Source organism: Ruegeria sp. YTSA108 (assembly GCF_059610185.1).
Map to the genome: position 1 here is coordinate 54,067 of NZ_JBXWND010000012.1, position 84,783 is coordinate 138,849.

An 84,783-nucleotide genomic window follows, 5' to 3' on the forward strand; every position below is an offset into this window, starting at 1 on the left:
ACCTGCGATCACCGCTGGGTCGCCCCGCCCGAGATGTCGGTGGGTGAACCCTGCCCCGCCTGCGGTGGCCCAACCGCCCGACCCGATGTTGTATGGTTCGGTGAGATGCCCTATTTTATGGACCTGATCTACGATCACCTGGCCAATGCTGCAATCTTCGCTTCAATCGGCACCTCGGGTCAGGTCTACCCCGCCGCAGCATTTGTGCACGAGGCGACAATGTCAGGCGCACGAACCGTCGAGTTGAACCTGGATCCGTCATCCGGCGCCTCGAGTTTCGATCAGGTGATACTTGGCCCTGCATCCGAAACCGTGCCACGCTGGGTTCAAAAGCTGCTGCGCGAATCTTAGCCCGCCAGACCGGCACCAAAATTATTGATACGACAATCGAAATAAGAGGCTCCCATGACCGACCCCCACCACACGCGCGAAGAAATCCTGGACGATTCCAGTATGGAGGGCCGCGATACATTTGGCGACCAACTGGCAAATCTGTGGTGGACCTTCCTGTTGCGCGGATGTCTGGCCGGAGCATTGGGGATCGCCGCGCTGTTTTGGCCAACGGGCAGTATCTCTTTGCTGTTGCGACTGGTCGGCCTGCTTTTGGTTCTAGATGGCGGCCTGACCCTACTGGGCTTTGGACGGCGCGGATTGATCGGCGGCGTCGGCATCGGGGCACTGTTGATCGGACTTGTCCTGTTGATCTGGCCCGAGGGTGTTGCGCGGCTGACGTTTTTCCTGCTGGGTGCTTGGGCGCTGATCGTCGGCATCGGTTCGTTGCTGGCATGGCGGCAGATACCCAGCAACAACCCGGATGCCGTGACGGTGCGAAACTCGGGGATCATTGCGCTGATCATTGGGTTGGTGCTGTTGTTCTGGCCCGGCAGTGGCATGGTCGCACTGGGGTGGGCCATTGCCTTTTCCGCTCTGGCTTTCGCCGCCGTGATGTTCTTTCTGGCAGTGCGCTTCAAACGGGCGCATGACCGCGTTTCGATGCGGGTTGTTAACCGTTGAAGCGATAGGCAAACAGGCCGGGCAAAGCCCGGCCTGACGCGTGGATGACGGCCGCATAGCGGCTTGAAGGTTGACGTGACCTTAGTTCGAGTGGGCGCCCATGTCTTTTCGTTCCAGATCAACCGGCACGTCGATCTCAACCTCACCGGCTTTTTCAAAAACCAGCGTCACAGGCACAGTTGCACCATGTTCAAACGGAGCAACCAATCCCATGAACATCACGTGATCGCCCCCACGCTTGAGCGCATGCGCACCACCGGCAGGGATGACGAACCCCTCTTCGACATGGGTCATCTGCGCCACGCCGTTGGCATCGATCAGATGCGTGTGCAGCTCAACCCGTGCAGCCGCCTCCGATTCCGCACGAACAAGACGGTCATCCGCCTCGCCCGTGTTCTGAATCACCATAAAGGCCGCGCCCGCTTTCGCCGTTTTGCCGGCGGAGCGCGCATAGGCATCTTCTAGTGTGATGGTTTCCTGCGCCATTGCAGTGGTGGCAAATGCGGCCGCAGCCAGGGTTGCCAAAAGTTTGGAAGTGAGGGACATTGCGCCTCTCCTATGTCAAGTGTCTGAAAAAGTTAAATTTAATCAGGCTCTTGCAGGTGGCGCGCGGGCGGGCTGAAACGGAACGGGCGCTGCTATTAGGCTCCTGTCGCCGCGCTCTAAAGATGGCCCGGCATAACATGGTGCATCGGGCAGCACATGTGAAACGACAGCGATAGCACCCAGCAACGTCAGCGCATAGTCGGGGCAGAAATGCGGGGGCTTCGCCGGTTGCCCCTCGGCATCCATATAGATCACAACAGGACCAACACCAGTACACAGCACCATCTGCCCGACTGCGGTATCAACGCCACGCGAAGCAGCCACCCCCTGACCAGTCAGAATGACCAGCAGCGACAGGGCAAATGATAGAAATCTGTTCCGAAAGTGTTTCATCCTGCCTTCGGTATATGCCCGAGACAAAAAGGGCTTCAAGCACAATCGAATGCGCAAGAAGCCCTCGGGTCATTTTTGGTCAGTACGAGCTCAGTTGTCCATTCCGGGACGTTTGACAGACCCTTTTGTCAGGCTGGTATGCAACCTGTTCACCTGACGCTGCATCCGCACACATGTCCCAAATGTCTTGCCAAAAAAGGCCGCCAACAGGGAGAGGGAATCAAAGGATTTGAAAGACATGAGATCGAACTCCGCCAATAGAATATGAACAAACATATTCAAACATCAGAACACTGTATGTGAACAAGATCACGCTCTGACGGCGAAATCGTCTAAACTCAATCAGGCAAAAGAAAAGACCCTGCACCGTTCGGGTACAGGGTCGAAATCTTTGATGAAAAAGAACGTTTAGACCGCAGCTTGAGCCTTGGCGATTTCTTTTTTCACTTTCAGTGCGTTGGTGGACAGCTCGTCATCCTTGGCTTTGGCCAGGAACGCATCCAGACCACCACGGTGGTCAACTGAACGCAGGGCAGCGGCCGAGATACGCAGCTTGACGCCACGACCCAGGGTTTCCGACTGCAGGGTTACGTCGTTCAGGTTGGGCAGAAAACGACGACGAGTTCTGTTTTTGGCGTGGCTGACATTGTTGCCAGTCATCGGGCCTTTTCCGGTCAGTTCGCAACGGCGCGACATGGTTTCTTCCTTTGTATCTGCGGGCTGGGTACAGGACCCGTGGCCAAATCACAAGGGGCGCAACCCGAAGTCGCGCCCGAAAACTGGTTGGATGCGTTTAGTGGGAATCACAGGAAGGGTCAAGACGGGCCGTGCGAAATCTTTGCACCCATCTTAAACTCTATAAGACCTAGGCGCCATTGCGTTGAAGCAAGGGTTTGTTGTTCTTCAAATGCCGCTGGATCAGGTGGGACTGTTGGCGTCCACATGGTATGAACCGGGCCGGGTTTTCACCATGATTTTCGATCAGTTCCGGAAAGATTTCGAAAATTTCTTGCCGCGCCTCCGATCCGAGGGATTTCAGGGCCTCGACTCCGGTGAACAGGCTTTCGGTTGGGGCATCTTCGGCAAAGATGACATGATGGCGATCAAATAGCAGGTGAAAATACTCAACCGATTGCACGGCCTCATCGATATAGATTCCCGGCAGTGCGGTCAGTTTGATCGCCGGAATCAGAACTTCGGTGGTGCCGAACATGCGTTCCGCGATTCTGGACTGCACCAGCATCCTGTGCTGGCGTGAGACCAGAAGATTGCGATGCGGCAAACCCTCGCCCAGCGCACCTGCAAGGATTCGTACCGGCAAGAGCCTGGGATTTACCAGCAAGGCGGCGCGGTCAAACTGTCGACGACCGATCCAGCGTATAGGCTGAGGGTCGCACCCCATGGTCGGGACCATGTCCCCGATCCGCAGCGCTTGGATTGCTTTCATGCCGTCCTGCGTCAGGATGTGCGTGTCACGGGTAAAACAAGGAACGCCACTTCCGTTCTCAAAGGCAGAATATGTGACCGTGATACCGGATGGTAGGGTGAATGTCCCGCTGGACAGGGTATAGCCTACGCCATCTACGACGTTAATGACGCCAAAATTGGTATCGGTGATGACGGTACCCACAGGCAAGTTCAACGTGTCGGTCCCGCCACCACCCCGCAAATCGCCACTAACGCTGGTGCTGGTGAAATTCAGGGTATCGTTGCCGCTCCCCAGCCGGATGTTTCCAACACTCGAGCCACTGATATCGACAGTGTCGTCATCCGACCCGCTGGCAATCCTGCCACCAATGGTGCTGCTGGTGACGGTGATCGTGTCGGAGCCGGCATTGCCGATGACATTCCCGGTAATCGTGCTGTTATTGATGTCGACGTCGTCGTCGCCACCCAGGCCGCGGATATTATCAATCGGAGTTCCAGCCGGTGAACCGTTCAGGGTCCCCGTGTCATTGTTAACGTCGATATCGTCGTTGCCGTTGGTCCCAGTAATATCGGGCATAGCTGACGGTTCCCGCATATCCGGCCTGGCGACAGATGCGCGGCCTTAACCTGAGTTTGCATCAAGTTTGGGTCAACTTGCAACCTATGGGCGATAACCCACCGATCCGAAATCAGAAAGAGAATGAGATCAAAGGCTTGAATAAGGACTTAGCCAGCGACTAAAGCAGACAACATATGTTCCGCCGCAACCGACGGACTGAGCTGACCAGTGCTGACCTGCGAGCCCAGACGCTCCATTTCCGAGCGCGCTTGTGGAGTCGCCAGACGCGCCAGAAGGGCAGACCGAACCTCTTGTTCGAACCAATATTGTGCTTGCGTGGCGCGGTTGACCTCCCAGTGGCCATTTTCACGGCGCCATTTGCTGAGGGACTGCATCTCCTCCCAGGCTTGAGCCAGCCCATGTTCCTCGACCGCTGAGACAGTCATCGCCTTGGGAAACCCTTCCGGGTCCTGGGGTCGTTTACGCAACAGACGCAGCGCCCCGGAATAGTCGGCGCAGGTGCGAGTGGCGGCAGATTTCAGGTCACCATCCGCCTTGTTGACCAAGATCATGTCGGCCATTTCCATGATACCGCGCTTGACGCCTTGCAGTTCGTCACCGCCCGCCGGGGCAAGCAACAGCATAAACAGATCCGACAACTCGGAGACAACCGTCTCGGATTGCCCGACACCAACCGTTTCGATCAAAACAACATCGAACCCTGCGGCCTCACATAAAGCGATGGCCTCACGTGTGCGGCGGGCAACACCGCCCAGGTGCGACTGGCTGGGTGATGGACGGATAAAGGCGTTTTTCTCGCGGCTCAGGCGTTCCATCCGGGTCTTGTCCCCCAGAATGGACCCGCCCGACCGAGTCGAGCTGGGATCAACCGCAAGAACCGCAACGCGCAGCCCCTGCCCTGTCAGCATCATACCAAAGCTTTCGATGAACGTGGACTTGCCGACGCCGGGCGTTCCTGACAATCCGATCCGCAGGGCCTGGCGGCCTTCTTTGGTCAATCTGGTCAGCAGTTCCGTCGCCTGCGCACGATGATCGGCGCGACCGCTTTCCACCAGCGTGATGCCACGGGCCAGCGCGCGCCGGTCTCCGTTCAAAATCCTGTCACTCAGGCTGTCCAGTTCCATTTCGCCCCCAATCAGTTGCGGCAGTTCTAGTTGCCGTCCCAATGAGGGGTTTGTCCAGACCAGAGCGCACAAGAATTTACCTCTGGGATATACGCTTTCCGGGCATAAGAGACGGAACTGGACCTTGTCGTACCGTTGGCGGATAAAGCCCGCATGATACGCCTGCCCATCGACGACGCCATTCCTGACCTTCTTGCCGCCCTAAAGGCTTCGGGCCGCGCAGTGCTGCAGGCACCTCCGGGCGCGGGGAAAACAACACGAGTGCCGCTGGCGATACTCGAGGCGGGGCTATGCGATGGCAAGATCGTGATGCTGGAACCACGCCGCCTGGCGGCCCGGGCTGCTGCTGAGCGCATGGCCGATACGCTGGGACAGCGCGTGGGCGACACAGTTGGTTATCGCGTGCGAGGCGAGGCGAAGGTATCGAAATCGACCCGGATCGAGGTCGTCACCGAAGGTATCCTGACCCGGATGCTGCAAGTCAAACCCGATCTGCCCGGCATTGGTGCGGTGATTTTCGATGAATTCCATGAACGTTCCCTGAACGCGGATCTCGGCCTGGCTTTGTGCCTTGAGGTCGCCGGGGCATTGCGGGACGATCTGATCCTGCTGGCAATGTCGGCAACGCTAGACGCTGAGCCTGTGGGACGGTTGATGGAGGCCCCCGTTGTGACGTCCCAAGGGCGCAGCTACCCGGTCGAAACACGTTGGCTGGACCGACCGCTAGGACAACAGGCGCGAAAGCTGGACGCATTGGTCGATCTTGTGGTTCAGGCCGAGCGCGAAACAGAAGGTGGGATGTTGGTGTTCCTGCCCGGAGAAGGCGAAATCCGCCGGGCAGAGGCCGCCTTGGCTGGCCGGTTATCCAGCAAAGCTACGGTGCGACCACTATTCGGCGCGATGCCTTTTGCTGCCCAGCGCCAAGCGATTGCACCGGTCGAAACCGGTCGCAAAGTGGTTTTGGCTACGTCCATTGCCGAAACCTCGTTGACCATTCCAGACATTCGCGTGGTCTTGGACATGGGACAGGCTCGGCGGGCGCGTTTCGATCCGGGTTCGGGTATGTCCAGACTAGTGACCGAGCGGGTGACGCGCGCCGAGGCAACGCAGCGCGCTGGCCGCGCTGGTCGTGTCGCCGAAGGCAAGTGCTATCGCTTATGGTCGAAGGGCGAAGAAGGCGCGCTGGCCGCCTATCCCCCGGCCGAGATCGAGGCAACCGACCTGACCGGGCTGGCGCTGGAACTGGCACTTTGGGGGGCGGACCCCGAAGAACTGTCTTTCCTGACCCCTCCACCAGAGGGCACGATGGCAGAGGCCCGCACGTTGCTGACAATGCTGGGCGCGCTGGATGGAAAGGGGCGGATCACCGACCACGGGCGGTCACTGGCTGCGTTACCTCTGCACCCGCGACTGGGGCATATGCTGGAACAGGCAGGCCCCGGCGCTGCGCCCTTGGCCGCCCTGATGGCCGAACGCGACCCTCTGCGCGGTGCGCCGGTGGATATGCTGCTCCGGCTCGAAGCCATACGGGATGTGCGCGCCTTTCAGTGTAACCGTGTCTGGCAGGTCAACATTGGTGCGTTGGAACGGATAACGACCGAGGCCAAGCGACTGCGATCCAAAGGCACCCCATCCGACTTCAGCCCAGCGGCAACAGCCGCACTCGCCTATCCCGATCGCATTGGACAACGGCGCAAAGGGGATGAGCCGCGTTATGTGTTGTCAGGAGGGAAGGGTGTTGTGCTGGATGGCAGCGATACGCTGGCCACCGCGCCTTATCTGGTTGTGACCGATACCGATGGCAACCCCCGCGAAGCAAAGGTGCGCATGGCCGCACAGATCTCGGAAAAGGAAATTCGTGACCTGTTCGAGGATCAGATCACCTGGATCGAGGTCTGCGACTGGTCAAAACGTGACCGCCGTGTCGTTGCGCGCAAACAAGAACGGCTCGGCGCAATCACGTTGAGTGATCGTGTTTGGAAAGAGGTTCCGGACGAAGCAGTTGCATTGGCGATGCTGGATGGCGTCCGTGATCTTGGCCTGCGACTGAACGGGGCCGCTGCGCGATTGGCGGCACGGGTGGAACTGGTCCGGACCGAAGGCGCAGAGCTGCCTGATTTCTCGATCGAGGGGTTGACCGACACGCTGCAAGACTGGCTGTTGCCGATGCTTTCCGGCGTCCGCAATGCTGAAGACTGGAAACGTTTCGACCTTTTGCCAGCGTTGCGCGCCCGACTGGACTGGGCCCAGACGCAGGAACTGGACCGGCGCGCTCCAGGGTCGTTTGAAACTCCTCTCGGGCGAAAGGTGCCGATAGATTATGGCGGTGCAGTACCGGAAATCTCGGTGCGGCTGCAGGAACTGTTTGGCGTCACGCGCCATCCGGTCATTGGCGGTGAGGCCCTCAAGATCACGCTTCTTTCACCGGCCCAACGACCCATCCAGATCACGCGCGACTTGCCCGGTTTCTGGGCTGGGTCATACGCGGATGTGCGCAAAGATATGCGCGCGCAATATCCCAGACACCCTTGGCCCGAAGATCCGACCAAGGCCGACCCCACCTTGCGCGCAAAACGTCGTAATTAGGCGGCCGTCGGGAATTTTCGTCGAGAATTCTTGGCATGAAGATGCGGAAAGCATGGTGATTCCGGGCGTTCATTGAAGATTATCTGTTTCATTGCTATGTGGGCTGCTCAGGTAAAACCCGGGTTCGAGAACGACAAACATGACAAAATGGCTGCGAAATATTTGGGAAGAGGTCGCCCGGCCTCTGTTCCTGCGCCCCCATCGGGTGCAGTTTGGCGCCTTGTGCACCCGCGAAACACAGGACGGGCTGCAGGTTCTTTTGATCACCAGCCGGGACACCGGACGCTGGATCATCCCCAAAGGTTGGCCGATTGATGGCCTGGATGGCGCCGAGGCTGCCCGGCAAGAGGCCTGGGAAGAAGCCGGCGTGCGCGCCCAATCCCTATCCAATGACCCTGTTGGGCAATATACTTATGACAAGATCCTGAAAGACGGGGCCAGCCAGACTGTGGTGACCAATGTCTATCGGATCGAAGTGCAGGAACTGGCCAATATCTACCCCGAGGCCGAGGAAAGGACCCGCGAGTGGGTTTCGCCCGTGATAGCGGCCGAACGTGTTCAGGAACCCGAACTGCGCGCTTTGCTGCTGCAGCTGTGACTCCTCCACAAAAAGTGATGACGCCACGGTTGCTCGTCTGAGCGAAACCGTATAGCCGCGGGTGTTCTTTTGGAAACCGCCCGCAATAGCCTGATGTCGAACCCAAGCTCCAAACTCCGTTGGCAATCGCTGGACAGCGATCTGGCGCGCATCTCGCGCGTTGAGTATGCCAATGCCCATGTGGCACGCTCCATGCTGGCGCCGGGTATCGCCTTCGCCTTTATTGCGCTGGCCGGGCTGACGGCCGCAGTGGTTTTTGGGCGGGCTGATGGCGGGTTGATCGTTGTCGCGGCAGCGGGTTTTGGGGCCTATATGGCCATCAATATCGGCGCAAATGACGTTGCCAATAACATGGGCCCCGCTGTCGGGGCCAACGCGCTGACCATGACCGGCGCAATCGTCATCGCCGCCATCGCAGAAAGCGCGGGGGCCTTGCTGGCAGGTGGGGATGTCGTGTCGACGATTTCGAAAGGGATTATAGACCCGGCATCGGTTCACGATAGCACCGTCTTTATCTGGGCGATGATGGCGGCCCTGATTTCTTCGGCCATGTGGGTCAACTTGGCCACCTGGGTCGGCGCGCCGGTGTCGACCACACACTCTGTCGTGGGGGGCGTCATGGGTGCGGGCGTCGCAGCAGCTGGCCTAAGCGCGGTCAGTTGGACAACGATGAGCGCCATTGCCGCCAGTTGGATCATCTCTCCTGTGTTAGGTGGAACTATTGCCGCTGGCTTTCTGGCTTTGATCAATGCCAAAATTCAGTATCAGGACGACAAGATCGCCGCTGCCCGCCGTTGGGTGCCGATACTCGTTGCTGTCATGGCTGGTGCCTTTACCACCTATTTGGCCGTCAAAGGCCTGAACAAGCTGGTCAAAGTTGAGCTTGAAGTCGCTTTGCTGTTCGGTCTGGCCACCGGATTTCTGACATGGCTGGTGACAGTCCCTTGGGTGCATCGCAGATCAGAAGGACTAGAAAACAGAACGAAGTCTCTGAAAACGCTGTTTGGGCTACCACTTATTATTTCAGCAACATTTCTTAGCTTTGCCCACGGCGCCAATGACGTGGCAAATGCGGTTGGTCCGTTGGCGGCAATCGTGCATACGGCGCAGTTCGGGGATTTCGCTGCACAAGTCGCAATTCCAACCTGGGTGATGGTGATCGGAGCGCTGGGAATTTCCTTTGGGCTGTTCCTGTTTGGCCCAAAATTGATCAGGATGGTCGGCAGTCAGATCACCAAGCTCAACCCAATGCGCGCATTCTGTGTCGCCCTTTCTGCGGCGATCACTGTGATCCTGGCCAGCTGGCTGGGCCTGCCCGTCAGTTCCACCCATATCGCAGTGGGAGCGGTCTTCGGAGTGGGCTTCTATCGCGAATGGCATGCCGAGCGGCGCAGAAAGAACGCGAACCACCAACGCCTGCCCGAACGGCGCCAGGCACAGGAAGAGAAAAAACGCCGGAAACTCGTCCGTCGCTCGCATTTCATGACGATCGTGGCTGCCTGGATCATAACGGTCCCCGCTACCGCAGTGTTATCAGCCGCTATCTTCTGGACACTGACGGCTTTTCTCTAGCCCATCAGATTCGGATTTGCTCGGGAGTAAGCGGGGATTTTGGGTTCTGTGCAATCTTTTCGCGAACCTGCGCGCAGATTGGGGTCGCAATGCCGTGCCGCTCGCCCAAACGGATGATCTCGCCTTGCAGACTGTCGATTTCCGTTGGGCGCCCTGCCATCAAGTCATAGGCCATAGAGGTGCGCGCCGAGGAGTCAATGGTCAGCATCCGGGAGGCAACCCGCGAAAACAAGGGCGTCGGCAGGCGCAGGATATACGGTGTCATCCATGCGGGCAGCGGCGTCATTGACACAATCGGTTGGCCGGCGGAGTGCAGCACGGTCAGAGCCTCGGACACCTGATCTGCCATCAGTTGGCGCCAGTTGCGGTCCAGCAACTGCTGTTTCAACGTCAACCCGGACAGCGCATTCAGCGCGTTATTGAGATTGATCACCAGCTTGCCCCATTGGACGGCTTCGATCTGGTCACTCTCTGACACCGGTAGGTCGGGACCAGTCAGCTTTGCGCCCAAATCGCCGAGGCCGGATTGGATAACGATTTCACCAGAAGTCGCGCGATGAAATCCGCCAGTATCTGTCGGGACGACGTTGAAGGGCACCATACCGGCGCGGACATCGTGGTGCGGAAGCATCGTACGTAAGGTGCCTGCGTTTTCCAGTCCATTTTGCCAGGAGAGGATCACAGCGTCTGGAGCGTGTTTCCCGATATCCTTCGCCATCTCTTCCGTCGCGCCGGTCTTTACCGTGACAATGACTATTTCAGCATCACTCAGTTCCGCCGGATCTTCGGTCAGGGACAGGTTGGTCACATGACACCGCAGGCCTGAAAAATCTGTGACCATCAGCCCCTTATCCCGGATCGGGTCGAGGATTCGTGCCCGCCCCAACAGGGTGACATCGTGACCGGATCGGGCCAGCAAAGCCCCGCAGTAACATCCAATGCTGCCCGCCCCCGCGATTGCGATCCTCATGACGCCCCTCCCCTTCGGTCAAAGATTGCCGCGATCCGCCTGTCAGACAAGGCCAACTGACGCGAGGTCAGCGCGCGCGCCTCGGACGGGTGCGTTCAAGGTCTTCTGAAATCGGGATGAAGTCTTGATCGTCCCCCGGAGGCAGTTGAAAAGCCCCTTTGGCCCAGTCCGCCGTTTTCCATTCGCGGGTGGCTGCTTCTATCTTTTCCTTTGAGGACGACACGAAGTTCCACCAGATATAACGATCCTCGTTCAACGTCGCACCTCCAAGCAACATTAGCCGCGCACCCTGCGGCCCTGCCTGAACGGAAAGGCGATCCCTTGGCCGAAACACCATCATACGACCTTGGGTGAACTGATCGCCGGCGATCTCAACCGTTCCTTCCGTCACATAAACACCGCGGTCTTCTTGATCATCAGGCAAAGGAAAAGAGGCCCCGGGGGCAAGCTGCACGTCCAGATAGAAGGTTTCAGACAGTGTCGTGACCGGGCTGCTTTCACCATAAGCCGAGCCAAGGATGAGACGAGCGCTGATCCCAGCATCCTGAATATGGGGCAGCGCAGATTGTTTATGATGTTCGAAGTCCGGTGCAATATCTTCCTGTTCCTCTGGCAGCGCGATCCAGGTCTGAATGCCAAAAAGACTGTGTCTTTTGCTGCGCGTTTCCTTGCTGGTGCGTTCAGAATGGGTCACGCCACGTCCTGCAATCATCCAGTTGACCTCACCGGGATAGATCATCTGATGGGTGCCCAAGCTATCACGATGCTCAAATTCCCCTTTATACAGGTAGGTGACCGTGCCCAACCCGATATGAGGGTGTGGCCGAACGTCTATACCGCCTTCTGTGATGAATTCTGCAGGACCGACCTGGTCAAAGAAAATGAACGGGCCAACAAGCTGTCGTTTGACCGAGGGTAGCGCGCGGCGCACCTCGAACCCACCCAGATCACGTGCGCGAGGAATGATCAGTGCCTCTAAAGACGGGTTCTCAGTCAAACGATCGGGGTTGTGAGACGGGTTCCAGCTCATTCCAGTTTCTCCCTTTTTCGGCAGGCAACGGTTCGCCCCTGCAAGATGCAGGCCGCTGCACCTGAAAGAAACCTCAATAATTGCACAACTCCGGTGGAATTTTGTCCGTTATGACATATCATTAATGTTATTACATAACAATTCTAACAGAAATTCCACCTGAGAAAAGAACCATCCAAACAGCTCGCTACCCGATCACCTGTTTGACAGGGAATGCAGGGCATTTTTGCTGCCCTGCAAAGGAATGTTGCTTACGACTAAAGAAGGTGTCAGTCGCCGTGCTTCAGATAAACAAATTGCCAAACACAATCACGCCAGGCGTTTGGCATAAGACGCACGGTTCAGTTCGACCTCTTGCACCGTGATGCTGCCAACCTCGGGCATGGCAACAGTCAGAACATCCAAAACGGTAGCGTTCAATTCAGCTCGCGTGGCCTCATCCCGGCCCTGCATCAATAAAAGCGTCGCATGGACAAAGGTCTGCGGTTCGGTCCCGATCCGAAAATAGGTGACCGGGTTGGCCCGGATCTTAAGGGCCGATGCATCAAACTCAGCATGTTCAGAAAGCACCGCAAACAACTTCTCGCAGACCGCATGGAAATCATGTTTCTCTTCAAGGCCCTGAGAGAATTCGAGGACTATATGGGGCATTGTGCACTCCGGAAATCATGAGAGAGCACGCGGCTCTCTCTTGCCATTTTCATGTGTTCAGACGCCCAGACACCAACGCATAACGGCCTTCTGGGCGTGCAGTCGGTTTTCGGCCTCGTCAAAAATGACCGAGTTCGGCCCATCCATGACATCGGATGTCGCTTCTTCTTCGCGGTGCGCAGGAAGGCAATGCATGAACAGCGCATCGGGTTTGGCATGGGCCATCAATTCGGCGTTTACCTGATAAGGACGCAGCAGGTTGTGGCGCCGTTCCTTCGCGGATTGAGAGTCGTGCATCGAAACCCAGGTATCGGCGACAACCAGATCGGCCCCATCTACAGCCTTGTAGGGGTCCCGTTCCACAACAATCTTGGACCCTTTTTGACGGGCAAAACCCATGAAATCCTCTTCGGGGTCGAATTGCGCCGGGCCCGTAAAAGTCAGATCAAACCCGAACTGGCCCGCCGCGTGAAGGAACGAGGCACACACATTGTTACCATCGCCAGTCCAAACGACTTTCTTCCCAGCGATCGGGCCACGGTGCTCTTCGAACGTCAGAACATCGGCCATGATTTGGCAAGGATGGGTGCGATCGGTCAGGCCGTTGATCACCGGCACGTCCGAGTATTCCGCCATCTCGGTCAGGATGGTTTCGTCAAAGGTCCGGATCATGATCATATCGACATAGCGCGACAGCACGCGGGCAGTGTCAGCGATGGTTTCGCCGTGGCCCAACTGCATGTCCTTGCCCGAAAGGACCATCGTCTGACCACCCATCTGGCGCACGCCCACATCAAAGGACACGCGCGTCCGGGTTGACGGTTTTTCAAAGATCAGGGCGACCATGCGGTCTTTGAGTGCCAATTCGTCATCCGGTGCCGCCTTTGGCTGCCCCAGACGCGCCTGCTTCATGGCAGCAGCCTGGTCGATCATGCCCCGCAAAGCGGCGGCATTGGTTTTGTGAATGTCGAGGAAGTGCTTCATGTCGTTTCGCTTTTCTAATCGGGTGGGCTCAGGCAGACGCCAGATTGCTTTCGACCTGCGCGGCCGTTTTCTCCAGACGAATAACCGCCTGTGCAATGTCGTCCTCTGTGAGGGTCAAAGGCGGCAATAGGCGGATCACATTGTCAGCGGCGGGAACGGTGATGAGGCCGTTATCATATCCCGCATTCACCACGTCCAAGTTGGTCGCCTTGCATTTCAGACCCAGCATGAGCCCTGCGCCGCGCACCTCTTCGAACACGTCCGGATGATTTGCAATCAATCCTTCGAGCTTCTGGCGCAACATGCCCGCCTTGCGATTGACCCCGTCCAGAAAGGCGGGGGTTGCAACCTGGTCGATCACCGCGCAGCCCACCGCGCAACCGAGAGGGTTGCCGCCATAGGTCGACCCGTGCGTACCTGCCGTCATGCCGCTGGCCGCGTCTTCGGTGGCCAGCACCGCACCCAGAGGGAACCCTCCACCGATGCCCTTGGCGACCATCATGATGTCAGGCGTGATGCCTGCCCATTCATGGGCAAAAAGTTTACCGGTACGCCCAACGCCGCATTGGACCTCGTCGAGGATCAGCAACAGGCCATTGTCGTTGCAGATCTGACGCAGCGCTTTGAGCTCGGCATCAGGGACGGGGCGAATACCGCCCTCGCCCTGAATGGGTTCGATCAAGATCGCCGCGGTCTTGTCCGAGATCGCATTGGTGACGCCGTCAAGATCACCAAATGTCAGGTGTACAAAGCCGGGCAGCAGCGGGCCAAAGCCTTTGGTCATTTTCTCGGACCCCGCAGCGGCGATACCTGCCGAAGACCGACCGTGAAACGAACCGTCAAAGGTGATGATGTCGACCCGTTCGGGCTGATCTTTATCGTAGAAATATTTGCGTGCCATTTTCACAGCCAGCTCGCAGGCTTCCGTGCCTGAATTGGTAAAGAACACCGTGTCGGCAAAGGTATGTTCAACCAGCTTATCAGCCAGCGCCTGCTGCTGAGGGATGTTATAAAGGTTCGACACATGCCACAGCGCGTGGGCCTGTTCCGTCAGCGCGTTCACCAGCGCCGGATGCGCATGGCCCAGTGCATTCACAGCAATCCCCGCGCCCATATCCAGAAAACGTCGGCCATCCGCCTCGGTCAGCCAAGCGCCTTCGCCCTTCACAAAGGTCAGGGGCGCACGATTATAGGTCGGCAGAACGGACGGGATCATCGGATCATCCTTTTCGATATGTTGAGCCCCGTGAGTGATACACGAGGGCCATGTTCGTCAACTGATTTGGTGGGAGATGCGCCGATTTGGGCAGCGCAAAAGGATCAAACGGGCCGGTTACGCGGCAAAGCGTCGGCGTCGAAATCGCAGGATATCAGCGTGTTTGATCATCGATGCCGTATAGCGCCGAAGATTTGCGATGAAAAGGGCTTTGTTGCTGCAACGCTGCAACCCCCGTATCAGCCTTCGCTCCAGCGGTCTAATCGACCCATACCGCGCGTAAAAGCCCAGGCCAGAATGCGGGGCATGCCCTTGTTCACCAGCGCATCCAGACAATGGGACTGAAATTCCTCGAACGAGGCATCGGGATGTCGAAACGCACCGTCAGCGTAACAGAGTGAACAATACCGTGTGCTGCGGGTTCCGTCCGCTTCGCTGCCTCCCTCTTCGGTATCCTTGCTAAGAGGCATGCCGCAGCTTTGACATTTGGATCCCATCATCTTTCCCCTTGCAGGCTTTGACCACGGGCCATAAGATCAAAACCATAGAGTATAGTCAATGGTTTTACAGATGCGTATCGGAGAACTGTCCCGCCGAAGCGGGCTGCCCCGCGACACATTGCGGTTTTACGAACGGCACGGATTGATTGCCTCGCGCCCCGGGCCAGAAGCGACAAACAGCTATCGCGACTACCCGGATGACACGCTGATCACGCTGGAACAGATCGGCGATGCTCAGGCGGCGGGGATCAGTATCGCCCAACTTGCAACTCTGCTGGGGCAACTTGGTGCGGCTGATCCCGAAACCTTTGACGGCGTAGCATTTCTTCAGGAACGGATCGAAGAGGTTGAGGCGCGGATCGGGCGCGCAAATCGTTTTCTGGACAGCTTGCGACAGGCCAAACAGGCTCTTGCAACACCGTCGGGACAACCCTGACCGTTTTACCCCTTGCCTTTCGTCCACCCGTACATCACCGCTTACGCATGTTCGTTCCCAAAGCGCATAACCCGCTCCTTGCGGCACTGTTGATTTTTGTCGCCAGTGCATTCCTTGCGGCAACCACCCTGCTGGCCAAAGCTTTGGGGACAGATACGCTAGGTGCTCCTTTGCACCCAATGCAGATCAGCCACGGGCGGTTTCTATTCGCCTTCCTGGTCATCGTTTCGGCAGTGGGCATCATGCGCCCTACCCTGCGGCGGCCCAATTGGGGGCTGCATATCGGTAGGACAAGCTTTGGCTGGCTGGGAATCACGCTGATGTTTGCATCGGTCGCGTTCATACCGATGGCGGATGCGACGGCGATTTCGTTCTTGAACCCGGTCTTTGCGATGGTTCTGGCCATTCCCTTGCTGAAAGAAGGCGTCGGCCCCTGGCGCTGGCTGGCGGCGGCGGTGGCCCTGATCGGGGCTATGGTTCTGCTGCGCCCGACACCTGCGAGCTTCCAACCTGCGGCGTTACTGGCGCTGGCGGCGGCGGTCGTCATCGGGATGGAGCTGATCTTTATCAAAAAGCTGTCAGGGCGAGAGAGCCCGATCCAAATTCTATTGGTGAACAACGCTATGGGCCTGACTATCGCGTCGGTCGCGGTGAGTTTCGTGTTTCAGACGCCCAGCCCGGCGCAATGGGCGGCCCTTGCGGGGATCGGCGCATTGATGGCTTGCGCACAGGCCTGTTTCGTTAACGGCATGGCGCGGGCAGATGCGTCTTTCGTAGCGCCGATAAGCTATGCGACACTGCTGTTCGCTGCGCTATATGATTTTGCGATATTCGATGTGGTCCCCGACGCGGTCAGCCTGATTGGATCTGCCATCATCTTGGCCGGAGGGCTGATTCTTGTGTGGCGCGAGGCGCGGCACCGTCAGGCCTTGAGCCGATAGCCCGTTCGCAGCATCTGCCAGGTCAGTGCACCGACCACCAGTGTTGCAGCCGTGCAGATCAACATCCCAAGGTAGGGCGAGCTGTCCGAAACCCCAATCATACCATAGCGCAGCCCGTCGATCAGATAGAAAACCGGGTTGGCGTGGCTTAGCCGGTACAAAACCGGCGGCAATGCCTCGACCGAGTAAAAGGTTCCAGAAAGAAACGCCAAAGGCGTGACGATGAAGTTGGTAATCGCAGCCATCTGGTCGAACTTATTGGCGAATATCCCGGCAAAAAGGCCCAGCGCGCCCATAAAGGCCCCTCCCAGCACTACAAAGATCATGGCGATCAGTGGGTTCTGCGGGACAATACCCAGCACCAGCGCCAGCGCGGTTGCAACGACAACAGCGATCAGAAAGCCACGGGCAATGCCGCCCGCAAGGTATCCCAGCAGAATCTCTAACGGCGAAAGCGGCGGCATAAGGGTATCGACGATGTTGCCCTGTACTTTCGAGATCACCATCGAGGACGAAGTATTGGCAAACGCATTCTGGATCACCGTCATCATCATGATGCCCGGCGCCAGGAAGGTCAAAAATGGCACGCCCATCACATCAGACCGGCTGGGCCCGATAGCGATGTTGAAGATCAGCAGAAACAGCCCCGCAGTCACCAGCGGTGCCAAAAGTGTCTGCGTCCACACCGCCATAAACCGCAAAGTTTCCCGCCGGGCCAGCGTATAGAGACCCATCCAGTTCACCGCACCAAAGCGGCGTGCCTCCTGATCCATGAGATTCTGCATGATCTGCCCTCTACCTGATTCGAAGACCGCTTGTAACTCGGACCGCAGTGTTTAAAATAGGGGGCTGAGACGAATTCCCAAGGCGGCCCGAATCCGGGGCCGCTTTCCGCTTTTGAAAGGCAAATGATGTCCTGGACTGACGAGCGTGTAGAGCTGCTTAAAAAGATGTGGGGCGAGGGCCAGTCGGCCAGCCAGATCGCCAAGGAACTGGGCGGTGTGACCCGCAATGCGGTTATCGGCAAAGTCCACCGGCTGGGCCTGTCGAATCGCGCAACCGGCGCGACCCCCGCCAAGGCTGAGCCAAAGGAAAAACCAGCGCCCGCGCCCAAGGCCGAGGCCAAGCCCAAACCCACGCCCAAGACGGAACCGGCACGTCCAGCCGCAGCGCCGGCAGCCGAGGCCAAGCCCGCTGTTCCGGCCCGCCGTCAGATCATCCCGGCCGGTCAACCGCTGCCGCCGCAACCTTCAGCGAACGAGATCAGCCCCGAGGCGCTGGCCAAGGTCAACGAGGTTGAGAAGAAAGCCAAAAAGCTGACGCTGATGGAACTGACCGAGAAGACCTGCAAATGGCCCGTCGGCGACCCCGCGACCGAGGATTTCTGGTTTTGCGGTCTGCCCGTTGAGGCAGGCAAACCTTATTGCGAAGCGCATGTGGGTGTGGCGTTCCAGCCTATGAGCTCACGTCGCGACCGGCGGCGGTAAGGCTTTGACGACGGCAGGCACCTAGCAACAGAACGCGGTGCCCGCAGCAGGCCGGAATGTAGGCAATACACCTGTTTTGGCTCTGCGTCATCTAAGAGCGATCACACTGGAATCGAAGAAGAGTCGTAATCTGCCAAAAGCGGCCGCCGGTTCCGTGCATGCCGAGCGATCAATCGCTTTTGCCGCCCCCCCTCTGGGATTTTGTAGTTGGTCTTTTGCATCGGGGTTTCGACAAGATCGGGGAACAGCGTAAAAAGCTCTTCCATGGCTGCTGCCGGTAGAGATTTCAGTGCTTCATCGCCAAGCAAAAGGCTCTCGGTCGGGGCGCCATCTGCAAAAATTACCTCATGTTCAGAAAACACCAGGTGGAAATAAGTAACTTCTGTAATTCTGTCGTCGACGTATATCCCCGGAAGCTCGACCAACTTTATAGCTGAGACCAGAACCTCGGGGCACTCAAACATGCGCTTAACGATCGCCGAGGATATCAGCATCCGGTGCTGACGGGACACGAGCAGGTTGCGTCTGGGCAGGCCCTGCCCTAGCGCGCCAGTGCAAATGCGTACTGGGTAAAGCTTGGGATTGCGGCGCAAATCCCGCGCGCTGACATGTCGCCGAATGAGTTGTGACAAAGGCTGTGTGCAACCATGATCCGTCAAGACACGATCACCTTGCTTCAAACTCTCGATCAGGACAGGGCCCTGATCGGTCGCAATCAACGTTCCTGCCGTCAGGCACGGTATGGTGCCCGGTGTCGGAGTGGTGTTCAGAGTATAGGCTCCACCATTGTCGGTGGAAATAAGTGAATCTCCCGCCCCGGCCTCGCCGATAACCGTCGAGCTCATCCCATTGGCGGGGCCAGCTGTCGCCGTTATCGGGCCGGGGCTGGGGGGATCGCTGAAAGAGCTGAACTGATAAACCGTTGACACGTCGGATAAAGAGATACCATTGGTTTTACCGAGCCCGGTAAAGATGGCGGAACTGGCTGAGTCAATTACATAGACGTCCCGGCCTGCGACTGTCGTCGGGGTTATCCCATCAAGCGTGTTAGTGCTGCGGATAGATCCGTCAGAGTTGTAGATCGTAACAACAAGCCCAGAAACATCCGCACCCGCGTCAACAGCGACCTCGATAAAGTCCTGTGGTGGACCTCCTAGGTACTTGAGTTCGGAAAAATATGGGTCTGCCATATGTCAATTCGCCTTTGTGTTCGGCGTGAGTATGATGATCCGATACTTGTTTCAATATATGAGTATTAGGGTCTCACTAACCAGTAAATGTTCCCAGTGATTTTTGTTCGCAGCTGGAACCGAATTACTGCGCTGGATGCGATGGCAAATCCAGCATTGGCACCCAACCGGGCAGTTCGTTTGGCGAAACCGAGACATGCAACCGCTCGGATCGGTCGCGGCCTACTTTGCGGTGCTTGCGCAGTAGGAAAATCTTACCCCAACCGCGCCATGTGCCGACCGAACGCGCATGAGGGTCGATCACAAAGCGGTCTCTCCATCCCTCCGGCAATGGCAGGCCGTGCAGCTCTGCCTTATCCAGCATCCAAACCAGCGAGATGTTGCTAAGAGGGCGGGCTTCTTCAAACCCGTTCAACTGGCCACCCACATCGCCATGGGTGCCTCGGAACCAGACTTGCTCGATATGGCCTTTAAAATCGGGAGTACATTTCCACAGGACCGGCTCGAATACCTCGCGCGTTTCATCCAGCGCCATCGCGTGGTAGCCGTGGCGCGTAGCGGGACCAAGCTGATGGTTGTGGAAGGCGTGGCGATCCTCGGCCCAACGCCAAAGCAGCGGTAGACGCAAGCCCAGCGCTTTTACTGTATCCCACACGCCGATCATTTCGATTGCAACATCTTCATGGCAGAACTGCCGGCGAAACGCAGCAGCAGCGCTACCATTGGCATTGCATTCATAGTGGCGGTAGGCCTGTTTGATATTCCTTACGGTCGCATGCTCGGCCTTGAGCAGGCCAATCATATCGATCACACCCGCAAGGCTGCGCACACCGTAGGCCCCACGTGAATAGCCGATGAAATAGATACGGTCGCCGGGCTTATACCGCGAGGCCAGATAGCCATAGGCCCGGCGTATCTGGCGATTGATCCCCCGCCCCATCATCACATCCAACGAGGACTTCCAGCTTTCCCATTGCACGCCGGCCTCATAGAAGACGGATACCTTGCTTCCCATCTCGCAGCACAGCCGCAGCGCCTGCCCCGCATGAGTTTCATATCCGGGCTCAAGCGTCGACATGGTGCCGTCTAGAATGATGACATGGCTGACAGGTTCACGATGGCGCGTTTCGGCCGAATGCTCGGATCGCAGCGGCCGTCCAAGCCACCCCAGTACCTTTCTACTCAGCCGCGACAGTTGCATCGTTCAGCAGTTCCCATACTTTGTGCGGCGTAAAAGGCATATCGGCCTGCCGCACCCCGTGATCCCAGAGCGCATCTTGAACCGCATTTGCCACTGCAGCCAGCGCGCCCACGGTGCCGGCCTCTCCGCATCCTTTCATTCCCAACGGGTTAGAGGTTGACGGTACCGGCGCCGAGGTAAACTTAATCATGGGTATCTCGGCTGCGCGGGGCAAGGCGTAATCCATCAACGATGCCGTGAGCAGTTGCCCCTGCGCATCATGGACAACATGTTCGGACAGCGCCTGACCGATGCCTTGTGCGACACCACCATGAACTTGCCCCTCGGCCAGCATCGGATTGATAAGATTACCGAAATCATCGACCACAGTATAGCGGTCTACCCATGTTTCGCCGGTACAAGGGTCAATCACGATTTCGACAACATGTGCCCCGTTGGGATAGCTACGGTCGTCCAGCGTGATGCTTGCCTGATGCTGCAACAAATCAACGCGCCCGTCGGCACGGGCCATATCCGCGGCCTCGGTCAAAGTGGGCGTCAGGTTTGATCCCGGCGCGCGGAAGGTTTCAAAATCAAAGCGCACGTCGCTTTCCTCCACCCCCATCTTATCTGCGAGATAGGGCGTGAATGCGGCAACCATGACGTCGATCGTGGCAAGCGTCGCTGTACTTTGCACCGTAACTGATCGCGATCCCCCGGTTCCCCCACCATTCGGAAGCTGGTCGCTGTCACCTTGAACTACGGTGATGCAATCCAGGGGAACCCCGGTTTGGTCAGACAGGAACTGAGCATAGACCGTTTCGTGCCCCTGCCCGTTGGATTGGGTTCCGACAAAAAGTTTCAAGGTGCCATCCTCAACGAACTCGATCTTTGCGTTCTCGGAAGGGTCGCCCAAAATACTTTCGATATAGTAACAAATCCCCTGCCCCCGGAACAAACCGCGTTCAGCATCGGCGATCTTGCGGGCGGCAAATCCGCTGGACTGTATTTGGCTTTGGGACAGAACCATGTCGAAATCGCCGACATCATACGTTTCGCCGGTCGCGGTCTTGTAAGGAAAGGCCTCGGGCCGGATGAAGTTCTTGCGCCTCAGATCCCAGGGATCGACGCCCAGCTCTCGGGCCGCGCGGTCGATGGCGCGTTCAAGGACATATATCGCCTCGGGTCGCCCTGCGCCGCGATAGGCGTCAACCTGCGTTGTATTGGTAAAGAACCCCTCGACCCGCAGATAGGTGGTTTGTACATCATAGGCACCCATCAACACTTTGCTGAAAAGATTGGTTTGTATCGCCTGGCCGAAATGGCTGTTATAGGCCCCAAGATTTACCTTGCTGTGCACCCGATAGGCGGTGATCCGGTGATCGTTGTCAAATGCCAGCTCGGCCAGCGACGACAGATCGCGGCCATGGTGATCGGACAACATCGCCTCGGACCGGTCAGACATCCAGTGAACAGGCTGGCCCAACTTCATCGCAGCAACGGCCACGCAGAAATATTCGGGATAGGGCATGACCTTCATGCCGAACCCGCCACCGACATCCGGGGTCGTGACGCGGATATCTTCGGGGTTGAGTCGCAACTTTTGCGCCAGCTGACCACGCATGGCCCAAACCCCCTGCCCGCCATAGGAAAAGTGCAACCGCCCATCAACCCAATGCGCCTGACAGCCCCGCGGTTCAATCGACGTGTTGATCACTCGATTGTCTTCCACATTCAGTGCAACGGTATGAGCCGCCTGCTGAAACGCAGCAATAGTTGCCGCCTCATCGCCCAGCGCCCAGTCAAATGCCCGATTATCCGGAGTTTCCGCGTGCAGCGTTTCTCCGCCCGCACACACGTCCAGTTTTACGGGCAAGTCTGAGGTTTCGACCCAGATCAGCTCGGCCGCATCGCGGGCCTGTAAGGCGGTGTCGGCAATGACTACAGCGACGGGTTCTCCGACAAACCGTATGCGATCCGCGGCCAGCATATGCCGGTCCGGCGCAGCGGCTTTCGAACCGTCTCGGTTATTCAGGATGGCCGCATTCATACACGTGTCGATCCCGGCGGCCTTCAGGTCGTCCAGCGTCATGATGAGCCGCACCCCTTCGGCCGCGCGCGCGTCATCCAGATCCAGCGCCCCAATCACCCCATGCGCCACCTGGGATCGCACGAATACCGCATGCAAAGCCCCGTGCGGCAGGACATCGTCCATATATTGCCCCTGCCCGGTCAGAAACCGCTGGTCCTCGGTCCGTTTGACGGGCTGGCTTTTGCCAAACTTTTCCACCGCGCGCTCCTGTCTCTGCCTCTAGGCGACATTAGGCTGCGATGCATCATTGTCCATAGCCCCGGCGCTTGGCCCTTTCCCTTTTGCTATCCTTTCGATATTGCAAGCGCTAACCCGAATTTGTTGACGCAGGACGCATCCAATGGCGATGGAAAAGACATTCAACGCGGCCGAGGCCGAGGCCCGCATTTACGAGGCCTGGGAACAGGCCGGAGCCTTCAAGGCGGGCGCGAACAGATCGCGCGATGAAAGCTTTACCATCATGATCCCGCCACCCAACGTGACGGGGGCGCTGCATGTGGGACACGCGTTCAATAACACGCTGCAGGATATCCTGACCCGCTGGCACCGCATGCGCGGGTTCGACACGCTGTGGCAACCCGGTCAGGACCACGCGGGCATCGCCACGCAGATGCAGGTTGAAAAGATGCTGGCGGCGCAGGGCAACGAAGGGCGGCGTGAACTCGGGCGCGAGAAGTTCCTTGAGAAAGTCTGGGAATGGAAGGGTGAATACGGCGGCACGATCATTGAACAGCTCAAGCGTCTTGGCGCCAGCTGCGATTGGTCGCGCAACGCGTTTACCATGGCAGGTGCACCGGGTGACCCGCGCACAGGGCATGAGAATTCTGCAAATTTCCACGATGCCGTCATCAAGGTCTTCGTAGAAATGTACGAAAAGGGCCTGATCTATCGCGGCAAGCGTCTGGTCAACTGGGACCCGCATTTTGAGACCGCAATCTCGGATCTTGAGGTCGAGAATATCGAAGTCGCGGGCCATATGTGGCACTTCAAGTACCCATTGGCGGGCGGTGAGACCTATACGTATGTCGAAAAGGATGAGGACGGGAATATCGTGCTTGAGGAACAGCGCGACTATATCTCAATCGCCACGACACGGCCCGAAACAATGCTGGGCGACGGCGCGGTTGCGGTTCATCCGTCAGATGAGCGGTATGCGCCAATCATCGGCAAACTCTGTGAAATTCCCGTTGGACCGAAAGAGCATCGTCGCCAGATTCCGATCATTACTGATGACTATCCCGATCCCGATTTCGGCTCGGGCGCGGTGAAGATCACCGGCGCGCATGATTTCAACGACAACATGGTCGCCAAGCGTGGCGGTATTCCGATGTACCGTCTGATGGATACGCGTGGCGCAATGCGGGCCGATGGCGCGCCCTATGCCGAAGAGGCCGGCAAGGCGCAGGAATACGCGCGCGGCAAGGAGTTCACCGAGAATGAGATCGACGCAATCAACCTGATCCCCGATCACCTGCGCGGGCTTGACCGGTTCGAGGCGCGCGCCAAGGTGGTCGAAGAGATCACCAACGACGGTCTGGCCGTCATGACCCGTGCCGACAACCCGGTTCTGGGCACAAAGCTGGGTGAGGACGACGACCCGGCTGCACTCGTCCCGCTGGTCGAGAGCAAACCGATCATGCAGCCCTTTGGCGACCGCTCGAAGGTCGTGATCGAACCGATGTTCACCGACCAGTGGTTCGTGGATGCCGAAAAAGTCGTCGGCCCCGCGCTGGACGCGGTCAAGGACGGCACGGTCAAGATCATCCCCGAATCGGGCGAGAAGACCTATTACCACTGGCTGGAAAACATCGAGCCCTGGTGTATCTCGCGCCAGTTGTGGTGGGGGCATCAGATTCCGGTTTGGTATGGCCTCGACCTGTCGGCCGAAAACTTCAAAGATGACGAGAACGACGGCAACCTTGATCTGGTCGAATTGGGTCGTTTGCTGAACGAAGGTGGTATGTTGCACCGTGGCAATGTCATGGAATGCGCGTCGAGTCTGGAGGCAGTGACTGAAAAATTCCTGGACGATAATGCAAACATTCCCAGCCCGCTAAGCCACGCAACTGTAATCGAAGTTGCCGATAAGCAAGAAGCGATCCATCAATTCGCCGAAAGCCTTGCTCAGTATGCAGTTGAACAAGACCCGACGAAGCTCGTTTATCCGGTTTGGCGTGACCCCGACGTTCTCGACACCTGGTTCTCCTCCGGCCTCTGGCCCATCGGCACGCTGGGCTGGCCCGAGCAGACCGAGGAGCTGGAACGCTACTTCCCCACGGACGTTCTGATCACCGGCTTTGACATCCTGTTCTTCTGGGTCGCCCGGATGATGATGATGCAACTGGCGGTGGTCGATCAGATCCCGTTCCACACCGTCTACCTGCACCAGCTCGTCCGCGACGAGAAGGGCAAGAAGATGTCCAAGACCACCGGCAATGTCATCGACCCGCTGGAGATCGTGGACGAATTCGGCGCCGACGCGCTGCGCTTTACCAATGCCTCGATGGCGGCGATTGGCGGCGTGTTGAAACTGTCTCGCGAACGCATCACCGGCTATCGCAACTTTGGTACAAAACTTTGGAACGCTGTTCGCTTTGCCGAGATGAACGAGGTCTTCACCGACGCCGTACCGCAACTAGACGTCGCCGATCTGAAACCCAAGGCCGCCGTAAACCGTTGGATCATAGGCGAAACTGCCCGCGTACGGGCCGAGGTCGACGCCGCACTGGAAAGCTATCGTTTCAACGATGCGGCCAACGGGCTTTACGCCTTTGTCTGGGGTAAGGTCTGCGACTGGTACGTTGAACTCTCCAAACCGCTGCTGCAGGGTGACGATGCCGAAGCACAGGCCGAGACCCGCGCTACCATGCGCTGGGTTCTGGACCAGTGCATGGTCTTGCTGCACCCAATCATGCCCTTCGTTACCGAGGAACTGTGGGGCCTGACAGGCACGCGCGCCAAGATGGTCGTGCACGCCGACTGGCCGACTTACGGCACCGAACTGGTCGACCCAGAGGTGGACCGCGAAATGAACTGGGTGATCTCGGTGATCGAGAACACGCGCTCAGCTCGTGCGCAGATGCGGGTTCCGGCGGGCCTTTATGTACCGATGCTGGTGACAGAGATTGACGCGCATGGCCAAGCTGCATGGGACCGTAACGAGGCGCTGATCAAGCGGCTGGCGCGGATCGACAGCCTGACCAAAGTGGATGCATTTCCCAAGGGAACGATCTCGATTGCCGCGCCGGGTGCGACGTTCGGCATGCCGCTGGCAGATATCATCGATATCGGCGCCGAAAAGGAACGACTGGAAAAGGCCAAGGGCAAACTTGCCAAGGAATTGGGTGGTTTGCGCGGTCGTCTGAACAATCCGAAATTTGTGGCCTCGGCCCCGGAAGAGGTTGTCGCCGAAGCCAAAGCCAACCTCGCCGCCCGTGAAGAGGAAGAGGTGAAACTGAACGAGGCGCTGGCACGTCTGGCCGAAATCGCCTGATCTTCGTCTGCTCCAAGCCGTTCAAGATACCAGACCCCGCCACGCCCGCGCTGGCGGGGTTTTCGTTCCCCGGCCCGGATTTCGCCCTGTTCACCTCCGCTTACGATTGCTAGCAAGTGCGGGTTGATAACGCTGAGGGCAGGATGACACGCGCATTTCCACCAATGCAGACCATCTCAACCGGATTGGTTGTGGCCATCGTCGGCTTTTTCAGCTCATTCCCCATTGTACTGCAGGGGCTGGATACGATGGGTGCGTCACCGGAGGAGGCCGCATCGGGCCTGATGACCGCCGCCATCGCCATGGGGCTGGCCGCCATCGTGCTGAGCTTGCGCTACAAGTTGCCGATCAGTGTCGCCTGGTCCACGCCGGGTGTCGCGCTGTTGGCTGTATCCGCCACACCTGTCGAGGGATTCTCAGGAGCTATCGGTGCGTTCCTGTGCGCTGGCGCTTTGACGGTTGTGGCTGGGTTGTGGAAACCGCTGGGAAGGTTGGCAGCTGCAATCCCGACCACGTTAGCGCAGGCAATGCTTGCCGGGGTTCTGATGCCGCTATGTATCCTCCCGTTCAAAGCGGCCGTCGAGATTCCGTGGCAGGCGCTACCCGTAATCCTGACATGGTTCATCGCGGGGCGGTTCAACCGGCTGTTTGCTGTTCCCGCGGCAGTGATCGCAGCAGCCATTATAGTCATCCTGAACGCCGGGAATACAACGATCATGCCCGAGCGTCTGATTGCAGCACCGATCTGGGCCATACCTACATTCTCGCTGGCCTCGGCCATAGGGATCGGAGTGCCGCTGTTCATCGTCACCATGGCGACACAGAACATCCCCGGCATCGCGGTGATGCGCAGCTTTGGCTTTTCGCCCGTGCCGGGCAAATTGTTCTCGGCCGTCGGAGGGGCCAGCCTGCTGTCCGCCCCGTTCGGAGCCCCCGCCACCTGCCTTGCCGCCATCACCGCCGCGATGTGCTCAAATCAGGACAGTCATCCCGATCCTGCGCTGCGCTATTGGTCGGCCATCATGGGTGGCGTATTCTATTGCCTGTTTGGTGTTTTTGCCGTGGCCATCACCGGATTTGCCACCCATGCCGATCCGTTGCTGATGGGGACGCTGGCCGGGGTCGCACTGATCGGTGTGCTGGCAAATGCTATCCACGCTGCGCTGGAGGTTGTGGCCGAGCGTGAGGCGGCGATCCTGACTTTTGCTATCACTGCGTCCGGTATCACAGTCTTCGGGCTGGGGGCCGCGGTCTGGGGTTTGCTGGCTGGTGGCATTGCCTATCTGGTGACTAACTGGCTGCGATAGCCGCTTTGCCTTGAGGCCACAGCCAAAGTAAAACCGGCCAAAATTTGGATCATTGGGAACTCTGGTGGTACGCCGGATCAAGAAAGCACAGACCTAGGTCCAACCCAGAGAATTCATTTCAAGTAACGCTGGATCAGATGCGCAAAGCCTACACCCCACTGCCTGACGTGCAGGTCCGCGATGCGCATCGGGATTCATGTGGTGACTACATGAACTTGGGCTTACGGCCCTGCATCTGCGCCATGACAACCTCCATCTGATCGGGTTTGCCGATCAACTCCACCTGTTCGGCAGATTCGGCCAGCAGAACGTCGGCTCGCGAACGGGTTTCGGCTACGTCGATCAGGCGCTTGGCTGCACGGATGGCTGAAGGGCTTTGGCCTGCGATGTCTTCAGCCAGAGCCAGCGCCTCGGTCAGAGGATCGTCCGAGAGTTTCGTGACCAGCCCCCAATCAGCCGCCTGCGGCGCGCTTATTGGACGTGCAGTATACGTCAGCAAGCGCAGCACGTCCGAGCGGACAAGCTCGGGCAGCAGAACCATGCCGCCCATGTCGGGAATGATACCCCATTTCATCTCCATCACCGCCAATTTCGCCTCGGGGTGGGCAATGCGGATATCCGCGCCCAGTGCGATTTGCAGACCGCCACCATAGGCCACACCCTGAATGGCACAGATGACTGGAACGGGGACACGGCGCCAGATCAAGGCAAGCTCCTGCATTTCGTTGGCGTCGTCATGGCTGCGCTTCATCAGCCATTCGGTCGGGTCCTTGTGGGCCATGCTGGCGAAACTGGCCATGTCGAGACCGGCGCAGAAGCTTTTACCCTCACCCGACAGCACCACGGCGCGGGCGTCGGAGACCGCCACCTCTTGCCCGGCGGACAGGATCGCCTTGATCATGGCTTCGTCCAGCGCGTTCATCTTGTCGCCACGGGTTAGCGTGACATGGGCGATATGGTCTTTGTATTCGATGGAAACGCGAGACATTGGTCCCTCCGGAAATCAGTGTTGCGTCAACCATGCCAGCAAGACGAGGACAGTGCCACCACGACGTCAGGGCAAATCAGCGACGGGCATCCGGCCATACCACGGCGAATCCAGCGTCATGACATAGAACAGGTCACCAACGACCTGACCCGCCGTGGTGATGCCCAGCCGCCCGCCGGGGTCCTGCAAGGTTTGCAGGATTGTGCCATCCCCGTCGAATTGGACGATCATGCCGCGATGAATCGGCGCCGGTCGCACCAAAGGACCCAGCCGCCAGATCACCTTGCGCAAAAAGGGATAGGGCATCAAAGCTTCACTCGGCACCCGCGGGCTGGCGAAGGCCATCCAATAAGTGCCGTCGCCCTGCGCCGTGAGGTTATCGGGGTATCCCGGCAGGTTTTCCATCAACACCTCGCGCTGCCCAGCACTCGGCCCAGTTAGCCAGAGCTTGTGCACCCGCGCACGGCCAGTTTCGGCGATCAGCAGAAAATCCGTCTGCGGGGAAAGCGCTACACCATTGGTATAGACAAAGCCCTCGGCCACCTTTTTTGTTGTGCCATCAGGGGAATAGCGGGCCACGTATCCCGTATCCGACTGCTCCCAGATGGTCAGGACCGAGGTGGCTTTGGTACCGCCCATGGTTTCGGGATCGAACCGATCAGACGAGTTCGAGAAATAGACCGTACCGTCCGGAGCCACGTCCAACTGATTGGCATAGACCACCGGAGACCCGCCAATCTCGGACACAAGGGATACCAGCGTGCCGGGCCCGGTCCAGCGCATCAGCCCCCGGTAGCTATCTGCGATATATAGCGCGCCGTCCGGCCCAGCTTGCAGACCCAAAGGGCGCCCACCCAGGTCGTCGATCTTGACCGGGCTGTCGCCGTCGATCCGATAAAGCGCGCCGGATATGGATGTCGTGTAGATCGTGCCATCCGGCATGATCGCGATGTCTTCCGGGCCTTCCTCGCCATCCGGCAAAGAGACTAGTTCGAGGCTGTCCAAAGCGTTGTTCTCGGCAAACGCGCCGGTAAAGCCCGGAGCTTCGGGCGGCTCCCAGGCCACTGGGTCCACGTCAACAGGCCAAAATATCAAATAGGCAAGCCCCACTAAAGCCAAACCAATCACGATGCGCATGGACATTCCTTTGTTTTTGTTGGTGCCAGACTGTGGGCACTGTGCAGGCAAAGCAAGGTTGCCTGTCGGATGAACTTGCGTTTATCTGGTTGCATGACCAATCCACGCTATACCCCGCTTGCCCAATCTCTTCCTGCTTCTGTGCCTTTTGTCGGCCCTGAAACACAGGAACGACAGCGCGGTGCACCATTTGTGGCCCGGCTGGGTGCGAATGAGAATGTCTTTGGCCCTTCGCCACGCGCTGTCGAGGCCATGCGGGGGGCAACTGGCGATATCTGGATGTATGGCGATCCGGAAAACCACAACCTGCGCCACGCCCTGGCTGAGTACCACTCCGTCTCACCCGAAAATATCGTGGTTGGCGAAGGCATTGATGGGTTGCTGGGCTATCTGGTGCGCTTGCTGGTTGGGCAAGGAGATACGGTTGTGACCTCGGACGGGGCCTACCCGACCTTCAACTATCACGTCGCCGGGTTTGGCGGGGTGATACACACGGTTCCCTATCGCGACGATCACGAAGACCCTCAGGCACTCTTTACCAAGGCCGCTGAGGTCGAGGCTAAGCTGGTCTATCTGGCCAATCCTGACAACCCTATGGGCAGCTGGCATTCGGGCACTGATATCGTGGCTGTATTGGATGCGCTGCCCGATGGCTGTTTGCTGGTTCTGGACGAGGCATATGTGGAATGCGCCCCCGACGGGACTGCAGCGCCAGTTGCCGCAGATGACCCGCGTGTGATCCGGATGCGCACGTTTTCCAAAGTATACGGAATGGCCGGCGCGCGTGTCGGCTATGCCATTGGGGCGTCAGACCTGATCTCGGCGTTCAACAAGGTGCGCAACCATTTCGGTATGAACAAGGCTGCACAAGCAGGCGCGTTGGCTGCGCTGCAGGATGAGGTTTGGCTGTTACAAATCCGTGCCCGCATCTCAGATGCGCGCGAGAGGATCAACGCGATAGCGTTGGAGAACGGGCTGCACCCTTTACCCTCAGCCACCAATTTCGTGGCCATTGATTGCGGTCAGGATGGGGTGTTTGCCAAGGCTGTTCTGGAGTCGCTGGTGGCGCAGGGGGTTTTCGTTCGGATGCCCTTTGCCGCGCCTCAGAACAGGTGCATTCGAGTGAGCTGCGGCGATGCCTCCAATCTAGGGGCTTTTGCCGCCTCTTTGCCAAAAGCGCTTGCTGACGCCCGGGCGCTGAACGTCTGAAGCTCTCGCTTATGGCCATCGGGACGGGGGGGCTGTCTGCCCCCATCGCGCCGTTTGCGCGATTCCCCCCGAAAGTATTTTGAGTCAGATGAAGATACAGATTAGCACTGAGATCGGGAGCTGGTCTCAGGTCACAAGCGCGGTGGCGGCGGCTTCTAACGCACCCGTGCCGCGCGGAATATCAAGGGCGGCCATGGCAGTTTCCACGCCGCCAAGCATCGCCATGACCATCTGTGCATTGATGTGACCCATATGGCCCAGGCGAAAACAGCCGTCCCAATCTTCCATCCCGAGGCCTATTCCCAAAGTCAGGCCCAGCGATTGTTCGGTATAGGACCGCAATGGGGTTCCGAGCCCTCCACTCAGGCGCAGCGCGGTGACCGCATGACTTCGGTCTGCGCAGTCAGCTACGTTCAACGACAGCGCACCGCCCTGTGCCCAAATTTCGCAGGCGGTCCAGATTGCCTGAGCGAGGCGTTGATGGCGCGCCCAGACATTTTCGATCCCTTCCGCGTGGATCAGGTCGAGCGCGGCCCGCAGCCCATAGAGATGATGGGTCGGTGCGGTACCATCGAAGTATTGGTAGAATAGCTCGGGATTGGCTCGTGGCTGCCAGTCCCAATACCGGGAAACACGCGGCATTGCTGCCCGTTTTGCCTGCGCCTTGTCGTTGAAGAATACAAACCCCATGCCCGGTGGGGTCATCAGCCCTTTTTGACAGGCGGTAACAGTCACGTCGACACCCCAGGCATCCATCTCGAATTGCTCACATCCCAGCGAGGCGATGCAGTCCGCCATCACCAGCGCCGGGTGACCCAGATCATCCAGCAACGCGCGCAGCGCCGGGAGGTTGTTGCGAATTGAGCTCGAGGTATCCACGTGAACTGCAAGTATAGCCTTGATATCATGCGATGAATCAGCGCGTAGCACCTCGGCAATGCGATCGAAACCCCAGACCGAGCTGGTTCCGAAATCAATCACATCCACCTTGGCGCCGATCCCTTCGGCCATTTCGGCCCATCCATGGGTAAACCGCCCCGATGCGGGGGCAAGCACTGTCTCACCGGGCGCGATGGTGTTCGACAGTGCCGCCTCCCACGTGCCATGGCCGTTGGCAATGTAGATGGCCACGTTATGGACCGTGCGGGCAACGCGACGCAGATCGCGGATCAGATCGGGCATCATCTCGATCAATTCGCCATCGTAGATATTAGGTGACGGTCGGTGCATCGCCTGCAGCACAGCGTCAGGCATGACCGAGGGGCCTGGAATGGCCAGATACTCGCGCCCACGCGCGAGGGAGATTGGATGTGTCATGGGATCAACCTGTTTGAATTGGCCCTACCCTAACGTGGCCAATTTCGGCGTCAATCCATCAGCTTGGCGGCATCCCGGGCAAGCGTTTCGATCCCGGACCAGTTGCCTTCTGCGACCATCTGTTTGGGTGCTACCCAGCTGCCGCCCGCACAGATCACGTTGGACAAAGACAGGTAATCTCGGGCATTTGAAGGCGATACACCGCCCGTTGGGCAGAAGGTGATTTGCGGCAAGGGCGCGCCGATAGCCTTGAGCGCAGGCGCCCCGCCCGAGGCCTCGGCCGGGAAGAATTTCAGCATGTCATAGCCTTTTTCCAGCAGGGCCATCGCCTCGGTGGCGGTTGCGGCGCCGGGCAGCAGGGGCAGGTCTTGGGCTTCACATGCGGCGATCAGGGCGTCGGTGGCACCGGGCGAGACGCCAAACTGCGCGCCAGCCTCTTTCGCGGCGCGCACGTCATCCGGCGTGATCAATGTACCCGCCCCGACGACGCCACCGGGAACCTGCGCCATCGCCCGGATCGCATCGAGCGCAGCCGGGGTGCGCAAGGTCACTTCGAGCGCAGGAAGACCGCCCGCGACCAGAGCTTCGGCCAGAGGTCGTGCGCTGGCGGCGTCGTCAATTACAAGAACCGGGACAATCGGGGCAAGGGCACAGATTTCACGGGTGCGTTGTGTCTTGGACATAGGTCTTACACTCCGAAGATGCTGGCGCCGGTATCCGCGGTGCCTACAGCGTTGCGAAACGCGCCGAACAGATCGCGCCCGACACCATGTTGGTTGGCAGAAAGGTCAGCCGTGGCCGGAGTGCGGTCAAGCACACCTGGGGTGAGGATTTCGAGCGCGCCGTTTACGGCATCCACGCGCAGAATGTCGCCGTCCTGCAAATAGGCGATCGCGCCGCCATCCAGAGCCTCGGGGCAGATATGAATGGCAGCGGGAACCTTGCCGGAGGCGCCGGACATACGGCCATCGGTCACCAGCGCCACCTTTTGCCCCCGGCCCTGAAGGATCGACAGCATCGGCGTCAATGAATGCAATTCGGGCATGCCATTCGCTTTGGGTCCCTGAAAGCGCACAACGACGATGACGTCATCCGTAAACTCTCCGGCTTTGAACGCCGCCTTGACCGCATCCTGAGTTTGGAACACCCGTACCGGGGCCTCGACCACCTGATGCTCGGGGGCAACCGCCGAAACCTTCATCACTCCGGTACCCAGATTGCCGCTGAGCCGCGAGAGACCTCCTGTAGGTTGGAACGGGTCTTTGGCGGGGCGCAATATCTTGTCATTCAGGCTGTGGCCTGCGCCGTCCTCCCAGGTCAGATCGCCGTCTTTCAGCTTGGGTTCTTTGGTATAATTGTGCAGCCCCTGCCCCGCGACGGTCAGCGTGTCGGGGTGCAGCAACCCGTCTTCGAGCAGCGTGCCAATGCAATAGCCCAGCCCGCCCGCGGCGTGGAAATGGTTCACATCAGCCAGTCCGTTGGGGTAGACCCGCGCAACCAAAGGCACCACGGCGGAGATTTCGGAAAAATCCTGCCAATCCAGCACGATGCCGCCCGCGCGCGCCATCGCGATCAGGTGGATCAGCAGGTTTGTCGACCCGCCCGTGGCCATCAGACCGACGATGCCGTTCACAAAGGCACGTTCGTCAAGTATCTGGCAGACCGGCGCATAGTTGTTGCCCAGCGCACTGAGCGACAGAGCACGGCGCGCACCTTCTTCAGTCAGCGCATCGCGCAGCGGTGTGTTTGGATTAACAAAGCTGGATCCCGGAAGGTGCAGGCCCATGAACTCCATCAGCATCTGGTTGGTATTGGCGGTGCCATAAAAGGTGCAGGTGCCGGGGCCATGATAGGCGGCCATCTCGGCGGCCATGAGTTCGGCGCGGTTGATCTCTCCGGCGGCGAATTTCTGGCGGATCTTGGCCTTTTCGTCATTTGGCAAACCGCTGATCATCGGGCCTGCGGGCAGGAATACAGCAGGCAGATGGCCGAACGCCTGCGCGCCGATCACAAGGCCGGGCACGATCTTGTCGCAGACCCCCAGAAACACGGCAGCGTCATAAGTGTTGTGGCTCAGCGCCACCCCTGTGGCCAGCGCGATCACATCACGCGAGAACAGCGACAATTCCATTCCCGCCTCGCCCTGCGTGACGCCGTCACACATTGCCGGTACGCCACCTGCCACCTGTGCGGTTCCACCTGCGGCGCGGATCGCATCGCGGATCAGGCCGGGATAGCGCTCGAACGGCTGATGGGCCGACAGCATGTCGTTATAGGCAGTAACAATGCCCAAATTGCCCGCCGTACCAGTGGCCATCGATTGTTGGTCATCGCCTGCGCCGGCATAGGCGTGGGCCTGACCGCTGCAGGACAGATGCGCCCGCGCCGGGCCTTTGGCCCGGGCCTGTTCCATCCGCTCAAGATGCGGGCCACGCAAATCGGCGCTGCGCGCTATAATCCGTTGCGTGACGTCGGTGATAACTGAATTACCCATGTCTAACCTCCGATCTGACGCCAGCGGCGCCCGTCGCGATGCATCAGCATCAGAGCTTCTTCAGGCCCGGAACTGCCTTGATCATATTTCGATGGCCGGTCACCCCGGTTTTCCCAACCCTGAATAATAGGGTCAACCCAAGCCCAGGCGGCTTCGGCCTCGTCGCCACGCATGAACAGGGTCTGGTCACCGCGGATCACATCCATCACCAGCCGTTCATAAGCGTCCTGAGCCCGCGCATCTGCGCCCAGCGCCTCGGCAAAGCTCATATCCAGCGACACATCCGACAGGCGGAACCCGCCCGGACCAGGATCTTTGATGGTGGTGCGCAGGGTGATCCCTTCGTCCGGTTGCAGACGGATCACCAGCACATTTCCATGCAATGGCCCTACATTGGGGAAGATAGTGTGTGGAGGATCCTTGAAGTAGACGGCGATTTCCGACTCGCGAGCACGCAAACGTTTTCCGGTGCGCAGATAAAAAGGCACCCCAGCCCAACGCCAGTTACCCAAATGAACCTTTAGCGCAATATAGCTTTCTGTCCGGCTTGCAGGGTTGCCGACATGGTCCAGATACCCGTCACCGCCCTCACCCGTGCGGTATTGACCGCGGGCGATATCCGCAGGCATCACCGGCTCAAGCGCCTCGATCACTTTGACCTTTTCATCGCGAACCGCGTTGGGAGAGAACTTGGACGGCGGCTCCATCGCAGTCAGGCACAGCAGCTGTACCAAGTGGTTCTGGATCATATCCCGCATTGCACCCGACTGATCGTAATAGGCCCCGCGCCCCTCGACGCCGACGGTTTCAGCCACGGTGATCTGGACGTGGTCGACATGTGTTGCGTTCCACAACGGCTCGAACAGGGAATTGGCAAAGCGCAGGGCCATCAGGTTCTGCACGGTCTCTTTGCCCAAATAGTGGTCGATCCTATAGATCTGATGTTCTTCGAAACAGGCGCGCAGCCCTTCGTTCAGCGCTTTGGCCGAGGCCAAATCATGACCAAACGGCTTTTCCACAACGATACGACTGTCAGGCGTTGCAAGATCGTGATCGTTCAGCCGTTTCGCAATGCCCGAGAACAAGCTTGGGCCGACAGAAAGGTAAAACGCTCGCACAACGTCTGGGCGCAATGACTTGGCCAGATTGTCCCAGCCCGCATCACCCAAGGCATCAACCTGTACATATTCCACGCGTGACAGAAAGCGGTCCAGAACGTCTTTTTTGAATTCCGGCGCGAACTCTTTCATCGAGGCGCGTATCTGATCCCGAAACGCGTCGCTATCAATGGCGGATCGGGCAGACCCGATAATCCGGGCTTCGTCTGGCATCTGGCCGACTTCGAAACGATGACACAAACCCGGCAGGATTTTTCGCTGCGCCAGATCACCGGTCGCGCCAAACAGCACCAGATCGAACGGGTTAACGGGAATTACGCGTGAAACCATCGTCGGGCTCCTTCAATCCTCTGCTGAACCACAATAGCACTTAAAGCTAACAGCGCCGGTGAATAGAAAATGTTATCGCTAACATTCACCATTTCCTTAGGCAAAGCGAGAAAAGAAAGCAAGGGTGGATTTGACGCACTACCCCTGGCTGCGTAACCATTCCATCACAGCCGGCCGCACGGATTGCTCTCCGCGATGACGAGCGTCCGATATGATCTTGCGCACTGCTTGCAGATCTGCCCGCAACAATACGCTTTTGACCGGCCCAATCGACGCCGGGCGCATCGACAACGTCCGGATTCCCATCGCGGCCAGACACAGTGCCTCGACCGGTCGTCCTGCGTCTTCACCGCAGAAGCTGAGCGGCGTATCCGAGATGTTGCAGCGTTCTACGATCCGTTCGATAAAAGTCAGGAAACTGACATTCAGCGAGTCATAGCGGCGGCGGACCAACTCGTTTTCACGGTCAGCAGCAAAGAAGAACTGTTTCAGATCATTGCCACCAATCGAAATGAAATCGACTTCGTCAAAAAACTTCTGCGGTGCAAAAGCGAGTGAGGGTGTTTCCAACATCGCTCCGACTTCAATACTTTCAGGCAGGGCATGGCCCAGACGTTTCTCGCGGTCGATGGTCTTATTCACTTCCCATCGCGCTTCATAATACTCTTCCGCTTGTGCCACGAATGGGAACATGACCGTCAACGGACGACCATTGGCGGCCCGGATCAGAGCCTGCAGCTGCATCCGCATCACGCCGCGTTTATCCAGGCCAACCCGAATTGCGCGCCAGCCTAAGGCCGGGTTCGGCTCCTCGATATGTTTCATGTAGGGCAGAACTTTGTCAGACCCGATATCCAGCGTGCGAAATACCACGCGCTTTTTATCGGCCGCATCCAGAACCCGCTGATATTGCGTCACAAGCTCGGAACGCTTGGGCATCTTATTGCGGATCAGGAACTGGAGCTCGGTACGAAACAGGCCCACGCCTTCGGCACCGGAATTGTTCAGCGAAGGCAGGTCCGCCATCAGACCCGCGTTCATCACCAGATTGATCCGCTCTCCATCCCGCGTCACCGTTGGCGTTTCGCGGATTGAGGCATAGCGTTCCTGCGCCTTGGCCTGCATCGCGACCTTATCACGGAACGCGCTGACCACGGTATCTTCTGGTCTCAGCTGCACAGTGCCCTGATCGCCATCAACCAGAATATGGTCTCCGTTCAGGGCCTCGGTCGTAATGCGCCCGACATGGACCACCAGTGGTATGGCCAAAGCACGGGCAACAATGGTGGCATGGCTTCCGACCGAGCCCTCTTCGAGCACGATGCCTTTCAAGGACCGGCCATATTCCAGCAGGTCACCTGGACCGATATTCCGGGCAACCAGGATTGGGTCCGGTGGCAGGTCGGCACTGTTTGTCTGCCCTTGCCCGGTCAAAATGCGCAGCAGACGGTTGCTGAGATCGTCCAAATCCGCCAATCGCTCGCGCAGATAGGGGTCGGAGACTTGGCTCATGCGCGCGCGCGCCTGGGATTGTTCCTTTTCCACCGCAGCTTCGGCGCTAAGCCCAAGTGCAATGTCCTCCTCCATTCGGCGCATCCAGCCCTTGGAGTTGGCGAACATGCGATAGGCTTCCAGAACCTGCAGCTGTTCCTTGTCGCCGTTCTTGGATATCTCGAGCATCTTGTCGACACCGACGCGCAATTCTTCGACCGCCTCGGTCAGACGTTCTTGTTCGCGATGCGGGTCATCGGCAATCGGGTTGGTAACAACAACGCGCGGTTCGTGCAGCCAGACATGGCCTTCGGCCGAGCCCTCTTGTGCAGGGCCGCCTGTAAACTGAACCGGTTGCTGGTGGCGTGGCGACAGGGCCGCGCCCTCGCCAACGAATGCTCCCAGTTCAGCCATTTCGGCCAGAACCATTGCAACCACTTCCAGCGCATAAACTTCATCCGCAGAATATTCGCGCGCGTTTCGGGACTGAACAACCAGAACGCCAAGCTTTTCACCCAGCCGCTGAATCGGCACACCCAGAAAAGACGAGAAACGCTCCTCGCCCGTTTCCGGCATATAGCGAAAGCCCTTGGCTGACGGCGCATCGGGCGTGTTCACGATTTTGCCGGATTTCGCGACGCGCCCCACCAGTCCTTCGCCCATGCGCATACGGGTCTTATGAACAGCCTCGGGCGACAGGCCTTCGGTCGCACAAAGTTCCAGGGTTTCTTCGTCGCGGAACAGATAGATCGAGCAGACCTCGGCCCGGATACTGTCTGCGATCAGGTGAGTGATCCGGTCAAGACGTTCCTGACCCGCAGCTTCGCTCGCCATCTCTTCACGCAGCCGCACCAGCAGCTTACGGGATTCTGTTTCAGTGCCGTCTGCCATAGCCCAACCAGTCTAAGGTTTCAGGCGTGACCCTTGGCTGAATTGCTCAGGCCGCCTTGTCCAATTCAAAGGCATCATGCAGTGCCTGAACCGCAAGTTCCATGTATTTCCTGTCCACCAAGACGGAAATTTTTATCTCAGAGGTTGTAATGACCTTGATGTTGATACCCTCATCCGAGAGTATCTTGAACATTTTTGCCGCAACACCCGATTGCGAACGCATTCCAATCCCGACCACAGAAACCTTGCAGACATCATTATCTGCGACCAGGTCGGCATAGTTCAGCTCTCCTCGGTCTTTCACAGCCAACAGCGCCTTTTCGGCGCGCGTCACCTGATCCGTGGGGCAGGAAAAGGTCATATCCGTGCGCCCTTCGTCCGAGATGTTCTGAACGATCATATCCACATTCACGCCCGCGTCGCTAAGCGCCGTGAAGATGATCGAGGCGATACCGGGGCGGTCCGCCACGGAAACGACGGTCATCTTGGCCTCGTCACGAGAATAGGCCACACCGGCCACAACATTGGATTCCATGATATCCTCCTCGTCGCAGACCAGCGTACCGGCCTCGTCGGATTGTTCTTCAAAACTTGAGAGAACGCGCAATTTCACTTTATATCGCATCGCCAGCTCAACCGAGCGGGTTTGCAGCACCTTAGCCCCAAGCGAGGCCAGTTCCAGCATTTCTTCGAATGAGATCCGATCCAGCTTACGCGCTTTTTGGCAGATGCGCGGGTCGGTCGTGTAAACGCCGTCTACATCGGTATAGATGTCGCAGCGCTCGGCCCCGAATGCAGCAGCAAAGGCCACGGCAGTGGTATCCGACCCGCCACGGCCCAGTGTCGTGATACGGCCTTCGGGGCTGAGACCCTGGAAACCCGCCACAACGGCCACTTTCATACCCTCGCCGAATTTCTGGTTCAGGTTGTCGGTCGGGATATCCTCGATCCGGGCCTGGCTGTGGGCGCTGGTGGTCAGCAACGGCACCTGCCAGCCCTGCCAACTGCGGGCTGGTATGTCCATCTCTTGCAATGTCAGCGCCATAAGGCCGGCGGTGACGTTTTCCCCCGAAGACACCACGGCGTCATATTCGCGCGCATCAAACAGTGGCGAGGTTTCGTTGACCCAGCCCACCAGCTCGTTGGTCTTGCCCGACATGGCCGAGACGATGACGATCACGTCATAACCCTTGGCCACCTCAACGCCGATGCGCTTTGCAGCACGGCGGATACGGTCCAGATTTGCGACGGATGTGCCGCCGAATTTCATCACGAGTACGGGCATGGGGGCTGATGTCTCCGCGCCTTGGAATTCAGATCCCGTGCGTCTTATGCGAGGGGGGCCGCAAGAGCAAGAGTGCAATACCGCATCAGTCAGGGCCTAGCATCGCTTTACAACCGCGTATGACGGTGTAAGCCTGACGCATCAAATTCACTACGAGGTATTCAATGCACCGTCTTGCCCTTGTCCTTGCCCTATTTTCCACACCTGCGGCGGCGCAAGTCGCCTCGCTGACCGGCACCGACGGTCAAAACGCCTTGGGGAAGGTGCCCTGTGCGACCAGCCCAGGCGAGGCGATGCGCACTTGCAACGCCGAAATGCGGCGCCGTGACGACGGCAGCTCTACGCTTGCGGTTGCGATGGGAAATGGCGAAGTCCGCAACATCTATTTCACCGATGGCATCCCGGATTCAACAAATTCGGCAGCTAAGATCACCTATGAAAACCGAGGCGATGTTATGGTGATTTTCGTTGATCCCGGTGAGGTATATGAGATCCCTAAAGTCGCTCTTGCCCGTCAGTAAGGGTGCGACTGGCCTTCATAGGTTTCAAAGCACCCGGTACTTTCAAGTGACAGAGTATCGAAACGGTTGATCAGGCCCTGAACAGCCTTATCAACCGTGATATCAGCCCCGGTCCCACCCATATCCGTCTGAACCCAGCCGGGGTGGTAAATGCCTACTGAAATGCCGTCGCCGCGCAGGTCCACAGCCAGATTGCGCCCCAGGTTTAGAACCGCCGCCTTGGACGAGCGGTAGATATAGCTGCCACCAGGTGCCCGCGTGTGCGAGGCCATCTGCGAGGATAAAATCGCAATCTTGCCCTGTGCCGCGCGCAGATTGGGCAACAAGGCCTGAACTGTCAGAAAGACCCCCGTCACATTGGCAGCGAAACTCTGCGCCCACATTTCGGCGGGGTAGCCATCGATGGTTTGGGATTTATCCAGATATACACCGGCATTGCAGACCAGCAGATCAACAGGGCGCATTGCCAGTTTTTCCGCCATCGCTTTATGTTGTTTCGGGTCTGTTACATCCAGCGCCACCTCCGCGCTGCCATCCCGAGCCGTGCCCGTTACGTCGCATCCTTGCGCACGATACCTGTCCGCCAGAACCTTTCCGATCCCCCGCCCAGCACCGGTGATAACAACATGCATCGGCTAGTTCGTCTTGCGCGAAGGTACGAAAGGCAGCGGCGCAACAGGTACGCCGTCATCGATCAATGCCCTGGCTTCTTCTGGCTTGGCCTCGCCATAGATCGCACGTTCCGGCGCGTCGCCCAAATGAATCTTACGGGCCTCTTTGGCAAAATCCTTGCCAACGTAATCCGAGTTGTCCTCGACTTTGCGCCGCAGCTCGGAAAGGGCTTTCTCGACATCAACGCTTGGCGTTGCCATGTTGACGACCTCATCCCGAGATGCCGGGACCGTGGTACGAGATTCGACCGTACGTCCGGGGCGGACACGCGGGGTCATGATTGCTTTTTCAACTTGCGGATCACCGCACACAGCGCATGTCACCATGCCCGCGGCGGCAAGTTTGTCGTAAGCGGCGGCTGATTGAAACCAACTGTCAAAGCTGTGACCGCTATTACATTTCAACGCATATTGAATCATGTTCTGTCCAAATGTCGGATGCCAAATAGATACCAACCACTATTGCAATGGCAAGCCCCTGAGGGGGACATCAGTGATACAAATGCTCTACATTGCGTAACAATGATGCAAGATCGGGCGAATTAACCCGAGAGGCGGCATGTCCCAGCGAAAACCACCTGCGCTTGCGCTCTTGCCATTCAGGGTATCGCGCGGCCAGGGATTTGACCACCAGCGGATAGACATCGACCAGATAAACCGCTGATCCTTTCTTGTGCCGCCGCTTGTAGTGCAGGAACTGCCCAAAGGCATTTGGGGTACATGTACCGGTCACACCAGCCTCTTCCCAGGCCTCTTGACTGGCCGCACCGGAGGGCGAAAGGCCATCAATCAAATTCCCCTTGGGTATGATCCAGCGACCGGAACCACGCGTCGTAATAAGCAACACCTCTGGCGTGCCGCTTTGGACACGATAGCACAGAGCCGCCGATTGCCGTACGACTCGTACAGTGCCCGCTTGATGCAGGTTGAGTTGCCTTTGCTCGATCACGTCCTGCTGCCTCTTCAGGGAACGTTGTATATGCCCGCCCGATGCGCTTTTGCGCTTATTTAGCGGGCCCGCATCTGAAGAATGCCATATGAAGTGTTATTTTTCAATCCCTTGCATCCGCGCCTCAAGTTTGCGGACCAGAACCTCATGCGGGATATCGGCATCTACCGACAGCCGCCTGAGGCCAAAGTGGACGCGGGCAATCTGTTGGTAATAGCGGGTATAGACGTAATTCGTCCCGCCACCGGCAATGGCGCCCAACACAGGCACGGATTGCGCAGCCAGTTTTTGCCCCAAAACCACCGCCAGTTTCGGGGCAACGGCAGATATCAGCTTTTGCAAAGCTGGGCCTGTCAGGGTCAGACGCGCCGAAAAGAAACCCAGATCCGCGCCGTCATCGAAAGACATCGGACCAGCGGCTGACAATACCCGGACACAGTCGAATTTGACACCAACCTCTGAAGGGTCAAACCCTTCGCGCGCCGCAGCGCCCTGAATTGAACGCAGCAGCATGGTCGTGGTTGCCGGTAACTCCATCAATGCGGTCGGAACGCCACCGATACCGCCTGCAGCTCCCATGGCTGTCGTCAGGGCCGTATTGACCCATGGCAACTGATCGGGCACCGCCCTACGCGACCCTTCAGCCGCGTTCATCGCAATCCAAAGCGCCTTTTCTGTCGCCCCAGTTAGGGCTTCGCGCACAGATGGCGGCAGCTGTTCAAGCAACGACTCTGCCGAGCCACCGACACTGTTCAACAGCTTAACGCCCGGCCCTCCGGCGGATTGGTAAAATCCGGCCAAACGGTCCAGTTCCGCTTCGGCATTGAGTTTTCCGACAAGAACCATGTCCTGCATAAGTACCCTCCTGCCCCTAGAACATCGGCACTTACCGCAACGGTTTCAATAGCTCAGCGGCTCCAGCGGGTTACCGGACCAGTTATTCCGTCCCATCCGCCGGGTATCAGGTCCACGCCCAGAACCCGATCCGGGTTGGTTGGCGGGGGCATCTCGACCCCGGTCAGACGGGTGAATCCAAACCGAGCATAATAGGGTGCATCCCCGACCAACATGACCCTGTCCCAACCCTTGGTTCGCCCGGCCCGCAATCCTTCATGGATCAAAAATCCACCCAGTCCTTCACCTTGATGGGTCGGGTGGACGGCCACAGGGCCCAAAAGCAGCGCGTCCTGATCGCCAACATGCACGGGCCAGAATCTTATTGCACCTGCCAGGATATCCTGCCCGTCCCGCACCACTTGTGACAAGCCTGACATTGGCGGAACATCATCGCGCAGGCGGTACGAAGACAGCGCCTCGCGCCCGGGCGCAAAGCACAGATCGTACAAAGCCTCGACCTCCCACCAATCGTCCGGCTCCTCCGGCCTGATCACGAATTGCTGCACTCTGCCCTCTTTTCCTAGCTGGAATTCGCCCTAGCACTTCGTTACGCCTTGGGCAAACGCTTGGAGACCTTATGTTCTATCGCCCAGAAGACGGCCACGGCCTGCCACACAATCCGTTCAACGCCATTATCACCCCGCGCCCGATCGGCTGGATATCAACCCGTGGCGCGGATGGGACCAACAACCTCGCGCCCTATTCGTTCTTTAATGGTGTGGCCTACACACCCCCGCAGGTCATGTTTGCCTCGACCGGAACCAAGGCCGATCAGGACGGTGGAAAGGACAGCATCGCCAATATCGAGGCAACAGGCGTATTCTGCGTGAACGTTGTCGCCCACGCCCACCGCGACGCAATGAACGCCAGTTCAGCCGCGCTGCCCAAACATGTCGACGAGTTCAAACACGCCGGCCTTACCGCAATCGAATGCGAGACCATCCCCTGCGCCCGTGTCGAAGGTGCCCCAGCCGCATTGGAATGCAAGCTCACGCAGATCGTGACCCTGCCCGGACAGGCGAACCGGGTTGTGTTCGGCGAAGTGACAGGAGTGCATCTGCACGACGACCATATGCGGGATGGCAAATTCGATGTGACGTCTTTCAAACCACTGGCACGGCTTGGCTACCGGGATTATTCGGTCGCGTCCGAGCTGTTCAGCCTTTCAAGACCGGATGACTAATGCCTTTACCTGACGCATCGCGCCGATACCCAATCACATTGCCTGACGGCTCGGACCACCCGGGAACGGTCTTCCTGTCTCAGGCTATCGACCACCCCAGAATAGAAGCCGGTGAATACAGCTATGCGTCGGATTTCGACGCACCAGAGGATTGGGCGCAGCGCCTTGCCCCTTATCTATTCCCGTTTTCCCGCGAAAAACTTGTCTTGGGTAGATTCTGTCAAATCGCCCACGGCGTCCGGTTCATCACTTCATCGGCCAATCACGCCATGAGCGGGGCGACATGCTATCCTTTTCCCGTTTTCGATCCCGAAAAGCTGTTGGAATATCAACCTGACAGGCGCGATACCGTGATCGGAAATGACGTTTGGATCGCATACGGTGCCTTGATCATGCCTGGCGCTGAAATCGGAGATGGCGCCATTATCGGTGCAGGATCCGTCGTGCGCGGAACAGTACCGCCGTATGCAATCGTGACAGGCAATCCTGCAGAAGTACGACGGTATCGGTTTGAGGCCGGTACAATCGACCGGCTGCTTGCTTTGAAGTGGTGGGATTGGCCAACTGATCTGATTACCGAAGCCGAAAGTGCTCTGCTGTCCGGAAACGTCGATATGCTGGAGCGTTTAGCCCCCTAAAAAAGGCGGCCCATTTGGCCGCCTTTCACAATCAGTGCCCACCCAGAATGCCGGTGCGAACAGAATAATCGACCGCCAGCGCGTAATCGGGGTCATCGTCGCTGTCGACCATCAAATGGCCTGCCTTGTTCAGCAGTTTGTGACAGTCACGACTGAGGTGACGGAGCATGACGCGCTTTCCTGCGGTTTCATATTTCGAAGCGATGTTCTCGATGGCCTGCAATGCCGACTGATCCACCACACGGCTTTCGGCAAAATCGACAATCACGGTTTCCGGGTCGTTTGAAACGTCGAATATCTCAACAAATCCCTCGGACGAACCAAAGAACAGCGGCCCTTGAATCTCGTAGACCTTTGCGCCTTTTTCCGTCAGTGAATCGCGGGTGATTGCATGGATACGCTTGGCGTTATTCCAAGCATAAGCCAGGGCCGAGACGATCACACCAACAACAACCGCTACCGCCAGGTCCTCCATCACAGTCACGACTGTCACCAGCACGATGACAAACGCGTCCATCAAAGGCACTTTGCGCATGATCTTGAACGAATTCCAGGCGAAGGTCCCGATCACCACCATGAACATGACCCCGACCAAAGCGGCCAATGGAATCTGCTCAATCAGCGGGGAGGCGAACAGGATGAATACCAACAGGAACAGCGCCGCTGCGATACCGGCAATGCGCGTACGCCCACCTGATTTCACGTTGATCATGGACTGACCTATCATGGCACAGCCGCCCATGCCTCCGAAAAAGCCAGTGGCCACATTGGCAAACCCTTGGGCGATACATTCTTGCGAGGCACCGCCACGTTTGCCGGTGATTTCGCCAACAAGGTTCAGGGTCAGAAGCGACTCGATCAGGCCAATCGCTGCCAATATTACGGCGTATGGCAGGATGATCTCAAACGTCTCCCAGTTCAGCGGCACCATCGGGATGTGGAACGGCGGCAAGCCACCTTCGATCGAGGCAAGATCGCCCACCCGTGGGACGTCCAGTCCAAAACCAATCACCAATGCTGCGACGACCATGATCCCTGCCAAAGGCGCCGGGACAATGCGTGTAATGCGCGGCACGATAAGGATCACCGCCATAGTCAGGCCGACCAGACCCAACATGGTAAAAAGCTGAATACCGGAAAGCCATTCGCCACCGCTCATGCCATGGCCCGTGTTTTCCATGCTGCCGGGAACTTTGAACTGGCCCATCTGGGCCAGAAAAATCACGATGGCCAATCCGTTCACAAACCCCAGCATCACTGGATGTGGTACCAGCCTGATAAAACGCCCCCAGTGCATCGCCCCTGCGATCAGCTGCAGTATTCCCATCAAAACAACTGTAGCGAAGAGGTATTCGACCCCATGTTCTGCCACCAAGGCAACCATCACCACGGCCAGGGCCCCGGTTGCGCCCGAAATCATACCCGGACGCCCACCGATCAGTGCAGTAATCAGCCCCACCATGAACGCAGCATACAAACCAACCAGAGGATGCACGCCCGCGACAAACGCAAAGGCCACCGCCTCAGGGACCAAAGCAAGTGCAACCGTCAGGCCGGACAGCAGCTCGATCCGAAGGCGCGAGACGGTCAGGCCCTCATCCGGAACCCAACGAAGATCAGGTTTGGCGATACGATTGGCAAAGCTTGCCAGCATAGCTCGGGGCATAGGGCGTCCTGTTGGTTTATGGGTTCGCGCGAAAAAGGGACTTCTATCTGTGAACCGGTTTTTGAGCCACCGCATCAGGCGGGAGGCTGATATGCGCAGCACGCATAGCACATATCTCGCGAATAGGTGAATTGATGTCGGTTCGTTGCCGTCACACCTTGGCTTGATGCTCTGCCTGGCTCGGATAGCAACGACCCGAACCCCTGCGAAAAAGTGATAGAACCACCGGGCGTTCACCCTTGTCAAACCAGGCAGCCCAGCGCACAAATCCTTGAACAAGCACCGTAATCGGAGAAAACCAGTGACCCAGACCAAGATTGCCGTCATCGGCGGATCAGGCATTTACGACATCGACGGATTGGAGAATGCGCAATGGGTCTCGGTTGAAACGCCTTGGGGTAAACCTTCGGACCAAATACTGACCGGCGCGCTGAACGGGATCGAGATGGCTTTCCTGCCTCGCCACGGGCGTGGCCACATTCATTCGCCGACGGACGTGCCCTATCGCGCCAATATTGACGCGCTGAAACGTCTGGGGATCACGGATGTGATCTCGATCTCGGCCTGCGGATCATTCCGCGAGCATATGGCGCCCGGAGATTTTGTTGTCGTCGACCAGTTCATCGATCGCACCTTTGCGCGGGACAAAAGCTTTTTTGGCTCTGGCTGCGTGGCCCATGTCAGCGTTGCACACCCAACCTGCCCGCGCTTGTCAGATGCTTGTGAGACTGCTGGCAAGGCCGCCGGCATCACCGTTCATCGCGACGGCACCTATCTGGCGATGGAGGGGCCGCAGTTCTCGACACTGGCAGAATCCAAAATGTACCGCGAGCATTGGGGCTGCGATGTGATCGGAATGACCAACATGCCCGAGGCTAAACTCGCCCGAGAAGCCGAGCTTTGTTATGCTTCGATCGCGATGGTCACCGACTATGACAGTTGGCACCCGGACCATGGCGAGGTCGACGTGACCGCCATTATCGCCACCCTGACCGGGAACGCCGAAAAAGGCCGAGCGCTGGTCAAGGGCTTGCCAGAGTTGCTGGGGGCAGCGCGCCTGCCCTGCCCGCACGGGTGTGACCGGGCGCTGGAATACGCGATCCTGACCGCGCCAGAAAAACGTGATCCGGCGCTGCTGGCGAAACTGGACGCAGTCGCGGGGCGGGTGCTCTAGCGATTGGTATCAACCCTATTCCGGTCGGCCGCATCAGTACTTAACCGAAAGGCAGCCTTTTAAGTTCGGTACGGGCGGCAGGGAACGGAGAGGATAGGAATGAAACGGCTCGAGGCCCTGGACGCCGCACGCTTTCTGGCATTTTGCGGCATGGTGCTGGTGAACTTTCGCATCGCGGCGCAGGTCAAACCGACAGATGACTGGGCATCGGCGCTTGTCGATGCACTGGAAGGTCGTGCTGCTGCATTGTATGTCATTCTGGCCGGGATCGGTATTGGCCTGTCCAGCCCTTCTGCTAGGATTCTGTTACGACGGGCTGCATTTCTGTTCGTACTTGGCCTGATCAACATGACCATGTTTGAGGCCGATATCCTGCATTTCTATGCATTGTATTTTGTTGTCGGCGCGGCGTTTCTGTCCTCGTCGATCTTTGGGTTGTGGCTTGGCGCATGCAGTGTCGTTGTCCTGGCCGTTCTCGCCAGTCTTATCTTTGACTATGATCAGGGATGGGACTGGCTTTCCCTGACCCATACCGACCTGTGGACGATACCGGGCTTTGTACGAAACTTGCTGTTCAATGGTTGGCACCCCGTTCTACCTTGGGCAGCGTTCTTGCTGATCGGTATGGCGATTGGGCGATCGCAACTACAGACGGTCTGTGTTCAGCACCGTTTGATCATGTGGGGATTTGGCGCAGCCGTTCTGGCCCTGTTTCCGCAAAAGCTGACAACCGATCCTGACCTGGCCGCCTATCTGGGCACTCAATCCATCCCTCCGGGGCCGTTTTACATTTTGGCCGGGGCTGGAACCGCCTGTGTGGTGATCGGCCTGTTGCTAAAGCTCTGGCCGCGGATTCAGGGGCTGGGCGCCGCGATGGCGCTGACTGCGCCCGGACGGCAAAGCCTGACGCTTTATATTGCGCATATCGTAATCGGGATGGGCATTCTGGAAGAGGCCGGCCTGCTGGACGGATCGCTCAGCGCGCCACAGATCGTTGGCTACGCCTTGGGTTTCTGCGTGCTGTCCTCAGGATTTGCGCTGCTATGGTTCCTGCGCTTCAGACGCGGACCACTTGAGGCGTTGATGCACCGCGTGACCCGGCCCTCAGGGGCTTGACCTTTGCCCATCACCAAAGCTTGATACTGGCGTATCTTAATCGGAGATCACATGCCCTTTGACATCTGGCTGGCCTTTGTGGCCGCATCCACCGCTTTGCTGCTGATCCCCGGCCCCACTGTTCTGCTGGTGCTCAGCTATGCGCTGTCCAAAGGCCGCAGCGTTGCCGTAGCCTCGGCCACCGGGGTGGCGGTTGGCGATTTGGTGGCCATGACAGCCTCATTGCTGGGATTGGGGGCGTTGGTGCTGGCCTCAGCTACGTTGTTTTCTGTCCTAAAGTGGGTCGGCGCGGCCTATCTGGTCTGGCTGGGCATCAAGTTACTGCGCAGCGCCCCATCGGCGGGGCTGCAAGCGGTTGAACCTGACGCAGATATCACTGCGCGAGGCGTCTTTGGTCACGCGGCCGCTGTAACCGCCCTGAACCCCAAATCGATTGCGTTCTTTATCGCCTTCGTGCCGCAATTCCTGCGCCCTGCCGAACCTTTGGGCCCTCAATTCGCGATCCTGATAGGCACCTTCGTCGGGCTGGCCTGGTTGAACGCATTGGCCTATGCCCTTTTGGCAGATCGGCTGCGCCATATGATCGGCCGCGCAAGCACCATTCGTGCATTGACGCGTTTCGGGGGGCTGACCCTGATCGGTATGGGGATCGCCACGTCAATCCTGCGTCGCCCGGCCTGAGGGCCTAATCTACAGCGTGATCCTTCATAAATCCGCGAATAAACCGCCTGATTTCCCGCGCCGCCGACGTGTCGAGTTCCCTGCACAGCTCTACAAAAGCATCGCGCTCGCCACGATCCAGCCGCAGAACCAGCTGGCTGTCCTTTTTGACTGAAATCTTACGATCTGTCCCCGACATGCACTTTGTCTCCAAAAGACTTCAGAAGAAATAAAACGTATATACTTAGTATATATAAAACATATGATGGGCAGCTAACAACCTTGCGGAATCTTTGCAAGTAGCCTGTGTTCAATTCAGGTAATTCTTTTTCGGAACCAACGCATTGGCTAAAAAAGACGACGTCTCGGAAAACCTATCTGGTTTTTTCGGTGAGATAGGCAATCGCACGTTCTAGGAAGATTGCAAGCCAGCACGTTCATTCTGTTCTTGCATGACCGTCCCCGATGGGCCAAACAACCCAGCGTGTTTTGACGCCAGAAGGGGTTGGTCATGTCAAGAAACAAGTCGGTCAAGGATTACATCCGAACCATCGTCGATTTTCCGCACGAAGGGATCATGTTTCGGGATGTCACCACCTTGTTTGCGGACCCGCGCGGGTTTCGCATGGCGATTGACCAGATGTTGCACCCCTATGCTGGCGAACAGATCGACAAGGTCGTGGGGCTTGAGGCGCGCGGTTTCATTTTGGGCGGCGCCATCGCTCATCAGCTGAGCGTCGGTTTCGTCCCCATCCGCAAAAAGGGCAAGCTGCCCGGCACAACAATCAGCCAGGATTACACGCTGGAATATGGCGAGGCTATCGTCGAGATTCACGATGACGCCATCCAACCGGGTGAGAAAATTCTGGTCGTGGATGACCTGCTAGCCACCGGAGGCACCGCCGCCGCCGGGATCAAACTGATCGAACGGCTGGGCGGCGAGATCGTGTCATGTTCCTTCATCATTGACCTGCCAGAACTGGGCGGGCGCAAGGTTCTGGAAGAGATGGGCATGGATGTTCATGTCCTGTGCGAATTCGAAGGACTCTGACGGATCCCGCACTTACAGCCGCAGGACCGCGCCGGGGTTCATGATCCCTTTGGGGTCCAACGCCGATTTGATCGCCCGCATCGCGCTCAATTTGACCGGATCGCCATATCGCTCCAGATCTTCGGTCTTCAATCGCCCGATACCGTGCTCTGCGCTGACAGAGCCCTGGAACTCATGCACAAGGTCATGAACGGCTCTTTTTACCTTCGCACTTTCGGCGTCATACTCTGACCGGGAATGCCCGTTTGGCGGAAACACATTGTAATGTAGGTTGCCGTCGCCCAGATGCCCGAAACAGTTCACCCGATACGGACCAAGCGCGGCCACAACATCTGCACCACGCCGGATAAATTCTGGGATGGCCGAGATCGGCACCGAGATATCGTGGCTTGAGACCGACCCGATCAGCCGGTTTGCATCCGGAATACGCTCGCGCACGGCCCACATGTCCTGCCGCTGCGCCTCGCTTTGTGCAATCACCGCATCGGTGACCAGCCCACGTGCCTCAGCGGCCTCGTACAGCACCTCAAACGCGGTTTCAGGTGATTGGCCCATCGACAAGCCAATCTCGATCAGTACAGACCATTCGGGCGGCTCGGCAAAGGCCTGCCGCGTGTCTGGCAGAACCTCACTCAGGAACAAAAGACCCTGTTGGTGAAGCAATTCAAATGCACTGACGCTGTCCCCCATGAGGTCCCGCGCCAGCGCCAGAAAATCAACCGCCGCTTCGGCAGAGGTGACCTGAACCATGGCCGTTCCAACCGCCTCAGGGCGGGGAAACAGCTTGAGTGCCGCCGCAGTGATGATCCCTAGCGTCCCTTCGGCTCCGATCAAAAGATTGCGCAGATCATACCCGGTATTGTCCTTTCGCAACCGGCTGAGCCCATGCCAGATTTCGCCGCTTGGTAGAACCGCCTCAAGGCCCAGACACAGGTCACGGGCGTTTCCATAGCGCAACACGTTAACTCCCCCTGCATTTGTCGACAGGTTCCCTCCGATCCTACATGACCCCTGTGAGGCAAGGGAAAGTGGAAATAACCGGTTCGCGCCTTCGGCAGCCGCCTGCACATCTGCAAGGATCACACCACCTTCTGCAATCATCACATTCTCTGTCGGATAGACAGCCCGGATCGCTGTCATCCGCTCTAGCGAGATCAGCAAAGGCGCAGGCCCGTCCGACGTCACCTGACCGCCAACCACACCGGTGCCGCCCCCATATGGCACCACCGGGACCGATGCCTCGGCAGCCAATCGGATCAGAACCGCCACCTCCTCGGCCGTTCTGGGCACCGCAAGCACCCCCGCCTGCCCGGAAATCCGACGGCGCGGCTCCTCGAGATATCGCGCGGTGACCGGTCGCAGCACTTCATCCGGCAAGGCGGCGCGAATTGATTGGGTGAATTGATCGTCTGCGGGATTCAGGGTCATGCCCATTCCTTGCCCAAGGCAACGGGTCCCGACAAGCCCTATTCCAACTCGATCAGGTATTGCGGCTCTAACACAACCACCGTTGGCCGGTCCGGAAGTGAGCGCAGGGATACGGTGATTTCCGACACGCCATCGCGCTCAACCGGGAAATCGCCCCTGACATCCACCAGAAACCGATCCAGCGAATAGTCCGAAAACCAATGCATCGGAATAATGACCGAGCTTTTCAACCGTTTCAGAACAGAGATCATTTCGGGCAGCGGCATGGTCGTCCCGCCATCAACGGCGGCCATGACAACATCCAACCGCCCAAGGGCCGCAAATTGCGCGTCCGATGGGACGTGGTGCAGATGACCCAGATGCCCGATACACAAGCCCGCCACCTCAAACACAAAGATCGAATTGCCACGTTCTTCGACCCCGCCATAAACAGAACGGATATCGGTCGAGACATTGCGCACCAGCATCTCGTCCAGATCCAGATGATGTTCGATCCCCTCCCCGAACACGCCCCACCCCTCCAGCACATGCGGAATGGCGGGATCGGGGTATTCGGTCCAATGGGTGCCATGGGCGTGGTTCATCGTCACCACATCGGGAATCAGACTGGCCCCGCCGATGAACCCGGTGAAATCCGTCACGGCGTTCAACCCGCCCTGCGTCTGGATCAGGAAAGACGCATGCGCGACATAGCTGATCCGAACCGAATGCTCCGGCACCGGATCCTGCCAGGCTGCTTTATGCAGGTACTCGATCCCCGGCGCCGCATCCGCAATGGCGATGCAATGGCTTGGCCGACGCTCCTGCGCCACAGCCCCGCCCGAGATCACCATCAATGCAAAAACCACCCAGCGCATGACGTGATTGTAGCGCAAGAGCCCGCCAAGTCATGCCCCTAGTTCATCTGGCCAAAAATACCTCGGGGTTTGGGGCAGAGCCCCAATGGCCTCACCGAGGCCACCTACCCCGCTTCTGTCTTCCCGCGCCGGTCCGACCGCAGACAGGCATATAACACATGCGTTCGCCAGCGCCCGTCAATCTGCAGATAGGACTGCGCCACGCCTTCGTATTTAAAGCCCGAGCTTTCCAGCAATCCGCGCGAGGGTTTGTTTTCGGGCAGGCAGGCCGCCTCGATCCGGCTCAGGTCCAACCGCGTGAAGGCATGATGGACCACCGCGCCAATAGCCTCGCGCATATACCCGTTGCGAGCAAAGGCTTGGCCCGTCCAATAGCCCAGGGTCCCCGCCTGTGCCGGGCCACGGCGCACATTGTCCAGGGTGATTGCACCGACCAGCAGGTCATCAGAGCGCCGGAACAGAAATAACGGGATCGCCGTCCCACTCGCAACCGAGCGCTGCGCCCAGTAGACACGGTTAGTAAAGGATTTCCGGCTCAAGTGGTCCGAGGCCCAGATCGGCTCCCACTGGGTCAGAAAGTCTCTGGACGAGCGTCGCAGCGCCGCCCAGTCGTTAAAATCGGAGTGCACGGGCGGGCGCAAGCTGAGCCGCTCGGTTTCAAGTTTCAGCTTGCGTCTGCCCAGAAGCATCACGCCGCGCGCCTCTCCTGCAAGTCCGCGAGTGTGGGTGCACCTGATACCGGACCATACAGCGCCAGCGCCGCTGGCGCTTGTGCTGCTATCTGCTCGGCAAAGCTGCGGACATCTTCGGTGCTGACCGCGTCAATCTTGGCGACTGTATCCTCAAGCGACGGCACCCGTCCCCAGATCTGCACCAGACGCGCCAGACGCTCGGCCCGGTTCGAGGGGCTTTCCAGCCCCATCAGCATTCCGGCCTTCATTTGCGCACGAGCACGGGCGACCTCTTCGGGGCTCATATCCTCGGCGGCACGTTTCATTTCGTCAATGGTGATCGTCGCCAACTCACCGATCTGATCCGCAGATGTGCCCGCGTAGATCGTGGTAGTGCCCGTGTCGGCATAGGCGCCGGCCTGGGCAAAGATCGTATAGCAAAGCCCGCGTGTTTCCCGAACTTCCTGAAACAAGCGCGAAGACATACCCCCGCCCAGCGCGGTCGAATAAATCTGCGCGGTATAGATCGCGTCGTCGCGATAGCCGGGGCTTTCCAGCGCCAAAGCGAAATGAGCTTGCTCCAGTTCTTTCTCCTGCCGCGCCTCACCACCGGTAAATCGGGCCACTTCAGGGATCAAACCCTTGCGTGGTTGCAGGTGACCAAACATCTCTTCGGCAGTTTTCATCAGTGCATCGTGATCCACCGCACCAGCAGCGGATAGGATCATCTGTTCAGGGCCATAATGCTCGGCCACGAAACCCGACAGATCCTCGCGCGAGAATGCGCTGACGCGTTCAGTGGGGCCAAGTATGGTCCGGCCCAGGGGCTGATCGTGATAGCTCTGCTCTTGCAGCCAGTCAAAGATTACATCGTCGGGCGTGTCATAGGCCTGACCGATTTCCTGTAGGATCACACCGCGTTCGACCTCAATCTCGCGCGGATCGAAGATCGGGTTCAGGACGATGTCACCGATGACATCCATCGCCAGCGCCACATCGTCTTTTAGAACGCGCGCGTAATAGGCCGTCACTTCGCGCGAAGTATAGGCGTTGATATACCCGCCCACATCCTCGATCGCTTCGGCAATTTGCAGCGCGGATCGCCGTTTGGTTCCCTTGAACGCCATATGCTCAAGGAAATGGGCTATGCCATTTTGTTCGATCCGCTCATTTCGCGCACCGGCGGTTACCCAGATGCCTATGGCCGCAGATTGCAGCCCCGGCATATATTCACTGACGATACGGAAGCCGTTCTTCAGTTGGTCTTGTCTGACAGTCACTCGGCGATATGCCCTTTGATATGATCCTCAAGGGCGCCCAGATCATTGGCGATGCGGGTCACCCGTTCCGGACGTTCATACAGATCAGACATGCGAGAGGGAAGAGGCGGATGTATGCCACTCGCATTCTCGACCGCAGCCGGGAACTTGGCCGGGTGTGCGGTCGCCAAAGTGATCATCGGGACGTTCGCGTCGCGGTGCTCCTCGGCAACTTTGATACCCACGGCAGTATGGGGGCAGACCAGTTCGGTGCTGTGGGCCAGCGTGGCTGTGATCGTCGCCAGTGTTTCCTCTTCGGACACGCGGCCCGAGTCGAAGCTTTCGCGCAACGCTTCCATCGCGCCTTGGCCGACATTGAAGCCGCCCGTCTTCAGCTCGTCCATCAGCTGAGCCACAGAATTGCCATCCTCGTCATAGGCATAATACAGCGCCCGTTCAAAGTTCGAGCTGACCTGAATATCCATCGAAGGGCTAATCGAAGGGATCGTGTCTCCCTTGAAATACCCTTCGCCTGCCAGACACCGATGCAGAATGTCATTCTGGTTGGTCGCCACTACCAACCGGTCAATCGGCAAGCCCATGCGTTTGGCCAGGTAGCCCGCAAAGATGTCCCCGAAATTACCCGTAGGCACGGTAAAGCTGACCTTGCGATGTGGCGCGCCAAGGCTGACCGCAGCTGAGAAGTAATAGACGATCTGTGCCAGCACGCGGGCAAAGTTGATCGAGTTCACCCCCGCCAGTTTCACACCGTCACGGAAGTCGAAATCGTTGAACATATCCTTCAACGCGGCCTGACAGTCGTCAAAGTCCCCGTCGACGGCCAGAGCATGCACATTGTTGTCCGCAGGTGTGGTCATCTGACGACGCTGCACCTCGGAAACGCGGCCATGCGGATACAGGATAAACACGTCTACCGCATCCAGCCCCCGGAACGCCTCAATCGCGGCCGAACCGGTATCACCGCTGGTCGCGCCCACGATAGTCACCCGATCCCCGCGACGCTTCAGCGCCACCTGGAACAACTGACCGATTAGCTGCATGGCGAAGTCTTTGAAGGCCAGTGTCGGGCCGTGAAACAACTCCAGCAGGAAGTGGTTCTCGTTCAACTGCTTCAACGGTGCGCGGGCGTCATGGCCGAACCCTTTATAGGCGCGGGCAATGATCTGTTTGAACTCATCTTCCCCAAATGATCCGCTGACATAGGGCCACATCACGCGAAAGGCGATGTCCTCATAAGACAGTCCTGCCAACGCGGCGATTTCATCGTGGCTCAAGACCGGGATTTCAGCGGGCAGATACAGGCCTCCGTCGCGGGCCAGCCCGGTCAGCATCGCCTCTTCAAAACTCAGTTCGGGCGCCTGCCCGCGGGTTGAGACATATTTCATTGCGCTTCACTTTCTGATGGGGCGCGACCGCGCCACAGGAAATAACCAGTCATCGCAGCCCAGACCAAAGCCAGGCCAAACCATGTGATTGCGTACCCCAGGTGATCATTCGGGATGCCTGCTGTATTCACCGGCAAAGGTGTCAAATTCGGATCGGTCCGGGATCGTGCGATTACCAGAACCGGGTCGGTTCCCAGAGCTGCAGCAAGATTGGGAACATCGCGGGCAAACCAGATATTGGCATCCACATCTGGCTCGGGCGTATAGCCGTCGATCTCATCCGGCCAGTGCAGATTGCCCGTCAGTTCGATCTGCCCGGTTTGTCTTTCAACCTGTTTGGCAGTGGTTGGGATAAAACCGCGATCGACCAGAATAGTCCGGTCGCCAGTATCGAAAGCTTGGATAACCCGATAGCCAGCGCCTACTTGTTTCACCGAAACCAGAACATGGATTTCACCCGGCTGCATCTCACCCTGGACGAAAACCGGTAGGTACTTGTCCCGTGTCTCGGAAGGCTGCTGCGGCAGGGAAACAGGCTCGGCAGAGATCCGGTCGTTAATCTCGGCCAACACGTCTTGTTTCCACCCAAGCCGCTGTAGCTGCCAGACGCCCAGCGATACAAGTACGCCCAGACCGGCGAGCCCGAAGATCAGCAGGAAAGTTATGCGGCGCATGGCGGGGTCAAACCTTGTTGCAGAAACCGGCGTCTTGTTAAGGGCGGTGTGAACTGAATTGCAACCACCCATTTGTATCGGGTGCAATCTTGCACCCTGATAGAGAAAAAGCCGCCCTTGGGGGCGGCTTTTGCAATTTTGTTACCGGTCCGACGTCAGATCAAAGGGGCTTGTCCCCAGATATAGACTGCGAAGAACAGGAACAGCCAGACAACGTCAACAAAGTGCCAGTACCAGGCCGCGGCCTCGAAACCGACGTGCTTTTCCGGCGTGAAATCACCCTTCAGTGCCCGGATCAAACAGACCGACAAGAAGATGGTGCCGATAATCACGTGGAAGCCGTGAAAGCCGGTTGCCATGAAGAAGTTCGAATAGAACTGATCACCACCGAATTTCCAGCCCTCATGGGCCAGCAATTCGTAGTACTCAAAGCCCTGCAGAGCGGTAAAGGCGATGCCCAAAACGATACCAATAGCGAGGCCGTTGATCAGCGCCTTGCGGTCATTGTCATGCACCAGCGCGTGGTGCGCCCAGGTGATGGCACAGCCCGAAAGCAGCAGGACCAGCGTGTTGATCAGCGGCAAGTGGAACGGGTCAACCGCGTGGATATCCGGCTGGATGTATTCGGTGCCCGCATAGTCGTACATCGGGTACATGCGGTGTTTGAAGAACGACCAGAACCAGGCGAAGAAGAACATCACCTCGGACATCACGAATAGGATGAACCCATAGCGCAGGCCAATGCGCACGACCGGCGTGTGATCGCCTACACGGCTTTCGGCCACCACTTCGGACCACCAGGCGAACATGGTGTAAAGAACCGCGACAAGACCGGCCCAGAACATGTAGGAGGTGACGCCGTGCATCCAGAGGACGGCTCCGAACAACATCACAAAGCCGCCCGCAGCGCCGATCAGTGGCCAGATCGAAGGGGTCAGAATGTGGTAATCATGATTTTTTGCGTGTGCCATCAGCGTCCCTCACCTACAGGCGTTAGTTCTTGTTTGTATCACCCTGAACATCAAGGGCGGCATAGCCCTCGGGCAGGTCAATTTCGTAGAATGTATACGACAGAGTGATCGTATGCACATATTTGGCTTCCAGATCCTCGACCATTTCGGGATCGACGAAAAAGCTCACCGGCATCTGAACCCGTTCTCCGGGTTGCAACACCTGTTCTTCAAAACAGAAACAGGCGATCTTCTGGAAATACCCACCGGCCGAATAAGGCGCAACGTTGTAAGACGCCTGACCGGCAATCGGGCGGTCCGTGGGGTTATATGCCTCATAGAAGGCCAGGCCCGTTTCACCGATGCGGATTTCCATCTGGCGCTCGACCGGCTTAAATTCCCAGGCCATGTCTTTCGCCTTTGAGGCGTCAAAGCGAACGGTAACAGTGCGCTCAAGGATGTCCTCTGGCGCGGCTTCAGCCACTCCGGTTGTGCCGCCATACCCGGTGACCCGGCAAAACCAGTCGTAAAACGGCACCGAAGCCCAGGCGAGGCTGCCCATCAGAACAACAACGCCGACGGTTTGCACGACGGTTTTTTGCGGCCCTGTGAGCGCCATCAGTTCTGCACCTCTTGCATGGCCCTGTTAAAATCGGTCCCTGAGACTTTGACGATCGTCAGCCCAAAGATCAGCACGATGAATGCAGCAAGCGTCAGGCCAACGCCCAGATTTCGGCTGAACCGACGTTGATGCAACTCATGGCTTTTGCGCAGGCTCATGCCCAGCCTCCCAGCCCGTAAGGCCTCAGCAGTGCTTCGGCAAGGATCGCGCCGAAATGCAGGAAAAGATACAGCAGCGAGAGCTTGAAAAAGCCACGCTCAACTTTGAAGTTATCAGCCTCGGAGTCATCCTCGGTCCGACGCGAGATTGCCCATGCTCCGCGCAGGAACAACGCGTTCAGTACAATAGCGACGGTCAGATAGATCGGGCCGCCGATTGCCGAAAAGCCGGTTCCAATCGCAAGCACTGCCAGCAGAACGGTGTAGACCAGAATATGCCAGCGCGTCGCCCGCCGACCATGGGTTACCGTCAACATCGGCACACCCGCATCGTCGTAATCCGACCGCATAAACAGGGCCAGCGCCCAGAAATGCGGCGGCGTCCACATGAAGGTAAGGGCAAACATCAGCCAAGGTTCGACGGACATGGATCCGGTTGCAGCGACCCAGCCGATGACCGGCGGGAAAGCCCCAGCTGCGCCGCCAATCACGATGTTCTGTGGCGTCGAGCGCTTGAGCCACATCGTGTAGACAACGACATAGAAGAAGATGGTGAAGCCCAGAAAGGCTCCGGCGAACCAGTTGGTTGCAAGACCCAGCATGATCACCGACAGGCCGGACAGTGCCAGGCCCAAGGCCATCGCTTCGCCCTCTTGTACCTTGCCCGACGGTATGGGGCGACCTTTGGTGCGCTTCATAACGCGGTCGATATCTGCATCCCACCACATGTTCAGCGCGCCGGATGCGCCACCTCCGATGGCAATGAACAATATCGCGCAGAACCCAACGAACGGATGTACCGGTACCGGCGCTGCCAGCAGACCAACAAGCGCCGTGAATACAACCAGCGACATCACGCGCGGCTTCAGCAGGGCGAAGTAATCGCCAAAGCTGGCCTCATTCGCATACGCTTGGGCGGTCGTTTGGCTTGCATTGATGCTTGCGTCGCTCATCTCGGGTCCTTTTGGGGCGAAGGCTGTGCGATCTCTCGCACAGCCTGCATCTAGTAGCAGGCGGGACGCATCCCACCCTTACTGAAATCAGTTCGAAGCGACCTGATAGTTCTGCGGCAGGCCCGCATACTCGTCGATCGCACCTTTCAGCCAAGCGTCATACGCCTCTTGGCTGACAACTTTGACAGTGATCGGCATATAGGCATGGTCCTTGCCGCACAGTTCCGAACACTGGCCGAAATAGATGCCTTCCTTTTCGGCCTCAAACCACAGCTCAGCCAGGCGTCCGGGTACACCGTCCTGCTTCACACCGAAGGACGGAATGGTCCAGGAATGGATCACGTCGGACGCAGTAACTTGCATCACGATGACCTTGCCAACCGGGACAACAACCGCTGTGTCGGTGGCCAGCAGCCACTCATCGTCGCTATACCCTGCGTCTGCCAGCTTGGCCCGCATCGCGTCATCCAGGACAAATGCCGTCACGTCCGCATCGGCGGGGCGAGTACCTTCGTCCAACGTGGCTGGGTGGCCGAGCAGATAGCTGTCGAATGCAAAATCGTGATCGACATACTCATATGTCCAATACCACTGGTTGCCGACAACCTTGATAACGACATCACCTTCGGGAATTTCCTGCTGCTTGAACAGAACCGGCAGAGAGAAAGCACCGATGAATACTAGAATCAGAATCGGACCCAACGTCCAGACGATCTCGACCGGAGTATAGTGCGAGAATCGCGCCGGGGTCGGGTTGACGCGTTGATTATAACGCATGATGCAGTAAACCAGCAGGCCCGCAACGAATATGCAGATCGCGGTAATAATCACCAGAATCATATTATCCAGGCGATGAATCCCCTCGGCAAGGCTTGTGGCTGCAGGCTGGAATCCTATGCCGCCGTCAACCGGCTGACCGATAATCTCAAGCTCCTGAGCCATGGCGGGAAGGCTGGAGAGGGCTGTCATAAGCCCCGAAAGCTTCAAAGCGTTCTTCATTTTCTGTCCTGATCGTTTGATCTTTGCGTCCCTGGCGAAAAGGTGTGAATCGGCCACACCTCACCCGTTGTCTTTGGCCGCGTTAAAAACCATATTCCTGCGGGTAGATAAAGCAAAATGCTTGCGTCAAACAGACGCTATTTTTGATCTGGATCAAACTCGAAAGGTCCCAAGAGATGCCCAACGACCCGTTTCGCCCGTTTGAAAGCGCTCTTCCACATGACGAAGCGCTTGCGGTACTGCAATCCGCCACCGCCGGGGCCGAGGACGGAGAACTGTACGTTGAACGCCGGAAATCCGAGTCTCTGGTCTTTGATGACGGGCGCTTGCGGACCGCTTCTTATGACGCGTCCGAAGGTTTCGGCCTGCGCGCCGTACAGGGCGAAGTGGCAGGCTATGCGCATTCAACGGACGTCTCGATTCCTGCCCTGAAACGGGCCGCCGAGACCGCGCGGCTGGCGGTCGGTGATGGTGGCGGAACGCTAGCTGATGCCCCCCGGGCCACCAACAAGCGCCTTTATACAGACGAAGACCCTATCGAATCTGCCAGTTTCCCCGTCAAAATCGAAACATTGCGCGAGATTGACGCCTTTGCCCGTGATCTTGATCCGCGTGTAGTACAGGTCAGCGCCACTATTGCTGCTGCGGTGCAGGAAGTTGAGATTCTGCGCCCTGACGGCATTCTGGTCCGCGATGTCCGCCCCATGACCCGGTTGAATATCTCGGTCATCGTGGAACAGAACGGCCGTCGTGAGAGCGGCTCGACCGGTGGAGGTGGCCGGATCGGCCTGGACGGGCTGATCGACCCAACCGACTGGCAGGATAAAGCCCGCGAGGCCCTTCGCATCGCCATGGTCAACCTCGAGGCTGTTCCCGCCCCTGCGGGCGTGATGGAGGTAGCACTGGGCCCTGGCTGGCCTGGCATCTTGCTGCACGAAGCAATTGGCCACGGCCTTGAAGGGGATTTCAACCGCAAGGGCAGTTCCGCCTTTGCCGGGCTGATGGGTCAACAGATCGCCTCCAAAGGCGTCACGGTCGTTGATGACGGCACAATCGCCGACCGGCGCGGATCAATCAGCGTCGATGATGAGGGCACACCCAGTTCGCGCACGGTGCTGATCGAAGACGGCATCCTGACCGGATATATGCAGGATCGCCAGAACGCCCGTCTGATGGGTGTTGCGCCAACCGGGAATGGGCGGCGTCAAAGCTATGCCCATAAACCAATGCCACGGATGACAAATACAATCATGCTGGGTGGCGATGCCGATCCCGCCGCTTTGGTAGCCGATATAAAGGATGGCATCTGGGCCGTAGGCTTTGGCGGCGGTCAGGTGGATATCACCAACGGCAAATTTGTGTTTTCCTGTACCGAGGCATACCGGGTTGAAAACGGCAAAATCGGCGCGCCGGTCAAAGGGGCAACATTGATTGGCGATGGCCCCTCTGCCCTCAAACGCGTTCGCGGGTTGGGCAACGACATGGCCTTGGATCCGGGAATGGGCACTTGCGGCAAGGATGGTCAATGGGTGCCTGTGGGCGTTGGCCAACCTACGGTCCTGATGGATGGGCTGACGATTGGCGGATCGGCGGCCTAATTAGAATCGGTCACTGCTTCCAAAGCGCAGGGTTAACGCCCGCTTTGGATATGCATTGATACTTTGCGGAGAGGTGTTTTCCGACTTCCGACTCGGCTGTATTTTTTGCCGTTGATTTTCAACAACCTACGCAACTGAGACACCCGAGCCTCGAAATATATCCGGAAAATTTGACGGGATTCACACGCTGTTAACCCTGGCAGCCGTAAACCAGTTCTGCAATCAGACGGAGCAACGGATGACCGAAGAGCAGCTTTCTTCCAATCACCCCACACTCCCACCCACCACGGAAGAGGATCGGTTTTCCTGGCTTCGTCTGTTGCGTTCTCGCAAAGTGGGCCCGGCGACGTTTCGGCGGCTGCTTCGCGAACATGGCTCGGCGCAGAATGCGCTGGCCGCGCTGCCGGAAATGGCACGCGCTGCCGGAATAGAAGGGTATGAAATCTGCCCGCCCGGCGTGATTGAGGCGGAACTCAAGGCCGCAAAAGCTGCCAATGCGCGGCTTTTGTGCCTAGGGTCCGCCGATTTCCCATCCGCTTTACATGATCTGAATGATGCTCCGCCAATGTTGTGGGCAATCGGTGACACCTCTCTTTTACAGCGCCCCTCGGTCGCTATGGTCGGTGCCCGCAACTGCTCATCTCTGGGCGCGCGAATGGCGCGCGGATTGGCGACCGATCTGGGAAAACAGGGTTATGTGATCGTTTCTGGCCTGGCCCGCGGGATTGATACCGCGGCGCACCTAGCCACGGTTGAAACAGGCACCATCGCCGTTATGGCGGGGGGGGTCGACGTGGTTTACCCTGCTGAAAATACCGATCTTGCCGCTGAAATCGCAGGTTCCGGGCTGCGCGTCTCGGAGCAACCCATGGGCGTCACGCCACAGGCGCGCCATTTCCCGCGTCGCAACCGGATCATCTCGGGCCTGGCAAAGGCCGTTATTGTGGTCGAAGCCGCCGCCAAATCCGGCAGCCTGATTACAGCGCGCGACGCCTTGGACCAGGGGCGCGATGTTCTGGCTGTGCCCGGACACCCGTTTGACGCACGCGCGGCTGGCTGCAACCTGCTGATCCGCGACGGTGCTACTTTGATAAGGTCTGCAGAAGATGTGATCGAAGCGCTACCGCAGCAAGCGAACCTATTCGAACCCCAGCAAATGCTCCAAAAGAATTTACCCCGCACACCATGCTCAACCAATGACCTGGAACGCCTAATTCTGACCCGGCTCGGCCCCTCTCCTATCGCCGAAGACCAGTTGATCCGCGATGTTGAGGCAACGGCGGGTGAAATTGCCCCGGTTTTGGTCGATCTGGAACTGGACGGACGTATTCAACGCCAACCCGGGGGTCTTCTGTCATTGACCGCCTGAGTGTTGGATATCCAATCTTACACATGTATCCCATTGAAATCGCCTATAAATCCTTGCTTTCAAAGGAACGCATTGACAATTCGCTCTTGCCCTACACATCTTGCACACTCATAGAAGGCGCCAATTCCGTCGAGCGAGGTTTCCCCTTAAATGCCTGTAGTTGTTGTAGAATCCCCTGCCAAGGCCAAAACAATCAATAAATATCTTGGCCCGGACTACACGGTTCTGGCGTCTTACGGCCATGTTCGAGATCTGCCGCCCAAAGATGGCTCGGTCGATACCGAGGATGAGTTTGCGATGAAATGGGAGGTCGGAAACGACAGCCGCAAACATGTCAAAGCCATCGCCGACGCGCTGAAAGAAGACAACGCCCTGATCCTCGCCACCGACCCCGATCGTGAGGGTGAAGCGATCAGTTGGCATTTGCAGGAAGCACTGACCAAACGCCGGTCGATCAAAAAGGATACGCCTGTCAGCCGGGTGACCTTCAACGCCATCACTAAGGACGCAGTGACCGAGGCGATGCGAAACCCCCGTCAGGTGGACATGCCACTTGTCGAGGCCTATCTGGCCCGCCGTGCGCTGGATTATCTTGTGGGGTTCAACCTGTCGCCCGTCTTGTGGCGCAAACTGCCTGGTGCAAAATCCGCAGGCCGCGTGCAGTCTGTCTGCCTGCGCCTGATCGTCGAGAGAGAGATGGAAATCGAGGCGTTCAAACCGGTGGAATACTGGTCGGTGCGCGCCCTGTTCGAAACACCCCGTGGTCAGACCTATGAGGCACGCCTAGTCACACTGGCCGGTAAAAAGCTGGACAAGCACGATCTGTCCAACTCAACCCAGGCCGAACTGGCGGTGCAGGCGATCACCAGCCGCGCGCTCAGTGTCACTTCGGTCGAGGCGAAACCCGCCGCTCGAAATCCCAGCGCACCCTTCATGACCTCGACCCTGCAGCAAGAGGCCAGCCGCAAGTTCGGCATGGGTGCGCGTCACGCGATGCAAGTGGCACAGCGCTTGTATGAGGCCGGCTACATTACCTATATGCGAACCGATGGCATCGACATGGCCCCCGAGGCCGTGGCGGCTACGCGCGAGACCATCGCCGACCGCTATGGCGCGGAATATGTGCCGGACAGCCCTCGCATTTATAAGAACAAGGCAAAGAACGCGCAGGAAGCCCACGAATGCATCCGGCCTACGGATATGACCCGCGATGCCAAAGCGCTGAAGGTAACGGACGACGATCAGCGCAAGCTCTATGACCTGATCTGGAAACGCACCATTGCCTGCCAGATGGCCGCTGCCCGGCTGGAACGCACAACTGTCGAAATCGGAAGCGAAGATGGGCAGGTTGGCCTGCGCGCGACCGGTCAGGTGGTGATGTTTGACGGGTTCATGCGTGTCTATGAAGAAGGCCGCGATGATGTCGCCGATGAGGATGACAAACGCCTGCCCCAGATCATGCAGGGCGACCCTGCACGGTTCTCTAAAACCACGTTGCGGGATCAGTTCACCAAAGCGACAAGCGATGGCACGGACCGGGCCGCGAAAAAGGCTATTCTGTCAGACAATGAATCAGTTCTGGCGCTGCAACATCACACTCAACCGCCGCCGCGCTATACCGAGGCGACGCTGGTCAAGCGGATGGAAGAGTTGGGGATCGGGCGACCGTCGACCTATGCCTCGATTGTCACAACGATTCAGGACCGGGAATATGTACGCAAGGACAAGAACCGGCTGATCCCCGAAGAAAAGGGGCGGATCGTCACGATTTTTCTGCTGAACTTCTTCCGTCAGTATGTCGGTTATGAATTCACCGCCAATCTGGAAGAACAGCTGGACGATGTGAGTGCAGGTGATCGGGACTATAAGGATCTGCTGAGCAAATTCTGGCGCGACTTCTCGGCCGCGATTGGCGAGACATCGGAACTGCGCATTTCCGAAGTGCTGGACAAACTGGACGAAGCACTGGCACCGCAGCTCTATCCGCCACGCGAGGATGGATCTGACCCGCGTGTCTGTCCGAAATGCGGCGCGGGCCAGTTGCACCTGAAAACTTCACGCACTGGCGGGTTCGTCGGCTGTGGCAACTATCCCGAATGCACCTATACCCGTCCTATCGCCGGTGAAGGTGCCGAGGGTGAAGAGCGCCTGCTGGGTGAAGATTCAGGTGATGATATCTGGCTGAAGACCGGTCGGTTCGGACCTTATGTTCAACGTGGAGAGCCAACGCCTGAGAACAAGAAACCTCCGCGCGCCTCGCTGCCACGTGGCTGGAGCAAGGATGATATGGATCTGGACAAGGCGCTGACATTGCTATCCCTGCCCCGCCAGATTGGTGAGCACCCCGAGGGCGGTATGATCAGCTCGAATTTCGGGCGGTTCGGACCATATCTGATGCACCAGCTGGCGGATGAGGCCAAACCGGTTTATGCAAACCTCAAAGACCCCAATGACGTGTTCGAGATCGGCATGAACCGCGCGGTCGAATTGCTTGCTGAAAAGCGCTCCAATCCGGGACGCGGACGCCGGGCTGCGGCCAAAGCGCTGAAAGAACTGGGGGAACATCCCGATGGTGGCGCAATGCAGGTTCTGGATGGGCGCTATGGTCCATATGTGAAGTGGGAAAAGGTCAACGCGACCATTCCCAAGGACATCAAACCCGAGGACGTAACGCAGGAAATGGCCATCGAACTGGTCAATGAGCGCGCGGCCCTGAAAGGGACCAAGAAAAAGGCGGCGCCCAAGAAAAAAGCCGCCAAGAAGACAACCAAGAAGGCCGGTTAGGTAGAAATACCACCCTTCGCCCGGTTTCATTGACTTCCCCGTGACGTGACGGCACAACCTGCCCAACACCATCTCATTGGGGGAGTTTTCCATGAAGAAAATCTATGCCAATGCCAACGAAGCGCTCGATGGCGTGCTTTCGGATGGCATGTTGATCGCCGCTGGCGGGTTTGGCCTGTGCGGGATTCCCGAGCTTCTGCTTGAGGCAATCAAGACCTCGGGTGCCAAAGACCTGACCTTTGCCTCGAACAATGCGGGCGTGGACGATTTCGGTATCGGTATCCTGCTGCAAACGAAGCAGGTCAAAAAGATGATCAGTTCATATGTGGGCGAAAACGCCGAATTCATGCGTCAGTACCTCAGCGGTGAGCTTGAACTGGAATTCAACCCTCAAGGCACCCTGGCCGAACGGATGCGCGCAGGTGGTGCCGGGATCCCGGGTTTCTACACAAAAACGGGCGTAGGCACTGTTATTGCCGATGGGAAAGAACACAAAGACTTCAACGACGAGACCTATATTCTCGAAGAAGGTATTTTTGCAGACCTGGCGATTATCAAGGCGTGGAAAGCCGACGACACCGGCAATCTGGTGTTCCGCAAGACCGCCCGAAACTTCAACGTGCCCGCCGCCACTTGCGGTAAGATCTGTGTGGTCGAAGTTGAAGAGATCGTGCCCCGTGGCTCTCTGGACCCTGACATGATCCACCTACCTGGAATTTACGTGCATCGTATCATTCAGGGCAATCACGAAAAGCGCATCGAACAGCGCACCACCCGCAAGAAGGAGGACGCATAATGCCCTGGGACCGGAATCAGATGGCCGCCCGCGCGGCGCAAGAGCTGGAAGACGGCATGTATGTAAACCTCGGCATCGGTATCCCGACGCTGGTGGCAAATTATGTTGGCGACAAGGATATCACCCTGCAATCCGAAAACGGAATGCTTGGTATGGGTCCCTTTCCTTTCGAGGGCGACGAAGACCCGGACCTGATCAACGCAGGCAAGCAGACGATCACCGAACTGTCTCGGACTGCTTATTTCGACAGCGCTACGTCTTTCGCCATGATCCGGGGCGGCAAAATCGCCGCGGCAATCCTGGGTGCCATGGAAGTGGATGAAAAAGGCGATCTGGCCAACTGGATGATTCCCGGCAAGCTGGTCAAAGGCATGGGCGGCGCGATGGATTTGGTTGCAGGTGTCGGACGTGTGATCGTGGTTATGGATCACACCAACAAACACGGTGAATCGAAAGTGCTGAAAGAGTGCACCCTGCCGCTGACCGGCAAGGGTGTTGTGGATCGCATCATCACCAATTTTGGAGTTCTGGATGTGGTCGATGGCGGCCTGAAGATCGTAGAGCTCGCAGATGGTGTCAGCGAAGATGAGATGCGCGCCGCGACACAGGCGACGATTGTCGACTGATCAATTCACCTAATGGCAAGGCCCACTTCAGTGTGGGCCTTGGTCAATTAAGAGCCTGAAACACGCACCCGTCAGAAATCAACTCGGGCGGTGTCGAACACAGCGCTCGCGCCACCTGAAAAGCCGCGAGAACCTTGGGCACATAGTCCCGTGTTTCCGCATAAGGCGGTACACCACCATGTTTGCGAACCGCACCCTCGCCCGCATTATATCCGGCCAGGACCAGGATCGGGTCGTTTCCAAACTCTTCCATCAGCCAGTTCAGGTATTTCACTCCGCCCGAGATGTTCTGCCCCGGGTGAAGGCTGTCCTCGACCCCAAATCGTTTCGCGGTCGCGGGCATAAGCTGCATCAGCCCCTGCGCCCCGGCCGAACTTTCCGCCTTCTCCCGGCCTGCCGATTCAACCGAGATGACGGCCAGCACCAACGCAGGCGACACATTTGTCCCTACGGTCGAGCGTAAAATGTCGATCCCCTGCCGCTGAGCAATATTCTGAAGCGTCTGCAATCGGGGCGAGGCTACGTTTATAGCGGCTAGCGCATTTATCGAATCCTGCAAACGACCCGAACTGGCTTCATCTATCCCGGGTGAGATCCTGTCCCAGAACGCTTTATAAGACCCGACGGGTTTGTTTTGCGGCGAAATTCCCGGAAGCCCCGGAGGCGTAACACGTGTCCTCGCGATAATCTCAGGAACTACGATCTCAGCCCCTGTGCTGGGCGCCGAAGGTGCTGAGGCATGTTCTGTAGGCGATATCTGAACGGTAATGCGCGGGCGTTGACCGGGCTTGGCTGCTTTGATCCGTTTATATACGCCACGCGGTTCGACTTCGTTGGCGGGGACAGACACAGGTGCGGACACCACTGCCAGCGCCAAGCCGGCGCAAGTTATTGCGTTCCGGAGATTCATTTGCCTGCCTCATGTTCTCTTTTGCGTCGATTTGAACCCCGAATCTGTCTGTAAGGCCAGAAAAACAATGTGAATTGGGGCAATTTCGCCTCATTTGGCGCCATTTTGCATCGGGTTTTATCGGTACTCGTACGAAGGGATTATTTTTATTTATTTAATTTCAATTAGTTAATCGGAAAGCTACCAAAAAGTTAAGCTGAGGCACAAAAATTTGGGGTTTGGCCCAATTCCTGCCACGCCCAACAGGCAAACATAATGCCATACCGAGACGATCGGGAGCGGACTGAGAGACGAAGCTCTGGAAGACGCCGAGGTTCATTAGACTTATTAGATCCTTTAGGAGGGACGTAACATGATCAAGTTCATCAAGAACTTCACCACTGACGAAGACGGCGCCGTAACAGTAGACTGGGTCGTTCTGACCGCAGCTGTTGTTGGCCTGGCCGCTGTTGCTTGGACACAGGTTAGCGACGGTGTCGACGATCTGGCTGGCGACATTGACACCGCCCTGACGGGTGTTGTTGTTACTGCACCTAACGCGGGCCCAACAACCCCGTAATTATTTAGATAGAATTTTGAAGGGGGCTGCGCTCGTCAGATCGCGGCCCCCTTTTTTATAGAAAAAAGACGAGGTCCTGCGATGAAGGGTATTTCAAAATTCTTATCCGGGGAACATGGCGCAATCACCGTTGATTGGGTGGTGCTTACTGCTGCGCTGGTCGGCCTTGGACTTGTCACCGTATTCAATTTGACGGGCGGGGTACAACACGTCGATACCGAGACGGGTCACGCACTTCGCGGTATAGAGGTCTATTCTGCGAATCAGGAACAGGCATCGGAATCAGATTGATCAATCTGGCACTAAGGACACGGGCGTCAAAAAAATACTTCATTGTCCCCCTTTTCGACACAATTCTCCTGTAACCAATAGTCAGTTGAAGTCGTATTCCCTATGACGACTGACATCGCATACAAATAAATGAGGGAACGCGCATGCGTGCAGTATTTGGACTTGTCCTGATTGTTGGGGTGGCTCTGGCAGGAGGAGCTGTTTATATGGCGCGGGACTATATTTCTCAGTATCAGGCGGAATTGGCTAGAGAACGTTTGGCGGCTCAGGAAGCATTGGCAAATGTTAAGTCCGTCCCGACGGTGGACGTTCTGGTTTCGAACCGTGCTCTTAAATATGGTGAGCGTCTGGTCGCCGAAGATGTGCGGATCGTGAAATGGCCTGAGGATGCAATTCCCGAAGGAAGCTTCCTTGAAATGGCCGTCCTGTTTCCAGAGGATGCAAGTGGCGACCGCTTCGTTCTGAGGACCATGGAAAAAGACGAAGCCCTGATGGAGGTCAAAGTAACCAAACCAGGCGAGGCAGCGGGTCTGACATCACGAATCGCGAAAGGTAAGCGCGCATTTGCAATCAGCGTGGACGTTGCCTCGGGCGTATCCGGCTTCCTTCGCCCTGGTGACAGTATCGATGTCTATTGGACCGGTTCATATGGTGGCGGAATCGATGGGTCGCGCGGCGAAATCACCCGCCTGATTCAAACCAGCATTGAGTTGATCGCTGTTGACCAGAGCGCCGGGTCCGATCTGACCGGAGCCACGATCGCGCGCACCGTTACGGTCGCTGCTACTCCGGAACAAATCGCGGCACTGGCTCAGGCTCAGAACACCGGCCGCCTGTCTTTGGCGCTGGTTGGCGTGCAAGACGACACAATCGCAAGCGCGGTCGAAGTTGACCAAAGAAAACTTCTGGGCATTAAAGATGTCGTCCCCGTGGCACCCAAAATCGCGGAAGAGGTCTGTACGGTCAAGACGCGCCGCGGTGCCGAGATCGTCGATACGGGAATAGTAACACCCTGCACAAATTAACAGAAAATCAGTGCGTTACATGACCGGGGCCGCGCGAATTGCGCGGCCCTAATTTGTTCGCATGTTGCGCATTGTCCACATAAGGAAAATTCCAGAAACCATTGATTATTGCAATAAATTCTCAATTCGCGCAGTGTTATCAGACATAAGGCAGTAGCCGCAAAAAACGAGGCGTGATCGGAGAGGCAGGTCACATGAAAAGAAGTTCCTGGATAAGCGCAGCCCTATTGGGCTTGGCGCTCGTAGTTGGCCCAGTCGGCAATGCTGCCTGGGCTGAAACACTTCGCGTGGTAAAGAAGGGTACAGCGGAAACGCTTGATGTGCCAATGAACCGCGCAATAGTTGTAGAAAGTGAGCAACCGTTTGCCGAACTCAGCATCGCCAATGCAGGCATCGCTGATATTTCGTCGCTTTCGGATCGTACTATCTATGTTTTGGGTAAGGCTCCTGGCCTGACGACCCTGACATTGTTCGACGGCGCAGGTAATCTACTTGCTAATGTTCGGGTCCGTGTGGCACCGGATGTTACCGAGTTTAAAGAACGTCTGCGCCAGATTTTGCCAACCGAGCCTATCGAAGTCCGCACCGCCAATGACGGTATCGTTCTTTCTGGCACAATTTCTAGCGCTGCCAAGTTGGCGCGGGCATTGGAGCTGGCAGAGCGCTATGCACCGGAGCGCGTATCGAACCTGATGTCGGTTGGCGGCGTTCAGCAGGTCATGCTGAAAGTGCGCTTTGCCGAGATGAATCGGTCGGTGGCTAAAAGCCTGACTGCATCGCTTGGTTTCGGCGGCAGTGATGTGACTGGCGGTATCAACACGCTGAACAATGCTGGTGCTTTGGCAAATGCCCTGAACAACAACATTCCGGCGGTACAGACGAATACCGGCGCAATTCTGTTCGGCTTTGGCGCAGGCTCCACACAGGTTCGTCTGCTGCTGGAGGCACTCGAGTCCAAAGGACTGGCGCGCAGCCTTGCAGAGCCTAACCTATCCGCACTTTCGGGTCAGGAAGCGACGTTCCTTGCAGGTGGTGAAGTTCCTATTCCGGTACCGCAGGACGACGGCGTAATTGCGATTGAATACAAAGCCTTCGGTGTTGAAATCGACTTTATCCCCCGCGTTGTGGATGGTGATCTGATCAACCTTGAAATGGCTGCTGCCGTGTCAGCTATCGATGGTTCGTCGAACTTCACCATTCAAGGTGATAATGTTCCATCTTTCATCACACGCCAGACCAGCACAACGGTTGAGCTGCGCGATGGTGAAAGCTTTGCGATCGCTGGCTTGATCCAGGATGATTTCACCGACCTGAACAGCCAGATTCCTTGGTTGGGTGACGTCCCGGTTCTTGGCGCCCTCTTCCGCAGCGCGGAATATCAGCGTCAGCAAAGTGAACTGGTGATCATCATCACAGCCCACCTTGTGTCGCCGACTCGTGGCGAGGCACTGGCTCTGCCTACGGATCGGGTCAAACCGCCCAGCGAATTTGATCTGTTCGTCAATGGCAAAGTCGGTCGGACTGAACGTCTAGGTGCCGGTGCAGCTTCGGAAGTCGCGAATCAGGACTTCGGTAGCTCGTACGGCTACGTCCTGGATTGATTAGGAGGATAGGACCAATGCAGAAGTGGATCATCACACTGGGTCTTTCGGTCGCTGTCGCCGCATGTACGCGTGAGGCCGGATACGAAGCCGATCAAGGCGCGTTCGGGAATGCGACACTGAACAACATTCAAGTAATGAATGGCGAACTGACATATGCCCAGATCCTGGGCCAACGGTTCGCAGCCGAAGTGCCGACCCAGATCAACTTTGATTTCAACAGCGCTCAACTGGACGAAACAGCTCGGCGAGTACTCTTGCGTCAGGCGAACTGGATCAAACAGTTCCCCGAGGCACGGTTCCGGGTCTATGGCCATACGGATGCTGTTGGATCAACGGCATATAACCAAAGCCTGGGCCAGCGGCGCGCGAATGCGGCTGTTGCGTTCCTTACGCAGCAGGGTATCTCTCGCTCGCGGTTGGAGGCGGTTGTTTCATTCGGTAAGTCTCGACCTCTCGTGGCTACGCCGGATCGAGACCGTCGCAACAGGCGCACCGTGACCGAAGTATCAGGCTTCGTTGATCGTGCACCCCAGCTACTCGATGGCAAATACGCCGCTATCGTCAATCGTGAGTACGTGGAAAGCGCGGTTTATGAATCCCAGCTGCGCCGCGAGACCGCTATTGGCGATACAAGCGAACAATAAACTGTGATTGGGCGACATCGTCGCCCAATTCCCTACAATTGGTTCTTTTGCGCCTAATTCTTGCCTAAGTTCCAAGCCACATTTTCAACAATTGGGTGACCTGCGTCCGAAAATGGCCGCAATAGGGTGACAGCAAGCCAATCCTGTCCTCTGGGCCAGGATGGTTCGCCTACCCTTCGACGAGGATTGTGTTAATGACAAGCGCCACGCCGCAAAACGAAGAGACCGCAATTCTGGCCTGCACGATCAGCCGTGATGTCCAGAATTTCGATCTGCTTATAGAAGATATGGAAGGCGCTTTGGGTGAGCGTTGGGGTGATCTCGGCTTTGCCGAAGCCCTGACATTTTTCAACCAACCCGAGGCGAATTCACTGCAATTTGTCGCGTTGGCCATTGATGGCGAGGATGAAGACAACCTGTCACTGATGGGTGAAATCATCACACAGGCAAAAGACAAAAATATCAAAATAGTTCTGATCGCCGAGGACGTGACCCCGGCTTCGCTGCATCAGTTGTTGCGCAAGGGCGCGGACGAATTCGTCCCCTACCCTCTTCCAGAAGGTGAATTGCAAGAAGCAATCGACCGGATGAACAAACCCGAACCCGTCGCCGTTGCCCCCGGATCAGATGCCGCACGTGCAGCTGGCGACTCTAAAGAGGGTGCTTTGTTTGTGGTTCAAGGACTTGCCGGTGGGGTCGGGTCGACGACTATGGCCGTCAACCTAGCTTGGGAACTGGCAACGGTCTCTGACAAAGAGGCCCCTTCGGTTTGTTTGATTGACCTGGACCTGCAATACGGAACGGTTTCGACATATCTGGATCTTCCCCGTCGAGAAACTGTATTCGAGATGCTGTCTGATACGGCGGCAATGGATGATGACCTCTTTACCCAGGCGCTTCAGTCCTATGAGGACAAGCTGCAGGTGCTAACTGCGCCGTCGGATATGGTGCCTTTGGATCTGATTACGCAAGAAGATATCGAACGGGTGATCGAAAAGGCACGAAAGCACTTCGATTATGTGATCGTCGACATGCCAACGACATTGGTTCACTGGTCGGAAACTGTACTGCAGGCCGCCCATGTTTACTTTGCCCTGATAGAACTGGACATGCGTTCGGCTCAGAACGCATTGCGCCTCAAGCGCGCTTTACAGGCCGAGGAACTACCCTTCAATAAGTTGCGTTTCGCTCTCAATCGCGCCCCGAAATTTACCGATCTGAATGGTAAGGGCCGGGTCAAGCGCATGGGTGAAAGCCTGGGTATCTCTATTGATCTTCAACTGCCGGATGGCGGCAAACCGGTGATGCAAAGCGGTGATCACGGTCTGCCATTGGCCAACGCTGCGGCCAAGAACCCACTGCGCAAGGAAATCGCAAAGCTTGCGAAGTCGCTGCACAGCCTGGGCAGCAGTAGCGCCGAAGCCGCATAACACAATCCCACAGGGAGAGCCGCCGTGTTTTCAAGATATAAAAAACCCGAAGCACAACCGGTCCAGGCACCGGCTAAATCGCCCGAGGCCACACCTGCACCTGCAGCGGAGCAAGCATCAACCGCTACTGCTGTTGCCCGGCGACCCACCCCCAAAAAGGCGGTCGAGGTTGTAGGGGCGGACAAGGAACGCAAGCGCAAAGAGCGTCTGGGCGAAATCAAGATCGAACTCCACCGCGAGCTTCTTGAAAACCTGAACCTTGCGGCCCTTGAGAAAGCTGGAGAATCCGAGCTGCGCTCGGAAATCAGTGCGATTGCCAGTGAGGTTCTGGAATCCCGCAACATCGTTCTAAACCGCGACGACCGGCAACAGCTGAACAAGGAACTGTATGACGAAGTAACCGGTCTTGGCCCGCTCGAGACCTTGCTTCAGGACGACTCTGTCAGCGATATTCTGGTCAACGGCCCGCAGCAAATTTTTGTTGAACGGTTCGGTAAGCTAGAAATTAGCGACGTTACCTTTAAAGACGAAAAGCACCTGATGCGGATCATCGACAAGATCGTATCCGCCGTGGGCCGCCGTGTTGACGAATCCAACCCCTATGTGGACGCCCGTCTGGCGGATGGCTCGCGTTTCAACGCCATGGTGCCACCGATTGCCGTTGACGGCTCGCTGGTATCCATTCGTAAGTTCAAAAAAGATAAGCTGGCCATTGATGATCTGGTGAATTTTGGTGCCTTCACCGAAGAAATGGCCGCCTATCTGCAGGCTGCTGTATCTACACGCCTGAATGTGATCGTTTCGGGCGGTACCGGTTCCGGTAAAACAACCACGCTAAACGCATTGTCCAGCTTTATCGACGACGCCGAGCGTATTCTGACCATCGAGGATACAGCGGAACTCCAGCTGCAACAGTCTCATGTTGGCCGGATGGAAAGCCGCCCGCCTAACGTCGAAGGCAAGGGTGAAGTCAGCCCCCGCGACTGTCTGAAAAACGCCCTTCGTATGCGTCCCGACCGTATCATCGTGGGTGAGACACGGGGCTCGGAAGTTATCGACATGCTACAGGCCATGAACACTGGCCATGATGGCTCGATGACAACGATCCACGCGAACTCGGCCCGAGACGGGATTTCGCGCCTTGAAAACATGATCGCGATGGCCGGGATCGAAATGCCGATCAAGGCCGTCCGTAGCCAGATCTCCAGTGCTGTGAACCTGATCGTTCAGGCAAGCCGCCTGCAGGACGGCTCGCGGCGTATGACTTCGATCACCGAAATCACTGGTATGGAAGGCGATGTGATTTCCATGCAGGAAATCTTTCGTTTTCAACGCGTTGGATTAACGCCCGACAACAAGATCATTGGCCATTTTACCGCGACAGGCGTTCGCAGCCACTACTCCGAACGCTTCCGTCTGTGGGGCTATGATCTGCCCCCTTCGATTTACGAACCAACGACTATGTAGGAGATCTTGAAATGCAACTGCCTATGGAGGCACTGATCTACGTCGCGATCTTCGTAGGCGTACTTGCGTTGGTGGAAGGAATCTATCTGGTTGCCTTCGGAAAATCCATCAGTCTGAACAGCCGCGTGAACCGCCGTCTTGACATGCTGGATAAAGGCGTCGGGCGCGAACAAGTTCTGGAACAGCTGCGCAAGGAAATGCAGCAGCATATGAAGTCCCAGAGTATTCCGCTCTATTCCCTGTTGGCGGACAAGGCTCAGAAGGCCGCCATCGCCTTCACACCCCGTCAGTTGATCCTGATTATGGTGTTGGTGACAGGCTTTGCCTTCATGGGGCTCAGCATTGCAACGGGAACGGAAACCATAATGCGGGCCGCAATTTCGGTCGCAATCGGTGTTGGTGGTGTCTATGCGTGGGTAAACAACAAGGCCAAAAAGCGTATGGCAATGCTGGAAGAACAGTTGCCAGATGCTGTGGAATTGATGGTTCGGTCGCTTCGCGTCGGGAACCCTTTTGTGTCCACCATTCAAATCGTCGCAAATGAAGTCCAGGATCCACTCGCCACTGAATTCGGAGTTATCGCTGATGAATGTGCCTATGGCCGTGACGTCGGTGAATCTCTCAAAGATCTGGCACAACGACTGGATATGCAGGATCTACGGTTTTTGGCAGTGGCCGTCGGCATCCAACAGCAATCCGGTGGTAACCTGGCCGAAATTCTGGCCGGTCTGGCCAAGGTGATCCGGGCCCGTTTTCGACTTTTCCGGCGCGTCAACGCTATCACAGCCGAGGCAAAATGGTCAGGAAAATTCCTATCTGGATTTCCACTGTTCTGCCTGGGATTCATTTTGGTGAACGACCCCGGGTACTATGACGAAGTTATGGATCACCCATGGTTCATTCCTGCCTGTTTCTTTGTCGGCATCATGCTGACACTGAACCTGATCGTCATGCGCATTCTAACCGACATCAAGGTCTGAGGACACCACCATGGAAATCCTGACCCAAATAAATGACTTTCTAACCGAGCTCCTTGGCCCCTTCGGTCCACTGATCGTGGTTGGTGTACTTGGACTGTTCATGATCTTGATCACAGTCCCCTTGATCCTGAGCCAGCCAGAAGATCCCCTGAAGAAACTGCAGCGTTCTAATGCAGCCCCTCGACAGGATAAGAAGGTCAAAAAGGACAAGCTCAGAACCAGCGGGCGAAACGAGCAGCTTGAGAAGTTTGCCAACTTCCTTGAGCCACAGAACAAGGAAGAACTGTCTGCCATGCAGCTGAAACTGCGGCAGGCGGGGTATCAATCAAAGGACGCAGTTCGGTTCTTCCACTTCGCTCAATTTTCCTTGGGCATCATCGGAATTGTGATTGGTGTTTTGCTGGTCACTGTCCTTTCCGACGGTCAGGAATTTACCGCGCAGCAGATGATAATACGAGTTCTTGTCCCGTCGGCCGCCGGGTATTTTCTGCCACGCTATTGGATCACCCGAAGGGTCGCAGAACGGCAAGAAGCGATCACCGCAGGCTTTCCCGATACTCTTGACCTGATGCTGGTCTGTGTCGAGGCTGGCCAGTCGCTGGACCAGGCCATCGTTCGCGTCGCACGCGAAATGAAAGCTTCCTACCCTGAGATTTCGCTTGAATTTGAAGTCGTCGCCCACGAATTGAAGGCCGGTAAGGACAAGGATACGGTTCTTCGCGATTTTGGTACGCGCTGTGGCGTTCAGGATGTTAACTCATTTGTGACGGTGATGATCCAATCGGCAACATTCGGTACATCCATCGCCGAAGCCTTGCGGGTTTACGCCGGCGAGATGCGAGATAAGCGCGTGATGCGCGCCGAAGAGGCCGCTAACAAGTTGCCAACCAAAATGACACTCGCCACTATGATGCTGACGGTGCCACCGTTGCTGGTCATTCTGGTTGGACCCTCGGCCAAAGGCATCGCTGAATTCGGCGGAGGCTAATAGCCTATGAAATTGAAACCCAGGTGCATCCAAACGGGGATACGCCGCGTGTTACAGGCCACCGTGGTTCTTGCCACGGTGGCTTCTTGCACGGAAACGGGGTCCTCTGGGGATCTGGATGCACCTGGCATTGATCGTAAAGCCCCGGCCGAGGATCAGATCGCAGTTGGTAACCGGCTGATGGCTTCGGGTGAATACGAGCTTGCGTTGGATGCCTTTATCCGCGCAGCGCTCAATCAGGGAATGACAACGCAGATCCTGACCTCGATGGGGACGGCAAATCTGGGCCTTCGGAGGCTTGGACAGGCGGAAACACTGCTGCGCCGTGCGGTTGAAGATGACCCCGAATGGTCTGTCGCCTGGAACAATCTGGGTGTGTTGCTGATGGAAATCGGAGAATATCCCGAGGCCGCTCAGGTCTTTCGCCGGGCCTATGCTCTCGATAATGGCGAAAGTGACGCAATCCGGGACAATCTGCGGTTAGCTCTCGCAAAAATGGAAAATACTGATAATAATACCCCTCAAGAACAAGAATACACACTGGAGCAGCAAGGCGACGGGCAATTCATGCTGCGCAAGCTCCCGTAACATAGGCAAGAGCAGTAAGGGACGCAAAAATGCGCCAACAATTCTTGATTCCGTCTATCGCAATCTGCGGGCTGATCCTCTCAGCCTGTGAGAAAGAGTCCGAAGAAGAAAAGGTCGAGCGTACATTTCAGGAGGTGAACGTCATTGACGAAACCAACCTGAACGACGTTCTTCTGTCGGCCGCCGATCCGAACGAAGCCGTTACCTATTTCCAGGGTGCCGCCGCCAAGAACCCGGGTCGTATAGACCTGCAACGTGGACTGGCGATTTCACTGGCGCGCGCTAAACGGACGACCGAGGCAACCGCCGCCTGGAAAAAAGTCACTACGATGAGCGGTGCGACCAATGTAGACAAGATCGAATACGCAGACTCTCTGGTACGTTCCGGGAACTGGTCACAGGCCAAATCGACATTGGATTCGATCCCGCCGACTTTTGAATCTTTCAAACGCTACCGCCTGGAAGCCGTCGTCGCGGATTCGCAAAAAGACTGGAAACGCGCGGATCATTTCTATGAAACCGCCGTGGGTCTGACGACCCGACCCGGTGGTGTAATGAACAACTGGGGATATTCCAAACTGACGCGCGGCCAGTACGACGAAGCCGAACGGTTATTCACCGAGGCCATTCGACAGGATAACTCTCTATTCACGGCAAAGAACAATCTGGTCCTCGCCCGGGCTGCACAGGGCAATTACAGCATGCCTGTCGTTCCCATGTCTCAGGTCGAACGCGCGATGTTGTTGAACACAATGGCCATCTCGGCGGTGAAACGCGGTGATGTGGCGACGGCCAAGAACCTGTTCCGCGAAGCGATCGCCACCCATCCGCAACATTATGACGAAGCCGTTCGATCCCTGCGCGCGCTTGAGGAAGCCTGATACATGCATATTCCAGCGGGTGCTGCGGCCTGGTTTTTGCCGTTCGTACTGCCGATCTGCTATTACGTAGCCTTCACCGACCTGCGTGACATGCTCATCAAGAATCACGCCGTAGTAGCACTGGCTTCGGTATTTGCGGTCATCGGTTTGTTTGTCCTGCCGCCCTGGTCGGATGGTTGGATTACCGGCCCGTTTTCTGTGTCCCTCCCACCCTATTTGTGGCAGCTGTTACATATAGTTGTAATGCTGGTCATCGGCATTCTGCTCAACGCAGCCGGCATTATGGGAGCCGGAGACGCAAAGTTCATAGCCGCGGCCTCAGCCTTTGTTTGGATGGGCGATTTCACATTGGTATTGTTGATCCTGATGTCGACCACCTTGGCGGCCTTTGTCACGCATCGATTGGCCAAACATACCGCCCTCAGAGCTATTGCCCCAGATTGGGAAAGCTGGCGTCGGGACAAACAATTTCCAATGGGTTTCGCGCTTGGTGCAACCCTGGCCATCTACCTGATACTTGGAACTGTTTACGGCTCGTAAACTATCATCAGTCCGCCTTGTCCCCGCCTTGGAACTGACACAAAGCCCGGCCAAATTTTCGTCAAAGGGCCCTTTTCAGGGCTATTGGCGTGAATACTGAATTAGACGGGCAACGCTCATGAATATGCAGACAACCTCGGTAATGGCCCCCCCTACCCCAAAGGGGTTGGGCGATATGCAGCTTCCTATTGTTATGATGCGGGATATCCTGCTGAAAACTATCTTTCGTAAAACCGTAGATACAGTTTCCGAAGTTGCCCAAGCGATCTGCTTGCCGGGTTCTGTCACACAGGAATTGATCGACCTTGCCCGCGAACAAAAGCTGCTGGAAGCAACCGGTACTTTGAACGCCAACAGCGGCAATGAGATGGGGTATCAACTGACCGATGCGGGCAAAGCGCGTGCATTGGATGCGCTGAGCCAGTCCGAATATTTCGGCGCCATGCCCGTCCCGTTGGATGTGTACCGCGAGCAGGTAAAACGCCAGTCGATCCGGAATATCCAGGTTTCCCGCGACCAGTTGACCGGGGCAATGGGCCATCTGGTTCTGCCTGACAGCCTGCTGGACCACCTTGGACCCGCGGTCAGTGCAGGCCGATCAATCCTGATGTATGGACCTCCGGGTAATGGTAAATCCTCTATCTCGAACGGTATTCGGGATGCTTTGGGCGATAATGTCTATGTCCCATATGCCATCGAATACGCTGGTCAGGTGATCACGGTGTATGACCCGATTGTACACACAGCCATCGAACAAGAAGCAGATGATCCCAATAGCTTGCGCCGCCGCAAGCGGTTTGATTCGCGCTATGTCCAATGTGAAAGACCAACTGTTGTGACTGGCGGTGAACTGTCACTCAGCATGCTCGATCTGGTTTATAACCCTACGGCGCGGACCTATCAGGCCCCGCTGCAGCTGAAATCGACGGGCGGCATCTTTATCGTTGACGACCTTGGCCGTCAGCAGGAACCACCTCAGGCCCTGATCAACCGCTGGATTGTTCCACTGGAAGAGAACAAGGATATCCTTGGCCTGCAATCGGGTGAAAAATTCGAAGTGCCCTTTGACACGCTGGTCATCTTTTCGACCAACTTTCACCCCAACGAGATCTTTGACCAAGCCGCTTTGCGCCGGATCTTCTTCAAGATCAAGATTGACGGTCCGAACCAAGAGAACTTCCTGAAAATCTTCGCCATGGTGGCCCGCAAACGCGGGATGCCTCTGGACGAGGCCGCATTGGTCCATCTGCTAAAGGTCAAATACCCGACCATCGACAACATCTATGCGAACTATCAGCCGATATTCCTGATTGATCAGATGATCTCGATCTGCGAATTCGAGGGCATCCCCTATCAGATGAGCCCCGATCTGATTGAACGCGCTTGGGCCAACATGTTCGTCAAAGATGAGAAAATCGTCAAATAACCTAATGCCATTTCGCTGACGGGCCGGGTAATCTGCCTTTATGACGCAGATTCCCGCCCGGATTACTGACTGGTTTGAAGACAAAGGTTGGTCCATCCACCCGCATCAGCAGGACATGTACGACCGGGCCCTTGAACCGGCGACGTTGCTGATAGCCCCCACCGGCGGGGGCAAGACAATGGCCGGATTTCTACCCACGCTGGCCGATCTGGCAGAGCGGGACCATGATGGCCTGCATACAATCTACGTCTCCCCTCTCAAGGCGCTGGCGGCAGATATCCGGCGAAACCTGCGTGGCCCAGCCGAGGAAATGGGCCTGGCCGTCCGGATTGAGGACCGCACCGGAGATACCTCAGCCACACAGAAAAAGCGTCAGCGAGTTGACCCACCGCAAATCCTTTTGACCACACCTGAAAGCCTGGCCCTGCTGACCTCTTATGAAGACGCCGGGCGGATGTTTCAGGGCGTGCAACGGGTGGTTGTCGATGAAATCCACGCCCTGGCCGAGAGCAAACGTGGCGACCAGCTGATGCTGGCGCTGGCCCGTCTGCAGGGGCTCTGCCCGGACCTGCGCAGGGTGGGCCTGTCTGCAACGGTCGAAGACCCCAATGCGATTGCCCGATTTCTGGCACGTCACCCTGATCCCTGCCGGATCGTTGAGGCCGATCCTGGGCCTGACCCCGATATCCAAATGTTGGAAACGCCGGAAATGCCTCCGTGGTCGGGCGGTGGCGCGGCCTATTCCATCCCTGCCGTTCTGGACCAGATCCGGAAGCATAAGACGACGCTTATCTTTCACAACACCCGCGCACAGGCCGAGATTTTCTTTCACAACCTCTGGCTTGCCAACGAAGACGGGCTGCCGATTGGCATTCATCACGGCAGTCTGGACAGGCAGCAACGCGAACGTGTCGAGGCCGCAATGGTTCGCGGTGAACTGCGCGCGATCGTCTGCACAGGCAGTCTGGATCTTGGTATTGATTGGGGCGATGTCGACCTGGTCATTCAGATCGGGGCGCCCAAAAACGTCAAAAGGCTGGTTCAGCGCATCGGGCGCGCAAATCACAGATACAACGCCCCCTCCAAAGCATTGTTAGTGCCCGCAAACCGCTTCGAAGTTGTGGAATGCATAGCGGCACTTGAGGCTGTAAAAGCTCATGATCTGGACGGTGATCCCCGCGGCGCAGGTCCACGCGATGTGTTGTGTCAACATATCCTGATTGCCGCAGCATCCGGGCCATTCTTGGCCGATGACCTGTTCCGGCAAATGACCGCAGCGGGCCCCTATGCCGGGTTGACCCGAGCAGAGTTCGACGCCTGTTTGGACTTTTGTGCAACCGGGGGCTATGCCCTGCGCGCCTATGATCGGTGGCAAAGGCTGCAGCTACGGCCAGATGGGCAATGGCAGCTGCGTGACCCCCGTGCTGCGCAGCGTATCCGCATGAACCTTGGCACGATTCAGGACACAGATACGTTGAAAGTCCGCCTGAAACGCAATCGAGGGGGCAAGCCTCTGGGAGAGGTCGAAGAAGCCTTTGCTGCCTCGCTGACCCACGGAGATACCTTTCTGATCGGCGGCCAGATCGTGCGCTATGAGGGATTGCGCGAGATGACGGTCGAAGTCAGCCGCCGAGCGGATAAGAAGCCCAAGATCGCAACGTTTTCAGGCACCAAATTTGCGACCTCGACGCAGCTGAGCGACCGTATCCTGCGGCTGTTTGCACAGCCCGATTGGCCCCAGTTACCCGCGCATACCGCAGATTGGCTGGTGTTGCAGCGCGATATCTCGCGCCTGCCTCAGCGTGACAGGTTACTGATCGAAAGTTTCCCCAACGATGGGCGCGAAAACCTGTGTGTCTATGGTTTTGCGGGTCGCAACGCCCAGCAGACGCTGGGGCTGTTGCTGACCAAACGGATGGAAGAAACGGACCTTGCACCGCTGGGCTTTGTTGCCACCGACTATGCAACCCTGATCTGGGGGTTGGACGCGGTGATAGACCCGCGTCCGCTATTTCAGCCCGACGAGCTGCGCAACGGCTTGGAAACCTGGCTGGCGGGCAATGCCGTGATGAAGCGCACCTTTCGTGCCTCGGCCACGATTGCAGGGCTGATCGAACGGAACATGGCCGGTCAGCGCAAAAGTGGTCGGCAAGCCACGTTTTCCTCAGATATCCTCTACGATACTTTGCTGAAATACGATCCCGATCACCTGTTAATGCAGATCACCCGAGAAGAGGCCATGCGCGGTCTCGTCGATTTCGGGCGGATCGAGGCACTGATCGAGCGGATCGGGGGACGTATAGATCTGATGCGATTGGATCGGGTTTCACCTCTGGCTGCACCACTGTTTCTTGAGGTTGGCAAGGTACCCGTCAAAGGTGCTGCTGAAGAACGCTTGCTGGCGGAAGAAAGCGCGCGCCTATTGCAAGAGGCTGGGCTGAAATCCTGCTAAAACCTCTTGCACGCGATAGCGGAACGTCGCAAAGAACGTAACATGAACGAAGTTTCGATCTGTTTAGCCGGGCAAAATCTGCTCGCGCTTGGGTCTGGTGCCCTTTGGTGGCCCGACAAAAGCGTGCTTTGCGTGTCCGATCTGCATCTGGGTAAATCCGAGCGTTTGGCGCGCCGGGGCGGCACGACATTACCTCCCTATGACAGCCAGGACACCCTGGCCCGATTGGCCGCAGATATCGAGCACACGCAGCCTGACATCGTTATTTGCCTTGGGGATAGTTTTGATGATCTTGATGCCCTAAACGCCTTGAGTGTGCCCGACAGGCTGCAGATTACGGCGATGCAGGCCGGTCGCCGCTGGGTCTGGATCGAAGGAAACCATGACCCCGGCCCGGTAGATCTGGGCGGAAGCCATTTGGCCGAATATGCGGTTGACCCTCTGGTCTTTCGTCATATTGCGCAACCCAAGGGCAAGGCTGAGGTTTCGGGACATTACCACCCCAAGGCGCGCGTGCGGGTTCGCGGTCGTTCCATCACCCGCCCCGCCTTCCTGATGGATCAGGCGCGTCTGATCCTGCCTGCCTATGGGACTTATACTGGTGGGCTCTTTAGCTCGGATCACGTTCTGGACGCCTTGATGAGCGATCAGGCAATGGCGATCCTGACAGGGAAAATCCCGCAAATGATCCCAATGCCCAGATAGGGCGGCTCAGATCAGACCATCTTCCTCTAGGAACGGACGGTATTTCCTGCTGACCGGAACAAGCTCTTCGTTCTTCAGGCGCAACATGATCTTGCCACCCTTACGTTCGACCCCAGCAATGGCGTCATCGACAACCCAATGCGATCTGTGCGTGCAATGGCCCGGTATAGGTTCCATTTCCTCTATGGCGTCGGTAAAACGCGACCGGATCGTAAACGTGCCCTCAGAAGTCACCACATCCACATAGTGGTCTTGGACCGTCAAGCGATAGACCCGGCCCTGAAAGGATCCCGGCAACCGCTTGTACATGCGCGGCAGCGGAATTTCAGCATATTCGGATTGAGGTTTCGATGCCTCACGCCGCACCAGGATCAAGCCCACCGACAGCAAGGCGCCATAAGATGTTACGGATAACATATCCGGGCACGGCAGTCCGTTGGCCGAAAACAGCAACCAGACCATCAACCAAAGGCTTGGAACGAAAAGGACGAAAACCAAAGATATCAGCACAAGGTCGCGCCCAGAAAACTCGGTCTCAGCGAACAACCTACGCAACAATCTTCTTGCGACGCAGGTCACTCCTAGCGCCAGCGCCATCACCCCGATCCAGAAGGCCAAGCGCCAAGGAAAGGTTACTTCGATGGCCTGAAATGGTTGGAATACGAAGGACAATAGCAGAAGGAAAACCAGCCCGGCAATCAACCGGTACCCTACTATTTCGGCGAAAACTGGGCGCAGTTTCGTGAACATAAACACTCGACAACAACTCTCCGGGTCCAGCCAATACTACCGGGGACTTGCCATATTACAACGTAACCGGCTGGAATAGAAAGTTTATCACCAATACAGGCACATTCAATGCCCGTAATCTCACACTTAGTTTACATATTAACAAATTTTAGGCCGGGGAGTTCCCCGGCCCTGAAAATCTACATGCACGACTGTCCGCTATGGGTCACACAGTCAGGCCTTCTGGTTCGGGGAGTTTGTTTGCGCGGCATGCGGCGGTCAGGGTGTTGGCCAGCAGGCATGCGATTGT

The 84,783-nt window shown here is 57.4% G+C and carries 81 protein-coding genes (1 of these 81 only partly in view); 38 read left to right on the top strand and 43 right to left on the bottom strand.

Annotation, left to right across the window (positions count from 1 at the left end; translation table 11 throughout):
* Both AC2FHW_RS15970 and AC2FHW_RS15975 read left to right on the top strand, forming a co-directional pair.
* Nucleotides 1–351, top strand: the 3' portion of a protein-coding gene (locus tag AC2FHW_RS15970; RefSeq protein ID WP_271950400.1) for an NAD-dependent deacylase. It extends 345 nt beyond the left edge of the window; 351 of the gene's 696 nt are visible here — the last part of the coding sequence; the start codon falls outside the window, past its left edge; the stop codon is at nt 349–351.
* Nucleotides 352–405: 54 nt separating this feature from the next.
* Complete coding sequence (locus AC2FHW_RS15975) at nt 406–1,014, top strand: HdeD family acid-resistance protein (protein WP_142638092.1); 609 nt, start codon at nt 406–408, stop codon at nt 1,012–1,014.
* Between the two features lie 81 nt (nt 1,015–1,095).
* Here the strand turns inward: AC2FHW_RS15975 and AC2FHW_RS15980 are convergent, their stop codons facing one another.
* The 5 genes from AC2FHW_RS15980 to meaB form a co-directional block, all read right to left on the bottom strand.
* Nucleotides 1,096–1,560, bottom strand: a complete 465-nt coding sequence (locus AC2FHW_RS15980) for a copper chaperone PCu(A)C (protein ID WP_142638090.1) — start codon at nt 1,558–1,560, stop codon at nt 1,096–1,098.
* Between the two features lie 42 nt (nt 1,561–1,602).
* Entirely contained in the window at nt 1,603–1,953 is a 351-nt protein-coding gene (locus AC2FHW_RS15985; RefSeq protein WP_496752237.1) for a hypothetical protein, read from the bottom strand.
* Nucleotides 1,954–2,361: 408 nt separating this feature from the next.
* Nucleotides 2,362–2,649 (bottom strand): 50S ribosomal protein L28, encoded by a 288-nt coding sequence (gene rpmB / locus AC2FHW_RS15990; protein WP_142638086.1) that lies wholly within the window; start codon nt 2,647–2,649, stop codon nt 2,362–2,364.
* Nucleotides 2,650–2,818: 169 nt separating this feature from the next.
* Nucleotides 2,819–3,958, bottom strand: coding sequence for a Hint domain-containing protein (locus tag AC2FHW_RS15995; RefSeq protein ID WP_271950405.1), 1,140 nt, complete (start codon nt 3,956–3,958; stop codon nt 2,819–2,821).
* A 149-nt stretch (nt 3,959–4,107) separates the two neighbouring features.
* Nucleotides 4,108–5,085 (bottom strand): methylmalonyl Co-A mutase-associated GTPase MeaB, encoded by a 978-nt coding sequence (meaB, locus tag AC2FHW_RS16000; protein WP_142638208.1) that lies wholly within the window; start codon nt 5,083–5,085, stop codon nt 4,108–4,110.
* Nucleotides 5,086–5,238: 153 nt separating this feature from the next.
* Here meaB and hrpB point away from each other — a divergent pair, with 153 nt between their 5' ends.
* The 3 genes from hrpB to AC2FHW_RS16015 all read left to right on the top strand — a co-directional run bounded on the left by hrpB (nt 5,239) and on the right by AC2FHW_RS16015 (nt 9,841).
* Nucleotides 5,239–7,671 (top strand): ATP-dependent helicase HrpB, encoded by a 2,433-nt coding sequence (hrpB, locus tag AC2FHW_RS16005; protein WP_496822219.1) that lies wholly within the window; start codon nt 5,239–5,241, stop codon nt 7,669–7,671.
* Nucleotides 7,672–7,810: 139 nt separating this feature from the next.
* Complete coding sequence (locus AC2FHW_RS16010) at nt 7,811–8,269, top strand: NUDIX hydrolase (protein ID WP_496822221.1); 459 nt, start codon at nt 7,811–7,813, stop codon at nt 8,267–8,269.
* Between the two features lie 93 nt (nt 8,270–8,362).
* Entirely contained in the window at nt 8,363–9,841 is a 1,479-nt protein-coding gene (locus AC2FHW_RS16015) for an inorganic phosphate transporter (RefSeq protein ID WP_496822222.1), read from the top strand.
* A gap of 4 nt (nt 9,842–9,845) precedes the next feature.
* Here AC2FHW_RS16015 and AC2FHW_RS16020 read toward each other — a convergent pair whose 3' ends face one another.
* From AC2FHW_RS16020 to AC2FHW_RS16045, 6 genes are all read right to left on the bottom strand, one after another.
* Entirely contained in the window at nt 9,846–10,811 is a 966-nt protein-coding gene (locus AC2FHW_RS16020) for a 2-dehydropantoate 2-reductase (protein WP_271950412.1), read from the bottom strand.
* 67 nt (nt 10,812–10,878) lie between these two features.
* Nucleotides 10,879–11,841: a pirin family protein gene (locus AC2FHW_RS16025; protein ID WP_142638074.1), complete on the bottom strand. Its 963-nt coding sequence runs from the start codon at nt 11,839–11,841 to the stop codon at nt 10,879–10,881.
* Between the two features lie 309 nt (nt 11,842–12,150).
* Nucleotides 12,151–12,492, bottom strand: coding sequence for a 5-carboxymethyl-2-hydroxymuconate Delta-isomerase (locus AC2FHW_RS16030; RefSeq protein WP_496707587.1), 342 nt, complete (start codon nt 12,490–12,492; stop codon nt 12,151–12,153).
* A 57-nt stretch (nt 12,493–12,549) separates the two neighbouring features.
* On the bottom strand, nt 12,550–13,476 hold the full coding sequence (gene argF, locus AC2FHW_RS16035) for an ornithine carbamoyltransferase (protein ID WP_271950442.1): 927 nt from the start codon (nt 13,474–13,476) through the stop codon (nt 12,550–12,552).
* Nucleotides 13,477–13,504: 28 nt separating this feature from the next.
* The gene (locus tag AC2FHW_RS16040; RefSeq protein WP_496694249.1) at nt 13,505–14,692 is read right to left on the bottom strand and encodes an aspartate aminotransferase family protein; all 1,188 of its coding nucleotides are present in this window, start codon (nt 14,690–14,692) and stop codon (nt 13,505–13,507) included.
* A 239-nt stretch (nt 14,693–14,931) separates the two neighbouring features.
* On the bottom strand, nt 14,932–15,189 hold the full coding sequence (locus AC2FHW_RS16045; RefSeq protein WP_496822224.1) for a zinc ribbon domain-containing protein: 258 nt from the start codon (nt 15,187–15,189) through the stop codon (nt 14,932–14,934).
* A 61-nt stretch (nt 15,190–15,250) separates the two neighbouring features.
* On the opposite strand from AC2FHW_RS16045, the gene AC2FHW_RS16050 reads away from it, so the two are divergent.
* Together AC2FHW_RS16050 and AC2FHW_RS16055 are read left to right on the top strand one after the other, a co-directional pair.
* On the top strand, nt 15,251–15,628 hold the full coding sequence (locus AC2FHW_RS16050) for a MerR family transcriptional regulator (protein ID WP_246097248.1): 378 nt from the start codon (nt 15,251–15,253) through the stop codon (nt 15,626–15,628).
* Nucleotides 15,629–15,675: 47 nt separating this feature from the next.
* Nucleotides 15,676–16,569 carry a DMT family transporter gene (locus AC2FHW_RS16055; protein WP_496822226.1) on the top strand — a complete coding sequence of 298 codons (894 nt, stop codon included), beginning with the start codon at nt 15,676–15,678 and terminating at the stop codon, nt 16,567–16,569.
* Here the strand turns inward: AC2FHW_RS16055 and AC2FHW_RS16060 are convergent.
* Nucleotides 16,551–17,354 (bottom strand): ABC transporter permease, encoded by an 804-nt coding sequence (locus tag AC2FHW_RS16060; protein WP_142638062.1) that lies wholly within the window; start codon nt 17,352–17,354, stop codon nt 16,551–16,553. The genes AC2FHW_RS16055 and AC2FHW_RS16060 overlap by 19 nt on opposite strands.
* Before the next feature lie 126 nt (nt 17,355–17,480).
* Here AC2FHW_RS16060 and AC2FHW_RS16065 point away from each other — a divergent pair, with 126 nt between their 5' ends.
* Nucleotides 17,481–18,056: a GcrA family cell cycle regulator gene (locus tag AC2FHW_RS16065; protein WP_142638060.1), complete on the top strand. Its 576-nt coding sequence runs from the start codon at nt 17,481–17,483 to the stop codon at nt 18,054–18,056.
* A gap of 101 nt (nt 18,057–18,157) precedes the next feature.
* On the opposite strand, the gene AC2FHW_RS16070 is transcribed toward AC2FHW_RS16065, so the two are convergent.
* From AC2FHW_RS16070 to AC2FHW_RS16080, 3 genes are all read right to left on the bottom strand, one after another.
* Nucleotides 18,158–19,246: a Hint domain-containing protein gene (locus tag AC2FHW_RS16070; protein ID WP_496822227.1), complete on the bottom strand. Its 1,089-nt coding sequence runs from the start codon at nt 19,244–19,246 to the stop codon at nt 18,158–18,160.
* A gap of 124 nt (nt 19,247–19,370) precedes the next feature.
* Nucleotides 19,371–20,447: a T6SS phospholipase effector Tle1-like catalytic domain-containing protein gene (locus AC2FHW_RS16075; protein WP_142638056.1), complete on the bottom strand. Its 1,077-nt coding sequence runs from the start codon at nt 20,445–20,447 to the stop codon at nt 19,371–19,373.
* A complete protein-coding gene (locus tag AC2FHW_RS16080; RefSeq protein WP_496822229.1) occupies nt 20,425–22,716 on the bottom strand; it encodes a xanthine dehydrogenase family protein molybdopterin-binding subunit in 2,292 nt (763 codons plus the stop codon). Before AC2FHW_RS16080 ends, AC2FHW_RS16075 begins: the two co-directional genes overlap by 23 nt.
* Nucleotides 22,717–22,858: 142 nt before the next feature.
* On the opposite strand from AC2FHW_RS16080, the gene AC2FHW_RS16085 reads away from it, so the two are divergent.
* Entirely contained in the window at nt 22,859–26,011 is a 3,153-nt protein-coding gene (locus tag AC2FHW_RS16085) for a valine--tRNA ligase (protein ID WP_496822231.1), read from the top strand.
* A 143-nt stretch (nt 26,012–26,154) separates the two neighbouring features.
* Nucleotides 26,155–27,318: a benzoate/H(+) symporter BenE family transporter gene (locus AC2FHW_RS16090; RefSeq protein ID WP_496678324.1), complete on the top strand. Its 1,164-nt coding sequence runs from the start codon at nt 26,155–26,157 to the stop codon at nt 27,316–27,318.
* Between the two features lie 205 nt (nt 27,319–27,523).
* Here AC2FHW_RS16090 and AC2FHW_RS16095 read toward each other — a convergent pair whose 3' ends face one another.
* Entirely contained in the window at nt 27,524–28,306 is a 783-nt protein-coding gene (locus AC2FHW_RS16095; RefSeq protein WP_496822232.1) for a crotonase/enoyl-CoA hydratase family protein, read from the bottom strand.
* A gap of 66 nt (nt 28,307–28,372) precedes the next feature.
* Entirely contained in the window at nt 28,373–29,449 is a 1,077-nt protein-coding gene (locus AC2FHW_RS16100; protein ID WP_496822234.1) for an SMP-30/gluconolactonase/LRE family protein, read from the bottom strand.
* Between the two features lie 87 nt (nt 29,450–29,536).
* Between AC2FHW_RS16100 and AC2FHW_RS16105 the strand changes: the two genes are divergently transcribed.
* Nucleotides 29,537–30,652, top strand: coding sequence for a pyridoxal phosphate-dependent aminotransferase (locus tag AC2FHW_RS16105; protein WP_271950460.1), 1,116 nt, complete (start codon nt 29,537–29,539; stop codon nt 30,650–30,652).
* A 126-nt stretch (nt 30,653–30,778) separates the two neighbouring features.
* Here the strand turns inward: AC2FHW_RS16105 and AC2FHW_RS16110 are convergent, their stop codons facing one another.
* The 6 genes from AC2FHW_RS16110 to AC2FHW_RS16135 all read right to left on the bottom strand — a co-directional run bounded on the left by AC2FHW_RS16110 (nt 30,779) and on the right by AC2FHW_RS16135 (nt 39,578).
* Nucleotides 30,779–31,969, bottom strand: coding sequence for a pyridoxal-phosphate-dependent aminotransferase family protein (locus AC2FHW_RS16110; protein ID WP_282022123.1), 1,191 nt, complete (start codon nt 31,967–31,969; stop codon nt 30,779–30,781).
* Nucleotides 31,970–32,019: 50 nt separating this feature from the next.
* A complete protein-coding gene (locus tag AC2FHW_RS16115; RefSeq protein ID WP_142638043.1) occupies nt 32,020–32,652 on the bottom strand; it encodes a bifunctional 4-hydroxy-2-oxoglutarate aldolase/2-dehydro-3-deoxy-phosphogluconate aldolase in 633 nt (210 codons plus the stop codon).
* 5 nt (nt 32,653–32,657) lie between these two features.
* Entirely contained in the window at nt 32,658–34,463 is a 1,806-nt protein-coding gene (gene edd / locus AC2FHW_RS16120) for a phosphogluconate dehydratase (RefSeq protein ID WP_271950465.1), read from the bottom strand.
* Between the two features lie 2 nt (nt 34,464–34,465).
* Nucleotides 34,466–35,911 (bottom strand): glucose-6-phosphate dehydrogenase, encoded by a 1,446-nt coding sequence (gene zwf, locus AC2FHW_RS16125; RefSeq protein ID WP_142638040.1) that lies wholly within the window; start codon nt 35,909–35,911, stop codon nt 34,466–34,468.
* 138 nt (nt 35,912–36,049) lie between these two features.
* The gene (gene ptsP / locus AC2FHW_RS16130) at nt 36,050–38,293 is read right to left on the bottom strand and encodes a phosphoenolpyruvate--protein phosphotransferase (protein WP_496703337.1); all 2,244 of its coding nucleotides are present in this window, start codon (nt 38,291–38,293) and stop codon (nt 36,050–36,052) included.
* A 46-nt stretch (nt 38,294–38,339) separates the two neighbouring features.
* Nucleotides 38,340–39,578 (bottom strand): aspartate kinase, encoded by a 1,239-nt coding sequence (locus tag AC2FHW_RS16135; RefSeq protein WP_496703335.1) that lies wholly within the window; start codon nt 39,576–39,578, stop codon nt 38,340–38,342.
* Between the two features lie 164 nt (nt 39,579–39,742).
* On the opposite strand from AC2FHW_RS16135, the gene AC2FHW_RS16140 reads away from it, so the two are divergent.
* On the top strand, nt 39,743–40,099 hold the full coding sequence (locus tag AC2FHW_RS16140) for a hypothetical protein (RefSeq protein ID WP_142638033.1): 357 nt from the start codon (nt 39,743–39,745) through the stop codon (nt 40,097–40,099).
* On the opposite strand, the gene AC2FHW_RS16145 is transcribed toward AC2FHW_RS16140, so the two are convergent.
* The 5 genes from AC2FHW_RS16145 to AC2FHW_RS16165 form a co-directional block, all read right to left on the bottom strand.
* Complete coding sequence (locus AC2FHW_RS16145; protein WP_281973265.1) at nt 40,093–40,731, bottom strand: SDR family NAD(P)-dependent oxidoreductase; 639 nt, start codon at nt 40,729–40,731, stop codon at nt 40,093–40,095. The two genes, AC2FHW_RS16140 and AC2FHW_RS16145, sit on opposite strands and share 7 nt — an antisense overlap.
* 3 nt (nt 40,732–40,734) lie before the next feature.
* A complete protein-coding gene (locus tag AC2FHW_RS16150; RefSeq protein ID WP_271950473.1) occupies nt 40,735–41,190 on the bottom strand; it encodes a DUF1178 family protein in 456 nt (151 codons plus the stop codon).
* Nucleotides 41,191–41,260: 70 nt separating this feature from the next.
* A complete protein-coding gene (locus AC2FHW_RS16155; protein ID WP_496703331.1) occupies nt 41,261–41,719 on the bottom strand; it encodes an NUDIX hydrolase in 459 nt (152 codons plus the stop codon).
* Between the two features lie 96 nt (nt 41,720–41,815).
* Complete coding sequence (locus AC2FHW_RS16160; RefSeq protein WP_496822237.1) at nt 41,816–42,574, bottom strand: EcsC family protein; 759 nt, start codon at nt 42,572–42,574, stop codon at nt 41,816–41,818.
* Between the two features lie 53 nt (nt 42,575–42,627).
* On the bottom strand, nt 42,628–43,122 hold the full coding sequence (locus AC2FHW_RS16165) for a GNAT family N-acetyltransferase (RefSeq protein WP_142638024.1): 495 nt from the start codon (nt 43,120–43,122) through the stop codon (nt 42,628–42,630).
* A gap of 71 nt (nt 43,123–43,193) precedes the next feature.
* On the opposite strand from AC2FHW_RS16165, the gene AC2FHW_RS16170 reads away from it, so the two are divergent.
* The gene (locus AC2FHW_RS16170; protein ID WP_142638022.1) at nt 43,194–43,799 is read left to right on the top strand and encodes a flavin reductase family protein; all 606 of its coding nucleotides are present in this window, start codon (nt 43,194–43,196) and stop codon (nt 43,797–43,799) included.
* Nucleotides 43,799–44,437, top strand: coding sequence for a CatB-related O-acetyltransferase (locus AC2FHW_RS16175; RefSeq protein ID WP_142638020.1), 639 nt, complete (start codon nt 43,799–43,801; stop codon nt 44,435–44,437). The genes AC2FHW_RS16170 and AC2FHW_RS16175 overlap by 1 nt, the downstream gene beginning before the upstream one ends.
* Before the next feature lie 31 nt (nt 44,438–44,468).
* Here the strand turns inward: AC2FHW_RS16175 and AC2FHW_RS16180 are convergent, their stop codons facing one another.
* Nucleotides 44,469–46,103: a SulP family inorganic anion transporter gene (locus tag AC2FHW_RS16180; RefSeq protein ID WP_496678305.1), complete on the bottom strand. Its 1,635-nt coding sequence runs from the start codon at nt 46,101–46,103 to the stop codon at nt 44,469–44,471.
* Nucleotides 46,104–46,404: 301 nt separating this feature from the next.
* Here AC2FHW_RS16180 and AC2FHW_RS16185 point away from each other — a divergent pair, with 301 nt between their 5' ends.
* The 3 genes from AC2FHW_RS16185 to AC2FHW_RS16195 all read left to right on the top strand — a co-directional run bounded on the left by AC2FHW_RS16185 (nt 46,405) and on the right by AC2FHW_RS16195 (nt 49,074).
* Nucleotides 46,405–47,277: an S-methyl-5'-thioadenosine phosphorylase gene (locus AC2FHW_RS16185; protein ID WP_271950485.1), complete on the top strand. Its 873-nt coding sequence runs from the start codon at nt 46,405–46,407 to the stop codon at nt 47,275–47,277.
* A gap of 99 nt (nt 47,278–47,376) precedes the next feature.
* Nucleotides 47,377–48,393 (top strand): DUF418 domain-containing protein, encoded by a 1,017-nt coding sequence (locus tag AC2FHW_RS16190; RefSeq protein WP_271950487.1) that lies wholly within the window; start codon nt 47,377–47,379, stop codon nt 48,391–48,393.
* A 51-nt stretch (nt 48,394–48,444) separates the two neighbouring features.
* Entirely contained in the window at nt 48,445–49,074 is a 630-nt protein-coding gene (locus AC2FHW_RS16195) for a LysE family translocator (protein ID WP_142638012.1), read from the top strand.
* A 4-nt stretch (nt 49,075–49,078) separates the two neighbouring features.
* Here the strand turns inward: AC2FHW_RS16195 and AC2FHW_RS16200 are convergent, their stop codons facing one another.
* Nucleotides 49,079–49,252, bottom strand: coding sequence for a hypothetical protein (locus tag AC2FHW_RS16200; RefSeq protein WP_185956707.1), 174 nt, complete (start codon nt 49,250–49,252; stop codon nt 49,079–49,081).
* Nucleotides 49,253–49,564: 312 nt separating this feature from the next.
* Between AC2FHW_RS16200 and AC2FHW_RS16205 the strand changes: the two genes are divergently transcribed.
* The gene (locus AC2FHW_RS16205; protein ID WP_142638010.1) at nt 49,565–50,104 is read left to right on the top strand and encodes an adenine phosphoribosyltransferase; all 540 of its coding nucleotides are present in this window, start codon (nt 49,565–49,567) and stop codon (nt 50,102–50,104) included.
* A gap of 12 nt (nt 50,105–50,116) precedes the next feature.
* Here the strand turns inward: AC2FHW_RS16205 and AC2FHW_RS16210 are convergent, their stop codons facing one another.
* The 11 genes from AC2FHW_RS16210 to coxB all read right to left on the bottom strand — a co-directional run bounded on the left by AC2FHW_RS16210 (nt 50,117) and on the right by coxB (nt 60,081).
* Entirely contained in the window at nt 50,117–51,532 is a 1,416-nt protein-coding gene (locus AC2FHW_RS16210) for an FAD-binding oxidoreductase (RefSeq protein ID WP_271950490.1), read from the bottom strand.
* Nucleotides 51,533–51,570: 38 nt separating this feature from the next.
* Entirely contained in the window at nt 51,571–52,389 is an 819-nt protein-coding gene (locus AC2FHW_RS16215) for an MBL fold metallo-hydrolase (protein WP_271950492.1), read from the bottom strand.
* Nucleotides 52,390–52,493: 104 nt separating this feature from the next.
* Nucleotides 52,494–53,078: a GNAT family N-acetyltransferase gene (locus AC2FHW_RS16220; protein ID WP_271950493.1), complete on the bottom strand. Its 585-nt coding sequence runs from the start codon at nt 53,076–53,078 to the stop codon at nt 52,494–52,496.
* Nucleotides 53,078–54,340 carry a M16 family metallopeptidase gene (locus AC2FHW_RS16225; RefSeq protein WP_496822240.1) on the bottom strand — a complete coding sequence of 421 codons (1,263 nt, stop codon included), beginning with the start codon at nt 54,338–54,340 and terminating at the stop codon, nt 53,078–53,080. Before AC2FHW_RS16225 ends, AC2FHW_RS16220 begins: the two co-directional genes overlap by 1 nt.
* Nucleotides 54,337–55,725, bottom strand: coding sequence for a threonine synthase (thrC, locus tag AC2FHW_RS16230; RefSeq protein ID WP_496822242.1), 1,389 nt, complete (start codon nt 55,723–55,725; stop codon nt 54,337–54,339). The genes AC2FHW_RS16225 and thrC overlap by 4 nt, the downstream gene beginning before the upstream one ends.
* The gene (locus AC2FHW_RS16235) at nt 55,722–56,399 is read right to left on the bottom strand and encodes an SURF1 family protein (protein ID WP_271950497.1); all 678 of its coding nucleotides are present in this window, start codon (nt 56,397–56,399) and stop codon (nt 55,722–55,724) included. Before AC2FHW_RS16235 ends, thrC begins: the two co-directional genes overlap by 4 nt.
* 155 nt (nt 56,400–56,554) lie before the next feature.
* Entirely contained in the window at nt 56,555–57,370 is an 816-nt protein-coding gene (locus tag AC2FHW_RS16240; protein WP_142637996.1) for a cytochrome c oxidase subunit 3, read from the bottom strand.
* 22 nt (nt 57,371–57,392) lie between these two features.
* Entirely contained in the window at nt 57,393–57,968 is a 576-nt protein-coding gene (locus tag AC2FHW_RS16245; RefSeq protein ID WP_496703997.1) for a cytochrome c oxidase assembly protein, read from the bottom strand.
* The gene (locus tag AC2FHW_RS16250; protein ID WP_185956706.1) at nt 57,968–58,129 is read right to left on the bottom strand and encodes a cytochrome c oxidase system small membrane protein; all 162 of its coding nucleotides are present in this window, start codon (nt 58,127–58,129) and stop codon (nt 57,968–57,970) included. Before AC2FHW_RS16250 ends, AC2FHW_RS16245 begins: the two co-directional genes overlap by 1 nt.
* A complete protein-coding gene (gene cyoE / locus AC2FHW_RS16255) occupies nt 58,126–59,082 on the bottom strand; it encodes a heme o synthase (protein WP_271950501.1) in 957 nt (318 codons plus the stop codon). Before cyoE ends, AC2FHW_RS16250 begins: the two co-directional genes overlap by 4 nt.
* Nucleotides 59,083–59,169: 87 nt before the next feature.
* Nucleotides 59,170–60,081: a cytochrome c oxidase subunit II gene (gene coxB / locus AC2FHW_RS16260; protein WP_142637990.1), complete on the bottom strand. Its 912-nt coding sequence runs from the start codon at nt 60,079–60,081 to the stop codon at nt 59,170–59,172.
* A 176-nt stretch (nt 60,082–60,257) separates the two neighbouring features.
* Between coxB and tldD the strand changes: the two genes are divergently transcribed.
* The 5 genes from tldD to AC2FHW_RS16285 all read left to right on the top strand — a co-directional run bounded on the left by tldD (nt 60,258) and on the right by AC2FHW_RS16285 (nt 67,254).
* Complete coding sequence (tldD, locus tag AC2FHW_RS16265; protein WP_142637988.1) at nt 60,258–61,679, top strand: metalloprotease TldD; 1,422 nt, start codon at nt 60,258–60,260, stop codon at nt 61,677–61,679.
* Between the two features lie 238 nt (nt 61,680–61,917).
* Nucleotides 61,918–63,048, top strand: coding sequence for a DNA-processing protein DprA (dprA, locus tag AC2FHW_RS16270; protein WP_271950505.1), 1,131 nt, complete (start codon nt 61,918–61,920; stop codon nt 63,046–63,048).
* A gap of 150 nt (nt 63,049–63,198) precedes the next feature.
* The gene (gene topA, locus AC2FHW_RS16275) at nt 63,199–65,832 is read left to right on the top strand and encodes a type I DNA topoisomerase (protein WP_496708220.1); all 2,634 of its coding nucleotides are present in this window, start codon (nt 63,199–63,201) and stop codon (nt 65,830–65,832) included.
* Nucleotides 65,833–65,923: 91 nt separating this feature from the next.
* A complete protein-coding gene (locus tag AC2FHW_RS16280) occupies nt 65,924–66,628 on the top strand; it encodes a CoA transferase subunit A (protein ID WP_281973275.1) in 705 nt (234 codons plus the stop codon).
* The gene (locus AC2FHW_RS16285) at nt 66,628–67,254 is read left to right on the top strand and encodes a 3-oxoacid CoA-transferase subunit B (protein ID WP_142637980.1); all 627 of its coding nucleotides are present in this window, start codon (nt 66,628–66,630) and stop codon (nt 67,252–67,254) included. The genes AC2FHW_RS16280 and AC2FHW_RS16285 overlap by 1 nt, the downstream gene beginning before the upstream one ends.
* 43 nt (nt 67,255–67,297) lie before the next feature.
* Here the strand turns inward: AC2FHW_RS16285 and AC2FHW_RS16290 are convergent, their stop codons facing one another.
* Nucleotides 67,298–68,164 carry a lytic transglycosylase domain-containing protein gene (locus tag AC2FHW_RS16290; protein ID WP_271950510.1) on the bottom strand — a complete coding sequence of 289 codons (867 nt, stop codon included), beginning with the start codon at nt 68,162–68,164 and terminating at the stop codon, nt 67,298–67,300.
* Between the two features lie 352 nt (nt 68,165–68,516).
* On the opposite strand from AC2FHW_RS16290, the gene AC2FHW_RS16295 reads away from it, so the two are divergent.
* The 15 genes from AC2FHW_RS16295 (at nt 68,517) to pdeM (ending at nt 83,744) form a co-directional block, all read left to right on the top strand.
* The gene (locus tag AC2FHW_RS16295) at nt 68,517–68,723 is read left to right on the top strand and encodes a hypothetical protein (protein ID WP_142637976.1); all 207 of its coding nucleotides are present in this window, start codon (nt 68,517–68,519) and stop codon (nt 68,721–68,723) included.
* 81 nt (nt 68,724–68,804) lie between these two features.
* Nucleotides 68,805–69,014, top strand: coding sequence for a hypothetical protein (locus tag AC2FHW_RS16300; RefSeq protein ID WP_281973276.1), 210 nt, complete (start codon nt 68,805–68,807; stop codon nt 69,012–69,014).
* A gap of 143 nt (nt 69,015–69,157) precedes the next feature.
* The gene (gene cpaB, locus AC2FHW_RS16305) at nt 69,158–70,039 is read left to right on the top strand and encodes a Flp pilus assembly protein CpaB (protein ID WP_271950513.1); all 882 of its coding nucleotides are present in this window, start codon (nt 69,158–69,160) and stop codon (nt 70,037–70,039) included.
* A 194-nt stretch (nt 70,040–70,233) separates the two neighbouring features.
* The gene (locus tag AC2FHW_RS16310; RefSeq protein ID WP_142637970.1) at nt 70,234–71,640 is read left to right on the top strand and encodes a type II and III secretion system protein family protein; all 1,407 of its coding nucleotides are present in this window, start codon (nt 70,234–70,236) and stop codon (nt 71,638–71,640) included.
* 17 nt (nt 71,641–71,657) lie between these two features.
* Nucleotides 71,658–72,287, top strand: coding sequence for an OmpA family protein (locus AC2FHW_RS16315; protein WP_142637968.1), 630 nt, complete (start codon nt 71,658–71,660; stop codon nt 72,285–72,287).
* A gap of 194 nt (nt 72,288–72,481) precedes the next feature.
* Nucleotides 72,482–73,717, top strand: coding sequence for a CpaE/TadZ family protein (locus tag AC2FHW_RS16320; protein ID WP_142637966.1), 1,236 nt, complete (start codon nt 72,482–72,484; stop codon nt 73,715–73,717).
* Nucleotides 73,718–73,741: 24 nt separating this feature from the next.
* Nucleotides 73,742–75,184, top strand: coding sequence for a TadA family conjugal transfer-associated ATPase (locus AC2FHW_RS16325; RefSeq protein ID WP_142637964.1), 1,443 nt, complete (start codon nt 73,742–73,744; stop codon nt 75,182–75,184).
* An 11-nt stretch (nt 75,185–75,195) separates the two neighbouring features.
* Nucleotides 75,196–76,164 carry a type II secretion system F family protein gene (locus AC2FHW_RS16330; RefSeq protein WP_142637962.1) on the top strand — a complete coding sequence of 323 codons (969 nt, stop codon included), beginning with the start codon at nt 75,196–75,198 and terminating at the stop codon, nt 76,162–76,164.
* A 10-nt stretch (nt 76,165–76,174) separates the two neighbouring features.
* Nucleotides 76,175–77,152 carry a type II secretion system F family protein gene (locus tag AC2FHW_RS16335; RefSeq protein WP_142637960.1) on the top strand — a complete coding sequence of 326 codons (978 nt, stop codon included), beginning with the start codon at nt 76,175–76,177 and terminating at the stop codon, nt 77,150–77,152.
* A 6-nt stretch (nt 77,153–77,158) separates the two neighbouring features.
* The gene (locus tag AC2FHW_RS16340; protein ID WP_185956705.1) at nt 77,159–77,740 is read left to right on the top strand and encodes a tetratricopeptide repeat protein; all 582 of its coding nucleotides are present in this window, start codon (nt 77,159–77,161) and stop codon (nt 77,738–77,740) included.
* Between the two features lie 29 nt (nt 77,741–77,769).
* Nucleotides 77,770–78,621 (top strand): tetratricopeptide repeat protein, encoded by an 852-nt coding sequence (locus AC2FHW_RS16345; protein ID WP_496692898.1) that lies wholly within the window; start codon nt 77,770–77,772, stop codon nt 78,619–78,621.
* Between the two features lie 3 nt (nt 78,622–78,624).
* Nucleotides 78,625–79,161 carry a prepilin peptidase gene (locus tag AC2FHW_RS16350; protein WP_142637956.1) on the top strand — a complete coding sequence of 179 codons (537 nt, stop codon included), beginning with the start codon at nt 78,625–78,627 and terminating at the stop codon, nt 79,159–79,161.
* 118 nt (nt 79,162–79,279) lie between these two features.
* Nucleotides 79,280–80,587: a DUF8689 domain-containing protein gene (locus tag AC2FHW_RS16355; RefSeq protein ID WP_142637954.1), complete on the top strand. Its 1,308-nt coding sequence runs from the start codon at nt 79,280–79,282 to the stop codon at nt 80,585–80,587.
* Between the two features lie 40 nt (nt 80,588–80,627).
* Nucleotides 80,628–83,039 carry a ligase-associated DNA damage response DEXH box helicase gene (locus AC2FHW_RS16360; protein ID WP_271950521.1) on the top strand — a complete coding sequence of 804 codons (2,412 nt, stop codon included), beginning with the start codon at nt 80,628–80,630 and terminating at the stop codon, nt 83,037–83,039.
* 42 nt (nt 83,040–83,081) lie between these two features.
* On the top strand, nt 83,082–83,744 hold the full coding sequence (gene pdeM / locus AC2FHW_RS16365; RefSeq protein WP_142638200.1) for a ligase-associated DNA damage response endonuclease PdeM: 663 nt from the start codon (nt 83,082–83,084) through the stop codon (nt 83,742–83,744).
* Nucleotides 83,745–83,750: 6 nt separating this feature from the next.
* Here the strand turns inward: pdeM and AC2FHW_RS16370 are convergent, their stop codons facing one another.
* Nucleotides 83,751–84,494: a LytTR family DNA-binding domain-containing protein gene (locus AC2FHW_RS16370; protein ID WP_271950522.1), complete on the bottom strand. Its 744-nt coding sequence runs from the start codon at nt 84,492–84,494 to the stop codon at nt 83,751–83,753.
* Between the last annotated feature and the right edge of the window lie 289 nt (nt 84,495–84,783).

Excerpts from the sequence above, each read along its gene's own strand:
- AC2FHW_RS16150 (WP_271950473.1), bottom strand. The coding sequence starts at position 41,190 with ATGATTCAATATGCGTTGAAATGTAATAGCGGTCACAGCTTTGACAGT.
- AC2FHW_RS16370 (WP_271950522.1), bottom strand. The coding sequence starts at position 84,494 with ATGTTCACGAAACTGCGCCCAGTTTTCGCCGAAATAGTAGGGTACCGG.
- edd (WP_271950465.1), bottom strand. The coding sequence starts at position 34,463 with ATGGGTAATTCAGTTATCACCGACGTCACGCAACGGATTATAGCGCGC.
- AC2FHW_RS16220 (WP_271950493.1), bottom strand. The coding sequence starts at position 53,078 with ATGCTTCTGGGCAGACGCAAGCTGAAACTTGAAACCGAGCGGCTCAGC.
- AC2FHW_RS16145 (WP_281973265.1), bottom strand. The coding sequence starts at position 40,731 with ATGCATGTTGTTATCACCGGTGCTGGGCGGGGGATCGGAAAGGTTCTG.
- AC2FHW_RS16235 (WP_271950497.1), bottom strand. The coding sequence starts at position 56,399 with ATGCGCCGCATAACTTTCCTGCTGATCTTCGGGCTCGCCGGTCTGGGC.
- AC2FHW_RS16245 (WP_496703997.1), bottom strand. The coding sequence starts at position 57,968 with ATGGCGCTCACAGGGCCGCAAAAAACCGTCGTGCAAACCGTCGGCGTT.
- AC2FHW_RS16135 (WP_496703335.1), bottom strand. The coding sequence starts at position 39,578 with ATGCCCGTACTCGTGATGAAATTCGGCGGCACATCCGTCGCAAATCTG.
- thrC (WP_496822242.1), bottom strand. The coding sequence starts at position 55,725 with ATGAAATATGTCTCAACCCGCGGGCAGGCGCCCGAACTGAGTTTTGAA.
- AC2FHW_RS16055 (WP_496822226.1), top strand. The coding sequence starts at position 15,676 with ATGTTCGTTCCCAAAGCGCATAACCCGCTCCTTGCGGCACTGTTGATT.
- AC2FHW_RS16330 (WP_142637962.1), top strand. The coding sequence starts at position 75,196 with ATGCAACTGCCTATGGAGGCACTGATCTACGTCGCGATCTTCGTAGGC.
- zwf (WP_142638040.1), bottom strand. The coding sequence starts at position 35,911 with ATGGTTTCACGCGTAATTCCCGTTAACCCGTTCGATCTGGTGCTGTTT.
- AC2FHW_RS16360 (WP_271950521.1), top strand. The coding sequence starts at position 80,628 with ATGACGCAGATTCCCGCCCGGATTACTGACTGGTTTGAAGACAAAGGT.
- AC2FHW_RS15995 (WP_271950405.1), bottom strand. The coding sequence starts at position 3,958 with ATGCCCGATATTACTGGGACCAACGGCAACGACGATATCGACGTTAAC.
- AC2FHW_RS16140 (WP_142638033.1), top strand. The coding sequence starts at position 39,743 with ATGCACCGTCTTGCCCTTGTCCTTGCCCTATTTTCCACACCTGCGGCG.
- AC2FHW_RS16110 (WP_282022123.1), bottom strand. The coding sequence starts at position 31,969 with ATGACACATCCAATCTCCCTCGCGCGTGGGCGCGAGTATCTGGCCATT.
- cpaB (WP_271950513.1), top strand. The coding sequence starts at position 69,158 with ATGCGTGCAGTATTTGGACTTGTCCTGATTGTTGGGGTGGCTCTGGCA.
- AC2FHW_RS15975 (WP_142638092.1), top strand. The coding sequence starts at position 406 with ATGACCGACCCCCACCACACGCGCGAAGAAATCCTGGACGATTCCAGT.
- AC2FHW_RS16240 (WP_142637996.1), bottom strand. The coding sequence starts at position 57,370 with ATGGCACACGCAAAAAATCATGATTACCACATTCTGACCCCTTCGATC.
- AC2FHW_RS16170 (WP_142638022.1), top strand. The coding sequence starts at position 43,194 with ATGTTCTATCGCCCAGAAGACGGCCACGGCCTGCCACACAATCCGTTC.
- AC2FHW_RS16090 (WP_496678324.1), top strand. The coding sequence starts at position 26,155 with ATGACACGCGCATTTCCACCAATGCAGACCATCTCAACCGGATTGGTT.
- AC2FHW_RS16315 (WP_142637968.1), top strand. The coding sequence starts at position 71,658 with ATGCAGAAGTGGATCATCACACTGGGTCTTTCGGTCGCTGTCGCCGCA.
- AC2FHW_RS16075 (WP_142638056.1), bottom strand. The coding sequence starts at position 20,447 with ATGCAACTGTCGCGGCTGAGTAGAAAGGTACTGGGGTGGCTTGGACGG.
- AC2FHW_RS16015 (WP_496822222.1), top strand. The coding sequence starts at position 8,363 with ATGTCGAACCCAAGCTCCAAACTCCGTTGGCAATCGCTGGACAGCGAT.
- AC2FHW_RS16115 (WP_142638043.1), bottom strand. The coding sequence starts at position 32,652 with ATGTCCAAGACACAACGCACCCGTGAAATCTGTGCCCTTGCCCCGATT.
- AC2FHW_RS16295 (WP_142637976.1), top strand. The coding sequence starts at position 68,517 with ATGATCAAGTTCATCAAGAACTTCACCACTGACGAAGACGGCGCCGTA.
- AC2FHW_RS16100 (WP_496822234.1), bottom strand. The coding sequence starts at position 29,449 with ATGTCCATGCGCATCGTGATTGGTTTGGCTTTAGTGGGGCTTGCCTAT.
- AC2FHW_RS16180 (WP_496678305.1), bottom strand. The coding sequence starts at position 46,103 with ATGCCCCGAGCTATGCTGGCAAGCTTTGCCAATCGTATCGCCAAACCT.
- AC2FHW_RS16190 (WP_271950487.1), top strand. The coding sequence starts at position 47,377 with ATGAAACGGCTCGAGGCCCTGGACGCCGCACGCTTTCTGGCATTTTGC.
- dprA (WP_271950505.1), top strand. The coding sequence starts at position 61,918 with ATGACCGAAGAGCAGCTTTCTTCCAATCACCCCACACTCCCACCCACC.
- AC2FHW_RS16070 (WP_496822227.1), bottom strand. The coding sequence starts at position 19,246 with ATGGCAGACCCATATTTTTCCGAACTCAAGTACCTAGGAGGTCCACCA.
- AC2FHW_RS16175 (WP_142638020.1), top strand. The coding sequence starts at position 43,799 with ATGCCTTTACCTGACGCATCGCGCCGATACCCAATCACATTGCCTGAC.
- AC2FHW_RS16195 (WP_142638012.1), top strand. The coding sequence starts at position 48,445 with ATGCCCTTTGACATCTGGCTGGCCTTTGTGGCCGCATCCACCGCTTTG.
- AC2FHW_RS16010 (WP_496822221.1), top strand. The coding sequence starts at position 7,811 with ATGACAAAATGGCTGCGAAATATTTGGGAAGAGGTCGCCCGGCCTCTG.
- AC2FHW_RS16045 (WP_496822224.1), bottom strand. The coding sequence starts at position 15,189 with ATGGGATCCAAATGTCAAAGCTGCGGCATGCCTCTTAGCAAGGATACC.
- meaB (WP_142638208.1), bottom strand. The coding sequence starts at position 5,085 with ATGGAACTGGACAGCCTGAGTGACAGGATTTTGAACGGAGACCGGCGC.
- argF (WP_271950442.1), bottom strand. The coding sequence starts at position 13,476 with ATGAAGCACTTCCTCGACATTCACAAAACCAATGCCGCCGCTTTGCGG.
- AC2FHW_RS16310 (WP_142637970.1), top strand. The coding sequence starts at position 70,234 with ATGAAAAGAAGTTCCTGGATAAGCGCAGCCCTATTGGGCTTGGCGCTC.
- AC2FHW_RS16065 (WP_142638060.1), top strand. The coding sequence starts at position 17,481 with ATGTCCTGGACTGACGAGCGTGTAGAGCTGCTTAAAAAGATGTGGGGC.
- AC2FHW_RS16060 (WP_142638062.1), bottom strand. The coding sequence starts at position 17,354 with ATGCAGAATCTCATGGATCAGGAGGCACGCCGCTTTGGTGCGGTGAAC.
- AC2FHW_RS16280 (WP_281973275.1), top strand. The coding sequence starts at position 65,924 with ATGAAGAAAATCTATGCCAATGCCAACGAAGCGCTCGATGGCGTGCTT.
- hrpB (WP_496822219.1), top strand. The coding sequence starts at position 5,239 with ATGATACGCCTGCCCATCGACGACGCCATTCCTGACCTTCTTGCCGCC.
- AC2FHW_RS16040 (WP_496694249.1), bottom strand. The coding sequence starts at position 14,692 with ATGATCCCGTCCGTTCTGCCGACCTATAATCGTGCGCCCCTGACCTTT.
- pdeM (WP_142638200.1), top strand. The coding sequence starts at position 83,082 with ATGAACGAAGTTTCGATCTGTTTAGCCGGGCAAAATCTGCTCGCGCTT.
- AC2FHW_RS16200 (WP_185956707.1), bottom strand. The coding sequence starts at position 49,252 with ATGTCGGGGACAGATCGTAAGATTTCAGTCAAAAAGGACAGCCAGCTG.
- AC2FHW_RS16250 (WP_185956706.1), bottom strand. The coding sequence starts at position 58,129 with ATGAGCCTGCGCAAAAGCCATGAGTTGCATCAACGTCGGTTCAGCCGA.
- AC2FHW_RS16320 (WP_142637966.1), top strand. The coding sequence starts at position 72,482 with ATGACAAGCGCCACGCCGCAAAACGAAGAGACCGCAATTCTGGCCTGC.
- AC2FHW_RS16215 (WP_271950492.1), bottom strand. The coding sequence starts at position 52,389 with ATGCGCTGGGTGGTTTTTGCATTGATGGTGATCTCGGGCGGGGCTGTG.
- AC2FHW_RS16050 (WP_246097248.1), top strand. The coding sequence starts at position 15,251 with ATGGTTTTACAGATGCGTATCGGAGAACTGTCCCGCCGAAGCGGGCTG.
- AC2FHW_RS16355 (WP_142637954.1), top strand. The coding sequence starts at position 79,280 with ATGAATATGCAGACAACCTCGGTAATGGCCCCCCCTACCCCAAAGGGG.
- AC2FHW_RS16205 (WP_142638010.1), top strand. The coding sequence starts at position 49,565 with ATGTCAAGAAACAAGTCGGTCAAGGATTACATCCGAACCATCGTCGAT.
- AC2FHW_RS16085 (WP_496822231.1), top strand. The coding sequence starts at position 22,859 with ATGGCGATGGAAAAGACATTCAACGCGGCCGAGGCCGAGGCCCGCATT.
- AC2FHW_RS16030 (WP_496707587.1), bottom strand. The coding sequence starts at position 12,492 with ATGCCCCATATAGTCCTCGAATTCTCTCAGGGCCTTGAAGAGAAACAT.
- AC2FHW_RS15980 (WP_142638090.1), bottom strand. The coding sequence starts at position 1,560 with ATGTCCCTCACTTCCAAACTTTTGGCAACCCTGGCTGCGGCCGCATTT.
- topA (WP_496708220.1), top strand. The coding sequence starts at position 63,199 with ATGCCTGTAGTTGTTGTAGAATCCCCTGCCAAGGCCAAAACAATCAAT.
- ptsP (WP_496703337.1), bottom strand. The coding sequence starts at position 38,293 with ATGGCAGACGGCACTGAAACAGAATCCCGTAAGCTGCTGGTGCGGCTG.
- rpmB (WP_142638086.1), bottom strand. The coding sequence starts at position 2,649 with ATGTCGCGCCGTTGCGAACTGACCGGAAAAGGCCCGATGACTGGCAAC.
- coxB (WP_142637990.1), bottom strand. The coding sequence starts at position 60,081 with ATGAAGAACGCTTTGAAGCTTTCGGGGCTTATGACAGCCCTCTCCAGC.
- AC2FHW_RS16160 (WP_496822237.1), bottom strand. The coding sequence starts at position 42,574 with ATGCAGGACATGGTTCTTGTCGGAAAACTCAATGCCGAAGCGGAACTG.
- AC2FHW_RS16345 (WP_496692898.1), top strand. The coding sequence starts at position 77,770 with ATGCGCCAACAATTCTTGATTCCGTCTATCGCAATCTGCGGGCTGATC.
- AC2FHW_RS16025 (WP_142638074.1), bottom strand. The coding sequence starts at position 11,841 with ATGAGCTGGAACCCGTCTCACAACCCCGATCGTTTGACTGAGAACCCG.
- AC2FHW_RS16285 (WP_142637980.1), top strand. The coding sequence starts at position 66,628 with ATGCCCTGGGACCGGAATCAGATGGCCGCCCGCGCGGCGCAAGAGCTG.
- cyoE (WP_271950501.1), bottom strand. The coding sequence starts at position 59,082 with ATGAGCGACGCAAGCATCAATGCAAGCCAAACGACCGCCCAAGCGTAT.
- AC2FHW_RS16340 (WP_185956705.1), top strand. The coding sequence starts at position 77,159 with ATGAAATTGAAACCCAGGTGCATCCAAACGGGGATACGCCGCGTGTTA.
- AC2FHW_RS16210 (WP_271950490.1), bottom strand. The coding sequence starts at position 51,532 with ATGACCCTGAATCCCGCAGACGATCAATTCACCCAATCAATTCGCGCC.
- AC2FHW_RS15985 (WP_496752237.1), bottom strand. The coding sequence starts at position 1,953 with ATGAAACACTTTCGGAACAGATTTCTATCATTTGCCCTGTCGCTGCTG.
- AC2FHW_RS16020 (WP_271950412.1), bottom strand. The coding sequence starts at position 10,811 with ATGAGGATCGCAATCGCGGGGGCGGGCAGCATTGGATGTTACTGCGGG.
- AC2FHW_RS16095 (WP_496822232.1), bottom strand. The coding sequence starts at position 28,306 with ATGTCTCGCGTTTCCATCGAATACAAAGACCATATCGCCCATGTCACG.
- AC2FHW_RS16105 (WP_271950460.1), top strand. The coding sequence starts at position 29,537 with ATGACCAATCCACGCTATACCCCGCTTGCCCAATCTCTTCCTGCTTCT.
- AC2FHW_RS16335 (WP_142637960.1), top strand. The coding sequence starts at position 76,175 with ATGGAAATCCTGACCCAAATAAATGACTTTCTAACCGAGCTCCTTGGC.
- tldD (WP_142637988.1), top strand. The coding sequence starts at position 60,258 with ATGCCCAACGACCCGTTTCGCCCGTTTGAAAGCGCTCTTCCACATGAC.
- AC2FHW_RS16300 (WP_281973276.1), top strand. The coding sequence starts at position 68,805 with ATGAAGGGTATTTCAAAATTCTTATCCGGGGAACATGGCGCAATCACC.
- AC2FHW_RS16350 (WP_142637956.1), top strand. The coding sequence starts at position 78,625 with ATGCATATTCCAGCGGGTGCTGCGGCCTGGTTTTTGCCGTTCGTACTG.
- AC2FHW_RS16290 (WP_271950510.1), bottom strand. The coding sequence starts at position 68,164 with ATGAATCTCCGGAACGCAATAACTTGCGCCGGCTTGGCGCTGGCAGTG.